The sequence below is a fragment of the Vibrio sp. D54 genome, assembly GCF_021728075.1.
GTDB classification, from domain to species: domain Bacteria; phylum Pseudomonadota; class Gammaproteobacteria; order Enterobacterales; family Vibrionaceae; genus Vibrio; species Vibrio alginolyticus.
Genome location: NZ_JAKKCS010000003.1, coordinates 288,358 through 403,700, shown reverse-complemented (window position 1 = coordinate 403,700; position 115,343 = coordinate 288,358). Strand labels below are relative to the sequence as shown.

Sequence of the window (115,343 nt, the reverse complement as noted above, 5' to 3'; positions counted from 1 at the left end):
CGCAGCCGACTTTGAGTTTTCAACGTGTACTACAACGCGCCGTCTTTCATGTACAGTCGTCTGGTCGTAATGAAGTAACAGGCGCCAACGTGCTTGTTGCTATCTTCAGTGAGCAAGAGTCGCATGCCGCTTACCTTCTGAAGAAAAATGACATCTCCCGATTAGATATTGTTAACTTCATCTCCCACGGTATTACTAAAGCATCAGGTGCAGGTGAGGATTCATCATCAGACTCGTTTAGCTCAGAAAGTGTTGAAGAGCCTAATTCTGAAGAACGCCTAGAAAGCTTTGCGACGAATCTTAATCAAGTCGCTAAAGATGGAAACATCGACCCACTCATTGGACGTGATAAAGAGTTAGAGCGCACTATTCAGGTACTTTGTCGACGCCGCAAGAATAATCCACTACTAGTGGGTGAGGCAGGGGTTGGTAAAACAGCTATTGCGGAAGGTCTTGCATGGAGAATTGTCGAAGGGCAGGTCCCTGAGGTCATTCAAAACAGCGTGATTTATTCACTAGATATTGGCTCTTTGCTCGCTGGTACCAAATATCGCGGTGATTTTGAAAAACGCTTCAAGGCGATTTTGAAACAACTTGAAAAAGAAGAGGATGCCATTTTGTTCATCGATGAAATACATACCATCATCGGTGCAGGCGCGGCATCTGGGGGGCAAGTCGATGCAGCAAATCTTATTAAGCCTCTTTTGAGTAGCGGTAAGTTGCGTTGTATTGGTTCGACGACATACCAAGAATACAGCAACATTTTCGAGAAAGAGCGTGCGTTGTCTCGCCGTTTCCAAAAGATAGACGTTGTAGAGCCTTCATTAGATGACACAACTAAAATCTTGATGGGCTTGAAGCCGAAGTACGAAGCTCACCATGAAGTACGTTATACCAATAAAGCTCTGCGTGCCGCGGTAGAACTGTCGGCTAAATACATTAATGAACGCCATCTACCAGATAAGGCCATTGATGTCATTGATGAAGCTGGTGCGCGTAGTCGTCTTGCTCCTGCAAGCCGTCGTAAAAAAACGGTCGGAGTGGCTGATATCGAATCAATGGTTGCCAAAATGGCGCGAATTCCAGAGAAGTCGGTTTCTTCTTCAGATAAAGACATTTTGAAAAACTTAGATAGCAAAATGAAGATGTTGGTATTTGGTCAAGATAATGCGATTGATGCATTGTCCGAGGCGATCAAGCTGACACGTGCAGGTTTAGGTGTAGACAACAAACCTGTTGGTTCATTCTTGTTTGCAGGCCCAACAGGGGTTGGTAAAACAGAGGTGACGGTGCAGTTATCTAAGCTTCTAGGTATCGAGCTACTTCGTTTTGATATGTCTGAGTATGGTGAGCGTCACTCTGTAAGTCGCTTAATTGGTGCGCCTCCTGGCTATGTCGGTTATGACCAAGGTGGTTTGCTAACTGATGCTGTTATTAAGCACCCACATTCAGTCGTATTACTTGATGAGATTGAAAAAGCGCACCCTGATATCTTTAACCTGTTGTTGCAAGTCATGGATAACGGTACGCTAACGGACAACAATGGTCGCAAAGCAGACTTCCGTAATGTCATTCTTGTTATGACAACTAACGCAGGTGTGGCGGAAACCGAGAAGAAATCAATTGGTTTGATTCAACAAGACAACAGTCACGATGCAATGGCGGAAATTAAGAAGGTGTTTACTCCTGAGTTCCGTAACCGTCTTGATAACATCATCTGGTTTAACAGCCTTGATGAAAGCGTTATCCATCAAGTGGTTGATAAGTTCATTGTCGAACTGCAAGTGCAACTTGATGCGAGAGGCGTTTCAATGGAAGTATCGCAAGACGCTCGCCATTGGTTAGCACATAAAGGTTATGACAAAGCTATGGGGGCTCGCCCAATGGGGCGTGTTATCCAAGAACAGCTTAAGAAGCCTTTGGCTAACGAACTGTTGTTTGGATCTTTAGTTGACGGCGGTACAGTGAAGGTAACGCTGGTCAACGATACGCTTGAGTTTGAATACTTAAGTGAGAAAGAGACAGCGATGCATTAATCGTTAGTCGGTAACAAACGCAAAAGCGTACGAGAAGATCGTACGCTTTTTTTTATCTGAACTAAATCGGAAAAAATTGTGCAATAAAAAACGGAGCAGCTTGCTCCGTTTTTTATTGCATCCGAAAATCAGAGATTAACGAGCGCGGAAGACGATGCGGCCTTTTGACAGGTCGTATGGAGTCATCTCTACAGTTACTTTGTCACCCGTTAGGATACGGATGTAGTTCTTACGCATCTTGCCAGAGATGTGAGCAGTCACAACGTGACCGTTTTCAAGTTCAACACGGAACATAGTGTTTGGTAGAGTGTCAAGGACTGTGCCTTGCATCTCGATTACGTCTTCTTTAGCCATTTAATCCTCTTTAGAAATTAGGCAATATTAGCGGGCTATATTCTGCCGCTAAATAGTAATTATGTAAAGTTGAGGCGTATTCTACCCTCGCCAACGCTGATTTACTAGCCTTTGGTGGCGTTGAAAGCGTGTTTTGTAGCTCATTGCTGGGCACTCATCAATCTGATATCCCAAATATAGCCACTGTTGTTTGTTTTCTTGGCAGTATTTAATTTGATAAAGCACTGCTAACGTGCCAAGAGATAACTCGTAGTCAGGGTCAAAAAAAGTATAAAAAGCACTCGAGCATTGTGGCATCAAATCTGTCACTGCAATGGCGAGCAATTGATCTGATTCATCGTAAATGTGTAAAAACGACGTTGTCAGCCAGCTCGTTTGAGCAAATCGAGCAAACTCATCACGCTTTGGTGGGTACATAGTGCCGTTTTTATGCCGTTTGCAGATGTACCGACTGTAAAGCTCAAACCATTCCTCATCCATTTCAGGTTTCATTTCCCAGCGTAAAGACTGTGCTTTATTAAGCAGCCTCTTCTGACTTTTTGATAATCTAACGTCTGGAATCGATACTCGAATTGGCTGGCAAGCGGTGCAATGCTCGCAATGCGGTTTATATATGGTATCTCCGCTACGACGAAAACCGTTAGCCATGAGCAACTGGTAATTTTCTTCAGTATGCAGCCTTTCATCAAGCGCCACCGCAACCCGCTCTTGCCGTTCAGGCAAATAACTACAAGGGTGATTATTCGTCAACCCTATTCGAATATGTTGTATATCCGTACTCATACTGAATCCTGCAAAACTTGGGGCTGATAGGCATCAAATAGTGTTTGCTTTTCTCTTAAAGATAGTAGTTTTTGCATAAATTCGTCACGCTCAAGTTCAAATGCGCCAAGTGATGCCAAGTGAGAATTCATAACTTGGCAATCGATTAATTGACCTTGCTTTGACGCCAAATGGTTGCATAAGTACCACAATGCAATTTTGGATGCGTTATCTTTTAGACTAAACATCGACTCTCCGCAAAAAAGTTGGCCCACGCAAATGCCATATAGTCCGCCAATCAGGTTGTTGTCATGCCATACTTCTACAGAGTGACAGTGACCAAGTTTGGCTAACTCAATGTAGGAAGCTTGCATTTCCTCGTTGAGCCATGTTTCCTCTGCAGGGCGTGTTGAAGAACATAGTCTAATCACTTCTTCTGTCGCGAAATTGAGTGTTACTTTATAGTTATGTTTACGCTGAAATTTTTTGAGACTTTTAGATGGCTTAAACTGCAATGGGTCAAACACAGCGCGCGGAGAAGGGCTCCACCATAAAATAGGTTCACCAGGACCATACCAAGGGAAAATGCCTTGATAGTAACCATTGAGGATTCTCATGGGGTTTAAGTCACCACCAAAAGCCAGCAAACCATTGGGGTCGCTGAGTGCTTTATAGGGTGAGGGAAAGTTGAACGTTTCATCGAGTTCAGTTAAATAAATAGCCATAAGAAGTCGTTACCAACATTGGAGTCAGAGGAGTTTATGATGACCTGGTTAAGAAATATCGTAAAAGTATGGCTTGGGATCATACTGTTTTTACCACTTGTCGCCAACGCAGCCTATGAAAGAAATGTTGCCAAGCCAGTTAATGAAGTAGTTTACGGGAAGATTGACTCTGTCCGTTATATTACTCAACAAGAGGTTGTTCAATCGAAAAGTAACGGTTGGAAGACACTACTTGGTGCCACTATCGGTGGTTTAGTCGGTAATCAATTTGGTGGCGGTACGGGAAGAGAAGTCGCGACGGCAGTGGGTGCGCTTGCAGGTGCCGCAGTTGCTCAAAACCAAAGTAATTACCAATACACGGTTGAATATAAGTTAGTTGAGCTACTCATCAAAGTGAAGGGTGATAAGCTAATTAATGTCATCCAAGATGTTGATAAAAATATGTTATTTAGTCGAGGGGATGAAGTTCGTATTTTATATTTTGATGATGGAGTCAGGGTTGATATCACTTATTAACCCTAGGTTGTTTTAGTCTAACGAAGCCTAATCAGGCATGTACAGTCGGGCTGGCTTATCGTCAAATAAAGTCGAAATAGTTTGCTGTTTCGCCGTGCTTCTTTCGCTCTGATTTACATCGCTGGCAATGCCTTTAATTCTGTATCTTTAGGCTGCTTGAGGATATTCATAAATTAGCGCCGATTTACTCTGGTTTTGTCGTGTTTTTTTGGGTAGTCTGAATTCACGAAGAATTGTTTAGCCCTCATAAAAAATCGTATGTTGAGGGCACAAAGGATTATCAACTTTTAATGGAAAGCCTAACGTTACAACCTATCAATAAAATTCAAGGGGAAGTGAACCTTCCTGGCTCTAAAAGTGTTTCTAATCGAGCTCTTTTACTTGCTGCTCTTGCTAAAGGCAGAACTCGCCTTACTAATCTCCTCGACAGTGATGATATTCGTCATATGCTGAATGCGCTGACTAAACTAGGCGTTCAATACCAACTTTCCGAAGATAAAACAGAATGTCTCGTTGACGGCCTTGGGCGTCCGTTTTCTGTCTCAGAGTCGGTAGAGTTATTTCTCGGCAATGCTGGCACTGCGATGCGACCATTAGCTGCGGCTCTTTGTCTTGGAGAAGGGGAGTATGTACTGACGGGCGAACCTCGTATGAAAGAGCGTCCAATTGGTCACCTTGTCACGGCACTGAAAGATGCTGGTGCGAACGTTGAGTACATGGAAAACGAGAACTTTCCGCCTCTCAAAATAATTGGTACTGGCCTAAAAGCAGGTACAGTTTCTATCGATGGGTCCATTTCAAGTCAGTTCTTGACCGCTTTCTTAATGTCTGCGCCATTGGCTGAAGGTGAAATTCGCATCAACATCGAAGGCGATTTGGTTTCTAAGCCTTATATCGATATCACCCTGCATATCATGAAGCAGTTTGGAGTCGATGTGATCAACAATGACTATCAAGAGTTTGTGATCCCAGCCGGTCAGCAATACATCGCTCCAGGTGATTTCTTGGTTGAAGGTGACGCGTCTTCTGCTTCTTACTTCTTGGCGGCGGCAGCCATCAAAGGCGGAGAAGTTAAAGTCACGGGTATCGGTAAAAACAGCATTCAAGGTGATATTCAATTTGCTGATGCGCTTGAAAAAATGGGTGCAGAAATTGAATGGGGTGATGACTACGTAATTTCACGTGTTGGTCAATTAAAAGGCATTGATATGGATTACAACCATATCCCTGATGCTGCAATGACCATCGCGACAACAGCGTTATTTGCCGAAGGCACTACCGCTATTCGTAACGTTTATAACTGGCGTGTAAAAGAAACAGACCGTTTGTCAGCTATGGCGACTGAGTTACGTAAAGTTGGTGCGGAAGTGGAAGAAGGGGAAGACTACATCATCGTCAAACCTGTTTCTCAGTTAAAGCATGCAGCGATTGATACTTACGATGATCATCGTATGGCGATGTGTTTTTCGCTGGTGGCACTTAGTGATACGCCTGTGACGATTAACGATCCAAAGTGTACGTCGAAAACGTTCCCTGACTACTTCGACAAACTTAAGGCTTTAAGTTGCTAAATATTCTGACCTAAAACAGGAAAGCCAGAGTGAATAACACTCTGGCTTTTTTGTTTCCCAATACTATTTAACCAGCGTAAATTCCTTAGAAAGGTGATGCGCTAAGTATTTGAACATATTGAATACTGCAGTCGTATTTGAAGTTGGTAAACCTTTGTCATCAAGGAAGTATTCACCTTTAAAAACTAAAACACCTTCTTTTTCTTCTACGCTTGTTGCTCGCATCCCCTCGATGTAATCATCGTGCTCTTGGATGATTTGGTTAGCGATCAAAAGAAGGTCGAACTCTTCGATAAACGTTCTATCAGACATATTCTTTCTACCATCCTATTCAGTTAAGAACGCTGAGTATACCTACAACTAAAATGGGTTTGCATGATTAATTCAGTCAATCGTTCAGTAAGACTAAACAGATCAATTTTTAGAGTATAAGCATGATGCGGAGGAAGATGGCAGAGCATTGAACCAAACTATTTTGTGATGGGTAACAAAATTTATTGCATTGGATTAGCGGATGCTAAGTTTGCCTGTTTAGATATGCCGCTCAATACCTTTCAGAACCCTGTCTCTTTGAAGTATAAAGACGATGAATTGTCAACCAATCGGATCTGAATTTCAAAAAAGCAGTTGATCTTCTTTTCATCTCGCACAATAGTAAAAAAAGAAGCAATGAAATAGAACATTATGCGGGTGGCCTTTAAACAAGGTTTCTACCCGCATTATTATGAAGGACGTTAGAGTCAGTTATGGGTAAATCACTCGTTATAGTGGAGTCACCAGCCAAGGCAAAGACGATAAATAAGTACCTTGGTAAAGACTTTATTGTTAAGTCTAGTGTTGGTCATGTGCGTGATCTGCCTACGGCCGGTCAAAGCACTGGTGAGAAAAAAGCCGCAGCCATCTCAACTAAAGGGATGAGTCCGGAAGAGAAAGCGCGCGTTAAAAAAGAGAAAGACCGCAAAGCGTTGATCAAAAAGATGGGGATTAACCCATATCATGACTGGGAAGCGAATTACCAAATCCTTCCAGGCAAAGAAAAAGTTGTCAACGAACTACAAAAACTCGCCAAAGACGCAGATTGCGTTTATCTCGCAACCGATTTGGACCGCGAAGGGGAAGCAATCGCATGGCACCTTCGTGAGATCATCGGTGGCGATGAAGAGCGATACAAACGTGTAGTTTTTAACGAAATTACGAAAAACGCGATCCAACAAGCTTTCCAGACACCTGGTGAGCTGAACATGGATGGTGTAAATGCCCAACAAGCACGTCGCTTCATGGACCGTGTCGTTGGTTTTATGGTTTCACCTCTACTTTGGAAAAAAGTGGCTCGTGGCTTATCTGCTGGTCGAGTGCAGTCTGTTGCGGTGAAATTGTTAGTTGAGCGTGAGCGTGAGATTAACGCGTTTGTACCAGAAGAATTCTGGGACATTCATGCGAATACGAAAACGAAAGACAAAGCGGACTTTAAACTGCTTGTTGCTCAGAAAGACGGTTCTGCGTTTAAGCCAGTTAATGAGGCAGAAACCAAAGCAGCGATGTCTGTACTTGAGAATGCAAGTTACGAAGTATGTAAGCGTGAAGACCGCCCTACAAAGAGCAAGCCTTCAGCACCTTACATCACCTCTACGCTTCAACAGGCAGCAAGTACACGTCTGGGCTACGGCGTGAAAAAGACCATGATGCTAGCTCAGCGCCTCTATGAGGCCGGTTACATCACTTATATGCGTACTGACTCGACTAACCTAAGTGCCGAGGCTGTGGACGCTGTACGTGACTTTATTGGTTCTGAGTTTGGTGATAAGTACCTACCAGCGAAACCATTGACGTACGGTAGCAAAGAAGGGGCACAGGAAGCGCACGAAGCGATCCGTCCTTCAAATGTGGGTGTTAAGGCGGAAGACCTGCAAGGTGTCGATGCTGATGCGCACAAACTTTACGCTTTGATTTGGAATCAGTTTGTAGCGTGTCAAATGACGCCAGCAGAATACGATTCAACAACCATCAGCGTAAAAGCGGCAGAATACACGCTTAAAGCGAAAGGCCGTATCCTTAAATTTGACGGCTGGACTCGTGTACAGCGTCCAATGGGCAAAAACGAGGATACAATCCTTCCAGCGGTACAACTTGGCGATAAGCTAAGCTTAGAGTCACTTGACCCTAAACAGCACTTTACAAAGCCACCTGCGCGCTACACTGAAGCAGCACTGGTTAAAGAGCTGGAGAAACGAGGCATTGGTCGTCCGTCGACTTACGCATCGATCATTTCTACGATTCAAGATCGTGGCTACGTGAAAGTTGATCAGCGCCGTTTCTACGCTGAAAAAATGGGTGAAATTGTTACTGACCGCCTTGATGACAGCTTTAACGATTTGATGAACTACGACTTTACTGCGCGTATGGAACAGAAATTGGACCAAATCGCTGAAGGTGAAGTGAACTGGAAAGCTGTGTTAGACAACTTCTTTGCTGATTTTACTGGCGATCTTGAAAAAGCGGAGCTAGATGAGTCAGAAGGCGGTATGAAGTTAAATCACATCGTCATGACGGATATCGAGTGTCCGACGTGTAGCCGTCCAATGGGCATCCGTACTGCTTCGACAGGTGTGTTCTTAGGCTGTTCAGGTTACGCGTTACCACCAAAAGAGCGTTGTAAGACAACCATCAACTTGGGTGACGAAGAAGGTATTATTAACGTTCTAGAAGAAGACGTTGAAACCGCAGCTCTGCGCGCTAAAAAGCGTTGTCCGATCTGTGAAACAGCGATGGACGCATACCTGATTGATGACAAGCGTAAGATGCATGTTTGTGGTAATAACCCGAATTGTGAAGGCTACCTTGTTGAATACGGCGAGTTCAAAGTAAAAGGCTACGATGGTCCAGTTGTTGAATGTGACAAATGTGGCTCTGATATGGTGCTTAAGAACGGTCGCTTTGGTAAATACATGGATTGTACGAGCGAAACGTGTAAGAACACTCGTAAGATCTTGAAGAATGGCGAAGTCGCGCCCCCGAAAGAAGATCCTGTTCATTTCCCCGAGTTGCCATGTGAAAACTCAGATGCGTATTTCGTACTTCGTGATGGTGCTTCAGGTCTATTTATGGCGGCAAGCAACTTCCCGAAATCGCGCGAGACACGTGCTCCTTTGGTTGCTGAACTGGCACGTTTTGAAGAGCGTTTACCTGAGAAGTTCAAATACCTAGCGACCGCACCGCAAGAAGATCCTGATGGTCGTCCTGCAGTTGTACGCTTTAGTCGCAAAACAAAAGAGAACTACGTTCGTTCGGAAGAGAACGGCAAACCATCTGGTTGGACAGCGCTCTTTGTTGAAGGTAAGTGGGAAGTCACAGATAAGCGTAAAAAAGCGAAAGCATAAAAACGTACGATCTAAGTAATGTAAAAAGGCAGCGATATCGCTGCCTTTTTTGCGTTTTGTTTTTGCGTAAAGGCCACTGTGTTGTTCGTATAGATCTTTGCTGCTTTGACTGAGTTTTGCTGACGCGAGAAGATCCCAGCATCAATATTTCGTAGTCGCTGATGTATTTTTTATGTAAAAAATATTTGTTGTAACTTTCATTTTGCATTCACATATTTGTTATACATTGGGCTAAAAAATCGGCGGTGTAGTGAATCCGTTCGTAAATTGTTTTCACAATGTAATCGTTTGCTTTTCCATGTGTGATCTAGATATCGTCTTGAGTACGCAAGAGCTGTATGGTACACAGAATGGCGTATTAAAAATTGTAATTTAGAACCCGCTTAGATAATTTATTACAAAAATTAGTGCAACTGTGTGCATTGTTTGCGTCAAAAAATAAGGAAAGAGTGGACGTTGCATACTGGAAGTGCCGTAGCTTTTTTATCCGTGTTGTAAGAGTTCACAGAAACTCAGAGACGGTTGCTAAATGTATTCGCTTGACTCCCCGAGTATGACTCATTCAAGCGAGTACCAAATCCAAGCTATAACGATATGGAGAACAACAAATGGCTGGTGTTTTGGGAATGATTCTTGCTGGCGGTGAAGGCTCTCGTTTGAGACCTTTAACGGAATCTCGCAGTAAACCTTCGGTACCGTTTGGTGGTAGTTATCGATTGATCGATTTTGCTCTAAACAATTTTGTTAATGCGGATCTGATGCGCATTTACGTCCTAACTCAATTTAAATCTCAATCTTTATTCCATCACTTAAAAAAGGGGTGGAACATCAACGGCATTACAGACCGCTTTATCGATCCTATTCCCGCTCAAATGCGTACTGGTAAACGTTGGTACGAAGGGACGGCGGACGCGATCTATCAAAACCTGCGTTTTATGGAATTAGAGGAACCAGAGCAAGTTTGTATTTTTGGCTCTGACCATATCTATAAGATGGATATCAAACAAATGCTGAACTTCCACTCAGAAAAGCAGGCTTCTCTGACGGTATCTGCATTGCGCATGCCACTAAAAGAGGCGTCGCAATTTGGGGTTATCGAAGTGGATAGTGAAGGTCGTATGATTGGCTTTGAAGAAAAACCAGCAAATCCGAAGTCGATTCCTGGTGACCCTGATTACGCTTTAGTTTCAATGGGTAACTATGTTTTTGAAGCTCAGGTACTGTTCTCAGAGTTGGTCGAAGATGCGGATAATGAAGCTTCATCACATGATTTTGGAAAGGACATCATTCCAAAGATGTTCCCTAGAGGTGATGTGTTCGTGTATGACTTCAGTACCAACAAAATCAGTGGCGAAAAAGAAGAGGTGTACTGGCGTGATGTCGGAACTATTGATGCGTACTGGCAAGCGCATATGGATCTGCTAGAAAAAGATGCACCATTTTCGCTGTACAACCGTAAATGGCCATTGCATACCTACTACCCACCATTGCCACCTGCGACATTTACCGACTCTGATAATGGTCGTGTGCAGATAATCGATAGTTTAGTGTGTAATGGCAGCTATGTTAGAGGCTCAAGAATCGAAAAGTCGGTGCTTGGTTTTCGCAGTAACATTGCTTCTGCTTGCGATATCAGCGAATGTATACTTCTTGGTGACGTAAAAATTGGCGAAGGCTGTGTTTTACGTCGTGTGATTGTCGACAAGGATGCCGATATTGCTCCTGGTACTCAGATTGGTGTGAATCTTCAAGAAGATAAAAAACACTTCCACGTGTCTGAGGAGGGCATTGTTGTTATTCCGAAAGGAGCTCGAGTTGGCTACTAACAACTTATCTATTCTGTTTGTAGCTTCTGAGGTTGAAGGCCTCATTAAAAGTGGTGGCTTGGCAGATGTTGCCAAGGCACTACCGGAAGCCCTTCAAAACCTACAGCAAGACGTAAGAATTACCATCCCTGCGTACAGCAGTATTGATAAACTCGCAGACGCAGAAGTTGTATTAGAAACAGAATTAACATCATGGCCGCATACGGAGTATCGAGTTTTGCGGCTCATGTTAGGTCAAAATCCTGTTTACCTGATTGATTGTCCGCCGTATTTCAATCGACCATCAATGTATGCGGAGAACAACCAAGCGTATACTGATAACGGCGAGCGCTTTGCGTTTTTTAGTGCAGCATGTCTCGATATGTTACCCAAGCTCGCCTTTCAACCTAATATCATACACGCGAACGATTGGCACACAGGTCTTGTTCCATTTTTGCTCAAGCACAGGTATGGCAATGATCCGTTTTTTGCTCATACTAAAAGCGTCATTTCAATTCACAATGCGGTCTTTAAAGGCGTATTTAGTTATGAAGACGTGCAGTGTTTGCCAGAGTTTCATTGTAGAAACGTTCCCGATGCTGCGGTGAGTGCAACGCATATTACGATGCTTAAAGCTGGTGTAATGAATGCAGATAAGATAAACGCGGTTAGCCCTACGTACGCAGAGGAACTAAAAACAGAGCTTGGCAGTCACGGCATGGCTTGGGAGTTTCAGCAACGTGCGCAGGACTTAGTCGGCATCTTGAATGGTTGTGATTACAGTGCTTGGAACCCGGAAACGGATACTTACTTGCCAGTTAATTACTGCGCCGACCAGCAAAGTATGTCGCAAGGGAAGAAAGCTTGTAAAAAAGCATTACAACAACGACTAAATTTGCCCGAAAAAAATGTAGCTATGTTCGGTATGGTTTGTCGGTTGACCCAGCAGAAAGGTGTTCATTACTTGTTGCCTGCTTTGGCCGATTTTTTGAAGCACGATGTTCAGCTAGTTGTCGTTGGGACCGGAGACCCTATTCTTGCCGCTCAGCTACGAGAGGTTGCCGCGCAGTTTTCTAGTAAATTTGCCTTTGTAGAAGCGTATGACAATGAACTTGCGCATATCGTTGAAGCTGGTTCTGATTTCTTCTTGATGCCTTCTGAGTTTGAACCATGTGGCTTAAACCAAATCTATAGTATGGCTTATGGGACATTACCGATAGTACGCGGTGTTGGTGGCTTAAAGGACAGCGTTAGCGATTATGATGTAAACCCATCTGAAGCAACGGGGTTTGTTTTTTTCGAACCGACACCGCAGGCATTGTTGTTAACGATGCTAAGGGCACTGTTGCTCTACGCTCAAAACGAGCCTGAAGTGAATAAAGTACAGTTGCACGCGATGCAACAAGATTTTTGTTGGCAAAAGGCCGCAGAATCTTATTTGCAGCTTTACCACTCAGCGTTAGTTTGACTTAAAATTGTAACGAAAGGCACCGAATGAGGTGCCTTTATTATCTTGAGTAAGGGGAGTGTGGTAGGATGGCTTTTTACTCAATAGCACGATCTTTTTGATACTCAATATGACCCAGCCGCTACTTTTTCATAAAACCTATTTGCACCCTACTAGTAATGAGTGGGTTGTATTTGTGCACGGTGCTGGTGGTAGCTCTTCTATTTGGTTCAAGCAAATTAAAGCTTACAAGCAACACTTTAACTTATTGCTGATCGATTTAAGAGGTCATGGAAAGTCAAATCAGTTACTTAAAGAGCTCATTGCTAGCCGTTATACCTTTACGGAAGTTACCCAAGATATTTTGAAAGTGTTGGACCATTTAAAGATCCAATCCGCTCATTTTGTCGGTATGTCGCTTGGTACAATTATTGTTCGAAACCTTGCTGAATTGTCATCAGAGCGCGTACGTTCGATGGTGCTCGGCGGTGCTGTCACAAGGCTTAACACTCGTTCTCAGATATTGGTGAAATTAGGTAATTTTTGTAAGCATATCCTACCGTACATGTGGCTCTACAAACTGTTCGCTTATATTGTTATGCCTCAAAGAAGCCAACGAGAATCTCGCCACCTTTTTATTCGCGAAGCCAAGAAGCTTTGCCAAAAAGAATTTAAACGTTGGTTTATTCTTGCCGCTGATGTAAATCCGTTAATGAAATATTTTAAAGATCGAGAGTTACCCATTCCGACTCTTTACTTAATGGGCGACAGGGATTACATGTTTATTAAACCTGTCAAAGAAATGGTTGCAGCACATAAGCTCAGCATTCTACGAGAAATCCCGAATTGTGGTCATGTATGCAATGTAGAGCGTCCAGAAGACTTCAATCAACACTCCATCGAGTTTATTAAACAGCAAGCTGTATGTGCTTAAAACTGAGTGCATCCACTGAATAGGAGAGCCGCTATAGCTCTCCTAGTTGATATCCACATTGCCAACATGCACCAAATTGCCCTTCGTTTATTTCATGACATTTTGGGCATTGCCAATCTTGATACTCATGCCTATCGGATTGTTTTCGATATGCTTTTACTATTTCTTCAGCTTTCATCTTTTGTGCCGTGTCAAAAAGCCACACATAAGGATCGGTATCATCACCAAACGGCAGTTCTCCTTTTAAGCCGAAAATACCTTCTCCGCGAACTTCACAGTAAATTTGTTCCACTTTAAGCAGCTCACATACAATGTGTGCTTCTGCTGGGTTTTTAGCGATAAATATTTTCATCAAAATACCCACTTCACCAATTACGAGTTTTGCTGACTTGGTGTCGGCCTTACTTTATTCATAACCCATTTAGTGATGATTGGAAATAGTCCCAATAGCGCAAAAGACGCTAATACTGCGGGTGAAACAATGCCCGATAGGCTTTCAATTGTTGCTAATTGAGTACCTGCATTCAGATATACGGCTGTGCCTGGCAGCATACCTATTTGGCTAGTGAGATAAAATCGACCTACAGACATCGGTGTTAAGCCCATCAGTAAGTTGATTAGAAAGAAAGGGAATACAGGGATTAGACGCAAGGAAAATAGATAAAAAGCTCCGTCTTTTTCGACACCTTGATTAATTGCGTTGAGTTTATTTCCGAATTTGTTTTGTACCCAGTCACGCAATAAGTATCGGCTGCTCAAGAAGGCCAGTGTTGCCCCCATAGTGCTAGCGAAAGAAACCAGTAGCAAGCTTGTCCAAAAACCAAATAAGGCTGCACCAAGTAAGGTGACTACTGCCGCTCCTGGGATAGAAAAAGCGGTAATTGCAATGTAGGTAAAAAAGTAAATCGCAGCCGAGAATACAAAATTCTGATCGATGTATGTAGTTAGTGCTTCTTGTTGGGCTTTTGCATTCTCTAAGGTTAAATACTGGCCAAAGTTAATACCTAAAAAGACGATAGCCGCTAGTAGGATGAGACCTAATATCAGTTTCTTATTCATAATTTTGATTCCAATTTGGGATATATGTAATAAGACAGTAGGAAAACCGAAAAAATTTCACAAAAAAACCGCAGATTAGACTGCGGTTTTACAAGATAGTTTTTAGGCCGACTTTTATTGGAGGCCGTTCATCAACTCATCTCGGCGAGCTTGAGGTACCACACTCCAATGAGTGCCGTTAATAGCACCTTCTAGTGCCCATAGCAACTCAATGTTGACGGTTGCAGAGTGCGTATCTCTTATCGCTTTATAGGCGTTAAGCGCACCTTCCTCTTCAAGCTTCTCTACGGATTCGATGCCGGCTTTTTTTAGCATGCGCTCGGTAGCCAGTCGTAAGTTAGGCAAATCTTTCAAACGGTTAGGCTTTGTACTTGCTTGCTGTTCTTTCTCAAGCTTTGCCTTTTTCAATGATTGATTCGCTACTTCGATTAAGCGTTCGCTTGATTCCCATAAATCGCTGGAAATAGCGTAGTACTTTGTAACGACTGGAAAGCCACGTTTTTTATAAACGTAAGGCTTTAGCCCTTGTTTCTCGAAGTCAGATGAAGTTTTTTGGTCTGCTCTGATATGAAGCTGATTGTTTACCACTAGTGCAAACATTGTTTCATCAGCGAATAGTCCGAAGCCACCAAACATTGAGCGCGACTTGATATTACCAAGTGCCTCAAATAGCTTCATAGAGTCTTTGAGTATCGGTTTATCCATGTTTTGTTATCTCGGTGTAATTAATATTACGCCACCAAAAGTCAGGTCCGAGAGAGTAGCAAACATGCGTAAAAACAATGTCATTACAGAGTAAAGTCATTGCTTACACACTTGCCATCGGTAACCCCGCTACCTTCCATATCGTAATATGGTTCAGGCCGGAGGCTTTGCGTCCCACTCTTTCGAATGGTTTGCCCTGTGCGTGACACAATGAGCATACTTCTTATATTGAATTAACATCACGGTTTAGCGTTAAAAGTGTGATTTTGGTTCAATAAAAATGATAGATTGAATGCTCTATTTTGCATATGGAAAGGTGCAAATTGGCCTTTGAAAAGGAGTTCTTAATATATATTACATTTATATAAAACAGGGAGTTAACGTTAGTCAATTGTTATTAGAGCAGTGTGAAGTATTAGAGAATGCTTAATTTTCCCAAAAAAATAAGCGCCCCTGTAGAGCGCTTATTTAACACGGTTAAATACAGTGAAATTTAGTTCATTTTTTTCACAGTATTTCGAATTACAAGCTCAGGTTGCATTTCGAAAATTCGTTTTTCGTGTTCTTTATCTTTGATACGCTCAAGTAGAATTTCGAATGCATTTTTACCAACACGACGTTTAGGTTGGTGGATAGTCGTTAGCGGTGGAGAGAAGTATTCCGCAAGCTCGATGTTGTCGTAGCCGATCACTGAAATATCTTCAGGAATTTTGATCCCGTTTTGTTGCAAGCGGCTCATTAGGCCTAGAGCCATTGTGTCGTTAAAACAGAATACCGCCGTCGGGCGCTTGTCCATTGCGGTAATTTTATCTGCAACTAATACGGCCGTATCACATTCAAAGTTACCTTCAAGGATCCAGTCTTCATTTACAGCTAGGTTCGCTTCGCTCATTGCGCGACGGAAACCTGCAATGCGCTCTTGGCAAGCAAGCTTTTCAAAATGACCGCTTAGACAAGCGATATCCGTATGACCATTGTCAATCAGATGTTTGGTTGCAATGTAGCCACCTTCTTCTGAGTTATCCATGATCTTGTCTGCTTGTGAGCTCTCTGGGCCCCAATCCATGACCACTTTAGGAATGTCCGCATGACGGTCAAGCATCTCTTTTAGTTCTTCGGTTAAGTCAGAACACATCACAAGGATGCCATCAACGCGCTTTTCAGCCAGCATACGAATGTAATCGCGTTGTTTTTCGTAAATCCCGCCTGTGTTACATAAAATCAGAGTATAGCCTTGGCGGTAACAGTAGCTCTCAACGCCATCAATCACTTCTGAGAAAAATAGGTTAGTTGATTGAGTTACTAACATGCCAATCGTACGAGTTGAGTTGCATTTTAGGCTGCGTGCAACGGCACTTGGCGCGTAATTCAGCTCGTCAACGGCTTTCATTACTTTTTCTTGCGTTGCTTCTGCAACGAAACGCGTTTTATTGATAACGTGCGAAACTGTCGTAGTGGAAACGCCGGCTAAGCGAGCAACGTCTTTTATCGTGGCCATAAATGGTGTCCTGTATCGAGCTACTGAAATATGTCGTATTGGATGTACCTGATGCTCTAATGGTTTCACACCTAGCAATCTAAAATTGGCGCTAAGTGTCTCGGCAGCGGTTGATCCAAGTGCGACAAAAGGGTGCGTAGCAGCATCGGTCGATGAATTTTATCTTTTTTCTATCTGATGAGAAATTGCCATCAACCTGTTAAGAAAACACAAAAACCGCTATATTTCAGCGGTTTACATATAAATCATATTTAATCGTTTGCGCTCACATTTTAGCCCTATGTGGACTGACTAGCAATGTTTTCAGCAAGAGATTTGTGTATTTGAAGTCACATTTTGACTGCTAAATAACCAAGCGTCTTTGCGCTAAGTTAAGGCAAACGAATATTATACCCAAGTTACTTACAATTGGTCACTTTCAGGCATACAGGAAGCCCGATAGGCAGGCTCCCTAAAAATAGGCGGCAATTATTCACCAAGAAGGTAGGCGCTGTCTAGTTTACAAAATGCAACTAATAGTTTCGCGACACTCGAGTAAAATCCAAATTCGTCGAATTTTTTACATTTGTCTGAAAACTGAGGTAACCAAGACATCAATTGTTGCTGGATAAAGTCGTTTTGTTTAACGAAGGCTTCTTCCATGTGTTTTTCTTGTTCAAGCTCGTTTGAGCGGATAATCATGTTCCCGAGAAAGTCGAGCTCAACGGCTAAGTGATCCGCAGGTTCCTTTAGGTTTTCGTCTACTTGAACGCCAAATTCAGCCATCAACTTTTCCATTTCCTCAGCTGGCTTGTCATTCAGTAAACCTGATTCACCAATGTACATGGATGCGTAAGGAAGAGCGCCGTATTTTTCTGTCTTCAAAAACAGTTCACAAAAGTCAGCTGCAAGCTCTAGTTGTGCATCTTCACGATCTTGTAACCGATTCAATGCATCAACTAGGCTATCAACGGCTGGTTTTAGCGACTCATTTTCACCTAAACCTGCGAGAAAACTGCGAATTTCAACACTGTGATAGGCTTCCAATTCTTTCTCTGTTAGTTCTTTTGCGAACAAGCTAGAAAACCACCAGTAAATTTCAGCGCGTTTTTCATTAAAAGCTTTCACTTCTTGCATTTTGGGCTCCTGAATGATGCTTCAAGTCATGCATCACAAAGTCAATTAGGGATATCCCCTAAGTGTAATCAATTAAAATGAATAGCAGTAACTATAATTGTTATGTTTTATGGTCAAAAATGACCGTTTATTAATAGCAATGGGCAAGCTTGTTTTGAATCAATAAAAACGCTAAATCTTGCGTTTTAATGTATCTATGACTAGAAATGTTACTAGTTATGAATAGAATACGTCTTGGATAATAAGAAGACAGAAAAGTGGTGTAAATGAGCTATCACGTATTAGTCGTAGAAGATGATGTTGTAACTCGTAGTAAGCTTGCGGGATATTTCCAAAATGAGGGCTACCAAGTCAGCGAAGCAGAGAGTGGCGCAGAAATGCGTGAAGTTTTGCAAGCGGGCGATGTAGACCTGATCATGCTGGATATTAACCTGCCTGGTGAAGACGGCCTGATGCTTACTCGTGAGTTACGTAGCCAATCGGATATTGGTATCATATTAGTAACAGGACGCACGGATAGCATTGATAAAATCGTAGGCCTAGAAATGGGTGCTGACGATTATGTGACAAAACCTTTTGAACTGAGAGAGCTGTTAGTTCGCGTTAAAAACTTGCTGTGGCGTATTTCAGCAGCGCGCAGTGGCAGCTCGAAAGCGAATGAAACCAGTGAAGAGCACATTGTGCGCTTTGGGGAGTGGACATTCGACATTCAACGTCGCGCACTTAGCCGCAACGGTGAGCCAGTAAAACTAACTAAAGCAGAGTATGAACTTTTGGTGGCATTATCGTCTTATCCTAACCAGGTGTTAAGTCGTGAGCGTATTTTGAACATGATCAGCCATCGAGTGGATGCGCCGAATGACCGCACCATTGATGTTCTTATTCGACGTATGCGCGCAAAAATGGAGTTCGATCCTAAGAACCCACAGATTTTTGTAACGGTACACGGCGAAGGCTATATGTTTGCTGGTGACTAGTTTGAGCATAACTCAATCGTAAAAAGAAAAAGGAGAGCTTCGGCTCTCCTTTTTTGTGGCTTCAAGATAATACTAGTTTGCTTCAACCATTGGTGTTTGTCCGACAGTATCACGCAACCTTTGCCAAATACTGCCCAAGTACTCATGCCAATAAAGCTCTGTTTGTTCTAAGTAACGCGCTTTAGGTGAGTATTTATCCCAAGGTTGACTGATTTCGCTAATAGCTAAGAAGTTGGTCGGAGCTGGGATTGGTTTAATGCCTGCTGCGTTGAACTCATACAATGCACGGCTCATGTGGCTTGCAGAGGTGACTAACACAATCTCCTTTTGCTGAACGAATGCAGCCGCTTGACGTGCCTCTTCCCACGTATCCTTTGCATCCTCTAATAAAATGATATCGGATTTTGCTACACCTAAGGCGAGGGCAACGTTCGCCATCATTCGCGCGTGGCTAATTTCAGATCCGCCAGCATAGCCGGATAAGATTAATTTCGCGCCTGGATACATTCTTAAAATACGAATGCCCTCAGTTAAGCGCATTAATGCTGCACGGCTTAACTGCGAGGTGGGTGGAATTTCGTCATCGATAACATGACCATTCCCTAAAACCATCACGTAGTCGATGGTGCCAGAAACTGGCAAAAAGGCTTTATGCTCTCGCTCTAACGGCATAAGAAGCTTGGTTGAAACAGGTTGGAAGGCAACAAGAAAAATGCCAACAAAAGAGAATAGAACAACGAAGCAGCCAGTTTTACGTTTTGTAGTAAAACTAATGAGAGCAAGACCCAACAAGCCTATCAGCAGCAATGCCGGAAGGGGCATAAGCATGGCTGACACTACTTTTTTCAGCTCAAACATACATAAATAGTCCGAAAAAACATCAATTGATAATAAAAATGAGGGTATCCCTCTTTATTCCTGCTTTCCTTGTGCCAGAATAGCGGCACAATCCGTTATGATAACTCAGCAGAAGTGACAGAAGACCGCAATTTCGACGATATCGCCCACAAATTTGCAAAAAATATTTACGGCTCCGATAAAGGGGAGATCCGCCAAATCATTGTGTGGGAAGATTTTCTACAGATTCTAAGTGAATTAGATGCTGACCAGCAACCCCTAGAAGTGTTAGACGCTGGTGGTGGTTTGGCACAAATGTCGCAAAAGCTTGCTAAGCTCGGACATCGAATCGCTTTATGTGATCTATCTTCGGAAATGCTGCAGTTGGCTAAGCAGGATATTGAAAAAAACGGTTTGCTTGAGCAGTATCGCCTGATTCATTCGCCTGTCCAATCCATCGGTGAACATATGGATGTACAGGTCGATCTGGTTATGTTCCACGCTGTGATGGAGTGGCTGGTTGATCCTAAGGCCGCACTTGAAACAGTTCTAGAACAAGTAAAACCGGGAGGCATCGCATCAGTCATGTTCTACAACCACCACGGTTTAGTCTATAAAAACGTGGTTTGTGGCAACATTCCTCATATATTAGACGGCATGCCTCACCGAAAAAGATTTAAACTACAGCCGCAAAAAGGCTTAAAACCTGAAGAAGTCTACCAGTGGATAGAAAATTCAGGTTTTAATATTTGTGGCAAATCTGGTATTCGCTCATTTAGTGATTACATAGGCAATATGGAATACATGGGTGATTACGAGTTTGAAGATGTGTTGGCGCTAGAAAAACAACTTTGTCGACAAGAGCCATACCTCTCATTAGGCCGCTACATTCATGTGTGGGCTAAAAAGAACGATAAACAGGAATAACAATGAGTGAGATGACTCTCAATGCTGCAGAGCAACCAATCGATGAGCTGGTTGGCTGGGTTAAGCAGCACGATTTCTCGTTGAACCTGACCACAGAGCGATTGGCATTTTTGATAGCCATTGCCGTACTGAGTAATGAAAGGTTCGATGAAGAACTGGGTGAAGGTGAACTGCATGATGCATTTGCCATCGTCACTCGACTATTTGATGAGACCGGCGAAGCCTCCGCTTTTCGTGCGAACAATGCGATCAACGAGATGGTTAAGCAGCGTCTTATGAGCCGTTTTGTCAGTGAAATTACTGACGGAGCGAGCATTTACCGCTTGTCGCCATTAGCGATAGGAATAACCGACTACTACGTGCGTCATCGTGAGTTCTCAAAACTGCGTCTATCTATCCAGCTATCCATGGTAGCGGATGAAATGGCGAAAGCGATTGAGGCAGCACAAAAAGGTGGCACACCGGGTCACTGGAAGAAAAACGTATACGGTGTTTTAAAATATTCTGTAGGCGAAATCTTCGATCAAATTGACCTCAACCAACGTGTTATGGATGAGCAGCAACAGTCAGTGAAACAACAGATTGCTGACCTGCTTAACAAAGACTGGCGCGAAGCGATCAACAACTGTGAAGCACTTCTGTCAGAAACATCAAGCACGTTGCGTGAACTTCAAGATACGCTGCAAGCCGCCAGTGATGAACTGCAAACTCAGATCCTCGATATTCAAGAAATTGTTTACGGTGACCCTGAGCTGGAGTTTATCGAAGAAGCCTTGTTTGGTCTGCAAATGAAGCTGGACCGAATCACAAGCTGGGGCCAGCAAGCGATCGACCTTTGGATTGGTTACGACCGACACGTGCACAAGTTTATTCGTACTGCAATCGATATGGATAAGAACCGTGCGTTTAGCTCGCGTCTGCGTCAATCCGTCAAAGATTACTTCGATGCGCCTTGGTATCTGACTTATGCAGATGCGGAGAGGCTTTCTGACCTTCGTGATGAGGCCCTAGTACTGCGTGATGACGAGGTCACGGGTCAAGTTCCGATGGAAGTAGAATACGAAGAGTTTCAACAAGTCAATGATGAGTTGTCTGAACGAATTGGTGACATGCTAAAAGCGCATAAAGATCAAGGCACACCAATCGATTTGAGTGTGGTACTGCGAGATTACCTTGCACAGCACCCTTACACTCATCATTTTGATTTAGCTCGCATTATCGTCGATCAAGCTGTACGTCTAGGGTATTCAGAATCGGATTACCAAGCGATTCAACCAGACTGGAAAGCAATCAACGAATTTGGGGCAAAGGTACAAGCGAATGTCATCGACCGATACTAATGAATACATGTCAGAGAATCTGGCAAAAGCAATTTCTAACCCTCTGTTCCCAGCGCTAGACAGCATGCTTCGAGCAGGGCGTCATATCTCAAGTGAAGATCTAGACAACCACGCGTTGCTGTCGGATTTCGAACTTGAGCTTTCTTCTTTCTACCAACGCTACAACACCGAATTGGTGAAAGCGCCAGAAGGTTTCTTCTACCTTCGTCCTCGTTCAACGTCTCTGATTGGCCGTAGTGTTCTTTCTGAACTGGATATGCTGGTGGGGAAGGTACTGTGTTTCCTTTACCTAAGCCCAGAGCGTCTTGCGCACGAAGGCATCTTTACTAACCAAGAGCTGTACGACGAACTGCTTGCTCTAGCAGACGAAAACAAGCTGATGAAGCTAGTGACGAACCGTGCGACTGGTTCTGACCTTGATAAAGAAAAGCTGTTTGAAAAAGTACGTACGTCACTTCGTCGTTTGCGTCGCCTAGGCATGATCATCAACATCGGTGAAACCGGTAAGTTCAGCATCAGTGAAGCGGTATTCCGCTTTGGTGCCGATGTACGTATTGGCGATGACATGCGTGAAGCGCAGCTGCGTCTGATCCGTGATGGTGAAGCAGTAGTGCACACCAAAGAGCCAAGCCAAGGCAGCTTATTGTCTGAAGAAGATCAAGACGACCAAGCCCAAGAAGAAACAACAGAAGAGGGTGAAGCATGAGCATGATTGAACGCGGTAAATATCAATCGCTGACCATGGTCAACTGGAACGGCTTCTTTGCCCGTACGTTTGACATCGATGGTCTGGTCACCACGCTATCAGGTGGTAACGGTGCAGGTAAATCAACCACAATGGCGGCGTTCATCACCGCATTGATTCCTGACCAAACGCTACTGCACTTCCGTAACACGACAGAAGCAGGCAGCAGCCAATCGTCTCGCGACAAAGGTTTGTACGGTAAGCTACAGCCGGGCGCATGTTATGCGGCGCTAGACGTGGTGAACTCACGTAACCAACGCCTATTGTTTGCAGTAAAACTACAGCAAGTTGCGGGTCGTGATAAGAAAGTAGACATCAAACCGTTTGTGATCCAAGGTCTTCCAAGCCATGTGAAACCAACGGATATCTTGGTTGAAAGCGTATCTGCGACTCAAGCTCGTGTACGTCAAATCAATGAAGTAAAAGAATCGATCGCAGAATTTGAAGGTGTTCAATTTAAAGCCTTCTCTTCGATCGTGGATTACCACGCGCAAATGTTTGAATTCGGTGTGATTCCGAAGAAACTGCGTAACTCTGGTGACCGTTCTAAATTCTACCGCCTGATCGAAGCATCGCTTTACGGTGGTATCTCAAGTGCGATTACCCGTTCGCTACGTGACTACCTTCTGCCACAAAACGGCGGCGTGAAGAAAGCGTTCCAAGATATGGAATCGGCGCTGCGTGAAAACCGCATGACGCTAGAAGCGATCAAAACTACGCAAGCAGACCGTGACTTGTTCAAACACTTGATCACAGAGTCGACTAACTACGTGGCAGCGGACTATATGCGCCATGCTAACGAGCGTCGTAAAAAACTAGAACAGACATTGTCTTTGCGTTCAGAGTTATTTGGTTCTCGCGAGACCTTGATTGAGCAAAACAATCTGCTTAATCGCGTTCAAGAAGAGCTGGAACTGCTGATCGAGTCAGAATCTTCTTTAGAGCAAGACTACCAAGCGGCTTCTGATCACTTGCAACTGGTGCAAAACGCGCTGCGTCAGCAAGAGAAGATCGAACGCTACCAAGAAGATCTTGAAGAGCTGAGCGAGCGTCTTGAAGAACAAATGATGGTAGTCGAAGAAGCGCAAGAACGCGTGATGATGGCTGAAGAGCAAGCTACCGTTGCAGAAGAAGAGGTGGATAGCCTTAAGACGCAACTTGCTGATTACCAGCAAGCTCTTGACGTTCAGCAAACTCGCGCCCTTCAATATCAACAAGCAGTTCAAGCGCTGGAGAAAGCGAAGCAACTACTTGGCGATGACAGCCTAACGGCGGAATCGGCTCAAGCGCTTGTCTCTGAGCTTAAGAACAAAGAGTCAGAAAGCACCAATGCGTTGCTATCGGTTAAGCACAAACTGGACATGTCTTCTGCAGCGGCAGAGCAGTTTGAAACCGCGCTTAAACTGGTACAAAGCATTGTTGGTCAAGTTGAGCGCAAAGACGCGTCTGAACATGCGAAAACCGCAATTGCGAAAGCGCGTGAGTCACAACAAATCGCACAAAACGAACAGCAATGGCGAGCACAACACCGTGATCTCGAACGCAGCCTTAACCAGCAGCGTCAAGCACGTGAACTGGTTGCTGAATACAAAAAGCAATATCACGTTGAACTAACCGATGAGGTTACGTTTGAACAAGAACGTGAACGTCATGCGACGCAAATCGAATCACTAGAGATAGCTCAAGAAGAAGTTCGTGATCAGCGTGGTGAACAGCGCCGTCTAGAGCAAAACGCGGTGGCAGAAATCAGTAAGCTTGAAGCGATAGCACCAGCTTGGATTGCGGCGAACGATGCGCTAGAGAAACTGAGAGAGCAGAGCGGTGAAGAGCTTGAGGATCGCCATGCGGTAATGAACCACATGCAAGTTGTCCTTGAACAAGAAAGGGAGCTGTCTTTAGCTAAAGATAAGCTTGCTGAGCGCCGTAGCCAGCTAGACGCTGAGATTGAGCGTCTTGCTTCTCCTGGTGGTTCAAATGACCCTCGCCTGAAAGGTTTGGCAGATACGCTGGGCGGTGTATTGCTGTCTGAGATCTACGATGACATCACGATTGATGACGCGCCTTATTTCAGTGCGATGTACGGTCCGGCTCGTCACGCTATCGTTGTTTCTGACTTGTCAGGCATCGAAGAGAAACTGGTAGAGCTAGACGACTGTCCAGAAGACTTGTACATCATTGAAGGTGACATCGATGCCTTTGATGACAGCTCGTTCGATGCAGAAGAGTTAGAGGGCGCGGTTTGCGTTCGTATGAACGATCGCCAAATGCGTTACTCTCGCTTGCCTGAGATCCCATTGTTTGGCCGTGCGGCACGTGAGCAGCGTCTAGAGTTGCTGCGTAACGAACGAGAAGAAGTGGTAGAGAAACACGCAAAAGCGGCGTTTGATTCTCAGAAAATGCAGCGCTTGTACCAAGCGTTTAACCTATTTGTGTCTAACCACATTCAGGTTGCTTTTGACGCCGATCCAGAACAAGCACTGGCAACTATTCGTGATAAGCGTAACCAAATTGCTCGCGTGTTGGCGGATCTGGATGCGAAAGAGCAACAACAACGTTCTCAGCTTCAAACCAGCAAGCAAGCGTTGTCTTCTCTGGACAAGCTAGCGTCACACATGGTGCTTGTTGAAGATGAGTCATTGCAAGCGCGTTTTGATGAGCTAGAAGAGAAAATCGCTCAGCTTGCAGAGGCGAAGAACTTCTTAAGCAACCATGCAAAAGCCGTCGCGCAATTAGAGAATATTGCGTCTGCGCTTGATGCTGACCCAGAGCAATTCGACGCGCTAGAAGCAGAATACAAAGCGGCAGACGAACAGCTACAAGATCTTAAGAAGCAAATCTTTGCACTCTCAGATCTCGTTGAGCGTCGCCACTACTTCGCTTACTCAGATTCAGTAGACCTACTGAACAAGAGCAGCGAACTGAGCGAGCAGCTAAAAGCAAAACTGGTTCAAGCTGAACAAATGCGTACACGCTCTCGTGAAGAGTTGAAACAGTCGCAAGGCCAAATGAACCAATACAACCAAGTATTGGCGTCATTGAAGAGTTCACACCAAGCGAAACTGGAAACGGTTCAAGAGTTCAAACAAGAACTTCAAGAGTTTGGCGTGAACGCGGACGAAGGTGCTGAAGAACGTGCAATGCGTCGTCGTGATGAATTGCATGAGCGTCTACACACGTCTCGTAGCCGTAAGAGCGAATACGAGCGCACAATCACCTCTACTGAACTAGAGATGAAAGGCTTGGCGAAACGTCTGAAGAAAGTTCAGAAAGAATACGTTGAGCTACGTACCTTTGTGGTTGCAGCGAAAGCTGGCTGGTGCTCTGTACTTCGTCTGGCGCGCGAGAACGATGTTGAACGTCGTCTACACAAGCGTGAACTGGCTTACATGTCAGCGGATGAACTGCGTTCGATGTCGGATAAATCACTGGGTGCGCTGCGTCTAGCGGTTGCGAACAATGACGACCTGCGTGATGCGCTGCGTTTATCAGAAGACAACGCTCGCCCAGAGCGTAAAGTTCTGTTCTATATTGCTGTATACCAACACCTTCGTGAGCGTATTCGTCAGGATATCATCCGTACTGATGACCCAGTTGAAGCAATCGAAGAGATGGAAGTCGAGCTGGCGCGTCTAACGGAAGAGCTAACGCAACGTGAAAACCGTCTAGCGATCAGCTCTGAGTCGGTAGCGAGCATCATCAAGAAGACGATTCAGCGTGAGCAAAACCGTATTCGTATGCTGAATCAAGGCTTGTCGAACATTTCGTTTGGTCAGGTGAAGGGCGTACGTCTAAACGTGAAGATCCGCGAAAGTCACGAAGTGCTACTGAACGGTCTAGCGACACAACAAGAGCAGCACAAAGACCTGTTTGAATCGACTCGCTTTACTTTCTCCGAAGCAATGGCGAAGCTGTTCCAACGTGTGAACCCACATATCGATATGGGTCAACGTTCTCCTCAGGTTTTGGGTGAAGAGCTACTGGATTACCGTAACTACCTAGAGCTAAGTGTAGAAGTGAACCGTGGTACAGATGGTTGGCTACAGGCTGAGTCTGGCGCGCTATCAACAGGTGAGGCGATCGGTACTGGTCAGTCAATCCTACTGATGGTTGTTCAAAGCTGGGAAGAAGAATCACGCCGCCTGCGCAGTAAAGACATTGTGCCTTGTCGTCTGCTGTTCTTAGATGAAGCAGCGCGTCTGGATGCGAAATCGATCGCGACATTGTTCGAATTGTGTGACCGTCTGGATATGCAGCTTCTTATCGCGGCACCAGAAAACATCAGCCCAGAGAAAGGTACGACCTACAAACTGGTGCGTAAGGTGTTTAAAGACCACGAACACGTACACGTAGTGGGTCTGCGCGGTTTTGGTCAAACGGATAAGCCTAAGACCGAAGCACAAGAGATGATTGAAGAGTTTGAATCGTAAACTTCGAATCTAACAAAACGCCCGCAATGAATGCGGGCGTTTTTGTATCTGTTTACGAGGCAGGCTTCGAAATACATAAGATAAGCCGAGACTGTAGGACGGCAGTCTCGGCTTATTAACGGAACTTAATGAGGAAGCGACGTTTATTCCTCTGGAATATCGTCCCTGACTTCGATCATTTCAGCAAGCTCTTCAAGTGCTTGGACAGAAAGCTCAGACAAGCGTTGTAGGTGTTGGTCTAAGCTCTCTTGTTCTTCAAGCTCTGGTTCATCATTGTTTGTTTGTTTTATTAGCATTTCCCAACCTCTCAAGTTGAGTAAGGGGAGCTCTCATCATACTCAAAAGGCAAAGTAGAAAAGAAACGATCTATGTTGATTTTGTTAGCTCGATCATTGATTCAACTTATATATGAGAAGGATGTGTTTAATAAGGAGAGCAACTGCAAGGTTTTTGGATGCGGGAACAAAAACGCCAGTAATCATGACAATTACTGGCGAGTAATAATGAACATTATGTCGGAGGGTTAGAACAACGGCTTCACACCGAACTGCTCTGCCGCGTAAGCGACGCGTTCAATCGGTTTTGGATACTCAGCAGGTGTGCCAAGGCTCTCTATGTGTTTCAAACGAGGAAGCAAGCCTGCACCATTAGCGATTTGGATTGCCAGACCAGGGCGAGCGTTAAGCTCTAAAACCATAGGTCCTTCATCTTTATCCAGCACCATATCCGTACCCATGTATCCCAAACCTGTCATTTCCCAGGCACTTGACGCAAGCTCCAGCAAGCGCTCCCAATGCGGTACTTGAAGGGTCGAAAGGTCTTTACCTGTATCAGGGTGATGAGTCACTGGATGATCGAACTGCACCGCTCTGACGGCTTTACCTGTCGCGATGTCAATGCCTACTCCTACGGCACCTTGGTGAAGGTTTGCTTTGCCGTCGGAAGCCGCTGTAGAACAGCGCATCATCGCCATAACTGGATAACCTTTAAATACGATGATCCGAACATCTGGTACGCCTTCATAACTGAAGCCATCAAAACAGTCATCAAACTTGATTAAGTTTTCAACCACAGCAACGTCATTTTTACCACCAAGAGAGAAAAGGCCAGCAAGCGCATTACTAATGTGACGCTCGACCTCATCCCTACCAATTGTAGAGCCGGAGGGTTTGGTATATACCCCGTTTTTGTGAGACGTAACAACCAGAATGCCTTTACCGCCACTACCTTGTGCAGGTTTGATTACAAAACCAGGCCAGTTCTCAACCATTTTGTGGATAGTCTTAACTTCAGCTTGGTTGTGAATGACACCGATCAGGGCAGGAACTGTTGCTCCTGCTGCCTGTGCAATAATTTTGGTCTTTAGCTTGTCATCGACAAGTGGGTATTTAGAACGATCATTGTAACGGCCAATATAGCTGTGGTTACGCTTGTTCATCCCCATAATGCCTTTATGGCGAAGCTTAGACGGCGAAGTAAAACTTTCGAACATCGTTTAGTCCTCCGCTAGTGGTTTGAAGCGTCGTAGCTCAGTGAGGCGGTAACCTGTGTAAGTACCTAGTAATAGAATACCGGCCAGAACAATCAACTGTAGACCAATGAAGTTAAAGGTTAAGTGTTGAATGTATGAGTTCGTCATTGCAAGGTAAACTAATACCGCTGTCAGCAATGAACCACCACCTTGCAGAGCAACTTCCTTCGCACCTTCTTCTTCCCATAGGATTGACATACGTTCAATCGTCCAAGACAAGATGATCATAGGGAAGAAGGTAATTGTTAGGCCTTCTGTTAAGCCCATTTTAAACGCAACAACGGTGAACACCGAGATGATCATAATAACGGTAATAATGACCGCAGATATCCTTGCTACCAGCAATAAGTTCAACCTAGACAAATAGCTTCGAATAATCAGGCCTGTACCTACAATTAGCAAGAAACCGACAATACCCGTTAATAGTTGAGTTTGAACAAAAGCAACGGCAATCAACACAGGCATGAAGGTACCGGATGTTTTCAGGCCGATAATCACACGCAAGAACACAACGATCAGAGCACCAATAGGGATGAGCATGATGGTTTTGAACATCGCTTGCTCTTCCAAAGGTAGGCTATGAATTGAAATATTCAGTAATCCATCTGCTTCTATTTTGTTGTTTGTAGCTTGTTGTGGTGTCATTTCTTGCTTAATCATCGAGAAATGCACTTGGCTATTTTTACCACCAACAAGGTCAAGTAAGGATACGTTAGATTCATCCCACACTAACAAGTTGGGTTTCACTGCTTTTTGTTCGGATTTTGGCGAAAACAGTACCCAATCTTTACCTGACCAAACCTGAACCATTGGCTGAATTGTTTGGCGTCGACGACCATCTTCTAGTTCGATAACACCGACGGTTTTGCTCTGTATACCTGCGGTAAGCAAAATGTTATGCAGTGCATCAGTACGGCTGAAATCGTTCAGTAGTAGCGACGAGTTTTGGCTATCTGGGTCATTAAGCGCTTTGATAAGCTCACGAGTAAACGTCACATTATCGGCTGAGCGACTCATCGCACGTTCGATAAGGGCATTTGCCGCTGCTGCTTGTGGTGCTGATAGCGTTGGTGGCGTAATGTCTTCCGTTGGCGGTAAAGGAGTGACTCTAGCCTGAGGGTCTACTAAAAACTGGGCTTTGTAGTATATGGTTTGTGGCCCTTGAGCTTGGCGAATTGACCATTCTGCACGACGGCCTGAATCGTCATTGATGTAGGAAACGCCATAACCTGATGAGGAAGCAGATTCACCAATAAGTGTGTAACCACTTTGCGTATGAGGTGCTGCAAGTGACGCTTTTACTTCGTTGCCGTTAGCATTGAACTCAATACGAGCTTCTACATCCCACACCTGGCGAGTTTCGCCTGGCGTCCAAGGCACGCCGTAGTTTTCATGTCTGAAAACACTCAGAGCAATGCCCGCAATCACCAATAAGATGATAGAAAGGTAAAACGGTATTTTTGACGTCATAATCTACCTTATTATTTTTTATCTTCGTCCGTTTGAATATAGGTACGACTTACATCGACAAGTGCTATGTCGCGCATAAATTCTCTACCCAGTAAAATAGGATGGTTCATATGTGAGCGATCTGCCAACGTAAATTGCGCTTTTTCATGAATTTTTCCAACGCGCACCCAAAGTTCTACCACAGCGCGGCGTTCTAACTCTTCACTGGTAACCTGGCGGATTTTGACGTAGCGAATGACAGGTGCTTCGATCCAAGTACTTTTCTCTTCTTCGGATTTACTGGTGTCTGCTAAGTGGAATCGGACCCATTTTTTGCCATTTCTTTCGAACTCTTCAATATCAACGGCATTTAAAGACGACGTCGCGGCACCAGTGTCGATACGTGCATCAAAAGTTTGCTTAATCGACTCTACCGTGACCTTTTCGATAGAGCCAAGGACAATATCGTGAGTTGGGGTTGGTTCCACAGGAGCGGGAGATTGGACAATAATCGGCTCTTTCGGTTTTTTTACTTCTGCCATTGCTTCATCGCGAAATGTAAGAAGTTCAACCTGTAGTTTATCGACTTGTTCTTCAAGGCTGTCGATATAGTCCGATTGGTTGCTGAGCTGTAGCTCTAGGTTGGTAATGCGATTATTGACATTCGCTTCTGAATTTTGAATCGCCGCTAACGTTTCTTGGTGGTACTGTTCGCCTTTGGTTAGTGAGCATCCAGATAGTAAGGCGATGGCAACAATCGGGGTCAATCGTAATAACATTGAAAACCTTGGGATTGGATTAAGTTGTTTATTTTTTAGGAGTTTAGCTTATATCGATAAAGCCTCACAAGTAAGAATGTTTCTCTATTACTTATTGTTTGAGGAATAGTGATGAAAAGCCAAAAATCAAGGACATAAAAGCGCATCCTTATTTAGAGCGTGCTTATATTTTGACGTGAAAAATGGATTCAAAAAACAAACTCGCTCATTACGAGGAAAGAGGGTAATGTCTTAACTCGTAAAATGAGTTAAGACAATGTCAGGAATCTCAGCGAATTATGATTTGCGAGCGACAAGAACCGCGCGGCGAGGGGCAGGATAGCCTTCTACAGTTTTGCTTGGGTCGTTCGGATCTAAGTAGTCAGGTAGAGAGTTATGCGTCATCCAATCTGTGGTACGTTGTTCATCTACGGATGTGATGTTTTCATCAACGATACGAACATCTTCAAAACCGACCAATTCTAGCCACACTTTTAGGGCTTTTGCTGAAGGGAAGAAATAGACATTACGCATTTGCGCGTAACGAGAAGTCGGGACCAGTGCTGCATTCTCATCACCTTCAATCACGAGTGTTTCCAATACGAGTTCACCACCAGATACCAATTGATCTTTTAGTTGCACTAAATGATCGAGAGGCGAGCGGCGATGGTAAAGCACGCCCATGCTGAATACCGTATCGAACGCTTCTAACTTAGGTAGCTGTTCAATGCCCAATGGCAATAGGTGCGCACGTTGGTCATCGCCCATTAGTTTACGAATTGCTTCGAACTGAATTAGAAACAGGTGAGATGGATCGATACCGACAGTTAAGCGTGCACCTTCGCCTAGCATGCGCCACATGTGGTAGCCGTTACCACAACCTACATCGAGTACGCTGCGATTCTTTAATGGTGAAATATGCGGAAGCACGCGGTCCCATTTCCAATCACTGCGCCACTCAGTATCAATATGGATGCCGTGTACGTGGTATGGGCCTTTGCGCCAAGGATGGAATGTACGAAGTAAGCTTTCTAGCTTTTTAAGTTCCCCTTGAGGCATGGGCTCATTGTTTGAAATCGTGACAGAATCAACAATGTCGATGTTGTCCGGTCTACCCGCTGGGATTTTGTTCAGGGCTTTCAACCAGCGACCAAAGTCACCGTGCTCTGCATTTTGCCAATCCGTTAGCTGTTGCGGAAGCACATTAAGCCAAGGTTGAAGACGAGTGTCTTGGGCAATCAATTGGTAGAAATTTGCAAAGTTAAACATAGTTAGTTAATCGCTGAGTTGATGGGTATAAATTATTAACAAAAGCCGAAATCGGTATGGTTCAGGCTTTGTATGCATAGTCTATTTAATCGCGAACATGGAGCCGAAGTTAAAGCATTGGAACCAAACATCGTAGCTAGAAAAGCCAATTTTAGCGAAACGCTCTTTATGTTCTTTCTTTGAATCTGGGCGCATTACGTTTTCTATCGCGCTGCGCTTTTGGCTGATTTCTAGTTCGCTATAACCATTCGCACGTTTAAAGTCATGGTGAAGGTCAATTAACAGTTCGTTCGACACTTCATCTTCAAACACGAACTTTTCAGACAGAATCAAAATACCGCCCGGACGCAGACCCGCGTAGATTTTCTCTAGTAGAGCATAGCGGTCTTCTGGAGAAAGGAACTGCAGTGTGAAGTTCAATACCACAACGGATGCGTTTTCAATTTCGATATTGCGAATGTCTGCTTCTACTACATCCACAGGAGTGTCACTGCGGTAAGCGTTGACGTGAAGTTTACAACGCTCAACCATCGCAGGAGAGTTGTCCACTGCGATGATTTGGCAACCTTCTTGTTTGATATGGCGACGCATAGACAATGTTGCAGCACCCAAAGAACAGCCAAGGTCATAGATGTTTGAGTGAGGTTTTACAAAACGCTCTGCCAGCATACCGATTGCAGAAATAATATTGCTGTAACCCGGTACCGATCGTTGAATCATGTCAGGAAATACTTCCGCTACGCGTTCATCGAACGTGAAATCCCCAATTTTATCGATTGGAGCCGAAAAAATAGTATCTGGATTGCTCTTAGGGTTCATAACTAAGTCTCTGCATACAAGCCGCCTGAAAATGTCAGGCACCAAAAAAGGCGCGTATTTTATGGGAATTTCGCGCCTCTGTCATGTGTTGCGTTAGAACATCTGTAACTGCGAGTTGCCATCGTCAGCTGGGAAAGGCGCTAACTCAGGGAGCGTGATACGCTTTTGTATGTCTTTATATAGGTTTGCGGCCAACTCTGGCGCAATTATATTGTCTGCGGTATGGATCATGAGATATGGCTGCTTACCTTCGGCAATCCATTGTGGCAACTTGCTGAGCCATGGTTTAAAAAACTCGTAGTTTTGCTGTTCTTCTGGATGACCAATAAAGCGAATCAAAGGGTGTGAAGCGGTAGCAATGGCGTGAACAGGGACTCGTGGTTTTTTCATTTGTGCATCAATAATCGCCTCATTGTCGGGCTTAGCGGCAAAGACTGGGCGGCTATCCATAATAATGCGGTCAATATTATTCTCTACTAACCATTGGTTAAGTGCTCGCTCTTCTTCGCCTTTGGAGAAAAATGCCATATGGCGAACCTCAACACCGAGAGGGAAGTTAGGTGGAAAGCTCGCACAGAACTTTTTCAGTCGATCAAGGTGCTCAGGACCAAATGCGGCTGGTAATTGAATTGTCCATTGGCCCACACGGTCATGCAAAGGCTCCATGACTTTCATGAAGTCTATCAGTTGTTCGCTGCAACCTCTTAGCATTTGCTCATGAGTAATGGCTTTAGGAAGTTTGAAAGTAAAGCGAAAATCATCGTGGGTTGCGGCTCTCCAGTTTTGCACTGTATTGAGCGTCGGTGTGGCATAAAATGTCGTGTTGCCTTCCACGGTATGAAACACTTGCGCATACCTTTCTAAACGTTCAGCGGGCTTTGTCCCGCTGCCGTAAAAACTTTGTTGCCATTGGTTGTGCGACCACATCGTCAATCCAAGTCGAAGAGGTAAGTTATCCATTATTCTTTACTGCTTGCTACTCGTGTGAATACTTTACGAGAGTTTTGCTGAAATAGGTAATTTCACGCTATAATCCTCCCCAATTTTTTCGCTTTGGTGCGCTTTTGAACATTTGTTGTACTAAAAAGCACCAGTGAATGATAAAACACACGTAATTGTATGTTGAGTAGTCGATTTTCGTGGACATTCAGCGTATAACAGAATCTTTACTCTGCTTAGCAATGAGGCTGACAGAGCTTAGTTAACAACATTTGAGAGATTGGGAATTTCATTATGCGTACCCATTACTGTGGTCACCTGAACAAGTCCCTTGCAGGACAAACTGTAGAACTTTGCGGCTGGGTTAACCGTCGTCGTGATTTAGGCGGTCTTATTTTTATTGATATGCGAGATCGCGAAGGTATCGTTCAGGTAGTTGTTGATCCAGATATGGCGGATGCGTATGAAGTGGCGAACACACTTCGTAATGAATTCTGTATCAAACTAACGGGTGAAGTGCGCGTTCGCCCAGAGAGCCAAGCAAACAAAGACATGGCAACAGGTGAAGTCGAGATCCTTGCGAAAGGTCTTGAAATCATCAACCGTTCTGATGTTCTGCCTCTAGATTTCAACCAAAAGAACTCTGAAGAGCAGCGCCTGAAGTACCGTTACCTAGATCTACGTCGTCCTGAAATGAGCGACCGCATAAAGCTACGTGCTAAAGCGTCTAGCTTTGTTCGTCGTTTCCTAGATGACAACGGCTTCCTAGACATCGAAACACCAGTACTAACAAAAGCGACTCCAGAAGGCGCTCGTGACTATCTAGTACCTAGCCGTGTTCACAAAGGCAGCTTCTACGCGCTTCCTCAGTCTCCACAGCTATTCAAACAGCTTCTAATGATGTCTGGTTTTGACCGTTACTACCAAATCGTTAAGTGTTTCCGTGATGAAGACTTGCGTGCTGACCGTCAACCAGAATTCACTCAGATCGATATCGAAACGTCATTTATGACGGCTGATCAAGTTCGTGAAGTGACGGAGAAAATGGTTCGCGATATGTGGCAAGAGCTACTAAACGTAGACCTCGGTGACTTCCCAGTGATGCCATTTAGCGAAGCAATTCGTCGTTTTGGCTCTGACAAACCAGACCTACGTAACCCACTAGAGCTAGTAGACGTTGCTGACCTAGTGAAAGACGTTGAGTTCAAAGTATTCTCAGGTCCAGCAAACGACGAAAAAGGCCGCGTTGCCGTTATTCGCGTTCCAGGTGGCGCTTCTCTGACTCGTAAGCAAATTGATGGCTACGGTGAATTCGTTGGCATCTACGGTGCGAAAGGTCTAGCTTGGATGAAGGTTAACGACCGTGCAGCGGGCATGGAAGGTATCCAATCTCCAGTCGCTAAGTTCCTAAATGAAGACGTGATCAACGGCATTCTAGATCGTACTCAAGCGGAATCTGGTGACATTATCCTATTTGGCGCTGATAAAGCGGGTATCGTTGCAGAAGCAATGGGTGCGCTACGTTTGAAACTAGGTAAAGACCTAGAGCTAACGGATGAGTCTGCATGGGCTCCACTATGGGTTGTTGACTTCCCAATGTTCGAAGAAGATGACGAAGGCAACCTACACGCGATGCACCACCCATTCACATCGCCTCTAGGTGTGACTGCAGAAGAGCTAAAAGCAAACCCTGCTGCGGCAAATTCTAACGCTTACGATATGGTTCTAAATGGCTACGAAGTGGGCGGCGGCTCTGTTCGTATCCACAACGCAGATATGCAAGAAGCCGTATTTGATATTCTAGGCATCACACCTGAAGAGCAACAGCTTAAGTTCGGCTTCCTGCTTGATGCGCTGAAATTCGGTACGCCTCCACATGCTGGTCTTGCATTTGGTCTAGACCGTCTAGTAATGCTGCTATGTGGTACAGAGAACATCCGTGATGTTATCGCGTTCCCTAAAACAACAGCAGCTGCGTGTCTACTAACAGACGCACCAAGTATTGCGAACCCAGCAGCGCTAGAAGAGCTAGCAATCGCAGTAACTGCAGCGAAAGAAAAAGACGCAGAATAAGCGCACAACATTTGAAGAAAACTCCCGCAACTGCGGGAGTTTTTGTTTAAATAAACCCAAGAAACTTCCAAAGCAATTTCCCAAGCAACGCTTTTAGAACATGTTTTGTTATTAAGCGTCAAAATACATTAAAAGGTGAATTATGGCTGGTCATAGTAAATGGGCGAATATTCGTCACCGTAAAGCAGCGCAAGATGCGAAGCGCGGCAAAATCTTTACTAAATTAATCCGTGAAATCGTTGTTGCGGCAAAAGAGGGGGGCGGTGAGCCAGAAAATAACCCACGTTTGCGAGCCGCAATTGATAAAGCACTGTCTAACAACATGACACGTGACACTGTCAATCGCGCTGTCAGCCGAGGTGCTGGTGGTGAAGGCGACGACAACATGGAAACAGTGATCTATGAAGGTTATGGTCCAGGTGGTACGGCGGTCATGGTCGAATGTATGACGGATAACCGAAATCGTACGGTATCTGGCGTACGCCATGCATTCTCAAAGTCAGGCGGTAATCTGGGGACGGATGGTAGCGTCAACTATCTTTTCGACAAGAAAGGCGTGATTTCATATGGCCCAGGTTTAGATGAGGATGCGGTAATGGAAGTAGCATTAGAAAGTGGTGCTGATGACATTGAAACGGCAGAAGATGGCTCGATTGATGTCTACACGGCCCCAGGCGATTTTGGACTCGTAAAAGATGCTCTTGATGCCGCAGGGTTTGAGGCAGAGAACGCTGAGGTGTCGCTGATCCCATCTACGAAAGCAGATTTGGACGCGGATACTGCGCCAAAACTACTTCGTTTGATTGACGCTTTGGAAGATCTGGACGACGTTCAAGAGGTTTATCACAATGGTGATATCTCTGACGACGTTGCGGCTACGCTAGATTAAACTCAAGGTGTCGGGAGCGGTATTTGCTCCGAAGTTAGCAAGTAATAATAAAAAGACTGAGGCCGAATTAGGCCTCATTTTTAGGAACATTCATGTCAATTATTTTGGGCATTGACCCAGGTTCGCGCATTACCGGCTATGGGGTCATTCGTCAAAATGGACGCCACTTGCAATACCTTGGTAGTGGCTGCATTCGTACTTCAGAAAAAGAACTTCCGGGTCGGCTTAAACAGATTTATGCAGGCGTCACGGAAATCATTACCCAGTTTCAACCGGACGTTTTCGCGATCGAGCAAGTGTTTATGGCCAAAAACGCGGATTCAGCGCTAAAACTTGGCCAAGCTCGTGGCAGTGCAATTGTTGCTGCGGTGAATGCGGAGTTGCCGGTATTTGAATACGCGGCTCGTCTTATTAAGCAAGCTGTCGTCGGCACTGGTGGCGCGGACAAAGCGCAAGTTCAGCATATGGTTCAGCAGATGCTTAAATTGCCCGCCAAGCCTCAAGCGGATGCAGCCGATGCTTTAGGTGTGGCGATTTGTCATGCCAATACTAACAAGACTCTCGTTGCGTTAGCGGGCAAAGCAACCAGTGCCAGAAAAGGGCGCTACCGTTAAAATTAACTGGATGTCTATCCAGTTCTTTATTATCCTGTCGCAAATTCATTTCCAAAGAGTATTTATAGTGATTGGACGTCTTCGTGGCATACTGATTGAAAAACAACCACCTGAAGTATTAATTGAAGTTAATGGCATTGGTTATGAAGTCCAGATGCCAATGAGCTGTTTTTACGAACTGCCAAATGTTGGCGAAGAAGCCATTATTTATACTCACTTTGTTGTCCGTGAGGATGCGCAATTGCTATACGGTTTCAACACAGTAAAAGAACGAGCACTTTTCCGTGAAGTGATCAAAGCCAATGGCGTTGGTCCTAAACTCGGTCTTGGTATTCTCTCTGGTATGACAGCAACGCAATTTGTTACTTGTGTGGAACATGAAGACGTTTCTACGCTGGTTAAGCTTCCAGGCGTTGGCAAGAAAACCGCAGAGCGATTGGTTGTTGAAATGAAAGACCGCTTGAAAGGGTGGGGCGCTGGCGATCTATTTACACCATTTACGGATGCTGCTCCTGCGGATTCTGGTGCGACATCCAACAACGCGGAAGAAGAAGCAATCAGTGCGCTTCTAGCTCTAGGTTACAAGCCGACTCAAGCGTCGAAAGTGGTATCTCAGATCGCTAAACCGGACATGAGCAGTGAGCAAATGATCCGTGAAGCTCTAAAATCAATGGTGTAACGCTGATTGCACAGTGAACATTTGTTCAAGATAACTCATTCTCTAAGGTTAATGCCAATCGCTTAACGATGTTTTTTGTGTCATTCCAGCGAGCCTGGCGAGACTGGGGATCTAATAGCAGCACGCTGAGCGGTTAATGAAACAATTTGACCATAAATCGCTCGGATAGAAGATCCTGTATTACGCACCTTCGTCGCTGTACAGGATGACGAGATATAGAAATATGCCACTTGCTGTTAAACGAGCGGCATTATTCTCTCAGGTAACCATTTTTCAAGGTAAAAAGATGATTGAAGCCGATCGTTTAATCGCGCCAGAAAACCCTGCCTTTCGTGATGAAGATGTCATTGATCGTGCTATTCGGCCAAAAAAATTAGCGGATTACCAAGGTCAGGACCATGTCCGTGACCAAATGGAGATCTTCATTAAAGCTGCTCAGTTACGTAGCGAAGCACTTGATCACCTTTTGATTTTTGGTCCCCCAGGTTTGGGTAAAACCACACTTGCGAATATCGTTGCCAATGAAATGGAAGTGAACATTCGCACTACTTCAGGCCCTGTACTTGAGAAAGCAGGCGATTTGGCCGCGCTGTTAACCAACCTTGAAGAAAACGATGTGTTGTTCATCGATGAGATTCACCGCTTGAGTCCGATGGTTGAAGAGGTGCTATATCCGGCGATGGAAGATTATCAACTGGATATTATGATCGGTGAAGGTCCGGCCGCTCGTTCTATTAAGATCGATTTACCACCGTTTACGTTAATTGGTGCGACGACCCGAGCGGGCTCTTTAACGTCACCATTGCGCGACCGCTTTGGTATTACTCAGCGCCTTGAGTTTTATAAGATAAAAGACCTCCAAGATATCGTGCAGCGAAGCGCGGATTGTTTAGGTTTATCAATGGAACCTGAAGGTGCATTGGAAGTGGCAAGACGTGCGCGTGGCACACCACGTATTGCTAACCGTTTGCTACGCCGTGTTCGTGATTATGCGGAAGTAAAAGGCAATGGTCACATTTGTGCCGATGTTGCCGATAAGGCGTTGAATATGCTTGATGTGGACGCCGAAGGCTTCGATTACATGGACCGTAAGCTACTACTCGCGATTATGGAAAAATTTGGTGGTGGTCCGGTCGGGCTCGACAACATGGCAGCGGCGATAGGTGAAGAAAAGGACACAATTGAAGACGTTCTTGAACCTTATCTTATTCAGCAAGGTTATTTACAACGCACCCCGCGTGGAAGAATCGCGACAGATCGTGCGTATTTGCATTTCGGAATTGAAAAATAAGATTCCCTCGCTGGGCCTTTGTTGCCCAGCGCTTCATTAAAGTTGACCAAACTCACATTTTTTGAATTTTTTCTCATACTGGTTTAGTAAGTAAAAAGCATTGATTGTTAACTCGATGTTTGCTTGCAACTGGTTAATTTCTCTCCTGATTACTCTCTCTTAACATCCGTATCCAATACTGGTTGATCTAGATCAATGTGATGGATTTTTGTTCAAATTCCGCGCATAAACATTGATGTATATCAAAGCGCGTTACGGCTATAAACCTTTTGAAACAATCTGTTTTTACAAGTAATATTAGCCCCAGCTATATTAGCTGATGCTTAACAATTAACTAACCAATGAAGCACATTTTTGCAACAATGAGTTGTGATAATTCAACATTTTTCAAGTGTAAATAACACCTGAATATGGATTGCAATATGTAGAGAGTGTCATTCAGCCGACACATAGGAGTTACCATGATTGACGTAGTTGATCTATCGCGGTTGCAGTTTGCACTGACAGCGATGTATCACTTCCTATTCGTACCATTGACCCTTGGTATGGCCTTCCTTCTGGCCATTATGGAATCGATGTACGTAATGACGAACAAGCAAATCTATAAGGACATGACCAAGTTCTGGGGTAAGCTATTCGGTATTAACTTTGCACTTGGTGTGGCGACAGGCCTTACCATGGAGTTCCAGTTTGGTACGAACTGGTCTTACTACTCCCACTATGTAGGTGATATCTTCGGTGCACCGCTAGCGATCGAAGCACTTGTCGCATTCTTCCTGGAGTCAACTTTTGTTGGTCTATTCTTCTTCGGGTGGGATCGTCTATCTAAACGCCAACACTTAGCGGTTACCTGGCTTGTTGCACTAGGCTCTAACTTCTCTGCTCTTTGGATTCTTATCGCAAACGGCTGGATGCAAAACCCAGTAGGCGCAGATTTCAACTTCGAAACCATGCGAATGGAAATGGTGAGCTTCTCTGAGGTTGTACTAAACCCAGTTGCTCAGGTTAAGTTCGTGCATACGGTTGCTTCTGGTTACACTTGTGGCGCAATGTTTATTCTAGGCATCAGTTCATACTACCTATTAAAAGGTCGTGACATTGCGTTTGCTCGTCGTTCGTTTGCTATTGCTGCTTCTTTCGGTATTGCAGCTATCTTATCTACCATCGTTCTTGGTGACGAATCTGGCTACGAGCTTGGTGAAGTTCAAAAAGTGAAACTCGCTGCAATTGAAGCAGAGTGGCACACTGAACCTGCACCTGCCGCATTTACGTTATTTGGTGTTCCTAACCAGGAAACGATGCATACCGATTACGCAATTAAGATCCCTTACGTAATGGGTATTATCGCGACACGTTCTTTTGATGAGCAAGTAACAGGTCTTCGTGATTTACGTGATGAACACGTCGATCGTATTCGTGACGGCATGTACGCTTATGAACTTCTAGAGAAGCTTCGTGCGGGCGATAAGTCAGAAGAAAACATGACTGCGTTTGATGAAGTGAAAGGTGACCTAGGTTACGGTCTACTTCTAAAACGCTACACAGACAATGTTGTTGATGCAACAGAAGAGCAAATCCAAGCTGCTGCGGACGACTCAATCCCAACAGTATGGCCGCTATTCTGGTCATTCCGTATCATGGTTGCTTGTGGCTTCATCATGTTGTTTGTCTTTGGTGCGGCGTTTATCCAAACGTGTCGTCAGAAGATTGAGCAGAAACAATGGATTCTAAAAGCTGCACTATTTAGCATTCCACTACCTTGGATTGCAATTGAAGCGGGTTGGTTCGTCGCTGAGTACGGCCGTCAGCCTTGGGCTGTAGGTGAAATTCTACCAGTGCATGTTGCAGCTTCTGCGCTAACTGCAGGTGAAATCTGGACTTCACTCTTCGCAATTCTGGCGCTATACACGGTATTCCTGATTGCAGAAGTTTACCTAATGTTGAAATTCGCTCGTAAAGGCCCAAGTAGCCTGAAAACGGGTCGCTACCACTTCGAGCAAAATGCTGACTCTGTTGAAGACAAAGTTAGTCGCCAAGTAGAAGCGTAAGGTAAGGAGATAACAAGATGTTTGATTACGAAATCTTGCGACTCATCTGGTGGGTACTAATCGGTGTTCTACTAGTTGGTTTTGCAGTAACAGACGGCTTCGATATGGGTGTAGGCGCGCTTGTACCTATCATCGGTAAAAACGACACGCAACGCCGTGTCATGATTAACTCAATTGCTCCTCACTGGGATGGTAACCAAGTTTGGCTTATCACTGCTGGTGGTGCACTGTTCGCAGCTTGGCCTTTGGTTTACGCAACGTCATTTTCAGGCTTCTACTTAGCGATGATTTTGACACTAGCAGCGCTATGGCTTCGTCCTCTGGGCCTAGACTACCGCTCTAAAATCGAAGATCCAAAATGGCGCAATACCTGGGATATCTGTATCTCAATCAGTGGTTTTGTTCCGCCAATCACCTTTGGTGTAGCGTTTGGCAACCTTCTACAAGGTGTACCATTCCAATTGAGTGAGTTCTTGATGCCAACATACCATGGCTCATTCTTTGGTCTACTAAACCCATTTGCACTGTTGTGTGGTCTAGTAAGCTTGTTCATGATTTTGATGCAAGGTTCTACTTGGCTACAAATGAAAACAACAGGCGAAGTGCATGTGCGTGCGCGCAACGTTGCTCAGTTGGCTGGTTTACTGACGGTTGCTGCGTTTGTAGCGGCTGGTTTCTGGATCCAAAATATCGATGGCTACGTCATTGTTGGCGGTATCGACACTAACGCAGCTTCTAACCCTCTAAACAAAGAGGTTATCCGTGAAGCTGGTGCGTGGATGAAGAACTTTGAAAACTACCCACTACTATGGGCTGCTCCTGTATTAGGTGTTGCAATGCCGCTTCTCGCTGTATTGGCATCTCGTCTTGAAAAATGTGCGATTTCGTTCATTACTTCAAGCTTGGGTGTTGCTGGTGTTATCTTTACTGCAGGTTTTGCGATGTTCCCATTCATCATGCCTTCAGACTTAATGCCAAGCCACAGCTTAACAATGTGGGATGCAACGTCATCTGAGCTGACTCTGAACCTAATGACAGGCGTTGCGTTTGTTATGGTGCCAATCATCCTTGGTTACACATCTTGGACTTACTACAAGATGTTTGGTCGCCTTGATGACCAGTACATTGAAGACAACAAAAACTCACTTTACTAAGGAGCATTTACTATGTGGTATTTCGCATGGATTCTAGGTGTACTACTTGCTTGTGCATTCGGTATCATCAACGCTCTTTGGCTAGAGCACTCAGAAATGATGGATAAAGACAGTGAGTAACCTCGCTGATAAGGTAGCGAAACTTCACGCACCAATGGATAAGACTCTGCTACGAGTCTTATCTCTCATCCTTGGCTTTATGCACGTAGGATTGGTGATGTGGGACCCTGAAGCTTACCATCAAGCAATTGGTGGTTTTAACTCAATCATCGCACCAGCACTGATTTGGTCTGTATGTTCAAGCATGGTGTATGGGGTGGGCTTCAAGCCAAGAAACTGGTACTGGCAAGTTTTGTTTAGTCCTTATTTCTCGTTAGCTATCTTAATTTATCTAACGGCACTTTATTTCATTTAGGCTGAAATATGCTGTAATAAAGTCGGTTACTAAATCATCGAATAAAAGCTAGGTATCTCGCCTAGCTTTTATTTTTTCTACAAATTTCAAAAATATTTCCTTAGCTCGGTACCAATTGCTGTCGCTTCAGTTATAGTAATTACTTTAAAGAATTGAATATATTGGTACTCCCTTGCAAGGCACATCAAATCTCTTTCACTGGCCGATCACCGTGTACTATGAAGACACTGATGCAGGCGGTGTTGTATATCATTCTAATTATCTAAAATTCTTTGAGCGCGCACGGACAGAGATGTTACGTGCTAAAGGCATTTCTCAACATGTGTTACTGGAACAAAATATCGGCTTTGTTGTCCGACACATGGATATCGATTTCAACCAAGGGGCTAGGCTGGACGAGCATCTGACAGTCGTAACCCGAGTGTCAGAAATAAAACGTGCTTCTCTGCAATTCTGTCAAGAGTTGGTCAATGATCAAGGCAAGATATTGTGCAAGGCCTCGGTTAAGGTAGCATGTATCGATAATAAGAAAATGAAACCAATAGCTATTCCAACCTTTATAAATTCGGAGCTAACAAATAGTGACTGCTGATATTTCCATTTTAGATCTCTTTCTTCAGGCCAGTCTGTTGGTAAAGCTTGTGATGCTGACGTTGCTTGGCATGTCAATTGTGTCATGGGCAATGATCATCAAGCGCAGCAAAGTGCTTTCTCAAGCATCAAAAAATGCAGAGCAGTTTGAAGACAAATTTTGGTCGGGTACTGATCTTTCTCAGCTTTACCAAAAAGTAAAAGCGCGTAAAGACGAAATTGAAGGCACAGAAGAAATCTTCTACGCAGGTTTTACAGAGTTTGCTCGCCTACGTAAGAGCAACGCAAATTCACCAGCTTACATCATGGAAGGCACTGGCCGCGCAATGCGCGTTGCTGTTTCTCGTGAAGTAGATGAGCTAGAAACAAGCTTACCGTTTTTGGCAACAGTCGGCTCTATAAGCCCTTATATCGGCCTATTTGGTACCGTTTGGGGCATCATGCACGCCTTTATTGCGCTGGGTGAAGTAAAGCAAGCTACGCTGTCTATGGTTGCACCGGGTATCGCCGAAGCACTTATCGCGACAGCGATGGGTCTATTTGCGGCTATTCCGGCAGTAATGGCGTACAACCGCCTAAGCAATAAAGTGAGTAAACTAGAGCACACTTACGCAACATTTTCTGAAGAATTCCACAGCATCCTTCATCGTCAAGCGATGGCTGGCCGAGACAGCGCGGATAAGGAATAAAGCATGGCGGGTTATCAACCTAAAAAGCGAAAAATGACAGCGGAGATCAACGTTGTTCCGTATATCGACGTAATGCTCGTACTGTTGATCATTTTTATGGCGACCGCTCCATTTGTGACTCAAGGCGTCGACGTTGATCTTCCGAAAACATCGACCGCAGAATCTATGCAAGACCTTGCTGGCGAGACTGACAGTAGCTTTATTATCATCGAAATTGATAGCGAGGGTAATTTAGGCCTAAGCGTAAATGATGAAGAAGTTCAGCGAGGTTTGTCGTTGCAAGATGTTATTGTGCGAGTGAAAGCGGAGCGAGAGGTTAAGCCAGATTCACCAGTTGCGGTAGGTGGCGACGCGGCAACTCCATATGCCGATGTTGTTCTATTGCTGGATGAACTAAGTCGAGCTGGTATCCCTAAGGTAGGTCTAATGACCGATATCAGGGAATAGACATCAATTATCTATGAAAGATCACAAGAAGAAACCCAACCAATACGCCAAACCGATAGCAATATCGGTTGGTTTGCATGCAATTCTAGTTGCAGCCCTGCTTTGGGGGACGGACTTCAACATGTCTAAACCAGAGCCTACAGGGCAAATGGTTCAAGCTGTTGTCATCGATCCAAAACTTGTGCAGCAACAAGCGAAAGAAATTCGCCAGCAACGCGAAAAGGCAGCGAAAAAAGAACAAGAGCGTCTTGATAAACTGAGACGCGAAGCAGAGCAGCTAGAAAAAAACCGCAAAGCTGAAGAAGAGCAAATTCGCAAGTTGAAAGAGCAGCAAGCGAAAGATGCTCAAGCGGCGCGAGAAGCAGAAGCTGCACGTAAGAAAAAAGAGCAAGAGCGCAAGCAGGAAGAAGAACGTGTTCGCAAAGAAAAAGAGCGAGCTGCTAAGCTAGAAAAAGAGCGCAAGGAAAAAGAAGAAGCCGTGCGTAAAGCTGAGCAGGAGCGTTTAGCAAAAGAAGCGGCTATAGCAAAAGCTGAGCAAGAACGTTTAGCTCGTGAAAAAGCAGCAAAAGAAGCGGAAGAAAAAGCACGTCGTGAGCGTGAAGCTGCTGAAAAAGCTGAACAAGAGCGCATCGCAAAAGAGAAAGCGGCAAAAGAGGCGGCGGAGCGAGAGCGTAAAGCGAGAGAAGCAGCTGAGCGTGCCGAGCGTGAGCGTAAAGCTCAAGAAGCCGCGTTAGATGATATTTTTGCGGGTCTCGAGGATGAGGTCAGTAAAAACAGTGCTGCGCGCAATCAATTTATTGACGACGAACTTTCTCGTATGTCATCCATCTATACTCAAAATATTCAGCAAAAGCTGATTAAGGATGACTACTTGCTGGGAAAGGAGTGTAGGGTAAACATCAAATTGATTCCGACAGGAACTGATATGATGGTCTCTGGTGTTACCGTTTTGAGTGGCGATACTCGAGTATGTGCTGCGGCGAAGCGAGCAATAGCTCAGGTAGGGACGTTCCCTAAATCTTCAGAATCAGCGGTCAATGAAAGACTAAAAGACATCAACATAACTGTTGCTTTGGACTAAAAGGAATAAGACGTGATTAGACGCCTTTTACTAGGAATGTTTGTACTGTTTAGCAGTATGACAAATGTGGCGAATGCCGCATTAGAGTTGGTCATTACCGATGGTATTGATTCAGCACGACCAATTGCTGTTGTTCCGTTTAAGTGGGAGGGCACACAAGCGCTTCCAACGGATGTTTCTGCTGTTATCGCCTCGGATTTACAACGTAGTGGTAAATTCAGCCCAGTTCCAACGAGCAAAATGCCACAAACACCGTTCAGTGAATCAGAAGTTAATTTTGATGCTTGGACCAATTTAGGTGTGGATGCGCTATTGACTGGTTCAATCAAGCAAAACGACCAAGGTGACTACGTTATCAACTATCAACTTGTTGATATTGTGCGTGGTCAGTTAACAGGTGGGAAGAGTAAGGCGCTTGGTAGTGACGGTGAATTGGTTCTGTCAAAAGATCATGTGCTGTTCAATAAAGTAGCCACTGTTCAAGGGCCTCGTATGCGTGAGTACGCTCACCGTATCTCTGATTTGGTGTATGAACAGTTAACTGGCGACCGTGGCGCTTTCATGACTCGTATCGCATATGTGGTAGTGAACGATAAAGACCGTTTCCCTTACCAACTTCGAGTCGCTGATTACGATGGCTACAATGAGCGTCTGGTTTTACGCTCTAAGCAACCATTAATGTCACCAGCGTGGTCACCCGATGGTAAAAAGCTTGCATATGTTAGCTTCCAAAATGGCCAAGCAGAAATCTTCATCATGAACATCTACACCGGTGAACGTGAGAAAATTACTTCATACCCACGTCACAATGGTGCGCCAAGATTTTCGCCAGATGGCAATAAGTTAGCGATTGTTCTTTCTAAAACAGGCTCGCTTCATGTTTATACGTTTGACCTTAACACTCGTAAGCTGACGCAAATTACGCGTGGCAGATCAAATAATACGGAACCGTTCTGGCATCCGGATGGAAAATCGTTGATTTTCACATCGGATAGGGGTGGTAAACCACAGATTTATCAAGTAAATTTGGGCAGCGGTTCTATTGACCGTTTGACTTGGCAAGGCAGCCAAAATTTGGGTGGTCAGATTACTCCTGATGGGCGATTCCTAGTTATGGTGAACCGCAGCAACGCAGGATTTAATTTGGCGAAACAAGATTTGGAAACTGGTGCTCTTCAAGTCTTAACTAAGACCTTGCTTGATGAGTCTCCTAGTATTGCCCCAAACGGTGGCATGGTTGTGTATAGCTCGATTTACAACAAGAAAAACGTACTATCGATGGTGTCAATTGATGGTCGATTCAAAGCTAGATTACCGGCAACAAATGGGCGTGTTCGAGCGCCTGCATGGTCACCGTTTTTGTAGTAATAAGTTTGATTAATAAAGGAAAATAAGATGCAACTGAACAAGGTTCTAAAAGGGCTACTAATCGCGCTTCCTGTAATGGCTGTTACAGCGTGTAGTTCAAGCGACGACGCTGCTTCTAACACTGGTGCAGCAACAAACAACAATGGCGCAGTGGAAACAACAGTAGCTACGCCAATTGATCAAAGCGGTCAGTTGACAGAGCAAGAGCTAAAAGAGCAAGCGCTACGTGAAACTCAAACAATCTACTTTGCTTTTGACAACTCAACAATTGCAGCAGATTACGAAGAGATGCTAGCGGCTCACGCTTCTTACCTAAGCAAGAACCCAGCACTTAACGTAACTATCGAAGGTCACGCTGATGAGCGCGGTACACCTGAGTACAACATTGCTCTAGGTGAGCGTCGTGCACAAGCAGTAGCGAACTACCTACAAGCACTAGGTGTTCAAGCTGACCAAATCTCAATCGTTAGCTACGGTGAAGAGAAGCCACTTCTTCTAGGTCAATCAGATGAAGTTTACGCTAAGAACCGTCGCGCGGTTCTAGTATACTAATTCGAGGTAATCCTCATGTTCAGTAACACTAAGCGCGCTGTTGCGCTTACGTTACTGGCAAGTGCAGCGAACTTTGCGTTCGCTGCACCAGCTCCAGTATCCGATCTCAACAGCACATCATCCGCCTCTAAGAGCCGTTCATCTGAAACGGAAGTAGAGCGTCTAGAACGTTTGCTACAAAATCGCAATCGCGTTCAGCTCCAAATGCAACAGCAAATTGACCAAATGTCACAAGAGATCAGTGAATTGCGTGGTCAATTAGAGCGAAATAGCTACGAAATGAAACAAATGTTGCAACGTCAACGTGAGTTGTTTGTCGAGCTGGATCGTGTTCGTGGAGAGATAAAATCCACACCTGCACAAGAAGCACAACCTGTGAAAACAGGTGGCCAGTACACTCCAAATGTTGATGAGCAAACGGCATATCAGAATGCAGTTGACCTCATTCTCAAAAAGCGTGATTACACTGGTGCAATTGCAGCGTTCCAGCAGTTCCAGAAAGATTATCCTGATTCTACATATTCAGCGAATTCTCACTACTGGTTAGGTCAGTTGTACTTCGCTAAAAAGCAGGATGAGGATGCAGTGAAAAGTTTTGCCGCTGTGGTGTCTTATAAAGACTCCAATAAGCGAGCCGATGCGTTGCTTAAGTTAGGCGAAATCGCTGAGCGTAATAACAATGCAGCTCAAGCGAAAAAGTACTACCAACAAGTGGTTGATGAATACCCAGGTAGTGCATCTGCAAAACTTGCCAGCTCTAAGCTGTAAGACGTTATGTTTTGAAAAGGAAGCTTCGGCTTCCTTTTTCTTTTCCATTTTCTGTTGGTGCAGAACGGCTAAGTCGATAGCAATGATGCAGAGCCTCTGACCTTATGTTGCACCGAATTTCGCTACTCGGAAATGCTACCTGTAACAAAGATATACGGCTAGACCGCTAGAAATCCCCGCGACAAGTTGGTTTTTGAAAATTAACGAGGTTACAATACTCGGATTAAAGGAAGTTGCGTAGAGCAAGAGCAATGAGCCATATATTAGATAAAATCGACACTGTTTACCCATTCCCACCGAAACCAGTTCCATTAAGCGAAGAAGAAAAAGCATCTTACATTGAGCGTATTAAAAAGTTGCTCAAAGAAAAAGATGCGGTACTTATCGCGCACTACTATACCGACCCTGAGATTCAAGCCCTAGCTGAAGACACTGGCGGGTTTGTTGGTGACTCGTTGGAAATGGCGAAGTTTGGTAATCGTCACCCTGCAAGTACATTGATTATTGGTGGTGTTCGCTTTATGGGCGAGTCGGCCAAAATTCTGACACCAGAAAAGCGCATTCTAATGCCAACGTTGGAAGCGGAATGTTCGCTTGACCTTGGCTGTCCTGCGGATAAGTTCAGCGAGTTTTGTGATGCTCACCCTGATCATACGGTTGTAGTTTACGCAAATACTTCAGCAGCGGTTAAAGCCCGTGCCGACTGGGTCGTTACATCGAGCATTGCGCTTGAAATCGTGGAACACTTAGACGCTGAAGATAAGCCAATTATTTGGGGACCAGACCGTCACCTAGGATCGTACATCGCTAACAAAACTGGCGCAGATATGCTGCTTTGGCAGGGTGAGTGTGTGGTTCATGATGAGTTCTCTGCTGATGCGCTACGAAAAATGAAGAGCGTGTATCCAGATGCGGCTATTTTGGTTCACCCTGAGTCACCAGCAAGCGTCGTAGAACTTGCCGATGCCGTTGGATCAACGAGTCAGCTGATCAAAGCAGCGAAAGAGCTTCCTCACAAACAAATGATCGTTGCGACAGACAAAGGCATTTTCTTTAAAATGCAGCAACTTGTGCCAGAGAAAGAACTTATCGAAGCGCCAACCGCAGGTGCAGGCGCAACATGTCGCAGCTGTGCACACTGTCCTTGGATGGCAATGAACGGTTTGAGAGCAATTGAGAAAGCGCTTAGTGAAGGTGGTGAAGAGCACGAGATTTTTGTTGACGAAGAGCTGCGTGTTAAATCCCTTATACCGCTTAACCGCATGCTAGATTTTGCTGAGCAGCTAAATATGCAAGTGAAAGGTAATGCTTAAAAAGTAGGCGTAACTGAAAGTAAATCTCAAAAACCAGCCGAATATGGCTGGTTTTTTTGTGTCTTACTATCAATGAGTTACTATTGATGCAATCAATGAATATCGAGGTCATGAATTTATGGCGGTGTGGTTAGTAGTTAAAAAGTGGCTTAGTTCCCACCTTTTTAAATTGAGCAACCGAAGCCTTCTCATCTTTAGTGGCTTATATGTGAGCCTTTCATGGTGGCTGCTGGTTCTCGCTGGTGAAACAGCATTAACAGACAGTTTCGCTAACTTTATCTATTACCTCATGGTTACGGCGAGTACGGTGGGTTATGGCGACCATTCTCCAGTAACAGATTTGGGTAAATGGGTTGTCGTACTATTTGTAATCCCCGGCGGTTTGAGCTTATTCGCCGCATTATTGGGGCGTGTCGCTGGAGCAGCGATGGACTATTGGCGAGCGGGTATTTTAGGAAAACGGAGAGTAAGAGTGGAAAACCATATTGTATTGTTGGGCTGGAATGGATCGAGAACGATGCACCTTATTCGCATGTTACAACATGAAGAAGAGGGAAAGCGCCCGATTGTTTTATGCAGCCGTTCAGAAATAGAGAACCCGTTACCTGGCGAAATCAGTTTTATCAAAGTGACCAGTTATACCGATTCGCAAGAAATGAAAAACGCCAATATTGCCGAAGCCGCTTGCATTATTGTGGATAATCTCTCGGACGACATTACCTTGTCAGCCGCTCTGTACTGCGCATCTGTAAACCCTTCCGCTCATTTGGTCGCTTACTTTAAAGATGAAGCGCTAGGCCGACTTCTAAGTCAGCATTGCCCGAAAGCGGAATGCATACCTGCTGTTGGCGCAGAAATGTTGGCAAAAGCGGCGGTTGACCCGGGCTCAAGTGCGCTTCATCAGGAGCTTTTGGCTTCAACACGAGGTATGACGCAATACTCAGTTATTTATCCTGAGGGGCAGTCTGCCACCACTATTGAGAATCTTTTCGTTTTTCTCAAAAGACGCCATCATGCCACGCTGATTGCTTTTGATATTGGCGATGGTATTCAACTCAACCCAGATTTAGATGCTGAAGTACCCGCGAGTACCAAGCTGTTTTACATTGCAGATGAACGTATTGAAGATTTTGCCTGGAAAGAAATGAACAAGGAACAATAATGTACATGATTGCCGGCCTGTTAGCAGGCTTCCCAAACTTTTTACTCTATTTCTCTGTTTCTATTATTTTTGTATTGGCGTTTAAGTTTATCTACGTCAAGTTGACGCCATACGATGAGTGGCATCTGATTAAAGAAAAACAAAATACAGCAGCAGCGATTGCGCTAAGTGGGGCATTCCTTGGTTACTGTCTCGCGATTTCGGGGGCGGCAAAAAACTCAGTCAATATCGTCGATTTTATGGTTTGGGGCGTTGTCGCAATGCTTGCTCAAATTATCGCATTTGCAATTGTACGCTTTATTTTACTTCCGAAAGTGGCAGAGCGTATCGAAAAAGATGAACTGCCAGCCGGTATTGTATTAGCCGCAGTTTCTGTTTCGGTCGGCGTATTGAATGCCGCTTGCATGACTTACTAGGAGGAACGATGAAGCGGAGTTCTAACGTTAAACGTTCTTCCATGGATAAAAGCTTAAAGCTTGGGAAAATCCTTCCCTTTGCTGCCTTTGGTGGTATTTTCTTCTTTGCTACGTACGAGTCAAAAACAGAAGGGTACATTTTTTCTGATGCTGATGAGTGTAAATCTAACTCGCCTGAGTTTAGTGAACAGTGTGACACTGCATACCAAGAAGCTTTAGCTCGTGCCGAACAAAATGCCCCTCGCTACCGCAGCGAGTTCGAATGCGAGAATGATTTCTACGAGGATGATTGTTACTACAGTTCCAGTTCCCGAGCTTATGTACCTAACTTTGGCGGTTTTTTTTACAGTCGCTCATTAAGCGGGTTGAAAGGTTATAACAAGAGCTATTACTCAGAGCCGATGTACCGTTATAAATCCAAATTCTATAATGGAGCAGGACAATTCTTTGGCTCCTACCGAAATCAGCCGACCAAAGTTGCGACGAATAGCCTTAATAAACGTGGTGGTGGCGGCACCATTGGCAGGGCGATGTCTCGAGGCGGGTTTGGTAAAGCGGTATCGGTCAGTCGAGGCGGTTAAAAAGCACTATGTTTCGACGAGAAATACAAGAGCGCGAAAACTGGCGTGAATTAGCACGCCAGTTTGGTTTTGGTTTCCATACCATGTATGACCAACCGTATTGGGATGAGAGTGCTTACTATCAATTCACGCTGGAGCAAATTGAGCGCGATATAGAAGCGCCCACTGAAGAGCTGCATCAGATGTGCCTGGCTATTGTGGATGAAGTCGTTCGGAGTGAGCGGTTGCTGACGCAATGTGCGATCCCTGAATCTATGTGGGAGCAGGTCGCTTCTTCATGGAGACGAAGCGAACCTTCGCTTTATTCGCGGCTGGATTTCGCGTACAACGGGACCTCGCCAGCAAAATTACTGGAAAACAATGCGGATACGCCAACCAGCTTGTTTGAAACTGGCTTTTGGCAGTGGGTGTGGCTAGAAGATGTTGTAAATAAAGGTCGAGTTCACCAGAGCGCGGATCAATTCAATATTCTTCAAGACTTTTTGATCGAGCGCTTTGCCGAAATAGCAAAATACCAACCAGGACAAACACTTCACTTTAGCTGCTGCAAGTACACTGAAGAAGATAAAGGGACTGTCCAGTATTTAGAGGATTGCGCGCGAGAGGCAGGGTTAGCAACGGCATTCGTGCATGTCGAAGATATTGGAGTGACGGAAGATGGTCTGTTTGTGGATGCTGACGACAGAGCGATTCGTTGGATGTTTAAGCTTTACCCTTGGGAGTTTATGTTTGAAGAGGAATATGCGAAGTACTTCGCGACTGCGAACGTAAACTGGTTAGAACCGATGTGGAAGTCGATTCTATCCAATAAAGCACTTTTACCGTTATTGTGGGAGCGCTTTCCTAACCACCCGAACCTTTTGCCCGCTTATTTTGCTAACGATTCAAAAGCGAACACTATGAGAGATTATGTCATCAAGCCACTATTTTCTCGAGAGGGCGCGAACATCGAGATCGTCATCGATGGAAAACGTTTTGTTAAAACGTCAGGGCCTTATGAATCTAAATTTAATATCGTCCAACAATACCATCCACTACCTAAGTTTGGGCAAAACCATACGTTAATTGGCAGTTGGTTGGTCAATGATAGAGCTGCCGGTATTTCGATTAGGGAAGACAGTAGCTTAGTGACTCAAGATATGGCGCGGTATATTCCACATGTAATTTTAACATGATCAAAAAAGCTCTCCATTTGGAGAGCTTTTTGTCTATTCAGCCGTTCAATCTTGATGGTCGACAGCGTTGCGTCTATTGTTCTTCAGCTAATGCAACACCGCGCTGGGTAAGACCACATAACATCACTGGCATTGCATTGAAGATCTCTTCAAACTGCTCTAAGCCTTCCATACCTTGTTCGGCCAATGTTTCAATGGTTGTTTCTGGGTCGTAAAGCATAGTAAGAGAAAGTAAAACACCACCGAGTAGGGCATTATCTTCGCTATCCTCAGGCATCAACGTTTCCCAGTCATCACGCGCAAGTTGCCAGCCTTGTAATACACCTTCACAGAAATCGCGAGCCTGACTTGTTACAATGTCTTGCTCATCTAGCGCGCACCCTGCAGGCCACTGCCAAGTGCCTTCTAGGAGAGCGGGACGAGTTTGGTTCCACATTTGTACAATCTCGTCAATGTATTGCTCTAGTTGCTCACCGTCAGTAAATGGCGCTGTTTCTTCTCCACCCCATAAGAATGGCAACCACTCTTGAGGCATTAATACGTTTGGCGCTGCAGCCATCGCTGTTACAAAGCCTTGAGTTTTTGCTAGGTTTAGTAGTTTACCGTCAAGTTCTGGGAGAGAAAGGATGTCTTGTAGTTTCAAAATAGAATACCATTTGTTAATGGGCTGGTTGATTGCGCTCATCTTACCAATCAATTAGTGATAAATCGATATTAGGGAATGATTCACACATCTATGGAAATTCGCTCATCACTTAGAAAAAAAAGCATTCTCGCCCTAACACTTTACCTGTGCTTCTTTATCGCCACTATCGGTTCTGTCGCCTATTTGGTTGTTGAGCCACCGGTTAGACAAAAGCTAGAGCAAAACCTAGAGTTACGTACCCAACTCCTGGCTCTTGAGATCAAAGAGCCCCTCCTCAGTTCTACAGGTGTATTGAGCAGCTTAGTAGGGCTAGCCCAAGGGACTGAAAATATTCAATCTCTCAACACAATAATTCCACATATTCTTCAATTGAGTGACAAGATGCTTGTTAGTGGTGGAGTATGGCCTAAACCCGAACTCAAAGCAGAACAATGGAGATATAAAAGTCTATTCTTCAATAAAAACAGTGATAGTGGTATTGACCAAATTCACTCCTACAATAACCCCGAATCTGGCGGTTATGATAATGAACCCTGGTATGTCGCTGCCGCCGATGCTCCGGTAGGTTCTGTTAGTTGGTCTACGGTTTACATCGATACCTTTACTCAGGTCCAGATGATTACCGCGTCTTCTCCGTACTACCAAAACGGTCGATTCGCTGGAGTTGTAACGGTAGACCTATCACTAGATGCACTTTTTCAGTTTATTCGAGAGCACACGAACCAGCATTCTTTGGGGGTAGTGGTTCGCGATGCTGACTCAAACGTGATTATTGAACACAACTTTCAACTGACGGACGAAATTTATGTCAGCGAGCTTGATTTCGGAGAGTTCGACTGGCGCATGGAAGTTGTCAACGCAAAAGCTAAAGTCGCCGATCAAGTGTTTGAACAAGTGATGAGCGTTGAGGGGAGGATCATTCCATTTTTGCTCTTGTGTGTCTTGGTCGGTTACTACTTACTGAATCGCTATATTGTTGAACCAATTGTTCGCATTGCCGCTAAGATTGATGACTCGAAAACTGGTGGGATCATAGATATTGACTACGATAGCGATGACGAAATCGGACAGCTTATCGAGAAGTTCAATGAAAAGACGATCTATTTAGAGCAGGAGAGAATAAAAGCTCAGGCTTCGACAAACGCTAAAACGGCATTCTTAGCCACATTGTCCCACGAGATTCGCACACCAATGAACGGTGTACTAGGAACTGCCCAGATACTGTTAAAAACACCACTTACCGATGAGCAGCGTAAGCACCTGAGAACACTTTATGATTCAGGTGATCACATGATGACATTACTCAATGAGATTTTAGATTACTCAAAAATTGAACAAGGGCATGTTGAGTTTGAAAATAAGCCTTTCCCAATTGAGTCGATTATCGGCAGTATCAAGAGTGTTTATCAAACTCTATGTGCAGAAAAAGGTCTTCGCTTTAGAGTCGTCTCGCATTTACCAACGGGTCGTTGGTACAACAATGACAAAGCCCGTTTGCGTCAAGTACTGTTCAATCTACTCAATAACGCTGTTAAGTTCACCGATCGTGGCATCGTAGAGGTAGAGCTAGCCGAGAAATCGAGTAAGGCAGGCACCAAGCTGATACTAAAGGTAAAAGATACAGGAATTGGTATTTCAAAAGAGGCACAAAAACGCATTTTTCGTCCTTTTGAGCAAGCGGAGTCATCAACGACTAGACGGTTTGGTGGTACAGGGCTTGGTTTAGCAATAGTCAAAGAAATCGCGGAACATATGGGTGGGCAAGTGGTTGTAGAGAGTCAGGAGGACGCTGGAACGACTTTTACTGTCGAAATTGCCCTTACACCTTGCAAGCCAGGTAAAGTAGAGTCAATCAATACACATAAATTGAACTGTAAAGGGTTGAAAGCACTCATTGTTGAAGACAACCGAACAAATGCGATCATTATGGAAACTTTCCTCCGAGCCAAGGGCTTTGAGTGCACAAGTGTCGAAAATGGTCAGCTTGCAGTCGATGAGGTTGCGATCAAACCATTTGATTTGATACTGATGGATAATCATATGCCTGTTCTAGATGGCGTTGGGGCCATATCAGCCATTCGAGCAATGAGTTCACCTGCTAAGTCGGTACTGATTTTTGGCTGTACAGCGGATGTGTTCAAAGAAACACAAGAGCGTATGATTAATGTAGGAGCAGATCACATAATAGCGAAACCAATAGTGGAGTCTGAATTAAATGATGCACTGTATCTTCATGCGACACAGTTATATCAGTACCAATCGGACTTTGATGGAAATGCAGCAGATAGCTTTAATGCTGAAAAGTGGTTACTCAACTTCTATGTCGCTCTAGATAATGGACATCTTAATGAAGCACTTGAGGCTATTTCAGCGATCATTGCGGAGGCTCCCCTTGAACTCAGTGGCGACGTTTCTTCAGTCGCCGAACGGATAAGAAGTAACTTAAAGCGTCAGCAATCCCCAGACCAAGATGATATCGATACATTAACGATTTTGCTGGCCTCACCATAATTTAATCAATATGGCGCAACTGTGAATTGTTCTTACTATTCATACGTCATCCAGCTTCGTGACAAACTCTTCTAACCCGCAATGAACAGGCTTGCAGTTTTACTTTTACGAGTAAAACTGCAAGACCTTCTACTGTGATTATATCGGTAATACTCTGAATTTTCGCAGCTTGGTAGCATAAGCTATAGGAGTGACTGTTTACAGTCCGAGTTTTGTTCTAACTTTACGTCAAAATAATTATCGTAACCCCTTTTTATGTAAGTGAAATCCGTGTTTTTGTACCATTTTTACGTAATTTTAGGCGCTTTTACTCGTCGTTGGTGAAAAAAACTACTTTTACTTTAAAAGTTGGTTATAAATTTACAACTTAATTTTAAATACAGAGCCATAAGCTAGTTTTTGTGTGTTCTAATTGCATCATTAACTGGCTTGATGTCTTTTTAGTGGTTAATAGTTTTATTATTTTTATTAATTGCAGTGTTTGATTTTAAGGGTTTTGTAAATGAAGTCTCGTGGACCATTTTGTATTCGTCACGCCGCAGCGGATACTTTTGCTATGGTTGTTTTTTGCTTTATCACAGGGATGATTGTCGAGATTTTGATTTCAGGGATGACATTTGAGCAATCTCTAGCATCGCGTACGCTATCGATTCCAGTGAATATCGCCATTGCTTGGCCGTATGGGGTTTTTCGTGATTGGGTGCTGCATCAAGGTAGTAAGGTGTCACCGTCTTCCTTTATGAAAAACATCTCTGATCTGGTCGCTTATGTACTATTTCAATCTCCAGTTTATGCGGGTATCTTATTCGCGGTTGGTGCGTCTACAGATCAAATTGTGACCGCAGTGGCAAGTAACGCTGTTATTTCTTGTGGCATGGGTGTGTTGTATGGGTACTTCTTGGATATGTGCCGCCGTTGGTTCCGTGTTCCCGGTTATTCTCAAAGCATGTAAATGCCCCAGTTTTGCTCAATTTAGTTACTTAGTGAGCAATCAATTCGAAAAGGGCGCTTTTTTTTATGTTTAGCCTTGACCATCAGGCACATAATCATTAAATTAGCGCCTCGTTAGCCAATGATGCTAACCAAAATTTGATTCGGTGAGTTGTCCGAGTGGCTGAAGGAGCACGCCTGGAAAGTGTGTATACGGCAACGTATCGAGAGTTCGAATCTCTCACTCACCGCCACATTCTAAAAGGTCTGATTTATCAGGCCTTTTTTCATATCTGCACTAAAGTAATGCATCATTGAAAGTACATAAGAGTACTCAGAGTGCAAACGCAACTCTATCTACAAGCCAACTGTTCATATCTCACCTCGATACAACGCCAAAATTGAAGAAGCTATACAGAGGCAGCCATAATCTGATTGGTGCGGGTTAGCCCATCCGCTTTAATCTAGAATTTAGCACCCATATCACATGAGGTATGAATACGGCCACAAGAATGAACGTATTGCTACTAGATGCTAAGCAAAACAGCCATGAACACGAATACAACAGCAATCATAACAAAGAGATCTGTGTTTGGATTGAGGTCATCTGGGTTAAATTTTTCAATGCTTTGCGTCGTTTCGCATCGTATCTTCATGTTCTTGTCCTTATTTCATGTACTATTTCAACAGCAACATAACATGCAATTGAGTGTTCACAAGTCATAAAAAGCATAAGTATACTTGCACCTCATTGAGCGCAAAAAAAATACTCAAAGCGTTTTAAAGTGGCGGTCTACCTTTTGTAACATCAAATGTTCTTTCTGTTTTTGTGCCTGTATCGCTATAGTTGAGAAACGGTTATCTCGTTCTAGTTAGGAACAAACTACTGGCTGCCGCTACATTCTCTCAGCGTTCCCACTCAGTCGCCTTGGGTAGATACTTTAGTCGTTGAGTACTGCAAAAAAAACGCCGCATGAGCAGCGGCGCTTTGTTGAGGAATTCCCTTTCCTACTTGTAGCTAAGTTCTGTCGCTTTGCCTTTGAAGATCCGGTATACCACAAAGGTGTAAAGCAATATCACCGGCATAACAATCATCACACCGTAGCCCACGATTATTAATGTCGCAGGTGAGGAGGCCGCTTGTTGTGCGGTCATCAACCCCGGCACAACTTCTGGGAAGAAGCTGTACGCAAGACCGAGAAAGCTCAACGCGAAAATGACGGTGACACCAAAGAAAGGCCAACGCACACCCAGATCATTCACCATTGGAACCTGACGCAAATAGCGATCAACTAGGAAGATGGTTGCCAATACAATTAACGGAACTGGGGCAAGCAACAAGATTTCTGGGAAGCTGAACCAACGCAAGGCAACTTGTTGATTTACAATTGGGTTTACAACGCTAACCACCAAGATTCCTAAGGCCGCTAACCAACCAGCACGGCTAGACCAACGGGCCGAGCGTATTTGCAAATCACCTTCCGTTTTTAGTACTAACCATGCGCCACCGATGTAAACGTACGCCGCTGCTACACAAAGTGCGCTTAACCAAGCAAAGCCAAATGCTTCGGTTGATTGTTCAAATCCCATGATGTAACGACCCACCATGTAACCCTGAGTTAGTGCGGTGATTAGCGAGCCAATTCTGAAGCACCAATCCCAATGAGGTTTATGATCCGAGTTCGCTTTGGCTCGGAAATCGAACGCCACGCCACGCATTATCAGTGCGATAAGCATTATGGCGGTCGGCATATAGAGCTCCGTTAAAATCAAACTGTGAGCGGTAGGAAAGGCAATCAACAAAATACCAACGGCTAACACCAACCACGTTTCGTTCGCGTCCCAGAAAGGGCCGATAGAGGCTATCATTCGGTCACGTTGCGCTTCATTATCACTTGGTAAAAGGATACCGACGCCAAGGTCGTAGCCGTCGAGCACAGCATACATAAAGACCGAGAAGCCAAGCAGCAGAAGATAAATTTCTGGTAGATAGTCGAGCATGATTAGGCCTCTTGTTGTGTCAGTGGGACTTCATGGGCTGCAATGTCTTTGCGCGCCAAATAGAATAGGGTATGGATGTACGCAACCAGCAATGCAGCATAAATGGCTAAGTACATAATGAGCGAAGTCATCACGCTACTGCTCGCAACCGTGGTGACGGCTTCTGATGTACGCAATACACCGCTGACCAACCAAGGCTGTCGGCCAATCTCAGTAACATACCAACCCGCCAATGTGGCTATCCAACCGGAGAACGTCATGGCTAATACCGTGTACAGGTAAGGTTTAGGTAACGCTTTTTTGCGTGCTAGCGTCACCGCGCCATACCAGCTAACCAGCAGCATAAGGACACCTACACCAACCATCACGCGGAAACCAAAGAACAGGGGCTTCACTGGTGGGTGGTCAGGCGCAAACTCGTTAAGTCCCTGGATTTCCCCGTCTAAGTCATGCGTAAGAATCAAACTCGCCAACTTAGGGATGCCCACTTCAAAATCATTGCTGCGAGTTTCTTCATTTGGCATCGCAAATAGTAGAAGAGGCGCGCCTTGCTCGGTCTCCCACACACCTTCCATCGCTGCAATTTTTGCAGGTTGATGTTCAAGCGTGTTTAACCCGTGAAGGTCACCGACAAAGATTTGTACCGGGATGAACCCAGCCGCCGCGAACAGCGCGACTTTTAGGCCAAGTTTGGCTGAGCGGTGATCTGACTTTTTCATTATTTGATAAGCCGAGATACCTGCAATCAAGAAGCTGGCAGTCAGCGCCGATGCTAATAGCGTGTGTAGAAGACGGTACGGTAAAGAAGGATTGAAAATGACTTCTTTCCAACTGGTCACATGAACAATGCCGTCAATCACTTCATAGCCACTTGGTGTGTGCATCCAGCTGTTAAGCACCAGAATCCAAAATGCGGACATACTTGTCCCAACAGCAACCAGAACGGTGGCGAGAGTATGAACCCATTCCGGTACTCGTCCTCGTCCAAAAAGCATTACACCCAGGAAGGTGGCTTCCATAAAGAAGGCGGTCATCACTTCGTATCCGAGCAATGGTCCAGCTACGTTTCCGACTCGTTCCATAAAGCCTGGCCAGTTGGTACCAAACTGGAAACTCATCGTAATGCCGGATACCACACCCAAGGCGAAAGTGAGAGCGAATATCTTGACCCAGAAGTAATAAACATCGAGCCATACGGGGGCCTGTGTGCGGTTATATCGCCACTTGAAAAACACCAACATCCATGCCAACGCGATGGTGATGGTCGGGAAGAGAATGTGAAAGCTGATATTGGCCGCGAACTGGATCCGCGACAGCATGAGGGTATCTAACATCTTGGTTCCTCAAAAACGTGCCATACTAAAAATCGTGTCTATCTGTAATTTAGTTACGAAAAGTCGGGCAGTTTGGATTCATGTATCGAGAAATACAGGTGATTCTGTTTTCTTCTAACCATGATTTATATCAACTAAGGGAAAGAAAGGAGTGTAGGAAATTGTCTCAAAATGCCACTAATAGTCGCGAGAAGTGAGTAAAAGAAAGCAAATGTAACTGAAGGAGCATGGATTAAGATTAGTTCGAATTATCCTTATGATGGTTTCGATAATCCTGAAATAAAATTACAAAAACAATATTTTTAGTAAGGAAAATTGCCTTGCCTTCACTTTGAACCTCCATACTATTTATACACTAGTCATGTCGAGATCATCTCAAACACAGCAAACTTACTGGCAGTTAAGGTGGGAAACTTTAGCTAATTGATAAACTTAAAATTGCACTGCTAATGACATGTGCATCATAAGTTCGTTAGCACTCGACCAGAAGTGCGATAGGCTACATTTTTATACTAGCGAACGATTTGGCTCTAGGTAATTCGGCTTTCACTAGATCAACAAGTCGACTGCGGACCATTTTCGATTCCTGATGAGTTTCAATCCAAACTGACACTTACTTTTCAGCAAGTGTGCTAGTGTCTTTCTTGTTATTTATTAAATAATTAATAAATGCCTATATGGTAAAGAGAGTTGTGGGCAGCTATCTCGAGCAGTAGACTGGCGCTAGCCAGAGAGTCTGACTTTGAGGGGGGCATTCTACATGAACCTTGGATTCTGCCACCGCAAAGCTGATATTGAATTTGATGGAGATGGATAATGAACGACAGTTGGGCTAATTTCTTTCCTTACTTTGCTGGAGCTTTTAAGCTTATTGTATTAGGGATAGGAGCCTACTTAGCCATTAAATGGCATTTTGACGAAGAGCGAAGGGTAAGAGAAGCGGAAGGTGTGGTGTTTGATAACCCAAGTCTCATGAAAAAGTTTGCGAAGACGCTAACTCTGCCATTCCTTTTGTGTCTTCTCGTTCTTCTTGTTATATATGCTACCAACTGGTTCCTGTACTGACAGCGTTATTGTTTGTTGTAGTAAAGTTGAATGCTGCCACCTCTGAGAGTCGAGCCGTAGTTGAAGTTAACGCCTATGCCGAAATTGTCCAACCAATCAAAGGGCTTTGGTGCATAAAATAGCCATCCTATAGAAGCTTCGTAGTAATGCGGACTTCCCAGTTCATCGCTTAAATCATGCGAAAGGTCGACTCTTTTAATCCCGGTAAATAAAGCTTGCTCACCGTGATAAATATTGTAGTAACCGGTGATTTCATTAGATAGGTACCAACCTTTAGGGTTGCCTATATTGCCGTTATTTGCGCTTCCCCAGCTGTGCCCAATGAATGAATTCAATGTCGAACTGGCATGCCATTTCCCCCAACTTGTGGGAGACGTGTATTTGGCTTTAATGGATGGTTGAACTATTGCCGCCCATGCTGAAACGTTAACGGCACGGCCGTCTAGGATTCTTCCAATGATGGATGAAAGTTTATTATCGGTAGAGAATGAGTTTTTATAACGCATAAGGTGAGTCGTCGTTCTGGTGCTAAGGGTGACGTTTTCACTTGCTTTGTATAGATACCCATAACCAATCGATGCACCGTATGTCCTTTCCTTGAGAAGATCCTTACTTGTGCCGAATAGTTTGAGATCATTCTCTGTTTGTATCGTAAATGCCTTAAACGACAGCTCATGTAAGTCCTCGCTGCCCTCTATGTCAAAGTTAGTCGTGTAAGGGAGAACATATACGGATTTGCTTCGACGTTCATTGATTGACTCGTCAGTCCCGAACTCTGGGTTGGCGGTATCAAATAATGCATTCGGATCAAAGTCGCCAATACCAAACGCAATTGCGTCAGTGTCGGACAGCAAAACCGCGATAGAAAAACGTTGTTGGAGAAGGTTGCTAATTTCCTTATCTAGTGGATCCGCTTGAGCAGTGTGAGGAAGTGAGAGTAGGAGAGTGAGCGAAACGACTCGCCACTCCACTGAGGCGAAGTTGGGTTGGAACATTTTGGCTCTTTCAAATGGTTCATGCATGGAGTTTTTGGACGTACCGGTACGCTAACATTAGTTTAATCGTTGAATGGTCGGTGTAACTTTGAGAAATCTATGTTTTCTCATATTGATATGAAAAAGTTCCTTAAACGAGTTTAGCTTCAATGTGTATGCTGCACCAGATTTGTTTAGCAACATCATTCTTTTCTGAAGATGTAGCAAAACTTTGTGACTAGGTTGCATTATTTTCTTGAATGCGTCTCTTGAGAGGAAAATAGCAAACTTTTTTATTGCCTTGGCGCTCAAGAAAATCTGAATCGTTCACTGTGCTACAGGTTACTTCGAAAACTTGTAAGCACCCTGTCTGCCAACATCACGACTAACATCATCAAGGATTACCCTTAAATACGTCAGATAAACAATGGTTTTTTTGAGCTTTAGAAGAAATGTTCGGACTTTTGCATATTCCGCGGTGGTGCTCAATCCAAGAACTGTGTTTTGTATGTGTTCTCAGTAAATCATTGAGTCGATCTATTCTTCAAAATGTGGTCCCTTTTAATTCACTTTCTGTTACATATTTTTCGTTTTGAAAGAGCATTTTAATTTGCATCTTTTGAAAAGATCTCTTTGTTAAATTTTGTATAAAATCAACTAATTGTTGAAATTAGAACCCTTGTCAAAAAGTCATTAGATTTCATGTTGAATAGCCTCTTTTACCTAATAGTATACTCTATTTGTTTGATATAATTTCCGGCAGTTTGTATACCATAAATAAAGAGAGTCTATTCATGTTCCAGAACTTAACGATCAAGCAGAAGATAGTGATTCCGCTGTCATTGATTATTGGATTGTTTATTGTGAGCTCTGTATTAAACGTTATGACAAGTTGGAAGCAATCTGAATTGAGTGAGACACTCAACGAACAGATCGTGCCGAACTTATTAACGATTGAGGATGCTTACCGCGATCTTTACCAAGCTACATCTGCAATCCAAGGTGTTGCTCTTTCTGATACTCAAACCGATATTGATCACCACATCGGTGAATACAAAGACAACGCATACAAAGCGCTGCCGCGTATGGAACAAATGATTGAGCTATCGCAAGCCGGTGTGACGCCTTCTACACATGGTAATGAAGTTCGAACGCTTGTCTCTTTGGGTGAAAAATGGTTAGCAAGTTATGAGGTGATGCTACGTTTACCTCAATCTCAATGGCGTGGTTACTATAATGAGCACAAACATACCTTTGAAGACCAATTTATCGAGGTTAGAGCGCAGCTTAACGTTGTAAAAGATGCAATAGAAGAAAAGCAAAACCAATTGAAGGACGAAATATCAGCGGCTGCAACAAGAGCAGAACTCATTCTTGAGGCTGGCATTGTGATTGTTATTTTTGCCGCTATCGCGATGGCTTTTTTGTTGTTACAAACGGTTGTGAAGCCTATCAATGATATTAAAAATGCGATGACAGAAATTGCGTCCGGTGAAGGTGATCTAAGTCAGCGAATCGATGTAAAAACACAAGACGAAATTGGCAATTTAGCAGACGCATTTAACCAGTTTGTGTCCAAAATTCAAATGACAGTCGCTCAGGTAATTGAAAGCTCAAATACCTTACGTAACGAAATGGCAAATCTTAGCTCGTTGACGACGACCATCGCGAACTCGACCGTTTCTCAGCAAAATGATAGCGAGGCGGTAGCGGCGGCAGTGCATGAAATGCAAGTCACCAGCAGAAATGTAAGCGATAGCGCTAACGAAGCTGCGGTTGCGAGCCAAACAGCGAATGATGAACTTACCAATACCAATGTTATTTTGGATCAAACGGTTAGCTCAATTCGCATGAAATCGAAAGCGCAAGTCACGTCATTAACACATTGGATCATGATGTGAGTAACATTGCGTCCGTACTGGATGTAATTCGTGGTATTGCCGAACAAACAAACTTATTAGCGCTTAACGCAGCCATTGAAGCGGCTCGCGCTGGAGAGCAAGGGCGAGGCTTTGCTGTGGTAGCGGACGAGGTTCGTTCTTTAGCCAGTCGTACGCAACAGAGTACGGGAGAAATCCAAACCATGATTGAAAAGCTACAATCAGGTGCAGGACAAGCTGTAGAAGTGATGCGCGGTAGCCAAAATAGCAGTGATGAAACGATCAAGTCCGCTGGCCGAGCGAGTGAATCCCTTTCTGAAATCTTGAACGCGATTTCACGTATGAACGAGATGAATACACACATTGCAACGGCTGCGAGCCAGCAAAGTACAGTAAGTGACGAAGTAAATAGCAACGTACAAGGCATTGCAGACAGTAGCACTTCAATTGTGGAAATCGTAAACCAAGCGCAAGCTTCTTTAGCCATGTTGTCAGAGCAAACTCAACGTTTAGATCATCAGGTCAGTCAGTTCAAAGTATAAGCTTGAGAACAGCAATCTCACTGACGAAATAACCCGCTTCTTAGCGGGTTATTTTTTAGATAAGTGGCGAACCTGACTTGTGAAATTTCGACTATATTTACGTTCCTTTCTCACTTTAGTTCGTATACCAGAGTGGGCAAATAACCCTAGACAGCGGTCACAAACTCTGTACAGCGTGATGATGCTTTTATCATCACTTTTGCTGCTTTTTAACCATTGCAATTGCACACGGGAAAATGTGATTTCCAACCCAAAATCTTCAAATTTGAGAACTTCATAACACCTTTACCATAAACGTTTTTCGTAAGCGTATAGAACTGTAAATTTTGTTGTATGTACAACACTGGGTATTTATCATCCTAATTAATTTGTTCTGGATATACATCCGTTAGTCATTATTAAGTCATTCTAGAAGCTTTTAATAAGGAATCTTGAAGGCTTGTCGGTAGATAAGAGAGAAAAATTCATGAGACGTAAAACCACGCTATCTCTGCTGATTGCGTCGAGCCTTTTTGTGGTTGGATGTCAACCTAGCGAAGAAGGATCGAGCCAAGGTGGTGGTCCTGCGCCCGCAACCGAAGTAGAAGTGTTAACAGTGCAGCCAACGCGCCAAGCATTGACAGTAGAGCTGCCGGGTCGTAGCAGAGCATTCAAAGAAGCAGAAGTTCGTCCGCAAGTCACTGGCATTATTTCGGAGCGAAATTTTGTTGAAGGTGGCCTTGTTGAACAAGGACAGTCGCTATATCAAATTGATGATTCATCATTTCAGGCGGATTTGCTGAGCGCTGAAGCGGAATTAATCCGTGCGCAAGCTGCGGCAGAGTCGACCTATGCCACGGTGAAGCGTTACAGAACCTTGATCACCAAAAAATCCATCAGCCAACAAGACTTGGATGAAGCAGAAGCGGCATACAAAGAAGCGAAAGCGCAGGTCCTAGTCGCAAAAGCCAAGATCAACACAGCAAAAATCAACTTAGATTATACGCAAGTCAAAGCTCCGATTAGCGGGGTGATCGGTAAATCGAGTGTGACAGCGGGTGCGTTGGTTACGGCTAACCAAGCTGCCAAATTAGCGACCATTCAGCAGCTTGACCCTATCAATGTTGATATTGTGCAATCATCCGCGCAACTGCTGCGTTTGAAAGCATCACTCTCCCAAGGCCATATGCAAGAAGATGACTCTGCGCAAGTTACATTGATGCTTGAAGATGGCAGCACTTACGAACACAAAGGCACAATGAAATTTACTGAGGTCAATGTGAACGAAAGTACGGGCAGCGTGACGCTTCGTGCCGAATTCCCAAACCCTGACGGTTTGTTGCTACCTGGAATGTTTGTTCGTGCGACGGTCATTACTGGTGTCGACCCAGATGCGATTCTAATACCACAAAATACGGTATCTCGTGATGCGACAGGTAAAGCGACAGTGATGACGGTTAATGGCGAGAACAAAGTGGAAGCGAAACCAGTGAAGACTGCCGAAGCGATCAATAGCCAATGGCGCATTATTGATGGTTTGAACGCGGGTGATAAAGTCATTACCGCCGGTTTACAAAAGGTAGGGCCAGGCAGTTCGGTAACTATCCAAAACGGTGAACAGGAGTAATCATGGCACGATTTTTTATCGATCGTCCGGTATTTGCTTGGGTTCTCGCGATTCTAACGATGTTGGCGGGGGTAATGTCATTATTCAATTTACCCGTCTCGCAATACCCAACGATTTCACCGACGACGATCACCATCAGTGCTCGCTATCCAGGTGCATCAGCAAAAACCGTTGAAGACTCGGTAACGCAGGTTATCGAGCAAAACATGACAGGATTAGATTACCTTCGCTACCTATCATCGAGCAGTGATGCATTTGGTAATGCGACAATTACCCTGACGTTTGATAGCGAAGCTGATCCTGATATCGCGCAAGTACAGGTGCAGAACAAACTGCAATTGGCATTGACTTCATTGCCGATGGAGGTACAAAACCAAGGTATTGTCGTAAATAAATCCAATACGGCATTTCTCATGGTTGTCGCAGTTTATTCTGAAGATCCAGACTTTACAGAAAACGATATCGGCGACTTTGTTGTAACGAATATTCAAGACCCGATAAGTCGTGTAACTGGTGTCGGACAAGTGCAGGCGTTTGGTGCGCAGTATGCGATGCGAGTTTGGCTGGATCCATTTAAGCTTACGCAGTTCAACTTGACCGCGATCGACGTAGCAAATGCAATCAGTGAACAGAACGCGCAAGTTTCTTCAGGTCAACTTGGTGCGGCACCTGCGCAGGAGGGTCAGTTGTTGAATGCTACGATTTCTTCTGCAAGTCGTTTGAGCAGTGTAGAAGAGTTCCAAGACATCATTCTTAAGTCCGACGCCAGTGGTTCGAATGTTTATTTGAAAGATGTAGCTCGCGTTGAGCGTGGTGCAGAAAGTTATGATATTCGAGGCCAATATAATGGCTTCCCAGCATCGGGGTTAGGTATTTCATTAGGTACTGGCGCAAACGCGCTTGAGACAGCCAATGCGGTAAAAGAGCGCTTAGAACAACTGAGTGCAACGTTCCCAGAAGGGTTGCAGATTGCTTACCCATTTGAAACAACGCCATTCGTCAAAGCCTCGATTCAAGAAGTGGTTAAAACGCTATTAGAAGCCATTCTTCTTGTGTTCTTAATCATGTACCTGTTCTTGCAGAACTTCCGTGCGACGATCATTCCAACGATCGCAGTGCCTGTCGTATTGCTCGGAACCTTCGCTATTTTGTACGCGACTGGATTTAGTGTAAACACGTTAACCATGTTCGCGATGGTTCTGGCTATCGGTTTGCTGGTGGATGATGCCATCGTTGTGGTAGAAAACGTCGAGCGTGTGATGCATGAAGATGGTTTAGAGCCCAAAGAAGCGACCAAAAAATCGATGGGACAGATTACTGGTGCCCTGATTGGTGTCGGTTTGACGCTTTCAGCGGTATTCGTCCCTATGGCGTTTATGTCTGGTTCTACCGGGGTTATTTACCGTCAGTTTTCGATAACTATTGTGGCGGCTATGACGCTTTCCGTTTTGGTTGCGATAATTCTGACTCCGGCATTGTGTGCTACGTTGCTGAAAAAAGGCGATGCTGAGCTTCTAGAGAAGAAAGGCTTCTTTGGCTGGTTTAACCGCAAGTTTGATGCGATGACAGTAGGCTATGAAACCGGCGTTGCCAAACTTCTAAAACGCACAGGTCGCATGTTGGTTGTATTTTTGGCAATGAGTGCAGGTGCTGGCTGGTTATTTATGAACCTTCCAACGTCATTTTTGCCAGATGAAGACCAAGGCACAGTATTCTCAATGGCTATTTTGCCGCCTAACTCAACACAAGAACAGACGGAAAAAACACTTGAGAAAATGCGTGACTTTTACCTAGTAGACGAAAAAGACAATGTAAAATCCGTCTTCTCCGTTGCTGGATTTAGTTTCGCAGGTCAAGGCCAAAACATGGGGATGGCATTTATCGGTCTGAAAGATTGGTCTGAGCGTGAAGCGCCTGGCGCTGATGCGGCTTCCATTACGGGCCGAGCGATGGGGTACTTCTCTACCATTAAAGAAGCTTTGGTGTTTGCGTTCGCCCCTCCAGCGATTCAAGAGCTAGGTAACTCGACGGGTTTCGATTTCTATCTCCAAGACTCGTTGAATAAAGGGCACGATGCATTAGTTGCGGCTCAAGGGCAACTTCTGGGCATGGCAGCACAAAACCCGAAACTTGTCGGTGTTCGTCCAAACGGTCAGGCAGATGCGCCAATGTACAAAGTGAACATTGACCACGTCAAACTTCGTGCTTTGGATGTCAGTATCAATGACGTAAACCAAATCCTGTCAGCTGCATGGGGCGGGGCTTACATTAACGATTATATTGACCGCGGTCGTGTGAAGAAAGTGATGGTGCAAAGTGATGCGGAATACCGCATGCAGCCAAAAGACTTCGATTCATGGTACGTACGCAACGCTAAGGGAGAGATGGTGCCTTTCTCTGCTTTTGCGAGTGGCGAGTGGACATATGGTTCTCCTCTTTTGCAGCGCTTTGATGGTTTGCCAGCAATGAATATTCAAGGCGGTGCAGCTCCTGGTGTAAGTACTGGTGAAGCCATGGAAGAAATTGAAGCAATGGTAGAAAAGCTACCAGAAGGTTTCACGGTGAACTGGAATGGTATTTCGTATGAAGAGCGCCTTTCCGGAAACCAAGCGCCGATGCTATATGCGCTATCTATCCTCGTCGTATTCTTAGTTCTTGCCGCTTTGTATGAAAGTTGGTCAGTACCTTTCGCCGTGGTGTTAGTTGTTCCTCTTGGTGTGCTTGGTGCTGTGCTTGCGGTAATGACGCGCAGTATGGATAACGATGTGTTCTTCCAGGTGAGCTTATTAACTACGGTCGGCTTGGCAACCAAAAACGCCATTCTGATTGTTGAGTTTGCAAAGGACTACTATGAGAAAGGCGCTGGGCTTATCGAAGCAACCTTACATGCTGTTCGCGTTCGTCTGCGCCCAATTATCATGACATCGCTTGCTTTTGGTTTGGGTGTGGTACCACTTGCTATCAGTTCAGGTGTGGGATCGGCAGGTCAAAACGCAGTAGGTACCGGCGTACTTGGTGGCATGATCAGTGCCACGATATTGGGTATATTCTTCGTCCCAATCTTCTTTGTAGTGGTTGAGCGATTGTTTGATCGACGTGCGAGAAAAGAGTCGGAGGCAGAGTTGTCTGAGACCAGCACTAAACCCACTCAGCAAAGCGAGTAGGACTTGGTTGTTTTAACTGAGTTATACTAGTGATAATAAACACGATTAAAGGGCGCTTCGGCGCTCTTTATTTTATGTTTTCACTTGGTGGTTACCGTCTATGACGCGAGCCTGAAAGACGGCGTGTTGTGTGCAGTATCAGCACAGCCTTTTCGGCCGAATGAAAGCCTAAAGAAGAAAAACGACGATGAAAGATCAGAAAATTTCCCCAATTTCCGTTTTGGATCAAAGCCCTATGTTTGTCTGCGGTGTGATGCAGCGCATGTACCGCAATCGTGCCCAAGCCGAGCTGTCTCGGCAAAATTTGATGACACTAGAAATGGCAAGTGCACTGGCCGCTTTAGAAGAATTTCAACCTATGAGCCAGCAAGCGTTGGCTGATGCGGTTCGAACTGAGCGAAGTGTAGCAAAGCGGATGGTGGACAATCTGGAAAAGAGAGGGTTTGTTCAAGTTTCTAAAAGTAAATCGAATCAGCGCCTTAAAATGCTAAGCATGACAAAAGAGGGAGCAAATGCTTTAAAGCAAGTTCATCAAATCATGACGAATTTACAGAAAGAGTTTTTTTCTTGTTTGTCGGAATCTGAAGCGAGTGAATTTTTTCGTCTGGTAAGAAAGCTCACTTTTGCGAATCACGACCAGTAACTGACATCAATGCCGTTTAGCGTTTTTATTTTATCGCGGACCAATTATATTAAGCTGTAGAACTTAAGAAATAGGATGCCCAACGTACAGGTCACGGTAGAAAGCACCGTAGTGAGTGCGATGATATTTGCAGCTAACGTGGCATTGCCTCCCATGGAACGCGCCATGACATAGCTGGCAGCAGCGACTGGAGAGGCGTTCATAAAGAAAAGAATACCTAGCTCAATTCCTCGAAACCCTACTAAGTAAGCTCCCATGGTGATGATGACTGGCGCTACGATGAGCTTGTAACTGCTCGCAAACCAAGATGGACCTTTCTCTTTTCTCATCAAGCTAAAGTCAAGTGAGCCACCCGTACACAACAGCGCCAAAGGCAATGTCATTTTGGACAAGTAGTCTCCTGCGTCAATAACCACATTCGGTACTGGAATAGCGAGTAAATAAAAAGCCATTCCTAGAACAATGGAGATTATGAGCGGATTCCTAGTCAGTGTTCGGCCCATCATCTTTGCTGCTTGCGAGGCAGACGTTGCCCCCTTGGGCGATAAGCAAATTACCGCTTGGACGTTATAAATAAATGTGGTGACCGCGACATAGAGAGCCGCTAACGCCACACCTTGAGAACCATACGCATTGGCAACGTAAGCGATGCCAATAATACCTGTATTTGCTCGGAACCCACCTTGGATGAGAACGCCTTGATCAGGCGATGCTTTGAATAGAAGTTTGACGGAAAGATAGGTGAAAATGAAAAACGAAATACTAGCGATGACGCCGAAATTGACGAATCCACTTGCCGCGGAAAAGTCGTGTTCTGAAGCCACAATGCTGACAAATAACATTGCAGGCAAGGTAACTTGAAACACCAGTTTAGAGCCTACTTCGATAAAATTATCGTTGATTAGACCAAAGCGCTTAAAAAGAACGCCAAGTACCAACATCAAACAGATAGGTCCGGTTATCGACAAAGAGAATTGCAACTGATGTAAAACAGCTTCCATGTAAGTATCCGCAGCAAAAGAAAAAAGTGTTCCTGTTGCCTATTAAGCCACAAACCCGGAGGGTAGGACAGTAACGTGATGAAATTTTCTTCTGTTGTAGGTTCCGGAGTCATTTACACTCCAAGTTATGGACGAGGTCCCAATTTAACAAAGCGGTACTGGTCCTACGTGCGATATGTTGGTTAACTCGTTGTCGTGATGCATCCACATGCGTATTAGATGTGAGGGCTGGTCATCGTAGTTATGGATAGGAGTTCATCAATGAAAAGGAAACACAACAAAACTGTACTGTGTGCGTTTGTCTCTGGTTCGGTATTTGGTGCGGTTTTGGTCATTGCAATGTCTTTACCAATGTAATCCTCTTAATTGGCTGTTGGAACACTCACACTAATTCAGTACAAAACAGATTGAGTTCTGCGGTGTGTGCTGTTAGTTTAAAAAACATGAAAATACACGTTCGCCCTTCATTAACAACCTTCTCTTGGTGGCGCTCTAAATAGAGCGGCGCGGAATACTTACATTCTTAAGCTGCTGGATGGTAGCTAAGAGTGTTTGATCTTTTTATCTCCAGTAGCGATCTATTAAATACTTGGAGACAAATATGAATAGCCATAAAAATACATCTCAGCGTGAAATTATACTTACCGGAGATCGAGCAACAGGTCCATTACACCTAGGGCACTATATTGGTTCATTGCAACAACGAGTCAAATTGCAAACGGAGCACGAGCAAACGATCTTGGTCGCGGACATGCAAGGGTTGACGGATAACGCGCATAATCCATCAAAGGTATCCTCTAATATTCTCAATGTCGTTGCAGATTATTTGGCTGTTGGTATCAACCCCGCTCAAACTACGATCACGTTGCAGTCTCTAATTCCAGCGTTAGCCGAGTTGACAATGTATTACAGTAATCTTGTTTCTATCGCACGATTAGAGCGAAACCCCACGGTTAAAAATGAGATTCAAAGTAAAGGCTTTGAACGCTCTATTCCCGCAGGCTTTTTAACGTATCCAATTTCTCAAGCTGCTGATATTACGGGGTTTCATGCGACGCTAGTACCAGTGGGTGATGACCAACTGCCGATGTTAGAGCAAACTAATGAAATCGTGAGAAAAATAAACCATCTGGGTGGAAAAGAGGTTCTTAGAGAATGCCGTCCATTACTTAGCGATGCACCTCGTTTGCCGAGTACTGACGGTAAAAATAAGATGTCTAAAAGCATGGGGAACGCAATCAACTTAGGCGCCTCCGAAAAGGAGACTTCCGCGGCAGTGAAATCTATGTATACCGATGCCAATCATCTGAAAATTGAGGACCCTGGCCAAGTCGAAGGGAATATTGTATTCATCTACCTCGATGCTTTTCATCCTGATAAAAATTATGTCGAACAGCTAAAAGACCATTATCGACGAGGTGGATTAGGTGATGGTTTGACCAAGAAAGTGTTAGAAGAATGCTTACAAGAGATGCTTCGCCCTATTCGAGAAAAGCGCGCTATGTATTTGAATGATAAAGCGCAGCTGATTGATATTTTAAAACAAGGTAGTGAGCGTTCTCGCGAGAAAACCGAAAAAGTGCTATTTGATGTGAAAGATGTATTTGGTTTAAATTTGTTCTGAATTAAAAGTAGAGAGTTGAACATAAGGCACGACGGCTGGTTAGCAACGTGCCTTTTTAAGTTCCCAGTCAGTCAAAGCGCATTGTTAAGAAGAAAAAAATTCACGACGAAAATCCGCGACTTCTTGTTGGTAATAGCTTTGCCATTCCGGTTCTGACAAATGTGAATGGCTAGAGGCTCTTTGCGTTCTTAGTTTGGACTCAAGTTGCTGTAATGCTTGTTGGTAATCTTTGACTTGTTTTTTTTGCTCTGTAATTTGCTGCTGACGAGCATGAATGTTTTTACTTTCTTCTTTCGTTAAGTAAGTTCGTTCTAGCTCTGCGATGAGCGCCAAGCGATCTGGTAGGCTCATGCTATTAGGAATCAGGGTGACCGCACGCTCATATTTTTCCTGGTTGCTTGTTAGCCCGATAGCATCTGCATGTTCTTGCCAGTCAATGGTGAGTTGCTCGAAAGATCGCAAAAAGTTATCTGGGCTTTGAGTGTCCAGCTTTTGGGCTTCTAAGTTGAAATCGTACAGCGCGAACTCATCCGCAAAAACAACATCAGCCAATTCCCCCCAGATGCTTCTTGCTTCGTTCTTCAGCTGTGCAACACGCGACGCCAGTGATTGTTGCTCATCAAATAACAAATTTCCTACACTCTCTTGCCATTGGCTGCTGAGCTGAGGGTAGTTCGCCAAAAGCTGGAATCGAGCTGAAGATAAATGCGCCTCAAACAAGGCGACCTGCTCTTCACAACTACGGTTCAACATACACTCTTGCCAAAACGTCTCAAGTTGGGCGACAAGTTTCCTGCCTTTGAGTTGAGTTAATCGCTCAGTCGTTATTTGAACTGTGGAAGGGAGCTTAGTTGTTTGTGGTGAAGTATCCGTATCGGGCACGATGCTGCTTGTTTGTGGTGAGGTACTGGAGACACTCTGATTTTTTGTCTTAGGGGAAGGAGAGGAAGCGAGCTCTTTTTTTTGAACATCGTGATTGAAAGTTAAAAATATCATGCCCGCCATAATGGCGGACATGATTATCAAAGCGATTTTCTTCATGGCTTGATTGTTGCGCTTACTGGGAAATGGTCAGAAAGGTTGTAGTGTTTCCATAAACTCTCTGCGGTTGTGCGCGGCACGTCTACACGGTTGTCATTGAATGATTTCACCCCGTATTCACTACTCACCATAACATAGTCAAGGTATTCCACGTTTTCGCCACCTGATAACGCTTCACCTGCAAAGTTATTGATACGGGGATCAAAGGTTGACTCCGTGTAACCAGAGTACTGAGGCTCTATGGCGCTTAAGTTAGCGATCATTTGTTGGTAGTCACCAGGGAACTTTCTTTTGTTTACGTTAAAGTCGCCGCTGTATACCACAGTTTCGCTCGAAGGAATGTTAAGAGATTGGGCGAGTGTGCGGATTTGTTTGAACTGGCGCTGACGATACTCACGGGCGGTGTCTGTATCGAAAGATGCGGTATGGGTAGCAAACACATGGTAAGCCTGACCACCTTTAATTATTTCCGCATAATTTACGCCTTTATCGGCAAAGCAGTCTGTACCAGAGCAATCGGGAAAGACATATTGCGCTTCGTTCACGATAGGGTAGCGACTAACTATGATTACGCCACCATCATGAATATTAACGCCTTCTTTATCTAACATCTTTGTTTGGTAAGGATATTCCTTGGCTAACTCACGTAAGAATGCTTCACGACCGCTGGCAAACACCTCTTGCAGCGCCAAAACATCGTAACCTTTTACATGTTGAGGAATCAGTTCGTAACGATCTCCAATGTGCGATGCAATAGCCGTCAACGCCCAGATGTTATAAGTCATCAACTTAAGGTTTTGTTCTTCGTTGTCGACAGACTCCGCTACCTTGCTTGGCGTGATGGTGTAGTAAAGATCATCATATCGAGCGGTACTGTCTGACTTAAATGCCAGTTCGGTTTCTCTCGTACCAAAAGCGTTAGTGTTGGCACGATGAATGTTACGATCATCTTTGAGAGATAACTCGACATCGGCTGCGGACAAGCCGTATTCAATGGTCGAATTGTACCAATGGCCTTCCATTATTTGATTGAGTGTTATGCTTTCACCTTCGGGGCTAGAAACCACAGTTTCAAAACGGTAAGTTTGATTTGATTTCACGCCCTCCCAGCGGTTGAAGCTTAATACAGATTTAGTTTCCCACGGACCAAGTACCTGCACATGTTGTTGCCACTCGTCTCCGTATTGAAGCAAATCACTACCTTCATGTTTTACTTGAATAGTTAACGGTTGATCAGAGTTATTCGTTAGGTAAACGTCGGTATCTGCAATGCTGGGTAACGCTATCAAGCTACTTAATAAAAGGCTCCACTGCGAAAATTTCATCTTATTTTTCCATCATTTGAACTAGAGTAATCATTCTTGTTTATAAATGTTACTTGCACGTTAAATATGGATGACATCTAAGTCAGTGCTGAAAATTGTTATCAGAATGTGATCTTTATTCAATGGTGAGGGTGGAGGTATTGAGTGTGTTGCCGTTGAAGCGGTGGAAAATAATACCAACAGTCAACGAATTGCATTCACTGCAATCAAGCTGTCATCTTTGCTCTATAAGTTGTGCGGCGTCATTCATCTAGCCATATGGCTAGAACTCAAATTGATAGATGGAGCACCATGGCTAGAGCAGTAAATCCAACCGATGAAACCATCATTAAATTGTTACAAGAGCAAGGTCTGATTAGAAGTGAAGCAGAAGCGCGTTTAAAGAAAGAGGTGTACCGCTTGCAGCCTAATGAGATAGCAAAAGTAAAAAATTATGCCCAGCATTTTGGGATAAACGCGAAAGAAAAGCTCATCGATGAGATCTTGGATCTGCGCCGAGAAGCGCTCATGAAAAGATGTAGACACAATAAGGAGCATACGAGCCTATCTCTAAAATAGCATGTGACAAAACTATCAATTACTGGTCAAGATTTGATCTCTCAGGCCGATGTATATAAGAGCGTTCAATGATATCGAGCGCAAAAAACAGTGTGTTTTAGAGGTTAAGCTTTCACTTAAGTGAGAGGTTTGGAAAGGCTGCGGGGAGAAAGTGCATGCGTATTAAAGACTTAAGTGTCGTAAAGAAAATATCGGTTAGTTATTTAACCGTTTTTGCCGTGTTTGGTTTAGTGTCAGTAATGTTGGTGCAAGGTTTGTTAACACTGAATAAAGACATCTCAGTGTTAACAGATAAAAGTTTACCTTCTGTTGCGATTTTGAAAGGTATCCAAGTTGATATTACTAAAGTGCGTAAAGATGAGTTCTCTTTATTGCCAAACGCAAATCACCCCAAAATTGGTGAGTGGTTAAAAGGCCTCGACCAATGGCGTTCTGATGTGCAGGCTGGTATTGCAGAATACGAAAAGCTCGACCTTAATAAGCGTGAAACGCAGTCTTTTAGCGTTTTTAAAGAAACTTGGAATCAATACATCAAAGAAACGAAGACTTACAACGCACTGCTAAGCCAAGGTGATGCTGAAAGTGCAAATGATGTGATTTTATCGAGTTTCGATACCTACTCAAAAGCGTTGAGCAGCTTGGATGATACCCTCGCGTTGAACGATGAGTTGGTGAATTTGATTGGTGAAGAAGTACAAAGTGAAGCGGCATTTACACAATACAGCGCTGCTGTTGGTGCGCTCGTCGTCGCATTGGTCATGGTAATGTCTGCCATGTTGCTTTCTCGAGTCATTTGCGGGCCTGTTGATCGAGCATTGGAATTCGCTTCTAAAATCGCCAAGGGTCAATTGAATAATCAAATCGACGAAAGTGAATTGAGCAAAGACGAGTTAGGAACGCTGCTCAAAGAGCTTGTCGGTATGCAAACAAACTTACATTCGTTGGTTTCTGAGATTAATGACTCAACGATTCAGCTAACGGCAGCAGTAGAGGAAGTGAGTGCTATTTCTTCTCAGACCGCTTCTGGTATGCAAAATCAACAAATTGAACTTAGCTCGGTGGCTTCTGCGATGACAGAAATGCAAGCTGCTGTAAGTGAAGTGGCACAAAATACCGAAGTTGGCGCAACCTCTGCTTATTCGGCTGCGGAAGTGGCAAAGCAAGGAACGGTGACGTTACAACAAACTATCGCAGTAATTGAGCGTGTATCACATACGATCCAAGAATCAGATGAACTGGCACGTGAGCTTGAATCGAGCTCAAACAATATCAATGTGGTCGTAGATGTGATCCGCGGGATTGCCGAGCAAACAAACTTGTTAGCACTGAACGCCGCAATTGAAGCCGCTCGGGCTGGTGAACAAGGACGTGGGTTTGCTGTTGTGGCAGATGAGGTTCGTTCTCTGGCGCAACGCACTCAAGACTCCACTTCACAAATTGTGGAAATTGTTAATCAACTACAAGAAAGCAGCAGTAAAATAGGGCATTCAAGCCGTGATTGTCAGGAGGGTATTTCTCAGTGTGTTGAGCAAGTTAATGATGCTGATAGCCAGATAAAAGAAATTGAACATTCTGTCGATAACATAGCGCAAATGAGCACACAAATCGCAACGGCGTGCAGTGAGCAGAATTCTGTATCCGAAGAGCTGAATCGCAGCGTGGAGCATATTAATAGTGCTTCAACAGAGATGGCTGAGGGAGCTTCACAAACGGCTGTGGCTTGTCAGCAGATTAGTAGCCTAGCGCACAACTTGAAAACTCGAATGGGTTCATTCCAGCTCTAGTTGTTGTGTTTCAGCTTTATTCCTAACCTCATTGCTACAATAAATAAGCCGGACGAAATGTCCGGCTTATTTATTCTCTGTCTATATAAGTTCAGAGTATGCTCAACCTTGGGAGAATATGCTCGCTAGGCTGGAATACCACTGTGAAACTTAAAATCTGTATCTGGCGTAGAAATTAAATCTGCCTCTATACGTCCAAAGTAGGCGATGCGCTCGCTGATATCTTTGCCTGCGATTTGCTCCGCTAATACAAGATAATCCTGGTAATGGCGTGCTTCTGAACGTAATAAAGAAATGTAGAACTTTGCGATATCGTCATCCATATGTGGTGCTAGTTTGGCAAAACGCTCACAAGATCGGGCTTCGATGTACGCACCAATGATGAGTTTATCGATCAGCGTTTCCGGCTCATGAGTCTTCATATGCGAAATCAGTCCTTTAGCATAACGACTTGCTGGAATATTTTTGTACTCAATTCCACGACTTTCCATGATCTCTAAAACTTGATAAAAGTGGTGTAACTCCTCTTTTATCAAAAGCACCATCTTATCGATCAAATCTTGGCTGTATGGTGAGTCGGACTTAGCCATGATTGACTTAGAAATATTGCTCTTGCCTTTTAAAGTTTCCAATGAGCCTACGTTACGGTAAGCAAAATCTTCGTAGGGCTTAAACCAGTCAAGTAGAGCATGTGAACTGGATTGGTCAACGGCATACTTACGAATTAAAAACATGGCAGATTGGCCAGCTTTTAGTTCGCACAGTAGGTGGTCTAACAAAATGGTTTGAAGGTTCTCTGGTTTCTTTGCTTCCTCTACCCATTCATCAGGTGTACTGCATCGCAGAAATTGGTTAATGGGAGCAAGAAGATCTTGATAGGCGTCTAGATTCATCATTTTAGTTTTAGTACTTCACATTTTTATTGGGCATATCCGTTGTCTTGCGGATAGAAAAAAGGCTGCAATTGCAGCCTTTTTTGACCTGAAGTGAATGTTACCACTTTTTCTTCTCGCCGAAGAGAGCTTCCATGTCATTGTCACGCTCTTTGTCAGCAATCTGCTGCATTTCGGCATCGCTTTTATCTTGGCGCTTTTTATCTAAGTCACCTAACATCTCTTCAAGCTTTTGTTTCGCTTGAATAGAATAAGGATCGCTCTTAGTGCTCAAAGCATCGATACCTTTACGCAGCAGTTGAAGCGCGGTGCCTGGTTGGCCACGAGCGATAGAGTCGTTTGCTCTTTTGATGACATTTTCAATGTTGATGCGAATTTGCATCGTTTCCAAGCGCGCATTTTCGGTGACGTAAGTCTGGGTATCCAATCGGCCTTTGTTGTGCTCGTTACGGATAGTGTCGCGAAGTCGTTTAACCAGCTTAAGCATGACGATAGCTTGTTTATCACTACTCGGCATCTTGAAAGTGGTACTCTCGCCAGTAGGACCATTCTCTTTTAGCTGCGTAATCTGCTGCTTCATATTTTCGATACGTTGAGCAAGTTGCTTGTTCTTCGGGTCCAGCTCATGCATGCTCTCTAGCGCGTCAAGAATACGATTGTTTAGACACAGCAACAGCTCTTTACTAAAAGGGATATGGTGCGCATGACCAATCAACTCTTCAGTACCATCTATCAAGGCTACATATCGCGCTGATTCCTGCCTTTTTGCGGTTTCAACTTTAACCTTATATTGCAACATAATGTTATAGCCTAGGATTAACACCAGTAGGATGGCTACCAAAGCGATTATTAAACCAATATTCATATCTTTGCGTCTGCTTTACTTTTCTGCGGCTAGCGTTAAAGAATACATGAATCTTATCTTACTCGGCACCTTATTTGTTTGATTATTTTGTCTCTCCCACGTTTTAGTTACTGATAGAAGTCACATCATAGAACTTCGGTCATTTATTGGCTCAACTTTGTGCATATTGTTTCTTGCTTGAAGATTATTAGTATGTGATTGAGGTATAAGTTAGAAATTGCTGTTCATTTCGATTTGAACGCGTTATAACTAATTATTATATCGCTCGCTTGAGTGGCCAATAAACTCTCTCATGAATAAGTAAGGGATTACGATGAAACTGCAGCAGCTGAAGTATATTGTTGAGGTTGTAAACCATAATCTGAATGTATCTGCAACGGCGGAAAGCTTATATACCTCTCAGCCAGGTATCAGTAAACAGGTTCGGTTGCTGGAAGATGAGTTAGGCATTCAGATTTTTGAACGTAGCGGTAAGCACTTAACGCAAGTGACGCCAGCTGGTGAAGAAATTGTACGTATCTCTCAAGAAATTCTCGCTCGTGTAGAAAGTATCAAAGCGGTGGCTGGAGAGCACACCCATCCAGAAATGGGGACGCTGAATATCACCACGACACATACGCAGGCTCGTTATGCACTGCCAGATGTCATCAAAGGTTTTACTTCTCGTTATCCAAAAGTGTCGTTACACATGCACCAAGGTACACCGTCACAAATGTCTGAGGCGATAGCTAAAGGCACAGCGAATTTTGCGATTGCGACAGAAGCGCTTCACTTATATCAAGATGCCATCATGCTGCCTTGTTATCACTGGAATCGTTCAATAGTTGTGCCTAAAGACCACCCACTAGCGAAGAAAGACAAAGTAACGATCAGTGATCTTGCCGCTTACCCATTAGTCACTTACGTGTTCGGTTTTACTGGCCGTTCAGAGCTGGATACAGCATTCAACCGCGAAGGTTTAACCCCGCGAGTGGTGTTCACTGCAACTGATGCAGACGTCATTAAAACTTACGTTCGTATGGGTATTGGTGTGGGTGTGATTGCAAGCATGGCTGTGGATGAAGAGCAGGACGGTGACTTGGTTGCAATAGATGCGAGCCATTTGTTTGGCGCGAGCACCACGAGCATCGGCTTCCGCCGTGGTACATTCTTACGCTCTTACATGTTCGATTTTATGGAGCGTTTTGCACCGCACTTAACGCGTCCAGTGGTTGAGCAGGCGATTTCGTTGAAGTCTAATGCAGAAATCGAAGAGATGTTTAAAGACATCGAGCTTCCGGTGAGATAACACTTCATTGATGTTTCGATTCCCTCTACAATGCGCTCGTTGTAGGGGGGAGCTATGAAAACGCAATTTCAATTTATTAATGACTGCTTAATCGAAAACCAATCTTTGTGGCGATTCGAGCCTTTTAAAAGCAGCATTCACACATCATTACCTTGGCAGGAGCAACATCCTCGACTGTGCCAATGGCTAGCGTCTCTTACTCCCTCTCAAATCGAAGAATACAAAGCAGCACCAGAACTCGCGTTAAAAGCACTTAGTCCGTTTTTGCCTGAGCTTGAACAACTCGCAGAACTGACTCATTTAGAGCTTTTGTCGTTAAACGGCTTGGAACTTGCTCGTGGTTTAGATAACGGTATTCCGGGACGTAAGTTGGAGCAAATTAGCTCGATGGGTGAAGCTGCAATTCAACAACACTGTGGCGAAGAATGGCTAGAATGGTGCTCAGGTAAAGGTTACTTGGGGCGAATCCTGACAACGCAAACCGATCAGCCTGTAACCAGCTTTGAATACCAACAAGCACTGTGCGATTCGGGGCAACAAGCAGCCAATGAACATCATTGGAAGATGACGTTTATTCAAGGCGACGCATTTGATAGCAAAGCGAAAGCCGTGTTTAAGCCAACGCAACACGCAGTAGCACTGCATGCATGCGGTGACCTTCACGTTCGTCTAATGCAGTACGGCAGTGAAAATGGGATTGCTGCGATGACCATATCACCTTGTTGTTACCACTTGATTCAGTCGGAACAATACCAGCCGATGTCGGAATCGGGCAGGGCTTCTTCTCTCTCATTGTCTAAGCAAGAACTGCGTATCCCATTACAACAAACGGTGACAGGAGGAAAGCGCGTGCGTCGTCATCGTCAGCAGGAAATGATGTTTCGTCTTGGGTTTGATTTGATCACGCGACAAGCTTTGGGAATGGCAGAGTATCAGCCTGTGCCGAGTATCCGTAAGTCGCAATTAAGTGATGGTTTTGAATCGTTCTGTCGCTGGGCAGCGGAGCAAAAAGGCATTGTTCTTCCTCAAGAAATCGATTTCTCTCATTTTGAAAAGTTAAGCAAACAACGCTTCTGGCAAATGGAGAGAATGAGCTTAGTGCAACTTGTTTTTCAACGTCCGTTGGAGATTTGGCTCGCATTAGACAAAGTGCTTTATCTTGAAGAATGTGGTTACCGTGTTAGATTGTCAGAGTTTTGCCCTAAATCGGTCACGCCTAGAAATATTTTAATTTGTGCATATAAGATTTAGTTATTCTTTATAGCCAAACGCTCTATATGAAAAAGCCCACTTCAGTGTGGGCTTTTGTAAACAAAACGTGACAAGTTATGTTTTATTTTGTCATTAATTGAACATAGCAATAGCTTGAGTTGGTTCAACGTATTCCAAGTCAAAGCTTTCTGCTACTTCTTTACATGTTACTTTTCCGTGAATAACGTTTAGACCTTCAAGGAAGCCTTTGTCTTCTAGAAGTGCTTCGCGGTAGCCTTTATTTGCTAACTTCACGATGTATGGAAGTGTAGCGTTGTTGAGTGCAAATGTTGAAGTGCGAGCAACTGCGCCAGGCATATTTGCTACACAGTAGTGAACCACTTCATCAACGATGTAAGTTGGATCTGCGTGAGTTGTCGCGTGTGAAGTTTCGAAACAACCGCCTTGGTCAATTGCCACGTCAACCACTGCTGCACCAGGCTTCATCTTAGCAATGTGCTCTTTAGTGACCAGTTTAGGTGCTGCTGCGCCAGGAATTAGAACGGCACCGATAACAAGGTCCGCTTCTAGAACATGCTTCTCGATAGCGTCTTCAGTAGAATAAACCACTTTTGCGCGACCTTGGAATTCTTCGTCAAGCTTACGAAGTGTGTCTACGTTACGGTCTAGAATAGTGACGTCAGCGCGAAGGCCAACCGCCATACGAGCAGCGTTTGCACCAACAACGCCACCACCAACGATAACGACTTTTGCAGGTTCAACACCAGGTACGCCGCCTAGGAGCAGACCACGACCGCCGTGCGATTTTTCCAACGTTTGCGCACCAGCTTGGATAGACATCCGACCTGCCACTTCTGACATTGGTGCTAACAGTGGCAAACGACCCATATTATCTGTTACAGTCTCATAGGCTATACAGACAGCTTTGCTCTTGATTAGCTCATCAGTTTGTGGAAAATCTGGTGCTAGGTGTAAATAAGTAAATAAAATTTGCCCTTCGCGGAGCATTGCTCTCTCTACTGCTTGGGGTTCTTTTACTTTTACAATCATGTCTGCTTGCGCAAATACGTCAGCAGCATGAGGGAGAATGGATGCGCCGACAGCGATGTAATCATCGTCTGAAAAACCAATGCCGGCACCTGCATTGGTCTCAACTAAAACTTGGTGACCATGTGAGATGAGTTCTCTCACGCTAGCTGGGATCATACCAACACGATATTCGTGATTCTTGATTTCCTTAGGTACGCCAATGATCATCCTGTATCCTCTTTCTATAATGGTTGTATTAACTGTTAGTAGGGTGTTATTGTCGAATTAATAACTAGTATAGTTATAGATTTGTAAAATTTGGCACCAAATATTAAAAAGTTGTAGTATATTTTTTTGCAAGGAAGTAATAAGGTGGAATAAAAAATGGCAGACAACTATAAAAAGCCGTCCAAGGAACTAGACCGTATCGACCGCAACATTCTTAATGAGCTGCAGAAAGACGGTCGTATTTCAAACGTTGAGCTTTCAAAACGTGTGGGACTTTCTCCAACGCCATGTTTGGAGCGTGTACGTCGCTTAGAGCGTCAGGGTTATATCACAGGGTATACTGCATTATTGAACCCGCAGTTCCTGGATGCATCACTATTAGTATTCGTTGAGATTACGCTAAACCGTGGTGCGCCGGATGTGTTTGAGCAGTTTAACTCAGCTGTTCAAAAGCTAGACGACATACAAGAGTGTCATCTTGTTTCAGGTGACTTTGACTATCTTCTTAAAACCCGTGTATCAGATATGGGTGCTTACCGCCGACTATTGGGCGATACGTTACTACGTCTACCTGGCGTAAATGACACTCGCACATACGTTGTTATGGAAGAAGTGAAACAATCTAACCAGCTTGTGATCAAAACTCGTTAATTTCTTGCAAAGAAAGCGGTATATGCTTCCGCTTTCGCCAGAGAGTAATTGGGTTTTTCTCCTTGATATGGTTAAATCAATTTACCGAGCGGCTTGATGCCGCTCGGAATGTTTTGCAATTTCCTATTTCATTTCCATATTCAAGTTGATTTATGTTCAAAGAGAACGCAAAGAAAGTCGAAACCATTATCAAAACCAGTGAAGAGCCCCAGTCTTCACGCCTAAATGGCTTCCAACGCTTAAAAGAGTGCTGCTTTATCGTTGGCGTTCTTAGCTCGGTATTGCTTGCGGTTGCACTATTTACCTTCAGTCCGGCCGATCCTTCTTGGTCCCAAACCGCATGGGGAGGGGATATCGATAATGCTGGTGGCCTTTTCGGCGCTTGGCTAGCCGATACTCTATTCTTCACATTTGGCTCTCTCGCTTACCCAATCCCTTTCTTGCTAGCGGCGGCTGCATGGGTGATTTGCCGTAAACGAGGAGAAGATGAGCCCATTGATTTCATGCTATGGGGTACAAGGCTGCTCGGTCTTGTCGTCCTTATTATGACCAGTTGCGGTCTTGCCGATATTAATTTTGATGACATTTGGTATTTTTCATCCGGAGGTGTGGTCGGGGATGTGTTGTCTAGCCTCGCTTTACCTACATTGAATGTACTCGGTACCACATTGGTACTGCTGTTCTTGTGGGGAGCGGGCTTTACGCTCTTCACTGGCATCTCATGGCTTAACATCGTGGAATGGCTTGGTGATCGTGCATTAGCAATAATTGCCGCGCTTGCAAATAAGGCAAGAGGTTCAGAGCAGGAAGTTTTAGAACCTCAGCTTGATGAGTTTGTAGAAGACAAAGTCTCTACGCCTAAACATAATGTAGACCATGAAATTGATGATGAGCCGCTTCCTCATTTAACGGCGTACGATGTCGATGAACCGAAAGAGCCGGCGCCAGCGCATGAGTATCCTATTTATATGCCGCAAGCTAAACCTGATAAGCCTGTGGAACAGGCGATGGTAGAACCGACGCCACCACAACGCAAGGCTACGGTTAATGCTGCGCCAGTTTATGCTGAACCTGAGCCTCAAACACAACCTATCCATACGGTTAACACGGATAACGTTGATCCGCTCTTGGAACGCACCAAGCAACTGAATGTTACGATAGAAGAGCTTGAAGCAGCGGCGCAACAAGCAGATGACTGGGGAACTGAAGAACAGGCAGCCCCATCATTTGCAAACACTTACTCTTCCTATGTAGAGCCACATACAGCTACAGAAGAACCGATCAGTGTTGAACCAGATTATGCGGAGTACGAACAATTTGAAGCAGAGCAAGTACAGCAGCCAAGTATAGAGCATCCTGTACATGAAGAGCCTGCAATTGATTCTGCTGTATTAGATAGCATCACGGCTCAAACAGAGTCGAGCCAACATATTGAGCCTACGATCTCTGACTTTGATGTGTTAGATGATGAAGACGAAGTGGAGTCTCAGCCTGCACAGCAAGTACAGCCAACAACGCCTCATCAGCAAGCAGCAACACCTTCAACAACATTTGAACCTGCACCTCAAAAAGTGGAAGTAGAAGAGATCCAAGACAACGACCAAGACGTTACCGCATTCCAAGATATGGTTTCCAATGCGCAAGCCAAAGTCGCTGCAACACAGAACCCATTTTTGGTACAGAAAGAAGAAAACTTGCCAGTTCCGGAAGAGCCACTCCCAACGCTCGAGTTGCTTTATCATCCAGAAAAACGTGAAAACTTTATCGACCGTGATGCGCTAGAGCAGGTCGCTCGATTGGTAGAGAGCAAACTCGCTGACTACAAAATCAAAGCCGATGTGGTTGGTATTTATCCTGGTCCAGTGATCACTCGTTTTGAGCTTGATTTGGCGCCGGGGGTGAAAGTAAGTCGTATTTCTGGTCTTTCAACTGACTTAGCGCGTGCATTGTCTGCGATGGCGGTACGTGTTGTGGAAGTAATCCCTGGCAAGCCTTACATCGGTTTGGAACTGCCAAACATGAGTCGTCAGACGGTCTATTTATCTGATGTCATCAGTAGCCCTCAGTTTGAGCAAGCAACGTCACCAACAACGGTTGTGTTAGGTCAAGACATTGCGGGCGAAGCTGTGGTGGCAGATCTTGCGAAGATGCCTCACGTGTTAGTAGCAGGTACAACAGGTTCTGGTAAGTCGGTGGGTGTGAACGTGATGATTTTGAGCATGCTGTATAAAGCAGGTCCAGAAGATGTACGCTTCATCATGATTGACCCGAAAATGCTAGAGCTTTCTATTTATGAAGGTATCCCTCATCTTCTTTCTGAAGTTGTGACTGATATGAAAGACGCATCAAACGCTCTACGTTGGTGTGTGGGCGAGATGGAACGTCGTTACAAATTGATGTCGGCATTAGGTGTACGTAATGTGAAGGGCTTCAACGAAAAATTGAAGATGGCAGCAGAAGCGGGCCACCCAATCCATGACCCGTTCTGGCAGGAAGGCGACAGCATGGATACTGAACCGCCATTGCTAGAAAAGCTGCCTTACATCGTCGTTGTTGTTGACGAATTTGCTGACCTAATGATGGTGGTAGGTAAGAAAGTTGAAGAACTGATTGCTCGCTTGGCGCAAAAAGCGCGTGCGGCAGGTATTCACTTAATTCTTGCGACTCAGCGTCCATCGGTTGACGTAATTACCGGTCTAATTAAAGCGAACATTCCAACTCGTGTTGCGTTTACGGTATCGACTAAAACGGACTCTCGTACAATCCTAGATCAAGGCGGCGCAGAATCACTACTTGGTATGGGTGATATGTTGTATCTACCGCCGGGATCAAGTCATACAACTCGTGTTCACGGTGCATTTGCATCAGATGATGATGTTCATGCAGTTGTAAACAACTGGAAAGCGCGTGGTAAACCGAACTACATTGAAGAGATCATCAGTGGAGATCAAACTCCAGAAAGTCTATTGCCAGGTGAGCAAATGGAAGCGGATGAAGATGTAGACCCGCTCTTCGATCAAGTTGTTGAGCACGTGGTTCAATCACGTCGAGGTTCGGTTTCCGGTGTTCAGCGCCGATTTAAGATAGGTTACAACCGTGCCGCCCGTATTGTAGAGCAGCTTGAAGCGCAGGGCATCGTAAGTGCTCCGGGTCATAACGGTAACCGTGAAGTACTGGCACCTGCGCCACCAAAAGATTAATGAACTTGTTTTACTCACCTCAGTCCAACTGAGGTGAGTGGTTCTAATAATAGGTATCTGAATGAAAAAACTATTTTCAGCGAAACTTTTCTCTGCGCTTGTTTTAAGCTTTTCCCTCTTTTCTACCGCACACGCAGCATCTCCTAAAGATGAATTAAACAAACGCCTTTCTATGAATGATGGCTTTAGTGCGGATTTCTCTCAGCAGGTTATCAGCCCTGAAGGCGAAACGGTGATGGAAGGAGAAGGTACGGTTGAAATCGCTCGCCCAAGCCTGTTCCGTTGGAGTACAACATTTCCTGATGAGAACCTATTGGTCTCTGACGGTAAGACATTGTGGTACTACAGCCCATTCATCGAGCAAGTGAGCATCTACTGGCAAGAGCAAGCAACAGAGCAAACGCCATTTGTTTTGCTAACGCGTAACCGAGCAAGTGATTGGAATAACTACAAAATATCTCAAAAAGGTGACCAGTTCACTCTCATTCCTACCGCAGTAGACTCCACACAAGGTCAATTCCAGATTAATATTGATGCCAAAGGTGTCGTGAAAGGCTTCAACGTGGTTGAGCAAGACGGTCAAAAAGGTTTGTTCACCTTTAACAACGTGAAGCTGGGTAAACCAAAAGCAGACAGATTCACATTCACAATTCCAAAAGGTGTGGAAGTGGATGACCAAAGGAATTAATTGGTAGTGAGTAATTACACATTAGATTTCTCGGGGGACGAAGATTTTCGTCCCCTTGCTGCTCGTATGAGACCGGAAACAATCGAGCAATACATTGGACAGCAGCACATTTTAGGCCCTGGTAAGCCACTGCGCCGTGCGCTAGAGGCGGGTCACATTCACTCTATGATCCTTTGGGGACCACCAGGCACAGGCAAAACGACATTAGCGGAAGTGGCTGCAAACTATGCCAATGCTGAAGTAGAGCGTGTGTCTGCGGTAACGTCTGGTGTGAAAGAAATCCGTGCTGCAATCGAGAAAGCACGTGAGAACAAAATGGCGGGCCGCCGCACCATCTTATTTGTGGATGAGGTGCATCGCTTCAACAAATCTCAACAAGATGCGTTTTTGCCGCATATCGAAGATGGCACGGTTACCTTTATTGGTGCGACGACAGAAAACCCATCGTTTGAGTTAAACAACGCATTGCTGTCACGTGCACGTGTCTACAAGCTGACGTCTCTCGATAAAGATGAAATCTCACTGGCGCTGAACCAAGCGATCAGCGATAAAGAACGTGGCTTGGGCAACACACCTGCACACTTCGCTGATAACGTATTAGACCGCCTAGCAGAACTGGTAAACGGTGATGCTCGCATGTCTCTCAATTATCTTGAGCTGCTCTACGACATGGCAGAAGACAATGCGCAAGGTGAAAAAGAGATCACGCTTAAGTTGCTTGCGGAAGTAGCAGGGGAGAAAGTCTCTCGCTTTGATAACAAAGGTGATATCTGGTACGACTTAATCTCTGCGGTCCACAAATCCATTCGTGGTTCTAACCCAGATGCGGCGCTTTACTGGGCTGCACGTATGATTGCTGCGGGTTGTGATCCTCTTTATATTGCCCGTCGATTACTTGCGATAGCATCGGAAGATGTCGGCAATGCGGACCCTAGAGCCATGCAAGTGGCACTCTCCGCGTGGGACTGTTTTACACGCGTTGGTCCAGCAGAAGGTGAACGTGCGATTGCTCAAGCTATTGTTTATCTCGCGTGCGCTCCAAAGAGTAATGCCGTTTACGTTGCTTGGAAACAAGCGCTAACGGACGCTCATAACTTACCTGAATATGAAGTGCCACATCACCTTCGAAATGCGCCAACCAGTTTGATGAAAGACATGGGTTATGGGGCAGAGTATCGTTATGCTCACGATGAGCCTGGTGCTTACGCAGCCGGTGAGCAATATTTGCCGCCTGAAATGGGCGATCGTAGGTACTATCAGCCGACAAATCGTGGTCTAGAGACCAAAATCGGCGAAAAGTTAGATTACTTGGCTACTTTAGACGCAAATAGCCCACAAAAGCGCTATGAAAAGTAGGCGTTTTTGGATACATTTGTTCAGTAAATTTTTTTAACGCGTACGCTTGGAAAGTGCGCGTGATTTCACAACAAAAAGCATAGGATTAACAATGCTGGATTCTAAATTACTTCGTACAGAGCTGGATGAAACAGCTGCTAAACTGGCGCGTCGTGGCTTTAAGCTAGACGTAGATACTATTCGTAAACTTGAAGAACAACGTAAGTCCATTCAAGTAGAAGTAGAAAATTTACAATCCACGCGTAACTCCATCTCCAAGCAAATCGGCCAAAAAATGGCGGCTGGCGACAAAGAAGGCGCAGAAGAGATCAAGAAACAAATCGGTACGCTAGGTAGCGATCTTGATGCGAAGAAAGTTGAACTTGAGCAAGTAATGGCTCAACTAGACGAATTCACGCTTTCTGTACCAAACATCCCAGCAGATGAAGTGCCAGATGGCAAAGATGAAAACGACAACGTTGAAATCTCTCGTTGGGGTGAGCCAAAGTCTTACGACTTCGAACTGAAAGATCACGTTGACTTAGGCGAAATGGGCGACGGTCTAGACTTCGCAAGTGCAGTTAAGATCACTGGCGCACGTTTCATCGTGATGAAAGGCCAATTCGCTCGTCTACACCGTGCAATCGCTCAGTTTATGCTAGATCTTCACACTGAAGAGCACGGCTACACAGAAATGTACGTACCTTACCTAGTAAACTCTGACAGCCTATTCGGTACTGGTCAGCTTCCTAAGTTCGGTAAAGATCTTTTCCACACTGAGCCTCTAGCGGAAAAAGTAAACGACGAAGAGCCACGTAAACTGTCTCTAATCCCTACTGCAGAAGTACCTGTAACGAACCTAGTTCGTGACACGATTTCTGACGAAGCGGATCTACCAATTAAGATGACAGCGCACACGCCATGTTTCCGCTCAGAAGCAGGTTCTTACGGTCGTGATACTCGTGGTCTGATTCGTATGCACCAGTTCGACAAAGTTGAGCTAGTACAAATCACTAAGCCAGAAGATTCAATGAACGCACTAGAAGAGCTAACAGGTCACGCTGAGAAAGTTCTACAACTTCTTGAGCTTCCTTACCGTAAAGTGGTTCTATGTACAGGTGACATGGGCTTTGGCGCTCGTAAGACTTACGACCTAGAAGTTTGGGTTCCTGCTCAAGAAACTTACCGTGAGATCTCTTCATGTTCTAACATGTGGGACTTCCAAGCTCGTCGTATGCAAGCGCGTTTCCGTCGTAAAGGCGAGAAGAAACCTGAGCTTGTACACACGCTAAACGGCTCTGGTCTTGCTGTAGGTCGTACAATGGTTGCTATCCTAGAAAACAACCAAGAAGCAGACGGTCGCATTGCAATCCCTACAGCACTTCAGAAGTACATGGCGGGCGCAACGCACATCGGTTAATTCATTAACCACTAGAACACCAAAACCCAGCCTTAGTGCTGGGTTTTTTGTTATCTGCGTCGAGTGAAAATACGTTGTTATGTAATTAGCACACGCATTAGTGACGAGCTCGCCCAGAATCTGGCAGTAGGAGATAAATGATATTTTTCTAAGCGGTTTTTCACGTGACAAGCTAACGTCCTCATTTGTCTTTGTTGTTAAACGTTATGCCAGTAAATCATCTTTTATTACGTGTTATTTTTGCGCTTACCTTGCTTTTTTTCGGGAGGGTTATCGCAAGTGAACTTATTCAACCTCAATACTTAGATAGTGAGCGAACCGAACGCTTTTTTGCGCGCGAATTAGCACAACCATCCGAAGAAAGTATGCAGCTGCGTAATTCACTCGACTGGGGATACTGGCTTGAGTTGGCAAATGCGTCTGGCGATACGAAATCGGTGTCTAATTGCAAAGACTTAGCTACTGCAAACTCTGCGGGTTTTACTGCGGCTAAAGCTTATGAATACGGCGTGTTTAAAGCGTATTTAACTCAGTGTCAAACATGGAGTGAGATGGCAAAGTTAACCGCCTCCAAGCGCTCATTTATATCGAAATTTAAGTTAGACGATAACTTTCCTAATTTAACCCCAAGTGCGCTTGCTTTTGTTATTTCTAACGAAAGTGCTGAGAAAGCAAAGACACTATCAACGTGGGATGAAGCAGACCATATCCAAAGAACTCATGTCTCCAGTGAAGTGAGAGCAGAGTACTTCGACGCGACCGATGGCTTTCAAGTCATTACGATTGTAGCAAAAGGTGATTACAACGCTGACGGCATCGAGGATATCGTTATTGAGAAAGAGAATAGTGTACTCAGTGGCTCGTATTCATCTTCACACGGATATGTATTAACCCGTATGTCTGAACAGTCGCTATTTAAGGTGTTGGCTGAATGGTAATGAAACGATTGGCGGTCACTTGGGGGGTAAGTATTGCCATTATGAGCACATTTGCTGTTGCTAGCACCTCGCCTAGGAAAGTCATTGAATGCTCAGTAAACCAAACTATGAACTTTAGTATTTCGATAGAGCAAGGCAAAGGTGGGCTTATCTTTAATAAGTCTATTGTGAATAAAACCCCAGTTTTACTGTGGATTAAACCTCAAGATTATCGTGTCAAACATTATCATCGAGCGTTGGTAGATGAGAAGTCACTGGAATTTAGTATTGGTGAGCGCGTCATATTAGTCAATGAGTACTTTAGCGAGGAGTTTGATGAGGTAGAGAAGATACTCAGTGTTACTTTGAGAGAGCCTGAGCAAACGCAGTACTTTGAATGTGAGGAAGGGAGTATGAGTAACCTTGCATTGCTTTTCCATGAGAGTGTTGAATAATCGATTGCAGAGTAATTATTACCAAAGCGTAATAGTGTTCGAATTTACCCTAATTATCTTGTTATTTGTAATCGATATAATCATCCACCTTACCACGGTAAGTAGATTTTCTCATTCAAGTAACGAGGAGGGCTTATGGCCGTAGGGTGGGCAAACGACGATAGCGTCAGCCAACAAATTCAAAACACAATAGACGACGAGATTTCCCGTGTTCGTGGCAGTATCACAAAGGGTGAGAGCGCCCATTATTACTGCGATGAGTGTGGTGATGAGATTCCGGAAGCGCGTCGTCTTGCTATGAAAGGCGTTCGTCTGTGTATCGAATGTCAGTCAACAATCGAATTGGTATCTCAACGCCAAGCATTGTTCAATCGACGAGCGAGTAAAGACAGTCAACTCCGATAACTTTACTGCTCTAAAAAATAAAGACACGGTTTGAGTCTCATACTCAAACCGTTTTCGTATTGAATTGAACTATGAAGCGAAGCAGTCTTTACGTTGCAACGCTGCATCAATCGCGTTAACTAGCTTCTCAATATCTTCCGGCTTGCTGATGAACGGTGGCATCATATAAATCAGTTTGCCAAATGGACGAATCCAAACTCCGTGTTCAACAAACAAGGCTTGGATGGTTTCCATGTTCACTGGGCGATGCGTTTCTACAACACCAATTGCACCTAACCAACGGGTGTTCTTCACCAACTCGTGTTCTTCAAGTTTTGGCAGTAACTCAGAAAACAACGCTTCGATTTGTTGGGTTTGTTGCTGCCAATTACCTTGCTCAATCAATTCCAAACTTGCAGTAGCTACAGCACAGGCGAGTGGATTCCCCATAAAGGTTGGACCGTGCATAAAACAGCCTGCATCACCACCACAAACGGTGTCTGCTACGTGTTTGCTCGCCAGGGTCGCAGAGAGGGTCATGTAGCCGCCAGTGAGTGCTTTCCCGACACACAGAATGTCTGGTTGAATGTCTGCATGTTCGCAGGCAAACAACTTACCGGTACGACCAAATCCGGTAGCGATCTCATCTGCAATCAATAACAAGCCGTATTTGTCGCAAAGCCTACGCACGCCTTTGAGAAATTCTGGATGGTAGATGCGCATGCCGCCTGCGCCTTGAACAATAGGTTCTAGGATCACCGCAGCAAGTTCTTCATGGTGCGTTTCAATCTTGTGCTCGAAGTCGGTAAGGTCCTCTGGCTTCCATTCATCCCAATAACCACAAGTTGGTGACTCCGCAAAGATATGCTCAGGCAAAAAGCCTTTGTAAAGAGAGTGCATTGAGTTATCAGGATCGGTAACCGACATAGCCGCAAAGGTGTCGCCGTGATAACCGTGTCGCAAAGTAAGAAACTTCGGTCGGCGTTCGCCTTTTGCATGCCAATATTGCAGTGCCATTTTTAAGCTGACTTCTACGGCAACGGAGCCTGAATCGGCAAGGAATACATGTTCAAGGTTATTTGGTGCAAGGGACAATAGCTTCTTACACAAACTGATTGCTGGCTGGTGGGTAATCCCGCCAAACATCACGTGAGAGACCTGATCGATTTGCTGGTGAGCGGCTTGATTTAAATGCGGATGGTTGTAGCCGTGGATCGTCGACCACCAAGAAGACATGCCATCGACCAGCTCAGTACCGTCTTCCAATTTAATATGAACACCATTTGCCGATGCCACTGGGTAGCAGGTCAGAGGTGTTAATGTCGAAGTGTAAGGATGCCAGATATGCTGGCGGTCGAAGGCGAGATCCATGTGCGATTCCAATAATAGTTTAGGTTAAAAAACAGACAGATGTAAACTTTGTTCTTTTGCGTTGTGTTGACAGTTTATCGAGACTCAGTAGACTGTCAACACAACAACAAAAGTGACTAAAGGAATACACGTGGAAGTTCGTCATAACTGGACGCATGCTGAAGTGCGCGATCTCATGGAAAAACCATTCATGGATCTCCTATTCGAAGCGCAGCTTGTACATCGTCAATATCAACAAACCAACCATGTTCAAGTAAGCACGCTTCTGTCGATTAAGACAGGTTCTTGTCCAGAAGATTGTAAGTACTGTCCTCAGAGTGCTCGTTACACCACAGACATCGAGAAAGAGCGTCTGATGGAAGTAGAACGCGTACTCGATGCTGCGCAAAAAGCCAAAAATGCTGGTTCTACTCGATTCTGTATGGGCGCAGCATGGAAAAATCCAAAAGAGCGTGACATGCCGCATTTGACCGACATGATCAAAGGCGTGAAGGACATGGGTTTAGAAACGTGTATGACATTAGGTATGTTGACACCAGATCAAGCAAAGCAATTGGCAACCGCAGGTCTGGATTACTACAACCACAACCTAGATACCTCACCTGAGTTCTACGGCAACATTATTACCACACGTACTTACCAAGACCGTTTAGATACTTTATCTCACGTACGTGATGCTGGCATGAAGATCTGTTCCGGTGGCATCATCGGCATGGGTGAAAGTGCTAACGACCGAGCAGGTTTGTTGGTTGAATTGGCTAACTTGCCGGTACACCCTGAAAGCGTTCCAATCAACATGCTCGTGAAGGTAAAGGGGACACCACTGGAAGAAGTGGATGATGTTGAGCCTTTCGATTTCATTCGCCTGATTGCGATTGCACGAATCATGATGCCTCAATCAGCCGTTCGTTTATCCGCTGGCCGTGAAAACATGAACGAACAAATGCAAGCGCTGTGTTTTATGGCGGGTGCAAACTCCGTTTTCTATGGCTGCAAACTTCTGACCACGCCAAACCCTTCTGAAGACAAAGACATGATGCTGTTCAACAAGCTCGGTATTAACAGCCAAGAGGTGTCTCAAAAACCTGATGAAATCGAAGAAAACGAGTTACTCGATCGCGTCGTAGAGCGCGTTGCTGCTCGTCCAACAAAAGACGACCTTTTCTACGATGCCAGCGTTTAAATCTCGTATCGAGTCCGCCCTTGCCGGTCGTAAAGCGCAGGGGCTTAATCGTTCGATGAATGTGGTGTTTTCCGGCAACCAATCGATTTTGGAATACGAAGGTAGACGCTACATTAATTTCTCAAGTAATGATTATTTGGGCTTAGCCAATGACCAAGCGCTTGTTCGGGCTTGGCAGCAAGGTCTAAGCGTATACGGCAGTGGCAGTGGAGCATCGCCAATGGTCACTGGCTTTAGTGCAGCACACAGCAATTTAGAAGCCGCACTAACTGAATGGTTGGGCTACGACAGAGCAATTCTGTTTGGTTCTGGATTCAGTGCTAATCAAGCCTTGTTGTTCACCTTGTTAGAAAAGTCAGACGTATTGATCCAAGACCGTTTGAATCATGCTTCATTGATGGAAGCGGGGGCGTTGTCACCAGCTAAGATGAAGCGTTTCAAGCACAATGACATCGAGCATCTAAAATCGCTGTTGAATAGCGAAGGCATCCATCTAGTTGTGACTGAAGGAGTATTCAGCATGGACGGTGACTGTGCGCCGCTCAGCGATATAGCTGAAGTCACTCGCAGTCATGATGCTTGGTTTGCTGTCGATGACGCTCATGGTATTGGCGTTCTTGGTCAATCCGGTGGTGGCTCTTGCGAGCTTGCCGCGGTTAAGCCTGAGTTATTGGTCGTTACCTTCGGTAAAGCGTTTGGTATGTCTGGCGCGGCTATTTTATGTGACCACGCAACGGGGGACTTTTTAACTCAGTTTGCTCGTCACCATGTGTACTCCACGGCGATACCACCAGCACAAGCGTATGCGTTGACTCATGCAGTCTCGATGGTTCAAGAGCAGTCTTGGCGACGTGAAAAGCTCTCTGAGCTTAGTGAAGTGTATCGAGATAGTCTTAGCGACCTTGAGGGGTTTGTTGAGACTCAAACTTCGATTAAGCCCTTTTTGATTGGTGAATCTGAATTGGCTTTGCGAGTAGCAGGTGCTTGTCGCCAAAACGGTATTTGGGTTACCGCTATTCGACCACCGACGGTGCCTAAAGGGACGTCTCGTCTTCGAATCACACTCACTGCCAATCACACCAACGAACAAGTTAAAACGCTTTCAATGGCATTGAAGCAAGCATTAGGAGCGCTGTAATGGATAATGCAACTACCGCATTAGCGCAAACGCTCGCGTTAGAGAGTTTCCATCAAGATAAAGACGCGATTGCCTCTTCGTTTGGTAAAGCAGCAGAAACATACGATAAACATGCGGCTTTTCAACGTGATGTCGGGCATCAGCTGCTTGATAAACTTCCTGAAAACTTGACGGGAAAACGTGTATTGGATTTAGGTTGTGGCACGGGTTATTTCTCCCAACTACTTCAACAACGCGGTGCGGAAGTAGTCTGCGGCGATATCTCTCAAGCCATGTTAGATAAAGCAGAGCAGCGTTGTGGTGCAGTACGAATGCACTACCAAGTTGCTGATGCTGAAAACTTACCATTTGACGATGATAGCTTCGATTACGTGTTTTCAAGTTTAGCGCTGCAATGGTGTACAGATTTAAGTTACCCACTAAAAGAAGTGCGCCGCGTGCTAAAAAATGGTGGGAAAGCGTGGTTCTCTACACTGGTTGATGGATCACTGTATGAGCTGCGTGCATCATGGGAAAAAATTGATGCATATCAACACGTCAATAACTTTCTAACGCTCAATCAGGTAAAAATTGCGTTAGCGCAATCTCGATGTGACAGCCATCAACTAGACTTGACCACCATCACAGTTTGGTACGACTCTGCATTTTCAGTTATGCGTGACCTCAAAGGTATAGGTGCAAATCACGTAAGTGGGCGCTCACACGGTTTAACTAGTCGCGAGACTTTGTTAAAAGTTGAGCATGCGTACCAAGCGTTTAAAAACGATCAAGGTCTTCTACCTGCAAGTTATCAGGTTTGTTTTGGAGTAATACATCTATGATTGATGCTTTTTTTATTGCTGGTACGGATACTGATGTTGGAAAGACGGTAGCGTCTAAAGCCATTTTGCAAGCGATCGCAGCAAAAGGACTTAACACTATTGGTTATAAGCCAGTGGCAGCAGGGAGTGACAAGACTGAAGCCGGATGGCGTAACTCTGATGCTTTACACTTACAAGACGCCGCAACACTCGATGTGGCCTATGATGATGTGAACCCATACGCTTTAGAGTTGCCTGCTTCTCCCCACATTGCAGCGAAGCATGAACATGTCGAAATAAGTTACGATGTTCTGAGTCAAAAACTGGCTCAACATAAGCAGCAAGCCGATGTTGTTCTCGTTGAAGGTGCTGGAGGCTGGCGTGTGCCAGTATCCGATACGGACTGTTTATCTACATGGGTAAAAGAAGAGCAGTTACCTGTTGTACTGGTGGTTGGCATTAAATTAGGCTGTTTGAGCCACGCTTTACTCACAGCGGAGAGTATTAAAGCGGATGGTTTGAATCTTGTTGGCTGGGTGGCAAACCGCGTCAACCCAGGCACAGAGCACTACGCTGACATTATCGAGATGCTAGAAGCACGTATCGATGCACCTAAGCTTGGGGAAATTCCATATATTCCAAGTGCTAAACGCAAAGAGCTAGGCAAGTACATTAATGTAGAGCCGTTGCTAAACACTGACTAATGGTGTTTAGGATAAAAGACTAAAAAACCCAAAGGGCTGCGCAATGCAGCCCTTTCTTGTTGGTGTAACCTAAAAAGTCAGATTACTTATCTTGGCTGAGCCCCATCAATGCTTGTTGTGTTTCTGCAACACGCTGAGACATATGATGATCGGTTGAAATACCAAGTTGTTGCTTTGCCTCGTCCTCTGAGATGCCTAGGTGACAACGTAGTAAATCAATAGCCATTTGATAGTCGTTAGTTTCTACCATGGTTTTTCCCTCAATACATGGAGTTTTTAAGCTCACCCAATGCACTTTTTGCAATGTACTTAGAGTGGCTCTGTTTTGTTCATCTCATTCGAATTTAGCATGTCCATGTAGCCGCACAATAAGACCAAAGTCTATAGCAGAGCTAACGTACTGTTTTTGGTCTATTAAAAAATTTCTAGCTAAGTTGCTAAGAGGTGATAGATTTAACACCAAGATCATCTATCAATAGATGATGGGTAGCTCAGAGCTTATTTTATCATTTTGATAAATGTATATGAACGGAGGTTCCAGCTCCTACCAAAGCATGTTTTGAAATCGCTTGAATCAAATATTTCAGTCCCGAAAACAAATGTTGCAATTTATTGCTTAACCTTGTTTTTATCGCGGATAGACTATATCTATAACGCACGGAACATGAAAATCAACGGAATTGGCTTTTATAGCGATTACCATTTGTTCCTTATAACAATCCGTTTTAAAAAAACGATAAGCTTCCTCGGAGAAAAGTAATGAAGCGAATTATGTTATTCCTAGCAACTAACCTAGCTGTCGTGCTAGTGCTTAGTGTTGTTCTGAATATTGTTTACGCTGTAACTGGAATGCAACCAGGCAGTCTGTCAGGTTTACTTGTAATGGCTGCTGTATTTGGTTTTGGTGGCGCATTTATTTCGTTGATGATGTCAAAGGGTATGGCGCTGCGCTCGGTTGGTGGTATGGTCATTGAAAGCCCGCGCAACGAAACGGAGCATTGGTTAGTCGAAACTGTGGGTCGTCAAGCTCAACAAGTGGGTATTGGTATGCCAACGGTGGCTATTTATGATTCACCAGACATCAATGCATTTGCGACAGGTGCAAAACGAGATGACTCTCTTGTCGCAGTTTCTACCGGTCTTTTACACAATATGACTCGTGATGAGGCAGAGGCAGTACTTGCACACGAAGTGAGCCATATTGCAAATGGTGATATGGTCACGATGACGTTGATGCAAGGTGTCGTGAACACGTTTGTTATCTTCCTATCACGCTTTATTGCCAATATCGTGGCATCGAACGATGATGAAGAAGGCCAAGGTACAAACATGATGGTTTACTTTGGCGTATCCATGGTGCTTGAACTGGTATTTGGTTTCCTAGCTAGCTTCTTGACTATGTGGTACAGCCGTCATCGCGAATTCCACGCGGACGCAGGTGCTGCGCGCCTCGTTGGCAAAGAAAAAATGATTGCGGCTCTAGAGCGTTTGAAGGTGAGTCATGAATCTCAACTGGATGGCACCATGATGGCGTTTGGTATCAATGGCAAGCAGTCGCTGACTGAGCTACTAATGAGCCACCCTCCGCTAGATAAACGTATTGCAGCGTTGCGAGGCCAGCAATACTAACTGTGTCTACTTAAATAATTGTTAATTTGCTGAAAAGGCTTGGTTTTGACCAAGCCTTTTTTTTCGCCGATTGATCGCGTGCGAACTTCATCACGTACTACTTACAGAAATAAAGTTATACAAAATTATTTTTGTACAACTTTGGTGGAATGAACTATCTTGTACATATAATAATTTTGTACAACTTAATGGGCGTGTAGGAGTAAAAAATGGACATACAGTCTGTTGGCAATATCTATCAAAAGCTCAACAAAGCGAACTTACATCTGCTTAAGGATATATATCACCAAGATGTAGTATTTGAGGACGCAGCGCATCGTTTAGAAGGATGGCCAGCACTTTCGGATTATTTCACCTCATTATATGCCAACGTCATCAGTTGTGATTTTGTAATCCATGAGCATCAACAAGTCGGAGATACAGGCTTCCTAACTTGGACAATGGACCTTCAACATCCCAAACTTCAGAAGGGTGCGCCTATTCTCGTCAATGGTGTTTCGCACCTCAAATTTAGCGAAGGTCAGGTCATTTATCACCGAGACTATTTTGATCTCGGAGAGATGCTCTATGAGCATTTACCGTTACTTGGTTCAGTCGTTAAAACCATCAAGCAGAGGTTAGGACAATGAACAACACCATCTTGATCACAGGCGCCACCTCAGGAATAGGAAGACAGCTTGCGCTAGATTACGCGAACTCAGAATGGAATGTGATTGCTTGTGGTCGGAATCAAGATGTTCTTGCAGAACTGGAGGCAGTTTCTTCCAAAATTCATACATTACAGTTCGATGTGACAAATTATGAGGAAACTCAGCAGGCGCTCTCTAATTTGCCCTTTACGCCAAACACATGGGTTTTTAACGCAGGCGATTGTGAGTACATGGATGAGGGAGTGGTCGACGCGAAACTCATGGCGCGTGTGATGAACGTAAATGTTGTCGGTGTTGCCAACTGCGTTGAAGGCTGCCAAGTGCATTTAGAGAGAGGGCACCGCATTGTTATTGTTGGCTCTATCGCATCGGAAGTGGCACTGCCTCGTGCAGAAGCTTACGGCGCATCCAAAGCGGCAGTCAGTTATTTTGCACGCACGCTCGCCGTCGACTTGAAAAAGAAAGGGATCAATGTGGTAACGGTGTTTCCTGGTTTTGTTGAAACGCCGTTGACTGACAAAAACGACTTCGAAATGCCAATGATCATTTCTACTAAGCAAGCGTCGGACTCTATCAGGAAGCAGTTAGCCGCCAACAAGACCTATATCTATTTCCCGGCGAGATTTACCAGTATTTTACGTTTTATCTCGTTACTTCCATACAGTTGGCAAGCTCGCCTAACTGCTAAACTCGTATCATAAGAAGGAATAAAAATGAAAACAGCAGGAAGAAAGAAGATAGCGATTGTGGGAACGGGAATCTCTGGCCTTACTTGTGGTTATTACTTGCATAAAGAACATGATGTAACGCTGTTTGAAGCGAACGATTACATCGGTGGCCATACTGCAACCGTTGATGTGAGCCTTGATGGTAAAGAATACGCGATAGATACTGGGTTCATCGTCTATAACGACCGTACGTACCCTAATTTCATTAAAATGATGAGCGAGATTGGCGTTGAAGGTCTGCCGACTCAAATGAGCTTCAGTGTCAGAAACGATGGGAACGGACTAGAGTACAACGGCCACACAGTGTCGACATTGTTTGCTCAAAAACGTAACTGGGCAAACCCTAAATTTTATCGATTTATCTTCGAGATACTTCGTTTCAATAAACTTGCCAAGCGCTTCGCTAGCGAGCAATCCTCGCAATCTCAGACGTTAGGTGAGTTCCTTGACGAACACAAATTCAGTGCTTTCTTTACCGATAACTACATTTTACCGATGGGTGCTGCGATTTGGTCGTCGACTTTAGCTGACATGCGCGCATTCCCTCTTATGTTCTTCTTACGTTTCTTCCTCAACCACGGTCTGCTAGATGTGACTAACCGACCACAATGGTATGTGATTAAAGGTGGTTCACGTTCATACATTCCACCATTGACCAAAGGCTTTGCGGAGAATATTCGTCTTAATAGTCCTGTCGAAAAAGTGGTTCGCAACGAAAAAGGGGTTGGCGTTCAAGTTCGCGGAGAAACGCATTGGTTTGATGACGTTATCTTTGCTTGTCACAGTGATCAAGCAATGAGAATGCTAGAGGATATCAGCCCAATTGAGCAGGAAATCTTGGGGGATATGACATACCAAGCAAATGAAGTTGTTCTTCATACCGACTCTGCCGTACTACCAAAACGTAAGGCAGCATGGGCATCATGGAACTACCTATTGGAAGGCAGTGAAGAGGAACAGCAACGCCTCCCTTCGCTCACTTATAACATGAACATTCTTCAACATATTCAATCAGAGCACACGTTTTGTGTAACGTTGAACAGTACTGAGCAAATTAACTCAAATAAAGTCTTGCGTTCGTTCACTTATCATCATCCAGTATTCACCACTGAGTCTATTGCAGCGCAGCAGCGCAAAGATGAGATACAGGGCAAACAAAGTACCTGGTTCTGCGGCGCTTATTGGTACAACGGTTTTCATGAAGATGGCGTGCGTAGCGCGCTTGATGTTGTGAAAGAAATAGAAGAAAAGTACCGCGAACAAAATGTGGTTCCTTTCGAAAAAGGCGCAGCGTGATATGGATAGCCAAATGAACAGCCGATTGTTTATAGGCAACGTTCGTCACCGTCGATTCACGCCTGTGAATCATGAGTTGAACTACTCTTTATTTATGCCCGCCATCGATGTAGACGAGATCGATGCTTTAGAGAAAAAAGTATGGGGTTTTGGTTCGCGTTGGTGGCATTGGGCTCGCTTCAAGCGCAGTGATTACATTGGTGAAGGTAGCGTCAAGTCGGCAGTGCACAGCAAAATTGAAGAACTGACAGGTGTTCGCTGTGCCGGCAAGGTAATCGCAGTCTGTCACTTGCGTTATCTAGGACTTTATTTCAGTCCCGTTAATTTCTACTACGTTTATAACGCCGAAGGAGAATGGAAGTATCTCCTCGCAGAGGTGAGTAACACTCCTTGGAATGAACGACATTACTACGTGGTGTCAGCAGATAAAGAAGAAGAAAAGTTTGGTTGGGAACAAGATAAAGCATTCCATGTTTCACCATTCAACCCGATTGACCAACTCTACCGCTGGAGAATTAAACCTTTGACAGACAAGTTGAATATTCATCTTGAATGTCACAAAGGAGAGAAACACTTTGATGCCACCATGGTTATGAAAGCCAAGCCACTTTCAAGCAAAACCTTATTGAGGTGTTTGATCGTTACACCAATACAAACGGTAAAAGTAATGGTTGGTATTTATTGGCACGCATTAAAACTTTGGGTGAAAGGCGCACCTTTTTATTCTCATCCTAAATATTCAACGCATGAAGAAATAGAAGCCGATACTGAAAAAACAGACAAAAAAAATAAAAAGCACAAGGAGAATTCTGCATGTTAAATACTAGTTCTATGACATTGCCGCGTAAATTGACGACAACGCAAAAAGCGGCTCGCGGAGTTATTTTTCAATGTCTGCAAAAAATGGAAATCGGCTGCTTAACAGTTATTGAAAGTTTTAAGACGGAAACGACAGAGCGAAGCGAGCGTTTTAGTGCGCCAAATGGGGAGTACAGAGGTCAACCTGTTGTCGCTACTATAGAGGTAAAACATCCAGGTTTTTATTCACGGATCTTGCAGGGCGGCAGTATTGCTGCTGGTGAGGCTTATATGGATGGGTGGTGGGATAGCCCCGATTTAACCTCATTAATGAAACTGATGGCCCTTAACATGCGTGCTCTAGATAAACTCGAAGAGCAAGGCAGTTGGTTGACTAAAATACTGTACAAGTTCAGCCATTGGTCAAACAGAAACTCTGAAGAGAACTCACGTAAAAATATCCATGCGCATTACGACTTGGGTAACAACCTATACGAAGCGTTCCTTGACACCAATATGTTGTACTCATCGGCGCTTTACAATCATGCGGATGACTCTCTAGAGCAGGCTCAAATCAACAAAATGGATCGTCTATGTCAGCAACTTGAGCTGAATCCCACTGATCATGTTGTTGAAATTGGCACTGGGTGGGGCGCTATGGCGATTTACATGGCCGAACAATACGGTTGTCAGGTCACCACAACAACGATATCTGAAGAGCAACACGCGTACGCGGAGCAAAAAATCAAAGAGCGTGGCTTAGAAGACAAAATTACTCTACTCAAAGAAGATTACCGCAATCTAACCGGCACTTATGACAAGCTCGTTTCTATTGAAATGATTGAAGCTGTGGGCAAACAATTCCTGCCTTCGTACATTAAGGTCTGTGAGTCTTTATTGAAGTCCGGTGGCTTGATGGCGATTCAAGCGATTACGATTGCCGACCAACGTTATGATTACTACAGTAACAATGTCGACTTCATCCAGAAGTACATTTTCCCGGGTGGTTTTTTACCGTCGGTAACCTCACTAACCCAAGCAACAACAAAGTACAGTGACTTAGTGACGCGAGACTTGTTCGATATTGGTTTGGACTACGCCAAGACGTTGAACGAATGGCACCTACGTTTTAATCGAGCAGAGAATGAAGTGCGCTCGTTTGGCTACGACGACCGCTTTGTGCGTATGTGGCGCTACTATTTGAGCTACTGTGAAGGTGGCTTTTTGGCTCGCACGATCAGTGCAGTTCACATGACGTTTCAACGCCCGTAGTTCGTTATGAAGGTATTTCTTGCTTCGACATGGTTCCAACTCTGCTGGTTTGCAGCGGTGCTTGGAACCTATCAATGGCAATGGGTCACGTTATTCCTTACTTTGGCAACCCTACTATATTGTCTGAAAAGCGATGCATCTTCGCTCAAAAGTATTGGTGTGATCGTCACGAGCGGGCTCGTGCTTGATACGCTCAATCAACAACTCTCGGTCTTTGTCTTTCCAACCCCATGGCTGCCAGTCTGGTTATTATGCTTGTGGGTTTTGTTTTCTTGGTATGCCTATCAACTTAAGTCAATTTTGTACCGTTTCCCAAAAACCTACGTATCAATAGTAGGCGGACTCGGAGGAACGGCGAGCTACTTCGCTGGCCATAAACTCCAAGCCGTTGAATTTCGATTCAGCACTGGCGCTACACTGGCAATGTTGTTTGTCGAATGGTGCGTCATGATGCTCTTGATACTCAAGGTGTACGGAAATGAAAAGCTTGAAGAGAGACTTAACTCAGAGACTGACTAGGTTGCTTGCGTTGGTAATAGTAACTGGTTCTTTTGCTCTGCAAGCTCAACCTGTTGGAAATAGCGAAGCTGCCAGCAACATTGCGAATTGGAAGGGATGGAAAACTGTTGGAGAAGCCCAACTTACTTGGTTCATCTTCGATATTTATCACTCAAGATTAAAAGCGCCTGATGGAAAGTTCATCGTAAGCGATGACGTATCGCCACATCCCCTTGCATTGGAAATTAATTACAAGAGAGACATCAGTAAGCAACAGCTGCTTGATGTGACGGATGAGCAGTGGGCGAAACTGGGTTTTACTGACTCATATCGAAAAACTTGGATCAGCGAGCTCGATCGTATGTTTCCTGATATTCAAAAAGGTGACGAGCTTACTTATCTAACAGATGGAAAATTTGGTCAGCTGTTTTATAAGCAGGTTGGGGACGTGCAAGTAAAGAACGTTGGCATCATTGAAGACGAACGAATGAACGATGCATTTTTAGCTATATGGTTATCACCCAACACAGAATTCCCGAAACTCCGAAAACAATTGATAGGGCAGGTTAGATAGTGCTTAAACGAATTTTTAAATCAGCGACTTTAGTGGCAGCTGTTTTTCTTTCGGCATGTTCCGCTGACATTGATAATTACCGCTCTTCTACACCGACTTTTGACGTATTCGGTTATTTCGAAGGCGACATAAAGGCGTGGGGGATGGTGCAAGATTATACCGAACAGCAAACCCGTCGCTTTGAAGTCGATATAGTGGGTACTGTAGAGGGTGATACGCTGACGCTGGTGGAAGACTTCGTGTTTGATGATGGAGAGGTGGACCAGCGAATTTGGGTTATTACTAGATTAGAAGACGGTAGTTATGAAGGTAAGGCAGACGATATTATAGGTGTAGCAACAGGGGAAGAGCAGGGCAATGCGCTACAGTGGCAATATGACTTTGAGCTACAAATGGAGGATTCATCAGTGACGGTTGCTTTTGATGATTGGCTTTATCGTCAGGATGACAGACACGTTTTCAATCTAACGAAAATAAAAAAGTTTGGTGTGGAAGTAGGAACAATAACCTTGTTCTTCCAAAAGCAGCCATAACAAATGGGGCTGATCTTCAATTAGTAATCCATTCCATATAACTAAAATTATTTTCTCCCGACCTAACTCTCCTAACTAAAAAAGGTTGACGCTTTCGCGTCAACCTTTTAGGTATCTGGTCGTTACAGGAGGATTACAGCTTATCTGTCAGCTCGATTGCTTGACCGATATAGTTCGCTGGCGTCATCTCTTTCAGACGTGCTTTCTCGTGCTCAGGAAGATCAAGACCGTCGATGAAGTTACGCATTGCTTCGCCGTCAACACGCTTACCACGAGTTAGCTCTTTTAGCTTCTCGTATGGCTTCTCGATGCCGTAACGACGCATTACCGTTTGTACTGGCTCTGCTAGTACTTCCCAGTTCTTGTCTAGTTCAGCAAGAAGCGCTTCACGGTTTACTTCTAGCTTGCTGATGCCTTTAAGTGTCGAAGTGTAAGCGATGATAGCGTAGCCAACACCAACACCAAGGTTACGTAGAACCGTTGAGTCAGTTAGGTCACGTTGCCAACGAGAGATAGGCAGTTTCTGTGCTAGGTGGCCGAATACAGCGTTCGCAAGACCTAGGTTACCTTCTGAGTTTTCAAAGTCGATTGGGTTAACTTTGTGAGGCATTGTTGAAGAACCGATCTCACCAGCAATAGTTTTTTGCTTGAAGTGGCCTAGTGCAATGTAACCCCAAACGTCACGGTCGAAGTCAATCAGGATAGTGTTGAAACGAGCGATAGCGTCGAACAGCTCAGCGATGTAATCGTGCGGTTCGATTTGAGTTGTGTAAGGGTTCCAAGTTACGCCTAGAGACTCTGTGATGAACTCTTCAGAGAACTTGTGCCAATCTAGCTCTGGGTAAGCAGAAAGGTGTGCATTGTAGTTACCTACTGCACCGTTGATTTTCGCTAGGATCTCAACGTTTTCGATTTGCTTGAATTGACGCTCCATACGGTACGCCACGTTTGCCATTTCTTTACCCATAGTAGATGGAGAAGCAGGCTGACCGTGTGTACGAGATAGAAGAGGAATGTCGCGGTATTCCACTGCTAGTGCTTTGATAGCGTCGATTAGGTTACGGATTTCTGGAAGAATCACGTTCTCACGCGCTTCTTTAAGCATTAGAGCGTGTGATGTGTTGTTGATGTCTTCAGAAGTACATGCGAAGTGGAAGAACTCGTTTACTGCGTGCAGTTCAGGAACGTCTGCTACTTTCTCTTTTAGGAAGTACTCAACCGCTTTTACGTCGTGGTTAGTTGTACGCTCGATCTCTTTGATACGGCGTGCATCTTCTTCAGAGAAGTTTGCAGCAAGGTCGTCTAGGAATTGGTTTGCTTCTGCGCTAAACGCTGGCACTTCTGCAATTTCAGCAGTAGCAGCAAGCTTTTGTAGCCAGCGGATTTCAACGATAGTACGGTACTTTAGTAGACCGTATTCACTGAAAATTTCGCGTAACGCAATTGTCTTGCTTCCGTAACGGCCGTCTACTGGTGAAACAGCAGTCAATGCTGACAGTTCCATGATGTTCTCCTGAATTGGGTTTCTAAATTTCGTGAGCTTTATACCAATAACTGTGGCAATTGTCACGAATATTGCGCAAACGTTTGCGCGAGATTTGTTTTAGTCGAAAAAAATGAGCTCGCGATAAACGCGAGCTGCTTATTTGATATTTTACTACAGACGAGCAAGAAGGATTTGTGCTTGCTCTACCATCTTCTTGCGCCCGAAGATTAGGTGGCGACGCTTACCACCAACTTGACGCCAAAGAACTGCACTACGAATGCCAGATAACAACAGCGCACGAACTTTGTGTTGGCTTGCCGTCTGCTGCAGTACAGATGGCGTGCCCGTTACTTGAATGCGTGGGCCAATAGGGCTAACGACATCCAGATAGATGCTCGCTAAATTGCTGATCATTTGATCGTCTAGTAGCTCAAAGTGCTCTGACTGACGCTTGGCCATTTGAATACGATCACCAAGCTGAGACATAGCATCGTTACGAGAGCTTAACTTACGTTCTAACGCCATTAAACTAATAATGTAACGAGTAATTTCACTGCCTGATGGTGTGCTATCAATCCCTTTAACCAAGCATTCTAGGCCGAGCTTTAGATCGGCTTCGCGACCGAATACGCCAACTGTGTTAGCAGGGTTCGTGCTCAAAATAGCGTTGATTGATGTTTCAAAAGCATCTTGATCACAATGTCCGTTTCTCGCTACCTGTTGAACTAAAGCAACAGCTTGGCAAATCCCAGCGAAAGCGATAGTACGGTCATAAAGTGTATTCGCCACGTAACGACTCCTAAGCTTGAGAATATTTAATGCGTTGCTCGATGATGCCGCCACCTAGGCACACGTCACCTTTGTAGAACACTGCTGATTGACCTGGAGTTACAGCAATTTGTGGCTCGTCAAAGATAACTTTAATGTTTTCATCATCGATAGGGATGATTGTACAAGGAATATCTTCCTGACGGTAACGAGTTTTCACTGTGCACTTCATAACATCGCGAATTGGCTCACGATCTACCCAATGAAGTTGTGATGCAAGTAGACCTTCTGATTTCAACATTGGATGGTCTTTACCTTGAACAGCAATCAAAACGTTACGTTCTAGATCTTTCTCACCAACGAACCATGGGTCCTCGTTACCACCGCCGCCTTTACGGCCACCGATGTGTAGACCTTTACGCTGACCAAGTGTGTGGTACATCAGGCCTTGGTGTTGACCAATCACTTCGCCTTCTGGCGTCTCGATATTACCAGGCTGAGCTGGAAGGTAGCGACCGAGGAATTCTGTAAACTTGCGTTCACCGATGAAACAAATACCCGTAGAGTCTTTCTTCTTAGCGGTAATTAGATCTTGTTCTTCCGCAATGCGGCGCACTTCTGGCTTCTCTAGATCACCAACAGGGAATAGGCTACGTGCGATTTGCTCGTTGCTTAATGTGTACAGGAAGTAGCTTTGATCTTTGTTGCCATCTAGACCACGCAGCATCTGTGGTTTTTCACCATTTTCTGGGAAAGAGCGACGCACATAGTGGCCCATTGCAATGTAATCAGCATCAAGTACTTCATCAGCGAATTCTAGGAATGCTTTGAACTTGATTTCTTTGTTACAAAGAATGTCAGGGTTCGGAGTACGGCCAGCTTTGTATTCAGCAAGGAAGTACTCAAATACGTTATCCCAGTATTCGGCAGCAAAGTTGATAGTGTGTAGGTGGATGCCTAGCTTGTCACATACTGCCTGAGCGTCAGCAAGATCTTCTGCCGCTGTACAATATTCTTCGTTGTCATCTTCTTCCCAGTTCTTCATGAAAAGGCCTTCTACTTGGTAGCCTTGCTGTTTTAGAAGATACGCGGAAACAGATGAATCAACGCCGCCGGACATACCGACGATGACTTTCTTTTGGCTGTTATCAGACATTACTAAACACCACTTAAATAAACGGGATGCAGATTCTATCAGAATCCACAGACCGGTGACAGATCCGAGATCGAAATCACAATTCATTTCGCTGAACTTTTCTTCAACAAAGATTCGAACGAGTAATTTCGCAAGTATAGAAGAGGTATATATGGCATAGTTGGCCAAAATCCAAGAGGAAACATCAAATGACAGAAGAAAACCAATTTATGCAAGAAAGTGAGTTGATTGAAATTGTTGAAAATCAGCTCGAAGATGGCAACCCGCTTAAAGTAAAAGAAACCCTTATGCGTTTAATGATGACTGGCACACCACGTGAAGATGCGGTTGCGATGATGGCATGTGCGATGTCAATTGAGGTTTTTGATGTAATGAAGAATGAAGGTGAGTTCAACCTAAAGCGTTATAGCGAGCACCTTGAGCAACTACCAGATCTCAGCTTTATGGAAGGTGAATAAGCCACCTAAAAGAAAAAAGTAGTCAGCAAACGTTTGCTATAATCGCTTTTATTGCTGCTTTATTATTAGCGGTATAGAATCCGCTCTCCTTTTCATCCCCTTACTCAGACTGATAATATGAAATTTCCTGGACAACGCAAATCGAAGCACTATTTTCCTGTTCATGCTCGTGACCCGCTGGTGAGCCAAGCACAAGAAAGCAAGAAGATGACGCGCACTCACATCATTGGTATTGACCAAACCTTGGTTGATATTGAAGCAAAAGTTACAACGGATGTGATTGAAAAGTACGGTCTGAGTAAAGGTCACTCTCTGGTTATCGATGACGAAAGAGCAGAAGAGTTATACCAGCAACTGAAAGAAGAGAACTTGATTACCAATGAGTATGCGGGCGGTACAATTGGTAACACGCTACATAACTACTCCGTACTAGCGGATGATCGCTCCACACTACTTGGAGTGATGAGCCAGGATATTAAGATTGGCAGCTACGGTTACCGTTATCTTTGTAATACATCAAGCCGCATGGATTTGAACTACCTACAAGGTGTAGATGGTGCAATTGGCCGTTGCTTTGCTCTTATCACAGAAGACGGTGAACGTACTTTTGCTATCAGCGAAGGGCAAATGAACCAACTCCATCCTGATAGCATTCCAGAGAAAATCTTTAAAAATGCATCAGCACTTGTACTGACGTCATATCTAGTACGTTGCAAAGACGGCGACCCAATGCCGGAAGCAACAATGAAAGCGATTGAGTACGCGAAAAAGAATGATGTGCCTGTTGTTCTGACTTTAGGCACAAAGTTTGTTATTCAAGATGACCCTAAATATTGGCAAGAATTCATTCGAGATAACGTTTCAGTCGTTGCGATGAATGAAGATGAAGCAGAAGCACTGACGGGGGAATCTGATCCACTTGCTGCGTCTGATAAAACATTGGAGTGGGCTGATCTAGTATTGTGCACGGCGGGTCCTGTAGGTCTATTTATGGCTGGGTATACGGAAGATAGCGCGAAGCGCGAAACTTCTTTGCCATTACTTCCAGGGTCAATTGCTGAATTTAATCGTTATGAATTCAGTCGTCCGGCGAAAAAAGACTCATGCGAGACGCCAATAAAAGTGTACTCGCATATCTCGCCATATATGGGTGGCCCAGAAAAAATTAAGAATACAAATGGCGCAGGTGATGCTGCGTTATCTGCTGTTCTTCATGATATGGCAGCAAATAAATACCATAAAGAAAATGTGCCTAATTCAAGCAAGCACAGTAACGAGTATTTAACTTACTCTTCTTTTTCTCAAGTCTGCAAATACGCAAACCGTGCTAGCTACGAAGTTCTCGTGCAACATTCACCACGATTGTCGCGCGGACTTCCTGAGCGAGAAGATAGCCTAGAAGAAGCATACTGGGAACGTTAATACGAAGCGGTTTAATTAACTATTCTGTAACTAAAGTAAAAGGCACATTAAGAAATGTGCCTTTTTTATTTGTAATGGTTTAAATAAAAAAGGCTCCCTATGGGAGCCTTTTAAAAATAGCACGGATCTAGATTAGGAACTCATCCAGAGATTTACCTGCATCAAGTTGCTCTTGAATCGCCGAAGGTGTACGACCTTGGCCAGTCCAAGTTTTCTCATTACCGTTTGAATCTGTGTATTTGTATTTAGCAGGGCGAGGTGCGCGCTTCGCTTTGCCTTTCGTCTTAGTTTCGCCAGATAGCGCAGTAATAAGTGCTTCTACGTCAATACCGTCTTGAGCGATTTTCTCAGCAATCTCTGCAAGCTTAGCTTCTTGCTCTGCTTGTGCTGCGCGTTCTGCTTCTTCTGCTTCACGACGCTCATCTACGACAGTAGTGAGTTTATCTAGAGCTTCTTCCAATTGTTCTAGAGTCAGCTCACGAGAAAATGCACGAAGGCTACGGATATTTAGAAGGGTTTTAGTCAGCTCTGACATAACGATTCCTATTAAAAGGTTAATGTGTTGGGCACTTTTTATCGTTACGATTAAATAATGCCAATCTATAAATAAACAAAGAGTCCTTATATTTAACTTTATCTTTTCCTTATGTGCAAATGCTAAATCAAGATTTTGTTTAAATTTGACTATTTTTTAAAGCAATTAATATTATTACACTCGAAATAAATCATTATTAGATGAGAACTAAAATCAACAATCATTATTGTATAGAGAGAGTGACAGCTTGGTTTTTTATAAAAAAATTTGAGTTATTACTTAAAAATATGAAGCATCCATCTTTAATGGTGTGTCATATATCCTTAATTTATTGATATAAGATAAACCATGATATTTCTAAGGTAGTAATAATGTTTCATAAATAACATGATTGATGTGATTTCAGTTGCACAAAACTTATGGAAGTAGGCAAGGTTTATAAATTATCTCAGTCATTATTTATTTGTTTAATTTAGTTTGATGTGTTGCATTGACTCTCATCATAAGTACAATGGCTGCCACCTGATGCAATATTGCAGACAATTTGTTGTTAATTTGTACAGTTAGTGGTTAATTGTTTGTTGTTGCCGTAGAGGCGCGGTCTCGAAGAGTAGCTATTATTGGGGTGATGCCAATGAATAATAGTGGAAGGCGAAGATTGCCGAAGTAAGTAACTCATCAAAGTTACTTGCTGGGGTTGTATCTGAAAGGAACAACACTGCCATAGTATATATTCACATTAAACTATGGAGCGCTACTGTAGGGTTGGGTGGAGTGTTCGCTTCCCTGTCGCTAAGTTCAACATGAGCACGTATCGTATGCTACGTGACTTGTCTGCAGTAGATCTCTAGCCAAACTTTGGTTTTTGAAGATCATGAATTTAATAGATTTTTCTAGTTCTCCTGTTTCATTATTGCCACCTATTGTCGCTTTGACTTTGGCGATTTTGACTCGACGTGTATTAGTTTCCTTGGGTGTAGGTATCGTGCTAGGTGCGGTGCTACTTAATAGCTGGTCTATCAGCGACACCGCAGGTTACGTCAGTTCTCAAGTTTCTTCTGTCTTTATTGAAGATGGCGGAATTAACACTTGGAACATGAGCATTGTTGGTTTCCTAATCTTATTAGGTATGACAACAGCTTTATTAACGCTATCTGGCGGTACTCGTGCTTTTGCTGAATGGGCACAATCTCGAGTGAAGAGTAAACGCGGCTCCAAACTTCTTGCCGCCTTTTTAGGCGTATTCATTTTTGTCGATGATTACTTTAATAGCCTTGCTGTTGGTGCGATCTCTCGCCCAGTAACCGATCGCTTTTATGTGTCTCGCGCTAAGCTTGCGTACATTCTAGACTCAACCGCTGCTCCAATGTGTGTAATTATGCCTGCTTCTAGCTGGGGTGCTTACATTATTACTATTATTGGCGGGATCTTAGTCTCACATGGGATCACAGAGTATTCGGCTCTTGGCGCATATGTTCGTCTTATCCCAATGAACTTCTACGCCGTTTTTGCGCTGCTAATGGTGTTCGCTGTTGCGTGGTTTGGTCTTGATATTGGTAAAATGCGTGAGCATGAGATCTCTGCATCGCAAGGTCGTGGCTTTGATAAAGACAAAGAAAATGACTCGCAAGAAGCGCATGACCTAAATGAAGAGCTAGATATCCGTGAAAGTGAAAAGGGTAAAGTGTCAGATTTGATACTTCCTATCGTGACGCTGATTATCGCGACTATCGCTTCAATGCTTTACACGGGTGGCCAAGCATTGGCTGCTGATGGTAAGGAGTTTGCGCTTCTTGGTGCTTTTGAAAATACAGATGTAGGTACATCACTAATCTACGGTAGCTTGCTTGGCTTAGCTGTTGCACTGTTTACTGTTGTGAAGCAAGGTCTACCAATGGCTGAGATCGCACGTACACTTTGGATTGGTGCTAAGTCTATGTTTGGCGCGATTCTAATCTTAGTATTTGCCTGGACCATTGGTTCTGTTATCGGTGATATGAAGACAGGTACTTACCTTTCGACAATGGCGCAGGGCAATATCAACCCTCATTGGCTCCCAGTCATCTTATTCCTGCTGTCTGGCCTGATGGCGTTCTCAACAGGTACTTCATGGGGTACGTTCGGCATCATGCTTCCAATCGCTGGAGACATGGCTGGCGCAACAGACGTAGCGCTAATGCTACCGATGCTGAGTGCGGTTTTAGCTGGTGCGGTATTCGGTGACCATTGTTCACCAATCTCAGATACGACTATCCTGTCATCGACGGGTGCACGTTGTAACCACATTGACCACGTATCAACACAGTTACCTTATGCATTATCAGTCGCGCTTGTTTCATGCGTCGGCTTTATTGCCCTTGGTATGACTGCTTCAATTGCGTTCTCGTTCATTGCAGCGTCGATAACATTCGTTATCGTTTGCGCTATTTTGTCATGGCTTTCAAAGTCTAAAATAGCGTCTTGCCAGAGTGCGTAAGTTGTTTTGAATAGATTCGTTACAGAGGGAAGCTCCGCTAATTTAGCGGAGCTTTTTTTTAACGCGACTTAGGTGAGGGGGGCAATCGCGTTTTTGGGGATAAAAGTCTCGTGTTAAGAGCGAATTGTTTGTGTACCGAGCTCTCCTTGATGGGCTGTAATGGAAAAGCAATCCATCTTCTTCTTAGTTCTAAGCAAAGACTATGCCCATTTTAAGCTTTTGATTTTTAATACAGCAAAATACGCATGGTTGCGATGCAGAGTTAACTAAATGATATCTAAAGAGTTACCTGTTACACAGTGTTACGTTACACCTATACAGTATTTAAACATTTAAGTTGTATTTCTTTATTAATCGATAAAGCGTTGTTCTTGAAATGCCGAGGTGACGTGCAGCCGCACTCATATTGTGTTTATTTTCTTCGATAGCTTGCAGTAGGTAGTCGAGATCAATTTGGTCCACAGAAGGGAGCAATTGCCTCTCATTGTTATCAAGGCCCAAGTCAGCGACGAGAAGCGTGTGATCTTCACACATGACAATTGCTCGTTGGATGACATTACGCAGTTCTCTTACGTTGCCTGGCCAACGATGTTTGAGGAGCTTGGCTTTTACCTTATCAGACATTTTTTGTACCTGACCATGAGACAGATCTGCTAGGAAGTGTTCAGATAAAATAATAATGTCTTTTCCACGCTTTCTCAGTGGAGGGATAGTTAATGGCAATATATTAAGCCGATAGAATAGATCTTCACGAAATCCTCCTTGTACGACCTCATTTTTCAAATCCACGTGGCTTGCTGCAATGACCCTACAGTCCACGTCAATGAATTTATCCGCTCCGACTTTATGGATTTGTTTACTCTCCAAAAAGTGAAGGAGGTGGATTTGTAGGTCTGGTGGCATGTCACCAATTTCATCAAGAAATAGGGTGCCTTTATGTGCCTTTTGAATAAAACCTATACGCTCTGAGATTGCGCCTGTAAATGCTCCTTTTTCATGGCCGAAAAGCTCGGATGCAATAAGACCACTTGGAATGGCTCCACAGTTGACTTCCACAAAAGGTGCTGAGTGTCTGTTCGACAATTGATGAATAAGGCGAGCGCAAAGACCTTTCCCAACACCAGTTTCACCCTGAATGAGGACTTCAGCATCACATTGAGCGTACTTTTGTATTGCAGTACGAAGTTCTTGGATACAGGCACTATTGCCGATCAACGGGTATAGTGCCGTATCGTCGAAATCTACAGCTTGTTTATTACTACCGTTACGCAGTTTCATTGTTAATCACTATTTTTTGCCCCGCTCTAATAATAGTTTTGAATGACTTGTCTCAAACGTGAGTTGCTGTCTCTTTATTGAGAAAAGTGTCAATTAATGGGTTGGGTACGGTCTAAATAGTTGTTTTGGTGAATATTCATACTATTCTTCGCTTTCTTCGTCAGAGT

The 115,343-nt window shown here is 44.4% G+C and carries 103 protein-coding genes, 1 tRNA gene, 1 pseudogene and 2 riboswitches (1 of these 107 running past the window's edge); of the genes and pseudogenes, 70 read left to right on the top strand and 35 right to left on the bottom strand.

Annotated elements, in window-relative coordinates; all coding sequences use genetic code 11:
* Positions 1-2,036: the 3' portion of an ATP-dependent Clp protease ATP-binding subunit ClpA gene (clpA, locus tag L3V37_RS06410; protein ID WP_005387879.1), read on the top strand. Its footprint begins 232 nt before the window's first position; the window shows 2,036 of its 2,268 coding nt (coding positions 233-2,268); the start codon falls outside the window, past its left edge; the stop codon is at positions 2,034-2,036.
* Positions 2,037-2,171: 135 nt separating this feature from the next.
* Here the strand turns inward: clpA and infA are convergent, their stop codons facing one another.
* The 3 genes from infA to aat form a co-directional block, all read right to left on the bottom strand.
* Positions 2,172-2,390 (bottom strand): translation initiation factor IF-1, encoded by a 219-nt coding sequence (gene infA / locus L3V37_RS06405; RefSeq protein WP_001040192.1) that lies wholly within the window; start codon positions 2,388-2,390, stop codon positions 2,172-2,174.
* An 81-nt stretch (positions 2,391-2,471) separates the two neighbouring features.
* Positions 2,472-3,173: an arginyltransferase gene (locus L3V37_RS06400; protein ID WP_005378346.1), complete on the bottom strand. Its 702-nt coding sequence runs from the start codon at positions 3,171-3,173 to the stop codon at positions 2,472-2,474.
* Positions 3,170-3,877 (bottom strand): leucyl/phenylalanyl-tRNA--protein transferase, encoded by a 708-nt coding sequence (aat, locus tag L3V37_RS06395; RefSeq protein ID WP_005387881.1) that lies wholly within the window; start codon positions 3,875-3,877, stop codon positions 3,170-3,172. The genes L3V37_RS06400 and aat overlap by 4 nt, the downstream gene beginning before the upstream one ends.
* A gap of 39 nt (positions 3,878-3,916) precedes the next feature.
* On the opposite strand from aat, the gene L3V37_RS06390 reads away from it, so the two are divergent.
* Both L3V37_RS06390 and aroA read left to right on the top strand, forming a co-directional pair.
* Positions 3,917-4,393 carry a glycine zipper 2TM domain-containing protein gene (locus L3V37_RS06390; protein ID WP_005378348.1) on the top strand — a complete coding sequence of 159 codons (477 nt, stop codon included), beginning with the start codon at positions 3,917-3,919 and terminating at the stop codon, positions 4,391-4,393.
* Positions 4,394-4,683: 290 nt separating this feature from the next.
* The gene (gene aroA / locus L3V37_RS06385) at positions 4,684-5,964 is read left to right on the top strand and encodes a 3-phosphoshikimate 1-carboxyvinyltransferase (protein WP_237306013.1); all 1,281 of its coding nucleotides are present in this window, start codon (positions 4,684-4,686) and stop codon (positions 5,962-5,964) included.
* A gap of 63 nt (positions 5,965-6,027) precedes the next feature.
* Here the strand turns inward: aroA and L3V37_RS06380 are convergent, their stop codons facing one another.
* Complete coding sequence (locus L3V37_RS06380; RefSeq protein WP_005387884.1) at positions 6,028-6,276, bottom strand: YciN family protein; 249 nt, start codon at positions 6,274-6,276, stop codon at positions 6,028-6,030.
* A gap of 434 nt (positions 6,277-6,710) precedes the next feature.
* Between L3V37_RS06380 and topA the strand changes: the two genes are divergently transcribed.
* The 4 genes from topA to L3V37_RS06360 all read left to right on the top strand — a co-directional run bounded on the left by topA (position 6,711) and on the right by L3V37_RS06360 (position 13,527).
* The gene (gene topA, locus L3V37_RS06375) at positions 6,711-9,341 is read left to right on the top strand and encodes a type I DNA topoisomerase (RefSeq protein WP_005390711.1); all 2,631 of its coding nucleotides are present in this window, start codon (positions 6,711-6,713) and stop codon (positions 9,339-9,341) included.
* 608 nt (positions 9,342-9,949) lie between these two features.
* The gene (gene glgC / locus L3V37_RS06370) at positions 9,950-11,167 is read left to right on the top strand and encodes a glucose-1-phosphate adenylyltransferase (RefSeq protein WP_017634726.1); all 1,218 of its coding nucleotides are present in this window, start codon (positions 9,950-9,952) and stop codon (positions 11,165-11,167) included.
* Positions 11,157-12,614 carry a glycogen synthase GlgA gene (gene glgA, locus L3V37_RS06365; RefSeq protein WP_033905051.1) on the top strand — a complete coding sequence of 486 codons (1,458 nt, stop codon included), beginning with the start codon at positions 11,157-11,159 and terminating at the stop codon, positions 12,612-12,614. The genes glgC and glgA overlap by 11 nt, the downstream gene beginning before the upstream one ends.
* Positions 12,615-12,723: 109 nt before the next feature.
* Positions 12,724-13,527: an alpha/beta fold hydrolase gene (locus L3V37_RS06360; protein WP_017820032.1), complete on the top strand. Its 804-nt coding sequence runs from the start codon at positions 12,724-12,726 to the stop codon at positions 13,525-13,527.
* Between the two features lie 31 nt (positions 13,528-13,558).
* On the opposite strand, the gene L3V37_RS06355 is transcribed toward L3V37_RS06360, so the two are convergent.
* The 5 genes from L3V37_RS06355 to torD all read right to left on the bottom strand — a co-directional run bounded on the left by L3V37_RS06355 (position 13,559) and on the right by torD (position 17,905).
* Positions 13,559-13,879, bottom strand: a complete 321-nt coding sequence (locus tag L3V37_RS06355; protein WP_017820033.1) for a DUF2007 domain-containing protein — start codon at positions 13,877-13,879, stop codon at positions 13,559-13,561.
* A gap of 20 nt (positions 13,880-13,899) precedes the next feature.
* Positions 13,900-14,586: a TVP38/TMEM64 family protein gene (locus tag L3V37_RS06350; protein ID WP_005378366.1), complete on the bottom strand. Its 687-nt coding sequence runs from the start codon at positions 14,584-14,586 to the stop codon at positions 13,900-13,902.
* A gap of 114 nt (positions 14,587-14,700) precedes the next feature.
* Positions 14,701-15,291 (bottom strand): TfoX/Sxy family DNA transformation protein, encoded by a 591-nt coding sequence (locus L3V37_RS06345; protein ID WP_005378367.1) that lies wholly within the window; start codon positions 15,289-15,291, stop codon positions 14,701-14,703.
* Between the two features lie 116 nt (positions 15,292-15,407).
* A riboswitch (cyclic di-GMP riboswitch) is annotated at positions 15,408-15,497 on the bottom strand.
* A gap of 287 nt (positions 15,498-15,784) precedes the next feature.
* Complete coding sequence (purR, locus tag L3V37_RS06340) at positions 15,785-16,789, bottom strand: HTH-type transcriptional repressor PurR (protein WP_005378368.1); 1,005 nt, start codon at positions 16,787-16,789, stop codon at positions 15,785-15,787.
* A 468-nt stretch (positions 16,790-17,257) separates the two neighbouring features.
* Complete coding sequence (torD, locus tag L3V37_RS06335; RefSeq protein ID WP_005378369.1) at positions 17,258-17,905, bottom strand: molecular chaperone TorD; 648 nt, start codon at positions 17,903-17,905, stop codon at positions 17,258-17,260.
* Between the two features lie 266 nt (positions 17,906-18,171).
* Between torD and torR the strand changes: the two genes are divergently transcribed.
* Positions 18,172-18,882 (top strand): two-component system response regulator TorR, encoded by a 711-nt coding sequence (gene torR / locus L3V37_RS06330; RefSeq protein WP_005378370.1) that lies wholly within the window; start codon positions 18,172-18,174, stop codon positions 18,880-18,882.
* 72 nt (positions 18,883-18,954) lie between these two features.
* Here torR and elyC read toward each other — a convergent pair whose 3' ends face one another.
* Entirely contained in the window at positions 18,955-19,740 is a 786-nt protein-coding gene (gene elyC, locus L3V37_RS06325) for an envelope biogenesis factor ElyC (protein ID WP_005387893.1), read from the bottom strand.
* 114 nt (positions 19,741-19,854) lie between these two features.
* On the opposite strand from elyC, the gene cmoM reads away from it, so the two are divergent.
* Genes cmoM through mukB form a run of 4 tightly spaced genes read left to right on the top strand, consistent with a single transcriptional unit; the run spans position 19,855 to position 27,158 of the window.
* A complete protein-coding gene (gene cmoM / locus L3V37_RS06320) occupies positions 19,855-20,646 on the top strand; it encodes a tRNA uridine 5-oxyacetic acid(34) methyltransferase CmoM (protein ID WP_025998624.1) in 792 nt (263 codons plus the stop codon).
* 2 nt (positions 20,647-20,648) lie between these two features.
* Positions 20,649-21,986, top strand: coding sequence for a chromosome partition protein MukF (mukF, locus tag L3V37_RS06315; protein WP_017634722.1), 1,338 nt, complete (start codon positions 20,649-20,651; stop codon positions 21,984-21,986).
* Entirely contained in the window at positions 21,967-22,692 is a 726-nt protein-coding gene (mukE, locus tag L3V37_RS06310) for a chromosome partition protein MukE (protein ID WP_005378379.1), read from the top strand. The genes mukF and mukE overlap by 20 nt, the downstream gene beginning before the upstream one ends.
* Before the next feature lie 2 nt (positions 22,693-22,694).
* Positions 22,695-27,158: a chromosome partition protein MukB gene (gene mukB / locus L3V37_RS06305; protein ID WP_237306023.1), complete on the top strand. Its 4,464-nt coding sequence runs from the start codon at positions 22,695-22,697 to the stop codon at positions 27,156-27,158.
* Positions 27,159-27,301: 143 nt separating this feature from the next.
* Here the strand turns inward: mukB and L3V37_RS06300 are convergent, their stop codons facing one another.
* From L3V37_RS06300 to L3V37_RS06270, 7 genes are all read right to left on the bottom strand, one after another.
* Positions 27,302-27,454: a hypothetical protein gene (locus L3V37_RS06300; protein WP_165401733.1), complete on the bottom strand. Its 153-nt coding sequence runs from the start codon at positions 27,452-27,454 to the stop codon at positions 27,302-27,304.
* A gap of 227 nt (positions 27,455-27,681) precedes the next feature.
* Complete coding sequence (locus tag L3V37_RS06295) at positions 27,682-28,650, bottom strand: alpha-L-glutamate ligase-like protein (protein WP_005378387.1); 969 nt, start codon at positions 28,648-28,650, stop codon at positions 27,682-27,684.
* Between the two features lie 3 nt (positions 28,651-28,653).
* Complete coding sequence (locus L3V37_RS06290; RefSeq protein ID WP_130546627.1) at positions 28,654-30,159, bottom strand: inactive transglutaminase family protein; 1,506 nt, start codon at positions 30,157-30,159, stop codon at positions 28,654-28,656.
* A gap of 11 nt (positions 30,160-30,170) precedes the next feature.
* A complete protein-coding gene (locus tag L3V37_RS06285) occupies positions 30,171-30,917 on the bottom strand; it encodes an ATP-dependent zinc protease (RefSeq protein WP_005378391.1) in 747 nt (248 codons plus the stop codon).
* 276 nt (positions 30,918-31,193) lie between these two features.
* On the bottom strand, positions 31,194-32,165 hold the full coding sequence (gene cmoB / locus L3V37_RS06280; RefSeq protein ID WP_237306012.1) for a tRNA 5-methoxyuridine(34)/uridine 5-oxyacetic acid(34) synthase CmoB: 972 nt from the start codon (positions 32,163-32,165) through the stop codon (positions 31,194-31,196).
* A gap of 81 nt (positions 32,166-32,246) precedes the next feature.
* Positions 32,247-32,984, bottom strand: coding sequence for a carboxy-S-adenosyl-L-methionine synthase CmoA (gene cmoA, locus L3V37_RS06275; protein ID WP_054575109.1), 738 nt, complete (start codon positions 32,982-32,984; stop codon positions 32,247-32,249).
* A 93-nt stretch (positions 32,985-33,077) separates the two neighbouring features.
* Positions 33,078-33,944, bottom strand: coding sequence for a DUF72 domain-containing protein (locus L3V37_RS06270; RefSeq protein WP_237306011.1), 867 nt, complete (start codon positions 33,942-33,944; stop codon positions 33,078-33,080).
* Between the two features lie 273 nt (positions 33,945-34,217).
* Here L3V37_RS06270 and aspS point away from each other — a divergent pair, with 273 nt between their 5' ends.
* From aspS to L3V37_RS06165, 21 genes are all read left to right on the top strand, one after another.
* On the top strand, positions 34,218-35,996 hold the full coding sequence (aspS, locus tag L3V37_RS06265) for an aspartate--tRNA ligase (RefSeq protein WP_237306010.1): 1,779 nt from the start codon (positions 34,218-34,220) through the stop codon (positions 35,994-35,996).
* A 142-nt stretch (positions 35,997-36,138) separates the two neighbouring features.
* Positions 36,139-36,885, top strand: a complete 747-nt coding sequence (locus tag L3V37_RS06260; protein ID WP_005378402.1) for a YebC/PmpR family DNA-binding transcriptional regulator — start codon at positions 36,139-36,141, stop codon at positions 36,883-36,885.
* 92 nt (positions 36,886-36,977) lie between these two features.
* The gene (gene ruvC / locus L3V37_RS06255) at positions 36,978-37,499 is read left to right on the top strand and encodes a crossover junction endodeoxyribonuclease RuvC (protein WP_005387909.1); all 522 of its coding nucleotides are present in this window, start codon (positions 36,978-36,980) and stop codon (positions 37,497-37,499) included.
* A 67-nt stretch (positions 37,500-37,566) separates the two neighbouring features.
* The gene (ruvA, locus tag L3V37_RS06250) at positions 37,567-38,178 is read left to right on the top strand and encodes a Holliday junction branch migration protein RuvA (protein WP_005378313.1); all 612 of its coding nucleotides are present in this window, start codon (positions 37,567-37,569) and stop codon (positions 38,176-38,178) included.
* Positions 38,179-38,464: 286 nt separating this feature from the next.
* Positions 38,465-39,469, top strand: coding sequence for a Holliday junction branch migration DNA helicase RuvB (gene ruvB, locus L3V37_RS06245; RefSeq protein ID WP_005378312.1), 1,005 nt, complete (start codon positions 38,465-38,467; stop codon positions 39,467-39,469).
* Between the two features lie 461 nt (positions 39,470-39,930).
* Positions 39,931-41,517 carry a cytochrome ubiquinol oxidase subunit I gene (cydA, locus tag L3V37_RS06240; RefSeq protein ID WP_005378311.1) on the top strand — a complete coding sequence of 529 codons (1,587 nt, stop codon included), beginning with the start codon at positions 39,931-39,933 and terminating at the stop codon, positions 41,515-41,517.
* A gap of 17 nt (positions 41,518-41,534) precedes the next feature.
* Positions 41,535-42,671 carry a cytochrome d ubiquinol oxidase subunit II gene (cydB, locus tag L3V37_RS06235; RefSeq protein WP_237306009.1) on the top strand — a complete coding sequence of 379 codons (1,137 nt, stop codon included), beginning with the start codon at positions 41,535-41,537 and terminating at the stop codon, positions 42,669-42,671.
* Between the two features lie 12 nt (positions 42,672-42,683).
* Positions 42,684-42,791: a cytochrome bd-I oxidase subunit CydX gene (cydX, locus tag L3V37_RS06230; RefSeq protein ID WP_000270284.1), complete on the top strand. Its 108-nt coding sequence runs from the start codon at positions 42,684-42,686 to the stop codon at positions 42,789-42,791.
* Entirely contained in the window at positions 42,784-43,086 is a 303-nt protein-coding gene (gene ybgE / locus L3V37_RS06225) for a cyd operon protein YbgE (RefSeq protein ID WP_005378304.1), read from the top strand. The genes cydX and ybgE overlap by 8 nt, the downstream gene beginning before the upstream one ends.
* Positions 43,087-43,258: 172 nt before the next feature.
* Entirely contained in the window at positions 43,259-43,678 is a 420-nt protein-coding gene (gene ybgC, locus L3V37_RS06220; RefSeq protein WP_017820044.1) for a tol-pal system-associated acyl-CoA thioesterase, read from the top strand.
* Positions 43,668-44,366, top strand: a complete 699-nt coding sequence (gene tolQ, locus L3V37_RS06215) for a protein TolQ (protein ID WP_005378301.1) — start codon at positions 43,668-43,670, stop codon at positions 44,364-44,366. Before ybgC ends, tolQ begins: the two co-directional genes overlap by 11 nt.
* A 3-nt stretch (positions 44,367-44,369) precedes the next feature.
* Positions 44,370-44,813: an ExbD/TolR family protein gene (locus tag L3V37_RS06210; RefSeq protein ID WP_005378298.1), complete on the top strand. Its 444-nt coding sequence runs from the start codon at positions 44,370-44,372 to the stop codon at positions 44,811-44,813.
* 13 nt (positions 44,814-44,826) lie between these two features.
* On the top strand, positions 44,827-45,894 hold the full coding sequence (gene tolA, locus L3V37_RS06205; protein ID WP_042522108.1) for a cell envelope integrity protein TolA: 1,068 nt from the start codon (positions 44,827-44,829) through the stop codon (positions 45,892-45,894).
* Positions 45,895-45,906: 12 nt separating this feature from the next.
* Positions 45,907-47,259 carry a Tol-Pal system beta propeller repeat protein TolB gene (gene tolB, locus L3V37_RS06200; protein ID WP_005387925.1) on the top strand — a complete coding sequence of 451 codons (1,353 nt, stop codon included), beginning with the start codon at positions 45,907-45,909 and terminating at the stop codon, positions 47,257-47,259.
* 30 nt (positions 47,260-47,289) lie between these two features.
* Positions 47,290-47,814 carry a peptidoglycan-associated lipoprotein Pal gene (gene pal / locus L3V37_RS06195; protein ID WP_005378293.1) on the top strand — a complete coding sequence of 175 codons (525 nt, stop codon included), beginning with the start codon at positions 47,290-47,292 and terminating at the stop codon, positions 47,812-47,814.
* A 15-nt stretch (positions 47,815-47,829) separates the two neighbouring features.
* Positions 47,830-48,582, top strand: coding sequence for a tol-pal system protein YbgF (gene ybgF / locus L3V37_RS06190; RefSeq protein ID WP_237306008.1), 753 nt, complete (start codon positions 47,830-47,832; stop codon positions 48,580-48,582).
* A gap of 251 nt (positions 48,583-48,833) precedes the next feature.
* Entirely contained in the window at positions 48,834-49,895 is a 1,062-nt protein-coding gene (nadA, locus tag L3V37_RS06185) for a quinolinate synthase NadA (protein ID WP_237306007.1), read from the top strand.
* A 118-nt stretch (positions 49,896-50,013) separates the two neighbouring features.
* Positions 50,014-51,057, top strand: a complete 1,044-nt coding sequence (locus L3V37_RS06180; RefSeq protein WP_017635053.1) for a potassium channel family protein — start codon at positions 50,014-50,016, stop codon at positions 51,055-51,057.
* Complete coding sequence (locus L3V37_RS06175) at positions 51,057-51,473, top strand: DUF350 domain-containing protein (RefSeq protein WP_053349447.1); 417 nt, start codon at positions 51,057-51,059, stop codon at positions 51,471-51,473. Before L3V37_RS06180 ends, L3V37_RS06175 begins: the two co-directional genes overlap by 1 nt.
* A gap of 8 nt (positions 51,474-51,481) precedes the next feature.
* Positions 51,482-52,054: a DUF1190 domain-containing protein gene (locus L3V37_RS06170; protein ID WP_237306006.1), complete on the top strand. Its 573-nt coding sequence runs from the start codon at positions 51,482-51,484 to the stop codon at positions 52,052-52,054.
* A gap of 8 nt (positions 52,055-52,062) precedes the next feature.
* Positions 52,063-53,229 (top strand): glutathionylspermidine synthase family protein, encoded by a 1,167-nt coding sequence (locus tag L3V37_RS06165; protein WP_237306005.1) that lies wholly within the window; start codon positions 52,063-52,065, stop codon positions 53,227-53,229.
* Between the two features lie 73 nt (positions 53,230-53,302).
* Here the strand turns inward: L3V37_RS06165 and L3V37_RS06160 are convergent, their stop codons facing one another.
* Positions 53,303-53,914, bottom strand: a complete 612-nt coding sequence (locus L3V37_RS06160) for a YecA family protein (protein WP_005378278.1) — start codon at positions 53,912-53,914, stop codon at positions 53,303-53,305.
* Positions 53,915-53,965: 51 nt separating this feature from the next.
* Here L3V37_RS06160 and L3V37_RS06155 point away from each other — a divergent pair, with 51 nt between their 5' ends.
* The 3 genes from L3V37_RS06155 to L3V37_RS06145 all read left to right on the top strand — a co-directional run bounded on the left by L3V37_RS06155 (position 53,966) and on the right by L3V37_RS06145 (position 57,570).
* Positions 53,966-56,386: a hybrid sensor histidine kinase/response regulator gene (locus L3V37_RS06155; protein WP_047100819.1), complete on the top strand. Its 2,421-nt coding sequence runs from the start codon at positions 53,966-53,968 to the stop codon at positions 56,384-56,386.
* A gap of 502 nt (positions 56,387-56,888) precedes the next feature.
* The gene (locus L3V37_RS06150; RefSeq protein ID WP_005378276.1) at positions 56,889-57,338 is read left to right on the top strand and encodes an L-alanine exporter AlaE; all 450 of its coding nucleotides are present in this window, start codon (positions 56,889-56,891) and stop codon (positions 57,336-57,338) included.
* 144 nt (positions 57,339-57,482) lie between these two features.
* A tRNA-Ser gene (locus tag L3V37_RS06145) sits at positions 57,483-57,570 on the top strand.
* A 273-nt stretch (positions 57,571-57,843) separates the two neighbouring features.
* Here L3V37_RS06145 and L3V37_RS24170 read toward each other — a convergent pair.
* The 3 genes from L3V37_RS24170 to L3V37_RS06135 form a co-directional block, all read right to left on the bottom strand.
* On the bottom strand, positions 57,844-57,972 hold the full coding sequence (locus tag L3V37_RS24170) for a hypothetical protein (RefSeq protein ID WP_257789285.1): 129 nt from the start codon (positions 57,970-57,972) through the stop codon (positions 57,844-57,846).
* A gap of 352 nt (positions 57,973-58,324) precedes the next feature.
* Positions 58,325-59,317, bottom strand: a complete 993-nt coding sequence (locus tag L3V37_RS06140; protein ID WP_237306004.1) for a cytochrome d ubiquinol oxidase subunit II — start codon at positions 59,315-59,317, stop codon at positions 58,325-58,327.
* 2 nt (positions 59,318-59,319) lie between these two features.
* Positions 59,320-60,651: a cytochrome ubiquinol oxidase subunit I gene (locus L3V37_RS06135; RefSeq protein ID WP_206969718.1), complete on the bottom strand. Its 1,332-nt coding sequence runs from the start codon at positions 60,649-60,651 to the stop codon at positions 59,320-59,322.
* A gap of 816 nt (positions 60,652-61,467) precedes the next feature.
* On the opposite strand from L3V37_RS06135, the gene L3V37_RS06130 reads away from it, so the two are divergent.
* Positions 61,468-61,716: a hypothetical protein gene (locus L3V37_RS06130; RefSeq protein ID WP_005378271.1), complete on the top strand. Its 249-nt coding sequence runs from the start codon at positions 61,468-61,470 to the stop codon at positions 61,714-61,716.
* Positions 61,717-61,721: 5 nt separating this feature from the next.
* Here the strand turns inward: L3V37_RS06130 and L3V37_RS06125 are convergent, their stop codons facing one another.
* Positions 61,722-62,711 (bottom strand): Solitary outer membrane autotransporter beta-barrel domain, encoded by a 990-nt coding sequence (locus L3V37_RS06125; RefSeq protein ID WP_172563326.1) that lies wholly within the window; start codon positions 62,709-62,711, stop codon positions 61,722-61,724.
* A 773-nt stretch (positions 62,712-63,484) separates the two neighbouring features.
* Between L3V37_RS06125 and L3V37_RS06120 the strand changes: the two are divergent.
* From L3V37_RS06120 to L3V37_RS06105, 4 genes and pseudogenes are all read left to right on the top strand, one after another.
* Positions 63,485-65,112: pseudogene (locus L3V37_RS06120) on the top strand (methyl-accepting chemotaxis protein).
* Positions 65,113-65,578: 466 nt separating this feature from the next.
* Positions 65,579-66,718: an efflux RND transporter periplasmic adaptor subunit gene (locus L3V37_RS06115; protein ID WP_042522092.1), complete on the top strand. Its 1,140-nt coding sequence runs from the start codon at positions 65,579-65,581 to the stop codon at positions 66,716-66,718.
* Between the two features lie 2 nt (positions 66,719-66,720).
* On the top strand, positions 66,721-69,882 hold the full coding sequence (locus L3V37_RS06110) for an efflux RND transporter permease subunit (protein WP_237306003.1): 3,162 nt from the start codon (positions 66,721-66,723) through the stop codon (positions 69,880-69,882).
* Positions 69,883-70,069: 187 nt separating this feature from the next.
* Complete coding sequence (locus tag L3V37_RS06105) at positions 70,070-70,525, top strand: MarR family winged helix-turn-helix transcriptional regulator (protein WP_017635039.1); 456 nt, start codon at positions 70,070-70,072, stop codon at positions 70,523-70,525.
* Between the two features lie 44 nt (positions 70,526-70,569).
* On the opposite strand, the gene L3V37_RS06100 is transcribed toward L3V37_RS06105, so the two are convergent.
* Complete coding sequence (locus L3V37_RS06100; protein ID WP_025766898.1) at positions 70,570-71,526, bottom strand: AEC family transporter; 957 nt, start codon at positions 71,524-71,526, stop codon at positions 70,570-70,572.
* Positions 71,527-72,127: 601 nt separating this feature from the next.
* On the opposite strand from L3V37_RS06100, the gene trpS reads away from it, so the two are divergent.
* Positions 72,128-73,150 carry a tryptophan--tRNA ligase gene (trpS, locus tag L3V37_RS06095; protein ID WP_237306002.1) on the top strand — a complete coding sequence of 341 codons (1,023 nt, stop codon included), beginning with the start codon at positions 72,128-72,130 and terminating at the stop codon, positions 73,148-73,150.
* A gap of 84 nt (positions 73,151-73,234) precedes the next feature.
* Here the strand turns inward: trpS and L3V37_RS06090 are convergent, their stop codons facing one another.
* Positions 73,235-74,191, bottom strand: coding sequence for an ATP-dependent dsDNA exonuclease (locus L3V37_RS06090; protein WP_237306001.1), 957 nt, complete (start codon positions 74,189-74,191; stop codon positions 73,235-73,237).
* Positions 74,188-75,516: a sphingomyelin phosphodiesterase gene (locus tag L3V37_RS06085; RefSeq protein ID WP_237306000.1), complete on the bottom strand. Its 1,329-nt coding sequence runs from the start codon at positions 75,514-75,516 to the stop codon at positions 74,188-74,190. Before L3V37_RS06085 ends, L3V37_RS06090 begins: the two co-directional genes overlap by 4 nt.
* Positions 75,517-75,807: 291 nt before the next feature.
* On the opposite strand from L3V37_RS06085, the gene L3V37_RS06080 reads away from it, so the two are divergent.
* Both L3V37_RS06080 and L3V37_RS06075 read left to right on the top strand, forming a co-directional pair.
* Positions 75,808-76,074, top strand: a complete 267-nt coding sequence (locus L3V37_RS06080) for a hypothetical protein (protein ID WP_025766895.1) — start codon at positions 75,808-75,810, stop codon at positions 76,072-76,074.
* Positions 76,075-76,229: 155 nt separating this feature from the next.
* A complete protein-coding gene (locus tag L3V37_RS06075; protein WP_021033818.1) occupies positions 76,230-77,858 on the top strand; it encodes a methyl-accepting chemotaxis protein in 1,629 nt (542 codons plus the stop codon).
* Positions 77,859-77,983: 125 nt separating this feature from the next.
* On the opposite strand, the gene L3V37_RS06070 is transcribed toward L3V37_RS06075, so the two are convergent.
* Both L3V37_RS06070 and L3V37_RS06065 read right to left on the bottom strand, forming a co-directional pair.
* Complete coding sequence (locus L3V37_RS06070; RefSeq protein ID WP_017634952.1) at positions 77,984-78,754, bottom strand: tRNA isopentenyl-2-thiomethyl-A-37 hydroxylase MiaE; 771 nt, start codon at positions 78,752-78,754, stop codon at positions 77,984-77,986.
* A 97-nt stretch (positions 78,755-78,851) separates the two neighbouring features.
* The gene (locus L3V37_RS06065) at positions 78,852-79,616 is read right to left on the bottom strand and encodes a hypothetical protein (protein ID WP_005378247.1); all 765 of its coding nucleotides are present in this window, start codon (positions 79,614-79,616) and stop codon (positions 78,852-78,854) included.
* A 313-nt stretch (positions 79,617-79,929) separates the two neighbouring features.
* Between L3V37_RS06065 and cysB the strand changes: the two genes are divergently transcribed.
* Both cysB and L3V37_RS06055 read left to right on the top strand, forming a co-directional pair.
* Complete coding sequence (gene cysB, locus L3V37_RS06060; RefSeq protein WP_005388967.1) at positions 79,930-80,904, top strand: HTH-type transcriptional regulator CysB; 975 nt, start codon at positions 79,930-79,932, stop codon at positions 80,902-80,904.
* Between the two features lie 54 nt (positions 80,905-80,958).
* Positions 80,959-82,155, top strand: a complete 1,197-nt coding sequence (locus tag L3V37_RS06055) for a methyltransferase (protein WP_237305999.1) — start codon at positions 80,959-80,961, stop codon at positions 82,153-82,155.
* Positions 82,156-82,248: 93 nt separating this feature from the next.
* Here L3V37_RS06055 and ald read toward each other — a convergent pair whose 3' ends face one another.
* Positions 82,249-83,373, bottom strand: coding sequence for an alanine dehydrogenase (ald, locus tag L3V37_RS06050; protein ID WP_005378241.1), 1,125 nt, complete (start codon positions 83,371-83,373; stop codon positions 82,249-82,251).
* Positions 83,374-83,529: 156 nt separating this feature from the next.
* Between ald and lrp the strand changes: the two genes are divergently transcribed.
* From lrp to L3V37_RS06010, 8 genes are all read left to right on the top strand, one after another.
* Complete coding sequence (gene lrp / locus L3V37_RS06045) at positions 83,530-84,024, top strand: leucine-responsive transcriptional regulator Lrp (protein ID WP_005378234.1); 495 nt, start codon at positions 83,530-83,532, stop codon at positions 84,022-84,024.
* 152 nt (positions 84,025-84,176) lie between these two features.
* Entirely contained in the window at positions 84,177-87,224 is a 3,048-nt protein-coding gene (locus L3V37_RS06040) for a DNA translocase FtsK 4TM domain-containing protein (RefSeq protein ID WP_237305998.1), read from the top strand.
* A 61-nt stretch (positions 87,225-87,285) separates the two neighbouring features.
* The gene (lolA, locus tag L3V37_RS06035) at positions 87,286-87,912 is read left to right on the top strand and encodes an outer membrane lipoprotein chaperone LolA (RefSeq protein ID WP_005388103.1); all 627 of its coding nucleotides are present in this window, start codon (positions 87,286-87,288) and stop codon (positions 87,910-87,912) included.
* Positions 87,913-89,268, top strand: a complete 1,356-nt coding sequence (locus L3V37_RS06030) for a replication-associated recombination protein A (protein WP_038889531.1) — start codon at positions 87,913-87,915, stop codon at positions 89,266-89,268. It abuts the gene before it with no gap.
* Positions 89,269-89,359: 91 nt separating this feature from the next.
* On the top strand, positions 89,360-90,667 hold the full coding sequence (serS, locus tag L3V37_RS06025; RefSeq protein WP_213874686.1) for a serine--tRNA ligase: 1,308 nt from the start codon (positions 89,360-89,362) through the stop codon (positions 90,665-90,667).
* Between the two features lie 365 nt (positions 90,668-91,032).
* Entirely contained in the window at positions 91,033-91,605 is a 573-nt protein-coding gene (locus L3V37_RS06020; protein ID WP_237305997.1) for an ATPase, read from the top strand.
* Positions 91,599-92,039, top strand: coding sequence for a hypothetical protein (locus L3V37_RS06015; RefSeq protein WP_237305996.1), 441 nt, complete (start codon positions 91,599-91,601; stop codon positions 92,037-92,039). Before L3V37_RS06020 ends, L3V37_RS06015 begins: the two co-directional genes overlap by 7 nt.
* Positions 92,040-92,174: 135 nt before the next feature.
* The gene (locus L3V37_RS06010; protein WP_130546647.1) at positions 92,175-92,444 is read left to right on the top strand and encodes a DksA/TraR family C4-type zinc finger protein; all 270 of its coding nucleotides are present in this window, start codon (positions 92,175-92,177) and stop codon (positions 92,442-92,444) included.
* 69 nt (positions 92,445-92,513) lie between these two features.
* Here the strand turns inward: L3V37_RS06010 and bioA are convergent, their stop codons facing one another.
* Entirely contained in the window at positions 92,514-93,794 is a 1,281-nt protein-coding gene (gene bioA / locus L3V37_RS06005) for an adenosylmethionine--8-amino-7-oxononanoate transaminase (protein ID WP_130546648.1), read from the bottom strand.
* A 130-nt stretch (positions 93,795-93,924) separates the two neighbouring features.
* Here bioA and bioB point away from each other — a divergent pair, with 130 nt between their 5' ends.
* Genes bioB through bioD form a run of 4 tightly spaced genes read left to right on the top strand, consistent with a single transcriptional unit; the run spans position 93,925 to position 97,619 of the window.
* Positions 93,925-94,977, top strand: coding sequence for a biotin synthase BioB (gene bioB, locus L3V37_RS06000; protein WP_237305995.1), 1,053 nt, complete (start codon positions 93,925-93,927; stop codon positions 94,975-94,977).
* The gene (gene bioF / locus L3V37_RS05995) at positions 94,964-96,115 is read left to right on the top strand and encodes an 8-amino-7-oxononanoate synthase (RefSeq protein WP_237305994.1); all 1,152 of its coding nucleotides are present in this window, start codon (positions 94,964-94,966) and stop codon (positions 96,113-96,115) included. The genes bioB and bioF overlap by 14 nt, the downstream gene beginning before the upstream one ends.
* Complete coding sequence (bioC, locus tag L3V37_RS05990; protein WP_005388087.1) at positions 96,115-96,936, top strand: malonyl-ACP O-methyltransferase BioC; 822 nt, start codon at positions 96,115-96,117, stop codon at positions 96,934-96,936. Before bioF ends, bioC begins: the two co-directional genes overlap by 1 nt.
* Positions 96,933-97,619, top strand: a complete 687-nt coding sequence (gene bioD / locus L3V37_RS05985; protein WP_005378217.1) for a dethiobiotin synthase — start codon at positions 96,933-96,935, stop codon at positions 97,617-97,619. The genes bioC and bioD overlap by 4 nt, the downstream gene beginning before the upstream one ends.
* Positions 97,620-97,701: 82 nt before the next feature.
* On the opposite strand, the gene L3V37_RS05980 is transcribed toward bioD, so the two are convergent.
* Positions 97,702-97,905 carry a hypothetical protein gene (locus L3V37_RS05980; RefSeq protein WP_165401731.1) on the bottom strand — a complete coding sequence of 68 codons (204 nt, stop codon included), beginning with the start codon at positions 97,903-97,905 and terminating at the stop codon, positions 97,702-97,704.
* Positions 97,906-98,378: 473 nt separating this feature from the next.
* On the opposite strand from L3V37_RS05980, the gene htpX reads away from it, so the two are divergent.
* From htpX to L3V37_RS05935, 9 genes are all read left to right on the top strand, one after another.
* Positions 98,379-99,248 (top strand): protease HtpX, encoded by an 870-nt coding sequence (gene htpX, locus L3V37_RS05975; RefSeq protein ID WP_005388085.1) that lies wholly within the window; start codon positions 98,379-98,381, stop codon positions 99,246-99,248.
* A 209-nt stretch (positions 99,249-99,457) separates the two neighbouring features.
* Complete coding sequence (locus L3V37_RS05970) at positions 99,458-99,877, top strand: nuclear transport factor 2 family protein (protein ID WP_005378211.1); 420 nt, start codon at positions 99,458-99,460, stop codon at positions 99,875-99,877.
* Entirely contained in the window at positions 99,874-100,599 is a 726-nt protein-coding gene (locus L3V37_RS05965) for an SDR family oxidoreductase (RefSeq protein WP_237305993.1), read from the top strand. The genes L3V37_RS05970 and L3V37_RS05965 overlap by 4 nt, the downstream gene beginning before the upstream one ends.
* 12 nt (positions 100,600-100,611) lie before the next feature.
* Positions 100,612-101,922, top strand: coding sequence for an NAD(P)/FAD-dependent oxidoreductase (locus L3V37_RS05960; protein WP_237305992.1), 1,311 nt, complete (start codon positions 100,612-100,614; stop codon positions 101,920-101,922).
* 1 nt (position 101,923) lies between these two features.
* Positions 101,924-102,742: a DUF1365 domain-containing protein gene (locus L3V37_RS05955; RefSeq protein WP_237305991.1), complete on the top strand. Its 819-nt coding sequence runs from the start codon at positions 101,924-101,926 to the stop codon at positions 102,740-102,742.
* Positions 102,736-103,992 (top strand): cyclopropane-fatty-acyl-phospholipid synthase family protein, encoded by a 1,257-nt coding sequence (locus L3V37_RS05950; protein WP_237305990.1) that lies wholly within the window; start codon positions 102,736-102,738, stop codon positions 103,990-103,992. The genes L3V37_RS05955 and L3V37_RS05950 overlap by 7 nt, the downstream gene beginning before the upstream one ends.
* A 6-nt stretch (positions 103,993-103,998) precedes the next feature.
* Entirely contained in the window at positions 103,999-104,511 is a 513-nt protein-coding gene (locus L3V37_RS05945) for a DUF2878 domain-containing protein (RefSeq protein ID WP_237305989.1), read from the top strand.
* Positions 104,471-105,064 carry a chalcone isomerase family protein gene (locus L3V37_RS05940; protein ID WP_237305988.1) on the top strand — a complete coding sequence of 198 codons (594 nt, stop codon included), beginning with the start codon at positions 104,471-104,473 and terminating at the stop codon, positions 105,062-105,064. The genes L3V37_RS05945 and L3V37_RS05940 overlap by 41 nt, the downstream gene beginning before the upstream one ends.
* The gene (locus L3V37_RS05935; RefSeq protein ID WP_005378200.1) at positions 105,064-105,597 is read left to right on the top strand and encodes a DUF3833 domain-containing protein; all 534 of its coding nucleotides are present in this window, start codon (positions 105,064-105,066) and stop codon (positions 105,595-105,597) included. Before L3V37_RS05940 ends, L3V37_RS05935 begins: the two co-directional genes overlap by 1 nt.
* A gap of 133 nt (positions 105,598-105,730) precedes the next feature.
* Here the strand turns inward: L3V37_RS05935 and purB are convergent, their stop codons facing one another.
* The 3 genes from purB to mnmA all read right to left on the bottom strand — a co-directional run bounded on the left by purB (position 105,731) and on the right by mnmA (position 109,007).
* Positions 105,731-107,101, bottom strand: a complete 1,371-nt coding sequence (purB, locus tag L3V37_RS05930) for an adenylosuccinate lyase (protein WP_213968598.1) — start codon at positions 107,099-107,101, stop codon at positions 105,731-105,733.
* Between the two features lie 153 nt (positions 107,102-107,254).
* A complete protein-coding gene (gene hflD / locus L3V37_RS05925) occupies positions 107,255-107,872 on the bottom strand; it encodes a high frequency lysogenization protein HflD (protein WP_005378194.1) in 618 nt (205 codons plus the stop codon).
* A 10-nt stretch (positions 107,873-107,882) separates the two neighbouring features.
* Entirely contained in the window at positions 107,883-109,007 is a 1,125-nt protein-coding gene (gene mnmA, locus L3V37_RS05920; protein WP_005378192.1) for a tRNA 2-thiouridine(34) synthase MnmA, read from the bottom strand.
* A 188-nt stretch (positions 109,008-109,195) separates the two neighbouring features.
* On the opposite strand from mnmA, the gene L3V37_RS05915 reads away from it, so the two are divergent.
* Positions 109,196-109,465 (top strand): hypothetical protein, encoded by a 270-nt coding sequence (locus L3V37_RS05915; protein WP_237305987.1) that lies wholly within the window; start codon positions 109,196-109,198, stop codon positions 109,463-109,465.
* A 117-nt stretch (positions 109,466-109,582) separates the two neighbouring features.
* Positions 109,583-110,887 carry an inosine/guanosine kinase gene (locus tag L3V37_RS05910; protein WP_005378187.1) on the top strand — a complete coding sequence of 435 codons (1,305 nt, stop codon included), beginning with the start codon at positions 109,583-109,585 and terminating at the stop codon, positions 110,885-110,887.
* Positions 110,888-111,014: 127 nt separating this feature from the next.
* On the opposite strand, the gene L3V37_RS05905 is transcribed toward L3V37_RS05910, so the two are convergent.
* On the bottom strand, positions 111,015-111,422 hold the full coding sequence (locus L3V37_RS05905; protein WP_005378185.1) for an H-NS family nucleoid-associated regulatory protein: 408 nt from the start codon (positions 111,420-111,422) through the stop codon (positions 111,015-111,017).
* 582 nt (positions 111,423-112,004) lie between these two features.
* Positions 112,005-112,187, top strand: a riboswitch (Lysine riboswitch).
* 109 nt (positions 112,188-112,296) lie between these two features.
* Here L3V37_RS05905 and tet(35) point away from each other — a divergent pair.
* Positions 112,297-113,898 (top strand): tetracycline efflux Na+/H+ antiporter family transporter Tet(35), encoded by a 1,602-nt coding sequence (gene tet(35) / locus L3V37_RS05900; RefSeq protein ID WP_005378182.1) that lies wholly within the window; start codon positions 112,297-112,299, stop codon positions 113,896-113,898.
* Positions 113,899-114,222: 324 nt separating this feature from the next.
* On the opposite strand, the gene L3V37_RS05895 is transcribed toward tet(35), so the two are convergent.
* A complete protein-coding gene (locus tag L3V37_RS05895) occupies positions 114,223-115,176 on the bottom strand; it encodes a sigma-54-dependent Fis family transcriptional regulator (RefSeq protein ID WP_005388056.1) in 954 nt (317 codons plus the stop codon).
* Positions 115,177-115,343: the final 167 nt, after the last annotated feature.

Excerpts from the sequence above, each read along its gene's own strand:
- infA (WP_001040192.1), bottom strand. The coding sequence starts at position 2,390 with ATGGCTAAAGAAGACGTAATCGAGATGCAAGGCACAGTCCTTGACACT.
- L3V37_RS06400 (WP_005378346.1), bottom strand. The coding sequence starts at position 3,173 with ATGAGTACGGATATACAACATATTCGAATAGGGTTGACGAATAATCAC.
- aat (WP_005387881.1), bottom strand. The coding sequence starts at position 3,877 with ATGGCTATTTATTTAACTGAACTCGATGAAACGTTCAACTTTCCCTCA.
- L3V37_RS06390 (WP_005378348.1), top strand. The coding sequence starts at position 3,917 with ATGACCTGGTTAAGAAATATCGTAAAAGTATGGCTTGGGATCATACTG.
- aroA (WP_237306013.1), top strand. The coding sequence starts at position 4,684 with ATGGAAAGCCTAACGTTACAACCTATCAATAAAATTCAAGGGGAAGTG.
- L3V37_RS06380 (WP_005387884.1), bottom strand. The coding sequence starts at position 6,276 with ATGTCTGATAGAACGTTTATCGAAGAGTTCGACCTTCTTTTGATCGCT.
- topA (WP_005390711.1), top strand. The coding sequence starts at position 6,711 with ATGGGTAAATCACTCGTTATAGTGGAGTCACCAGCCAAGGCAAAGACG.
- glgC (WP_017634726.1), top strand. The coding sequence starts at position 9,950 with ATGGCTGGTGTTTTGGGAATGATTCTTGCTGGCGGTGAAGGCTCTCGT.
- L3V37_RS06360 (WP_017820032.1), top strand. The coding sequence starts at position 12,724 with ATGACCCAGCCGCTACTTTTTCATAAAACCTATTTGCACCCTACTAGT.
- L3V37_RS06355 (WP_017820033.1), bottom strand. The coding sequence starts at position 13,879 with ATGAAAATATTTATCGCTAAAAACCCAGCAGAAGCACACATTGTATGT.
- L3V37_RS06350 (WP_005378366.1), bottom strand. The coding sequence starts at position 14,586 with ATGAATAAGAAACTGATATTAGGTCTCATCCTACTAGCGGCTATCGTC.
- L3V37_RS06345 (WP_005378367.1), bottom strand. The coding sequence starts at position 15,291 with ATGGATAAACCGATACTCAAAGACTCTATGAAGCTATTTGAGGCACTT.
- purR (WP_005378368.1), bottom strand. The coding sequence starts at position 16,789 with ATGGCCACGATAAAAGACGTTGCTCGCTTAGCCGGCGTTTCCACTACG.
- torD (WP_005378369.1), bottom strand. The coding sequence starts at position 17,905 with ATGCAAGAAGTGAAAGCTTTTAATGAAAAACGCGCTGAAATTTACTGG.
- torR (WP_005378370.1), top strand. The coding sequence starts at position 18,172 with ATGAGCTATCACGTATTAGTCGTAGAAGATGATGTTGTAACTCGTAGT.
- elyC (WP_005387893.1), bottom strand. The coding sequence starts at position 19,740 with ATGTTTGAGCTGAAAAAAGTAGTGTCAGCCATGCTTATGCCCCTTCCG.
- mukF (WP_017634722.1), top strand. The coding sequence starts at position 20,649 with ATGAGTGAGATGACTCTCAATGCTGCAGAGCAACCAATCGATGAGCTG.
- mukE (WP_005378379.1), top strand. The coding sequence starts at position 21,967 with ATGTCATCGACCGATACTAATGAATACATGTCAGAGAATCTGGCAAAA.
- mukB (WP_237306023.1), top strand. The coding sequence starts at position 22,695 with ATGATTGAACGCGGTAAATATCAATCGCTGACCATGGTCAACTGGAAC.
- L3V37_RS06300 (WP_165401733.1), bottom strand. The coding sequence starts at position 27,454 with ATGCTAATAAAACAAACAAACAATGATGAACCAGAGCTTGAAGAACAA.
- L3V37_RS06295 (WP_005378387.1), bottom strand. The coding sequence starts at position 28,650 with ATGTTCGAAAGTTTTACTTCGCCGTCTAAGCTTCGCCATAAAGGCATT.
- L3V37_RS06290 (WP_130546627.1), bottom strand. The coding sequence starts at position 30,159 with ATGACGTCAAAAATACCGTTTTACCTTTCTATCATCTTATTGGTGATT.
- L3V37_RS06285 (WP_005378391.1), bottom strand. The coding sequence starts at position 30,917 with ATGTTATTACGATTGACCCCGATTGTTGCCATCGCCTTACTATCTGGA.
- cmoB (WP_237306012.1), bottom strand. The coding sequence starts at position 32,165 with ATGTTTAACTTTGCAAATTTCTACCAATTGATTGCCCAAGACACTCGT.
- cmoA (WP_054575109.1), bottom strand. The coding sequence starts at position 32,984 with ATGAACCCTAAGAGCAATCCAGATACTATTTTTTCGGCTCCAATCGAT.
- L3V37_RS06270 (WP_237306011.1), bottom strand. The coding sequence starts at position 33,944 with ATGGATAACTTACCTCTTCGACTTGGATTGACGATGTGGTCGCACAAC.
- aspS (WP_237306010.1), top strand. The coding sequence starts at position 34,218 with ATGCGTACCCATTACTGTGGTCACCTGAACAAGTCCCTTGCAGGACAA.
- L3V37_RS06260 (WP_005378402.1), top strand. The coding sequence starts at position 36,139 with ATGGCTGGTCATAGTAAATGGGCGAATATTCGTCACCGTAAAGCAGCG.
- ruvC (WP_005387909.1), top strand. The coding sequence starts at position 36,978 with ATGTCAATTATTTTGGGCATTGACCCAGGTTCGCGCATTACCGGCTAT.
- ruvB (WP_005378312.1), top strand. The coding sequence starts at position 38,465 with ATGATTGAAGCCGATCGTTTAATCGCGCCAGAAAACCCTGCCTTTCGT.
- cydA (WP_005378311.1), top strand. The coding sequence starts at position 39,931 with ATGATTGACGTAGTTGATCTATCGCGGTTGCAGTTTGCACTGACAGCG.
- cydB (WP_237306009.1), top strand. The coding sequence starts at position 41,535 with ATGTTTGATTACGAAATCTTGCGACTCATCTGGTGGGTACTAATCGGT.
- cydX (WP_000270284.1), top strand. The coding sequence starts at position 42,684 with ATGTGGTATTTCGCATGGATTCTAGGTGTACTACTTGCTTGTGCATTC.
- L3V37_RS06210 (WP_005378298.1), top strand. The coding sequence starts at position 44,370 with ATGGCGGGTTATCAACCTAAAAAGCGAAAAATGACAGCGGAGATCAAC.
- tolA (WP_042522108.1), top strand. The coding sequence starts at position 44,827 with ATGAAAGATCACAAGAAGAAACCCAACCAATACGCCAAACCGATAGCA.
- pal (WP_005378293.1), top strand. The coding sequence starts at position 47,290 with ATGCAACTGAACAAGGTTCTAAAAGGGCTACTAATCGCGCTTCCTGTA.
- ybgF (WP_237306008.1), top strand. The coding sequence starts at position 47,830 with ATGTTCAGTAACACTAAGCGCGCTGTTGCGCTTACGTTACTGGCAAGT.
- nadA (WP_237306007.1), top strand. The coding sequence starts at position 48,834 with ATGAGCCATATATTAGATAAAATCGACACTGTTTACCCATTCCCACCG.
- L3V37_RS06180 (WP_017635053.1), top strand. The coding sequence starts at position 50,014 with ATGGCGGTGTGGTTAGTAGTTAAAAAGTGGCTTAGTTCCCACCTTTTT.
- L3V37_RS06175 (WP_053349447.1), top strand. The coding sequence starts at position 51,057 with ATGTACATGATTGCCGGCCTGTTAGCAGGCTTCCCAAACTTTTTACTC.
- L3V37_RS06170 (WP_237306006.1), top strand. The coding sequence starts at position 51,482 with ATGAAGCGGAGTTCTAACGTTAAACGTTCTTCCATGGATAAAAGCTTA.
- L3V37_RS06165 (WP_237306005.1), top strand. The coding sequence starts at position 52,063 with ATGTTTCGACGAGAAATACAAGAGCGCGAAAACTGGCGTGAATTAGCA.
- L3V37_RS06160 (WP_005378278.1), bottom strand. The coding sequence starts at position 53,914 with ATGAGCGCAATCAACCAGCCCATTAACAAATGGTATTCTATTTTGAAA.
- L3V37_RS06155 (WP_047100819.1), top strand. The coding sequence starts at position 53,966 with ATGGAAATTCGCTCATCACTTAGAAAAAAAAGCATTCTCGCCCTAACA.
- L3V37_RS06150 (WP_005378276.1), top strand. The coding sequence starts at position 56,889 with ATGAAGTCTCGTGGACCATTTTGTATTCGTCACGCCGCAGCGGATACT.
- L3V37_RS24170 (WP_257789285.1), bottom strand. The coding sequence starts at position 57,972 with ATGAAGATACGATGCGAAACGACGCAAAGCATTGAAAAATTTAACCCA.
- L3V37_RS06140 (WP_237306004.1), bottom strand. The coding sequence starts at position 59,317 with ATGCTCGACTATCTACCAGAAATTTATCTTCTGCTGCTTGGCTTCTCG.
- L3V37_RS06135 (WP_206969718.1), bottom strand. The coding sequence starts at position 60,651 with ATGTTAGATACCCTCATGCTGTCGCGGATCCAGTTCGCGGCCAATATC.
- L3V37_RS06130 (WP_005378271.1), top strand. The coding sequence starts at position 61,468 with ATGAACGACAGTTGGGCTAATTTCTTTCCTTACTTTGCTGGAGCTTTT.
- L3V37_RS06125 (WP_172563326.1), bottom strand. The coding sequence starts at position 62,711 with ATGTTCCAACCCAACTTCGCCTCAGTGGAGTGGCGAGTCGTTTCGCTC.
- L3V37_RS06115 (WP_042522092.1), top strand. The coding sequence starts at position 65,579 with ATGAGACGTAAAACCACGCTATCTCTGCTGATTGCGTCGAGCCTTTTT.
- L3V37_RS06110 (WP_237306003.1), top strand. The coding sequence starts at position 66,721 with ATGGCACGATTTTTTATCGATCGTCCGGTATTTGCTTGGGTTCTCGCG.
- L3V37_RS06105 (WP_017635039.1), top strand. The coding sequence starts at position 70,070 with ATGAAAGATCAGAAAATTTCCCCAATTTCCGTTTTGGATCAAAGCCCT.
- L3V37_RS06100 (WP_025766898.1), bottom strand. The coding sequence starts at position 71,526 with ATGGAAGCTGTTTTACATCAGTTGCAATTCTCTTTGTCGATAACCGGA.
- trpS (WP_237306002.1), top strand. The coding sequence starts at position 72,128 with ATGAATAGCCATAAAAATACATCTCAGCGTGAAATTATACTTACCGGA.
- L3V37_RS06090 (WP_237306001.1), bottom strand. The coding sequence starts at position 74,191 with ATGAAGAAAATCGCTTTGATAATCATGTCCGCCATTATGGCGGGCATG.
- L3V37_RS06085 (WP_237306000.1), bottom strand. The coding sequence starts at position 75,516 with ATGAAATTTTCGCAGTGGAGCCTTTTATTAAGTAGCTTGATAGCGTTA.
- L3V37_RS06080 (WP_025766895.1), top strand. The coding sequence starts at position 75,808 with ATGGCTAGAGCAGTAAATCCAACCGATGAAACCATCATTAAATTGTTA.
- L3V37_RS06075 (WP_021033818.1), top strand. The coding sequence starts at position 76,230 with ATGCGTATTAAAGACTTAAGTGTCGTAAAGAAAATATCGGTTAGTTAT.
- L3V37_RS06070 (WP_017634952.1), bottom strand. The coding sequence starts at position 78,754 with ATGATGAATCTAGACGCCTATCAAGATCTTCTTGCTCCCATTAACCAA.
- L3V37_RS06065 (WP_005378247.1), bottom strand. The coding sequence starts at position 79,616 with ATGAATATTGGTTTAATAATCGCTTTGGTAGCCATCCTACTGGTGTTA.
- cysB (WP_005388967.1), top strand. The coding sequence starts at position 79,930 with ATGAAACTGCAGCAGCTGAAGTATATTGTTGAGGTTGTAAACCATAAT.
- L3V37_RS06055 (WP_237305999.1), top strand. The coding sequence starts at position 80,959 with ATGAAAACGCAATTTCAATTTATTAATGACTGCTTAATCGAAAACCAA.
- ald (WP_005378241.1), bottom strand. The coding sequence starts at position 83,373 with ATGATCATTGGCGTACCTAAGGAAATCAAGAATCACGAATATCGTGTT.
- lrp (WP_005378234.1), top strand. The coding sequence starts at position 83,530 with ATGGCAGACAACTATAAAAAGCCGTCCAAGGAACTAGACCGTATCGAC.
- L3V37_RS06040 (WP_237305998.1), top strand. The coding sequence starts at position 84,177 with ATGTTCAAAGAGAACGCAAAGAAAGTCGAAACCATTATCAAAACCAGT.
- lolA (WP_005388103.1), top strand. The coding sequence starts at position 87,286 with ATGAAAAAACTATTTTCAGCGAAACTTTTCTCTGCGCTTGTTTTAAGC.
- serS (WP_213874686.1), top strand. The coding sequence starts at position 89,360 with ATGCTGGATTCTAAATTACTTCGTACAGAGCTGGATGAAACAGCTGCT.
- L3V37_RS06020 (WP_237305997.1), top strand. The coding sequence starts at position 91,033 with ATGCAGCTGCGTAATTCACTCGACTGGGGATACTGGCTTGAGTTGGCA.
- L3V37_RS06015 (WP_237305996.1), top strand. The coding sequence starts at position 91,599 with ATGGTAATGAAACGATTGGCGGTCACTTGGGGGGTAAGTATTGCCATT.
- L3V37_RS06010 (WP_130546647.1), top strand. The coding sequence starts at position 92,175 with ATGGCCGTAGGGTGGGCAAACGACGATAGCGTCAGCCAACAAATTCAA.
- bioA (WP_130546648.1), bottom strand. The coding sequence starts at position 93,794 with ATGGATCTCGCCTTCGACCGCCAGCATATCTGGCATCCTTACACTTCG.
- bioF (WP_237305994.1), top strand. The coding sequence starts at position 94,964 with ATGCCAGCGTTTAAATCTCGTATCGAGTCCGCCCTTGCCGGTCGTAAA.
- bioC (WP_005388087.1), top strand. The coding sequence starts at position 96,115 with ATGGATAATGCAACTACCGCATTAGCGCAAACGCTCGCGTTAGAGAGT.
- bioD (WP_005378217.1), top strand. The coding sequence starts at position 96,933 with ATGATTGATGCTTTTTTTATTGCTGGTACGGATACTGATGTTGGAAAG.
- htpX (WP_005388085.1), top strand. The coding sequence starts at position 98,379 with ATGAAGCGAATTATGTTATTCCTAGCAACTAACCTAGCTGTCGTGCTA.
- L3V37_RS05970 (WP_005378211.1), top strand. The coding sequence starts at position 99,458 with ATGGACATACAGTCTGTTGGCAATATCTATCAAAAGCTCAACAAAGCG.
- L3V37_RS05965 (WP_237305993.1), top strand. The coding sequence starts at position 99,874 with ATGAACAACACCATCTTGATCACAGGCGCCACCTCAGGAATAGGAAGA.
- L3V37_RS05960 (WP_237305992.1), top strand. The coding sequence starts at position 100,612 with ATGAAAACAGCAGGAAGAAAGAAGATAGCGATTGTGGGAACGGGAATC.
- L3V37_RS05955 (WP_237305991.1), top strand. The coding sequence starts at position 101,924 with ATGGATAGCCAAATGAACAGCCGATTGTTTATAGGCAACGTTCGTCAC.
- L3V37_RS05950 (WP_237305990.1), top strand. The coding sequence starts at position 102,736 with ATGTTAAATACTAGTTCTATGACATTGCCGCGTAAATTGACGACAACG.
- L3V37_RS05945 (WP_237305989.1), top strand. The coding sequence starts at position 103,999 with ATGAAGGTATTTCTTGCTTCGACATGGTTCCAACTCTGCTGGTTTGCA.
- L3V37_RS05940 (WP_237305988.1), top strand. The coding sequence starts at position 104,471 with ATGAAAAGCTTGAAGAGAGACTTAACTCAGAGACTGACTAGGTTGCTT.
- purB (WP_213968598.1), bottom strand. The coding sequence starts at position 107,101 with ATGGAACTGTCAGCATTGACTGCTGTTTCACCAGTAGACGGCCGTTAC.
- mnmA (WP_005378192.1), bottom strand. The coding sequence starts at position 109,007 with ATGTCTGATAACAGCCAAAAGAAAGTCATCGTCGGTATGTCCGGCGGC.
- L3V37_RS05915 (WP_237305987.1), top strand. The coding sequence starts at position 109,196 with ATGACAGAAGAAAACCAATTTATGCAAGAAAGTGAGTTGATTGAAATT.
- L3V37_RS05910 (WP_005378187.1), top strand. The coding sequence starts at position 109,583 with ATGAAATTTCCTGGACAACGCAAATCGAAGCACTATTTTCCTGTTCAT.
- L3V37_RS05905 (WP_005378185.1), bottom strand. The coding sequence starts at position 111,422 with ATGTCAGAGCTGACTAAAACCCTTCTAAATATCCGTAGCCTTCGTGCA.
- L3V37_RS05895 (WP_005388056.1), bottom strand. The coding sequence starts at position 115,176 with ATGAAACTGCGTAACGGTAGTAATAAACAAGCTGTAGATTTCGACGAT.